The 115,343-nt window shown below is 67.0% G+C and carries 89 protein-coding genes and 3 pseudogenes (1 of these 92 running past the window's edge); 33 read left to right on the forward strand and 59 right to left on the reverse strand.

Going from position 1 to position 115,343, the window contains the following annotated elements; all coding sequences use genetic code 11:
* The 4 genes and pseudogenes from IPM80_18020 to IPM80_18035 form a co-directional block, all read right to left on the reverse strand.
* A pseudogene (locus tag IPM80_18020) lies at positions 1-1,107 on the reverse strand (PepSY domain-containing protein).
* 12 nt (positions 1,108-1,119) lie between these two features.
* On the reverse strand, positions 1,120-3,543 hold the full coding sequence (locus tag IPM80_18025) for a TonB-dependent receptor (protein MBK8960252.1): 2,424 nt from the start codon (positions 3,541-3,543) through the stop codon (positions 1,120-1,122).
* Between the two features lie 366 nt (positions 3,544-3,909).
* Complete coding sequence (locus IPM80_18030; protein MBK8960253.1) at positions 3,910-4,998, reverse strand: PEP-CTERM sorting domain-containing protein; 1,089 nt, start codon at positions 4,996-4,998, stop codon at positions 3,910-3,912.
* 179 nt (positions 4,999-5,177) lie between these two features.
* Positions 5,178-5,999 (reverse strand): PHP domain-containing protein, encoded by an 822-nt coding sequence (locus tag IPM80_18035; GenBank protein ID MBK8960254.1) that lies wholly within the window; start codon positions 5,997-5,999, stop codon positions 5,178-5,180.
* A 103-nt stretch (positions 6,000-6,102) separates the two neighbouring features.
* On the opposite strand from IPM80_18035, the gene IPM80_18040 reads away from it, so the two are divergent.
* The 3 genes from IPM80_18040 to IPM80_18050 all read left to right on the forward strand — a co-directional run bounded on the left by IPM80_18040 (position 6,103) and on the right by IPM80_18050 (position 10,193).
* Entirely contained in the window at positions 6,103-6,672 is a 570-nt protein-coding gene (locus IPM80_18040; GenBank protein ID MBK8960255.1) for a DUF615 domain-containing protein, read from the forward strand.
* 94 nt (positions 6,673-6,766) lie between these two features.
* A complete protein-coding gene (locus IPM80_18045) occupies positions 6,767-8,905 on the forward strand; it encodes a YgiQ family radical SAM protein (protein ID MBK8960256.1) in 2,139 nt (712 codons plus the stop codon).
* A gap of 64 nt (positions 8,906-8,969) precedes the next feature.
* A complete protein-coding gene (locus IPM80_18050; GenBank protein ID MBK8960257.1) occupies positions 8,970-10,193 on the forward strand; it encodes an N-acetyltransferase in 1,224 nt (407 codons plus the stop codon).
* A 31-nt stretch (positions 10,194-10,224) separates the two neighbouring features.
* On the opposite strand, the gene IPM80_18055 is transcribed toward IPM80_18050, so the two are convergent.
* From IPM80_18055 to IPM80_18110, 12 genes are all read right to left on the reverse strand, one after another.
* On the reverse strand, positions 10,225-11,106 hold the full coding sequence (locus tag IPM80_18055) for a flippase-like domain-containing protein (GenBank protein ID MBK8960258.1): 882 nt from the start codon (positions 11,104-11,106) through the stop codon (positions 10,225-10,227).
* Positions 11,107-11,177: 71 nt separating this feature from the next.
* On the reverse strand, positions 11,178-11,591 hold the full coding sequence (locus IPM80_18060) for a rhodanese-like domain-containing protein (protein MBK8960259.1): 414 nt from the start codon (positions 11,589-11,591) through the stop codon (positions 11,178-11,180).
* A 24-nt stretch (positions 11,592-11,615) separates the two neighbouring features.
* Positions 11,616-12,029, reverse strand: a complete 414-nt coding sequence (locus tag IPM80_18065; GenBank protein MBK8960260.1) for a rhodanese-like domain-containing protein — start codon at positions 12,027-12,029, stop codon at positions 11,616-11,618.
* Between the two features lie 104 nt (positions 12,030-12,133).
* On the reverse strand, positions 12,134-12,433 hold the full coding sequence (locus IPM80_18070; protein MBK8960261.1) for a hypothetical protein: 300 nt from the start codon (positions 12,431-12,433) through the stop codon (positions 12,134-12,136).
* Positions 12,434-12,444: 11 nt separating this feature from the next.
* A complete protein-coding gene (locus IPM80_18075; GenBank protein ID MBK8960262.1) occupies positions 12,445-13,254 on the reverse strand; it encodes a c-type cytochrome in 810 nt (269 codons plus the stop codon).
* Positions 13,255-13,341: 87 nt separating this feature from the next.
* Positions 13,342-13,596 (reverse strand): MoaD/ThiS family protein, encoded by a 255-nt coding sequence (locus IPM80_18080; GenBank protein ID MBK8960263.1) that lies wholly within the window; start codon positions 13,594-13,596, stop codon positions 13,342-13,344.
* A gap of 5 nt (positions 13,597-13,601) precedes the next feature.
* Positions 13,602-15,428 (reverse strand): aldehyde ferredoxin oxidoreductase family protein, encoded by a 1,827-nt coding sequence (locus tag IPM80_18085; protein ID MBK8960264.1) that lies wholly within the window; start codon positions 15,426-15,428, stop codon positions 13,602-13,604.
* Between the two features lie 152 nt (positions 15,429-15,580).
* Positions 15,581-15,931 (reverse strand): hypothetical protein, encoded by a 351-nt coding sequence (locus IPM80_18090; protein MBK8960265.1) that lies wholly within the window; start codon positions 15,929-15,931, stop codon positions 15,581-15,583.
* Positions 15,928-17,127: an LLM class flavin-dependent oxidoreductase gene (locus IPM80_18095; protein MBK8960266.1), complete on the reverse strand. Its 1,200-nt coding sequence runs from the start codon at positions 17,125-17,127 to the stop codon at positions 15,928-15,930. The genes IPM80_18090 and IPM80_18095 overlap by 4 nt, the downstream gene beginning before the upstream one ends.
* A gap of 116 nt (positions 17,128-17,243) precedes the next feature.
* Entirely contained in the window at positions 17,244-19,187 is a 1,944-nt protein-coding gene (locus IPM80_18100) for an FAD-dependent monooxygenase (GenBank protein MBK8960267.1), read from the reverse strand.
* 214 nt (positions 19,188-19,401) lie between these two features.
* Positions 19,402-20,775, reverse strand: a complete 1,374-nt coding sequence (locus IPM80_18105) for a DUF1329 domain-containing protein (protein ID MBK8960268.1) — start codon at positions 20,773-20,775, stop codon at positions 19,402-19,404.
* 246 nt (positions 20,776-21,021) lie between these two features.
* Positions 21,022-25,158: a hypothetical protein gene (locus IPM80_18110; protein MBK8960269.1), complete on the reverse strand. Its 4,137-nt coding sequence runs from the start codon at positions 25,156-25,158 to the stop codon at positions 21,022-21,024.
* Positions 25,159-25,377: 219 nt separating this feature from the next.
* Here IPM80_18110 and IPM80_18115 point away from each other — a divergent pair, with 219 nt between their 5' ends.
* Genes IPM80_18115 through IPM80_18125 form a run of 3 tightly spaced genes read left to right on the forward strand, consistent with a single transcriptional unit; the run spans position 25,378 to position 28,879 of the window.
* On the forward strand, positions 25,378-27,207 hold the full coding sequence (locus tag IPM80_18115) for a hypothetical protein (protein ID MBK8960270.1): 1,830 nt from the start codon (positions 25,378-25,380) through the stop codon (positions 27,205-27,207).
* A gap of 2 nt (positions 27,208-27,209) precedes the next feature.
* Positions 27,210-28,628, forward strand: coding sequence for a DUF1501 domain-containing protein (locus IPM80_18120; GenBank protein ID MBK8960271.1), 1,419 nt, complete (start codon positions 27,210-27,212; stop codon positions 28,626-28,628).
* Positions 28,625-28,879, forward strand: a complete 255-nt coding sequence (locus IPM80_18125) for a hypothetical protein (protein MBK8960272.1) — start codon at positions 28,625-28,627, stop codon at positions 28,877-28,879. Before IPM80_18120 ends, IPM80_18125 begins: the two co-directional genes overlap by 4 nt.
* A 36-nt stretch (positions 28,880-28,915) precedes the next feature.
* Here the strand turns inward: IPM80_18125 and IPM80_18130 are convergent, their stop codons facing one another.
* Both IPM80_18130 and IPM80_18135 read right to left on the reverse strand, forming a co-directional pair.
* Positions 28,916-30,301, reverse strand: coding sequence for a DUF1329 domain-containing protein (locus IPM80_18130; protein ID MBK8960273.1), 1,386 nt, complete (start codon positions 30,299-30,301; stop codon positions 28,916-28,918).
* 149 nt (positions 30,302-30,450) lie between these two features.
* Positions 30,451-30,906, reverse strand: coding sequence for a hypothetical protein (locus IPM80_18135; protein MBK8960274.1), 456 nt, complete (start codon positions 30,904-30,906; stop codon positions 30,451-30,453).
* Between the two features lie 304 nt (positions 30,907-31,210).
* Here IPM80_18135 and IPM80_18140 point away from each other — a divergent pair.
* Together IPM80_18140 and IPM80_18145 are read left to right on the forward strand one after the other, a co-directional pair.
* Positions 31,211-34,073 (forward strand): annotated as a pseudogene (locus IPM80_18140) (AMP-binding protein).
* A 102-nt stretch (positions 34,074-34,175) separates the two neighbouring features.
* Positions 34,176-34,700, forward strand: a complete 525-nt coding sequence (locus IPM80_18145; protein ID MBK8960275.1) for a nuclear transport factor 2 family protein — start codon at positions 34,176-34,178, stop codon at positions 34,698-34,700.
* A 12-nt stretch (positions 34,701-34,712) separates the two neighbouring features.
* On the opposite strand, the gene IPM80_18150 is transcribed toward IPM80_18145, so the two are convergent.
* From IPM80_18150 to IPM80_18160, 3 genes are all read right to left on the reverse strand, one after another.
* Positions 34,713-35,345: a flavin reductase family protein gene (locus tag IPM80_18150; GenBank protein MBK8960276.1), complete on the reverse strand. Its 633-nt coding sequence runs from the start codon at positions 35,343-35,345 to the stop codon at positions 34,713-34,715.
* A 40-nt stretch (positions 35,346-35,385) separates the two neighbouring features.
* Positions 35,386-36,468, reverse strand: a complete 1,083-nt coding sequence (locus IPM80_18155) for a tartrate dehydrogenase (GenBank protein ID MBK8960277.1) — start codon at positions 36,466-36,468, stop codon at positions 35,386-35,388.
* Positions 36,469-36,562: 94 nt separating this feature from the next.
* Positions 36,563-37,540, reverse strand: coding sequence for an aldo/keto reductase (locus IPM80_18160; GenBank protein MBK8960278.1), 978 nt, complete (start codon positions 37,538-37,540; stop codon positions 36,563-36,565).
* A gap of 137 nt (positions 37,541-37,677) precedes the next feature.
* Here IPM80_18160 and IPM80_18165 point away from each other — a divergent pair, with 137 nt between their 5' ends.
* Positions 37,678-38,448, forward strand: a complete 771-nt coding sequence (locus tag IPM80_18165; protein ID MBK8960279.1) for an SDR family oxidoreductase — start codon at positions 37,678-37,680, stop codon at positions 38,446-38,448.
* 75 nt (positions 38,449-38,523) lie between these two features.
* Here IPM80_18165 and IPM80_18170 read toward each other — a convergent pair whose 3' ends face one another.
* The 3 genes from IPM80_18170 to IPM80_18180 form a co-directional block, all read right to left on the reverse strand.
* Positions 38,524-38,973: an Rrf2 family transcriptional regulator gene (locus IPM80_18170; protein ID MBK8960280.1), complete on the reverse strand. Its 450-nt coding sequence runs from the start codon at positions 38,971-38,973 to the stop codon at positions 38,524-38,526.
* Positions 38,974-39,038: 65 nt separating this feature from the next.
* A complete protein-coding gene (locus tag IPM80_18175; protein ID MBK8960281.1) occupies positions 39,039-41,309 on the reverse strand; it encodes a nitric-oxide reductase large subunit in 2,271 nt (756 codons plus the stop codon).
* A 130-nt stretch (positions 41,310-41,439) separates the two neighbouring features.
* Positions 41,440-42,354, reverse strand: a complete 915-nt coding sequence (locus IPM80_18180) for a glycosyltransferase (protein MBK8960282.1) — start codon at positions 42,352-42,354, stop codon at positions 41,440-41,442.
* 101 nt (positions 42,355-42,455) lie between these two features.
* Here IPM80_18180 and IPM80_18185 point away from each other — a divergent pair, with 101 nt between their 5' ends.
* Both IPM80_18185 and IPM80_18190 read left to right on the forward strand, forming a co-directional pair.
* Entirely contained in the window at positions 42,456-43,619 is a 1,164-nt protein-coding gene (locus tag IPM80_18185; GenBank protein MBK8960283.1) for an NADH:flavin oxidoreductase/NADH oxidase, read from the forward strand.
* 24 nt (positions 43,620-43,643) lie between these two features.
* Complete coding sequence (locus IPM80_18190) at positions 43,644-44,870, forward strand: carboxymuconolactone decarboxylase family protein (GenBank protein MBK8960284.1); 1,227 nt, start codon at positions 43,644-43,646, stop codon at positions 44,868-44,870.
* Between the two features lie 64 nt (positions 44,871-44,934).
* Here IPM80_18190 and IPM80_18195 read toward each other — a convergent pair whose 3' ends face one another.
* A complete protein-coding gene (locus IPM80_18195) occupies positions 44,935-46,905 on the reverse strand; it encodes a sigma-54-dependent Fis family transcriptional regulator (GenBank protein MBK8960285.1) in 1,971 nt (656 codons plus the stop codon).
* A 316-nt stretch (positions 46,906-47,221) separates the two neighbouring features.
* On the opposite strand from IPM80_18195, the gene IPM80_18200 reads away from it, so the two are divergent.
* From IPM80_18200 to IPM80_18225, 6 genes are all read left to right on the forward strand, one after another.
* A complete protein-coding gene (locus IPM80_18200; protein MBK8960286.1) occupies positions 47,222-48,445 on the forward strand; it encodes an LLM class flavin-dependent oxidoreductase in 1,224 nt (407 codons plus the stop codon).
* A 213-nt stretch (positions 48,446-48,658) separates the two neighbouring features.
* Positions 48,659-51,031 (forward strand): TonB-dependent receptor plug domain-containing protein, encoded by a 2,373-nt coding sequence (locus IPM80_18205; GenBank protein MBK8960287.1) that lies wholly within the window; start codon positions 48,659-48,661, stop codon positions 51,029-51,031.
* Between the two features lie 2 nt (positions 51,032-51,033).
* The gene (locus IPM80_18210; protein ID MBK8960288.1) at positions 51,034-52,260 is read left to right on the forward strand and encodes an ABC transporter substrate-binding protein; all 1,227 of its coding nucleotides are present in this window, start codon (positions 51,034-51,036) and stop codon (positions 52,258-52,260) included.
* Complete coding sequence (locus IPM80_18215; GenBank protein ID MBK8960289.1) at positions 52,250-53,107, forward strand: ABC transporter permease; 858 nt, start codon at positions 52,250-52,252, stop codon at positions 53,105-53,107. Before IPM80_18210 ends, IPM80_18215 begins: the two co-directional genes overlap by 11 nt.
* Entirely contained in the window at positions 53,104-53,904 is an 801-nt protein-coding gene (locus tag IPM80_18220; protein ID MBK8960290.1) for an ABC transporter permease, read from the forward strand. The genes IPM80_18215 and IPM80_18220 overlap by 4 nt, the downstream gene beginning before the upstream one ends.
* Positions 53,901-54,644, forward strand: coding sequence for an ABC transporter ATP-binding protein (locus IPM80_18225; protein ID MBK8960291.1), 744 nt, complete (start codon positions 53,901-53,903; stop codon positions 54,642-54,644). Before IPM80_18220 ends, IPM80_18225 begins: the two co-directional genes overlap by 4 nt.
* 25 nt (positions 54,645-54,669) lie before the next feature.
* Here IPM80_18225 and IPM80_18230 read toward each other — a convergent pair whose 3' ends face one another.
* From IPM80_18230 to IPM80_18255, 6 genes and pseudogenes are all read right to left on the reverse strand, one after another.
* Positions 54,670-57,057 (reverse strand): PAS domain S-box protein, encoded by a 2,388-nt coding sequence (locus IPM80_18230; GenBank protein MBK8960292.1) that lies wholly within the window; start codon positions 57,055-57,057, stop codon positions 54,670-54,672.
* A gap of 208 nt (positions 57,058-57,265) precedes the next feature.
* Positions 57,266-57,901 carry a response regulator transcription factor gene (locus IPM80_18235; protein ID MBK8960293.1) on the reverse strand — a complete coding sequence of 212 codons (636 nt, stop codon included), beginning with the start codon at positions 57,899-57,901 and terminating at the stop codon, positions 57,266-57,268.
* Positions 57,898-58,638 (reverse strand): sensor histidine kinase, encoded by a 741-nt coding sequence (locus IPM80_18240; protein ID MBK8960294.1) that lies wholly within the window; start codon positions 58,636-58,638, stop codon positions 57,898-57,900. The genes IPM80_18235 and IPM80_18240 overlap by 4 nt, the downstream gene beginning before the upstream one ends.
* A 72-nt stretch (positions 58,639-58,710) precedes the next feature.
* Positions 58,711-59,313 carry a CDP-alcohol phosphatidyltransferase family protein gene (locus IPM80_18245; protein ID MBK8960295.1) on the reverse strand — a complete coding sequence of 201 codons (603 nt, stop codon included), beginning with the start codon at positions 59,311-59,313 and terminating at the stop codon, positions 58,711-58,713.
* A 69-nt stretch (positions 59,314-59,382) separates the two neighbouring features.
* Positions 59,383-61,714, reverse strand: a pseudogene (locus IPM80_18250) (molybdopterin-dependent oxidoreductase).
* Positions 61,711-62,178 carry a winged helix-turn-helix transcriptional regulator gene (locus tag IPM80_18255; protein MBK8960296.1) on the reverse strand — a complete coding sequence of 156 codons (468 nt, stop codon included), beginning with the start codon at positions 62,176-62,178 and terminating at the stop codon, positions 61,711-61,713. The pseudogene IPM80_18250 and the gene IPM80_18255 overlap by 4 nt, the downstream one beginning before the upstream one ends.
* 188 nt (positions 62,179-62,366) lie before the next feature.
* On the opposite strand from IPM80_18255, the gene IPM80_18260 reads away from it, so the two are divergent.
* The gene (locus IPM80_18260; protein MBK8960297.1) at positions 62,367-63,728 is read left to right on the forward strand and encodes a cytochrome P450; all 1,362 of its coding nucleotides are present in this window, start codon (positions 62,367-62,369) and stop codon (positions 63,726-63,728) included.
* 7 nt (positions 63,729-63,735) lie between these two features.
* Positions 63,736-64,221: a TlpA family protein disulfide reductase gene (locus IPM80_18265; protein MBK8960298.1), complete on the forward strand. Its 486-nt coding sequence runs from the start codon at positions 63,736-63,738 to the stop codon at positions 64,219-64,221.
* A gap of 93 nt (positions 64,222-64,314) precedes the next feature.
* Here IPM80_18265 and IPM80_18270 read toward each other — a convergent pair whose 3' ends face one another.
* The 4 genes from IPM80_18270 to IPM80_18285 all read right to left on the reverse strand — a co-directional run bounded on the left by IPM80_18270 (position 64,315) and on the right by IPM80_18285 (position 68,191).
* Positions 64,315-65,100 (reverse strand): GTP cyclohydrolase II, encoded by a 786-nt coding sequence (locus IPM80_18270; GenBank protein ID MBK8960299.1) that lies wholly within the window; start codon positions 65,098-65,100, stop codon positions 64,315-64,317.
* Between the two features lie 159 nt (positions 65,101-65,259).
* On the reverse strand, positions 65,260-66,177 hold the full coding sequence (locus IPM80_18275; GenBank protein ID MBK8960300.1) for a hypothetical protein: 918 nt from the start codon (positions 66,175-66,177) through the stop codon (positions 65,260-65,262).
* On the reverse strand, positions 66,174-66,575 hold the full coding sequence (locus tag IPM80_18280) for a cobalamin-dependent protein (protein MBK8960301.1): 402 nt from the start codon (positions 66,573-66,575) through the stop codon (positions 66,174-66,176). The genes IPM80_18275 and IPM80_18280 overlap by 4 nt, the downstream gene beginning before the upstream one ends.
* Positions 66,575-68,191, reverse strand: a complete 1,617-nt coding sequence (locus IPM80_18285; GenBank protein ID MBK8960302.1) for a methylmalonyl-CoA mutase — start codon at positions 68,189-68,191, stop codon at positions 66,575-66,577. Before IPM80_18285 ends, IPM80_18280 begins: the two co-directional genes overlap by 1 nt.
* A gap of 326 nt (positions 68,192-68,517) precedes the next feature.
* Between IPM80_18285 and IPM80_18290 the strand changes: the two genes are divergently transcribed.
* Positions 68,518-70,380: a potassium transporter Kup gene (locus IPM80_18290; GenBank protein ID MBK8960303.1), complete on the forward strand. Its 1,863-nt coding sequence runs from the start codon at positions 68,518-68,520 to the stop codon at positions 70,378-70,380.
* 227 nt (positions 70,381-70,607) lie between these two features.
* Here IPM80_18290 and IPM80_18295 read toward each other — a convergent pair whose 3' ends face one another.
* Complete coding sequence (locus tag IPM80_18295; GenBank protein MBK8960304.1) at positions 70,608-72,020, reverse strand: amidase; 1,413 nt, start codon at positions 72,018-72,020, stop codon at positions 70,608-70,610.
* A gap of 130 nt (positions 72,021-72,150) precedes the next feature.
* Positions 72,151-73,302: a CoA transferase gene (locus IPM80_18300; protein MBK8960305.1), complete on the reverse strand. Its 1,152-nt coding sequence runs from the start codon at positions 73,300-73,302 to the stop codon at positions 72,151-72,153.
* A gap of 371 nt (positions 73,303-73,673) precedes the next feature.
* Here IPM80_18300 and IPM80_18305 point away from each other — a divergent pair, with 371 nt between their 5' ends.
* Both IPM80_18305 and IPM80_18310 read left to right on the forward strand, forming a co-directional pair.
* Positions 73,674-76,199, forward strand: a complete 2,526-nt coding sequence (locus IPM80_18305; protein ID MBK8960306.1) for an EAL domain-containing protein — start codon at positions 73,674-73,676, stop codon at positions 76,197-76,199.
* Between the two features lie 68 nt (positions 76,200-76,267).
* Positions 76,268-78,505: a molybdopterin-dependent oxidoreductase gene (locus IPM80_18310; GenBank protein ID MBK8960307.1), complete on the forward strand. Its 2,238-nt coding sequence runs from the start codon at positions 76,268-76,270 to the stop codon at positions 78,503-78,505.
* 3 nt (positions 78,506-78,508) lie between these two features.
* Here the strand turns inward: IPM80_18310 and IPM80_18315 are convergent, their stop codons facing one another.
* The 6 genes from IPM80_18315 to IPM80_18340 form a co-directional block, all read right to left on the reverse strand.
* On the reverse strand, positions 78,509-79,822 hold the full coding sequence (locus tag IPM80_18315; protein ID MBK8960308.1) for a S8 family serine peptidase: 1,314 nt from the start codon (positions 79,820-79,822) through the stop codon (positions 78,509-78,511).
* Positions 79,819-80,469: a zf-HC2 domain-containing protein gene (locus IPM80_18320; GenBank protein MBK8960309.1), complete on the reverse strand. Its 651-nt coding sequence runs from the start codon at positions 80,467-80,469 to the stop codon at positions 79,819-79,821. Before IPM80_18320 ends, IPM80_18315 begins: the two co-directional genes overlap by 4 nt.
* A 28-nt stretch (positions 80,470-80,497) precedes the next feature.
* Entirely contained in the window at positions 80,498-81,094 is a 597-nt protein-coding gene (locus IPM80_18325) for a sigma-70 family RNA polymerase sigma factor (protein MBK8960310.1), read from the reverse strand.
* Positions 81,095-81,244: 150 nt separating this feature from the next.
* Positions 81,245-81,982, reverse strand: coding sequence for a hypothetical protein (locus IPM80_18330; protein ID MBK8960311.1), 738 nt, complete (start codon positions 81,980-81,982; stop codon positions 81,245-81,247).
* Positions 81,983-82,247: 265 nt separating this feature from the next.
* Positions 82,248-83,018 (reverse strand): rhomboid family intramembrane serine protease, encoded by a 771-nt coding sequence (locus IPM80_18335; protein MBK8960312.1) that lies wholly within the window; start codon positions 83,016-83,018, stop codon positions 82,248-82,250.
* A gap of 9 nt (positions 83,019-83,027) precedes the next feature.
* Positions 83,028-84,233 carry a CoA transferase gene (locus tag IPM80_18340; protein MBK8960313.1) on the reverse strand — a complete coding sequence of 402 codons (1,206 nt, stop codon included), beginning with the start codon at positions 84,231-84,233 and terminating at the stop codon, positions 83,028-83,030.
* A gap of 128 nt (positions 84,234-84,361) precedes the next feature.
* Here IPM80_18340 and IPM80_18345 point away from each other — a divergent pair, with 128 nt between their 5' ends.
* Positions 84,362-84,796, forward strand: coding sequence for a DUF2721 domain-containing protein (locus tag IPM80_18345; protein MBK8960314.1), 435 nt, complete (start codon positions 84,362-84,364; stop codon positions 84,794-84,796).
* 5 nt (positions 84,797-84,801) lie between these two features.
* On the opposite strand, the gene IPM80_18350 is transcribed toward IPM80_18345, so the two are convergent.
* From IPM80_18350 to IPM80_18370, 5 genes are all read right to left on the reverse strand, one after another.
* Entirely contained in the window at positions 84,802-85,326 is a 525-nt protein-coding gene (locus tag IPM80_18350) for a nuclear transport factor 2 family protein (GenBank protein ID MBK8960315.1), read from the reverse strand.
* A gap of 67 nt (positions 85,327-85,393) precedes the next feature.
* On the reverse strand, positions 85,394-87,328 hold the full coding sequence (locus IPM80_18355) for a CopD family protein (GenBank protein MBK8960316.1): 1,935 nt from the start codon (positions 87,326-87,328) through the stop codon (positions 85,394-85,396).
* 25 nt (positions 87,329-87,353) lie between these two features.
* Positions 87,354-87,731, reverse strand: a complete 378-nt coding sequence (locus tag IPM80_18360) for a copper resistance protein CopC (protein MBK8960317.1) — start codon at positions 87,729-87,731, stop codon at positions 87,354-87,356.
* Entirely contained in the window at positions 87,728-88,366 is a 639-nt protein-coding gene (locus IPM80_18365) for a hypothetical protein (protein MBK8960318.1), read from the reverse strand. Before IPM80_18365 ends, IPM80_18360 begins: the two co-directional genes overlap by 4 nt.
* A complete protein-coding gene (locus IPM80_18370) occupies positions 88,350-88,823 on the reverse strand; it encodes a hypothetical protein (GenBank protein MBK8960319.1) in 474 nt (157 codons plus the stop codon). The genes IPM80_18365 and IPM80_18370 overlap by 17 nt, the downstream gene beginning before the upstream one ends.
* A 59-nt stretch (positions 88,824-88,882) precedes the next feature.
* On the opposite strand from IPM80_18370, the gene IPM80_18375 reads away from it, so the two are divergent.
* Entirely contained in the window at positions 88,883-89,881 is a 999-nt protein-coding gene (locus IPM80_18375; protein ID MBK8960320.1) for a polysaccharide deacetylase, read from the forward strand.
* 15 nt (positions 89,882-89,896) lie between these two features.
* Here IPM80_18375 and IPM80_18380 read toward each other — a convergent pair whose 3' ends face one another.
* From IPM80_18380 to IPM80_18410, 7 genes are all read right to left on the reverse strand, one after another.
* Positions 89,897-90,715, reverse strand: a complete 819-nt coding sequence (locus IPM80_18380; GenBank protein MBK8960321.1) for a hypothetical protein — start codon at positions 90,713-90,715, stop codon at positions 89,897-89,899.
* A gap of 27 nt (positions 90,716-90,742) precedes the next feature.
* The gene (locus IPM80_18385; GenBank protein MBK8960322.1) at positions 90,743-90,937 is read right to left on the reverse strand and encodes a hypothetical protein; all 195 of its coding nucleotides are present in this window, start codon (positions 90,935-90,937) and stop codon (positions 90,743-90,745) included.
* 100 nt (positions 90,938-91,037) lie between these two features.
* Positions 91,038-92,693 (reverse strand): alkaline phosphatase family protein, encoded by a 1,656-nt coding sequence (locus IPM80_18390; GenBank protein MBK8960323.1) that lies wholly within the window; start codon positions 92,691-92,693, stop codon positions 91,038-91,040.
* The gene (locus IPM80_18395) at positions 92,584-92,988 is read right to left on the reverse strand and encodes an alkaline phosphatase family protein (protein ID MBK8960324.1); all 405 of its coding nucleotides are present in this window, start codon (positions 92,986-92,988) and stop codon (positions 92,584-92,586) included. Before IPM80_18395 ends, IPM80_18390 begins: the two co-directional genes overlap by 110 nt.
* The gene (locus IPM80_18400; protein ID MBK8960325.1) at positions 92,985-95,126 is read right to left on the reverse strand and encodes an alkaline phosphatase family protein; all 2,142 of its coding nucleotides are present in this window, start codon (positions 95,124-95,126) and stop codon (positions 92,985-92,987) included. Before IPM80_18400 ends, IPM80_18395 begins: the two co-directional genes overlap by 4 nt.
* Positions 95,123-95,725: a sulfotransferase family protein gene (locus IPM80_18405; GenBank protein ID MBK8960326.1), complete on the reverse strand. Its 603-nt coding sequence runs from the start codon at positions 95,723-95,725 to the stop codon at positions 95,123-95,125. The genes IPM80_18400 and IPM80_18405 overlap by 4 nt, the downstream gene beginning before the upstream one ends.
* Before the next feature lie 70 nt (positions 95,726-95,795).
* Entirely contained in the window at positions 95,796-97,859 is a 2,064-nt protein-coding gene (locus IPM80_18410; protein MBK8960327.1) for a sulfatase, read from the reverse strand.
* Between the two features lie 494 nt (positions 97,860-98,353).
* On the opposite strand from IPM80_18410, the gene IPM80_18415 reads away from it, so the two are divergent.
* Positions 98,354-99,535 carry a VanZ family protein gene (locus tag IPM80_18415; protein MBK8960328.1) on the forward strand — a complete coding sequence of 394 codons (1,182 nt, stop codon included), beginning with the start codon at positions 98,354-98,356 and terminating at the stop codon, positions 99,533-99,535.
* A 119-nt stretch (positions 99,536-99,654) separates the two neighbouring features.
* On the opposite strand, the gene IPM80_18420 is transcribed toward IPM80_18415, so the two are convergent.
* The gene (locus IPM80_18420) at positions 99,655-100,494 is read right to left on the reverse strand and encodes a VPLPA-CTERM sorting domain-containing protein (GenBank protein ID MBK8960329.1); all 840 of its coding nucleotides are present in this window, start codon (positions 100,492-100,494) and stop codon (positions 99,655-99,657) included.
* A 116-nt stretch (positions 100,495-100,610) separates the two neighbouring features.
* Between IPM80_18420 and IPM80_18425 the strand changes: the two genes are divergently transcribed.
* The 7 genes from IPM80_18425 to IPM80_18455 all read left to right on the forward strand — a co-directional run bounded on the left by IPM80_18425 (position 100,611) and on the right by IPM80_18455 (position 110,142).
* Positions 100,611-102,134, forward strand: a complete 1,524-nt coding sequence (locus IPM80_18425; GenBank protein ID MBK8960330.1) for a DUF2231 domain-containing protein — start codon at positions 100,611-100,613, stop codon at positions 102,132-102,134.
* Positions 102,135-102,305: 171 nt separating this feature from the next.
* Entirely contained in the window at positions 102,306-103,334 is a 1,029-nt protein-coding gene (locus IPM80_18430) for an ABC transporter ATP-binding protein (GenBank protein ID MBK8960331.1), read from the forward strand.
* Positions 103,335-103,386: 52 nt separating this feature from the next.
* On the forward strand, positions 103,387-104,403 hold the full coding sequence (locus tag IPM80_18435) for a phosphotransferase (GenBank protein MBK8960332.1): 1,017 nt from the start codon (positions 103,387-103,389) through the stop codon (positions 104,401-104,403).
* Entirely contained in the window at positions 104,400-106,883 is a 2,484-nt protein-coding gene (locus IPM80_18440; protein MBK8960333.1) for a hypothetical protein, read from the forward strand. The genes IPM80_18435 and IPM80_18440 overlap by 4 nt, the downstream gene beginning before the upstream one ends.
* Positions 106,883-108,118 carry a glycosyltransferase family 9 protein gene (locus IPM80_18445; protein ID MBK8960334.1) on the forward strand — a complete coding sequence of 412 codons (1,236 nt, stop codon included), beginning with the start codon at positions 106,883-106,885 and terminating at the stop codon, positions 108,116-108,118. Before IPM80_18440 ends, IPM80_18445 begins: the two co-directional genes overlap by 1 nt.
* Before the next feature lie 7 nt (positions 108,119-108,125).
* Positions 108,126-108,572, forward strand: a complete 447-nt coding sequence (locus IPM80_18450; GenBank protein ID MBK8960335.1) for a GtrA family protein — start codon at positions 108,126-108,128, stop codon at positions 108,570-108,572.
* A gap of 34 nt (positions 108,573-108,606) precedes the next feature.
* Positions 108,607-110,142: an O-antigen ligase family protein gene (locus tag IPM80_18455; protein ID MBK8960336.1), complete on the forward strand. Its 1,536-nt coding sequence runs from the start codon at positions 108,607-108,609 to the stop codon at positions 110,140-110,142.
* A 41-nt stretch (positions 110,143-110,183) separates the two neighbouring features.
* Here the strand turns inward: IPM80_18455 and IPM80_18460 are convergent, their stop codons facing one another.
* From IPM80_18460 to IPM80_18470, 3 genes are read right to left on the reverse strand one after another with little or no spacing between them, the layout of a single operon-like run.
* A complete protein-coding gene (locus tag IPM80_18460; protein ID MBK8960337.1) occupies positions 110,184-111,371 on the reverse strand; it encodes a polysaccharide deacetylase family protein in 1,188 nt (395 codons plus the stop codon).
* Complete coding sequence (locus IPM80_18465) at positions 111,368-112,579, reverse strand: glycosyltransferase (GenBank protein ID MBK8960338.1); 1,212 nt, start codon at positions 112,577-112,579, stop codon at positions 111,368-111,370. The genes IPM80_18460 and IPM80_18465 overlap by 4 nt, the downstream gene beginning before the upstream one ends.
* 22 nt (positions 112,580-112,601) lie before the next feature.
* Positions 112,602-114,653, reverse strand: a complete 2,052-nt coding sequence (locus IPM80_18470; GenBank protein MBK8960339.1) for a hypothetical protein — start codon at positions 114,651-114,653, stop codon at positions 112,602-112,604.
* 233 nt (positions 114,654-114,886) lie between these two features.
* Between IPM80_18470 and IPM80_18475 the strand changes: the two genes are divergently transcribed.
* Positions 114,887-115,343: the 5' portion of a class I SAM-dependent methyltransferase gene (locus IPM80_18475; protein ID MBK8960340.1), read on the forward strand. 251 nt of this gene lie beyond the right edge of the window; 457 of the gene's 708 nt are visible here — the first part of the coding sequence; the start codon lies at positions 114,887-114,889; its stop codon lies off the right edge, out of view.

The following is a 115,343-nucleotide window of genomic DNA, read 5'->3' on the forward strand; positions in this document are numbered from 1 at the left end:
GGTCGCGGCTCGTATCGCGTTTGCGTACCCACAGGTAAAGACCGCTGGCGAGCACGACGATGGTCAGCCCGTCCAGCACGGCCCACGCGATTTTCAAGGGTAAGCCACCGTAGTCACCGAAATGCAGTGGCTGGGACAGCAACAGCGCGCTCATGTACCACGGCATGCCGCGACTCTCGGTGACGGTGCCCGTGCCGGCATCGACCAGGGCGATGCGCAGCAGTCGCGAGGTGAGCGGCGTGCGTCCGCGCAGGAAGATGCCGTAATGATGTTCGCCACTGAACGCGGTACCGGGAAAGGTGGCAAACGCGAACTCGTGGTGCGGCGCGCTTGCCAGCGCGGCGGCGACACTGGCGTCCAGCGAATGCCAACGGCGCGGCGGTTCGCGATCGCGGTAGTGCGCGACCATCTCGCCGAGTTCATTGAATTGCCACAGCTTCAACAGTACGTCGGCCCAGGTGTTGAGCATGCCGGTCACGCCGACCACCGCCGCCCACACCAGCAGCACGGCGCCGAGCGCGTTGTGCAGGTCCAGCCACGCCAGGCGTTTGCGTTCGCGGCGACGATCGCCGAACGCGCGACCGCGCAGGAACGGCGCGTAGAGCACCATGCCGGACACCAGCGCGAGTACGAACAGCAGCGCCATGGCGCCGAGGAATAGCTTGCCCGGCAGGCCGGCAAACATTTCGACGTGCAACAGCAGCAGGATGTCCAGCACACCGCCTTCGCCGAAACGATGGGCGCCGAGGATGGCGCCGTCGTGCCAGTCGACGTACACGCCGATGTCGTCTTCGAGCGATGCCCCGGGACTGGCGCCCATGCCGACATAGACGACATCGCCCTGCCCCGCCTCGCTGGCGACGATGTGCACGTGCTGGTGCGGACGATGTTCGCGCGCCGCCTCCACCACCGCGTCGAGCGCCAACCGTGGCGCGCCGGCCGATGCCGTCGCCGGCTTGGTCAGCGTGCCGAGCCACGGTTCCAGCTCATGATGAAAAGTCACGGCAGCCCGGTGATGCACAGCATCAGCATGAATACCGTGCACACCAGGCTCGACCAGGTATGCAGCCATTGCCAGCGCCGCATCGTTGTGGCTGAAAGAGCCATGGTGATGCCGACTCAAAACGATGTGCGCAGCGTCGCGATGATGCTGCGCGAAGCGGCCGGCCACACCGAGATGCCGTCGCCCGACGTGAAGTAATACTCCTTGTCCAGCAGGTTCCTGGCGTTAAGTTGCGCCTGCCAATGCTTGAACTTGTAATAGACGAGCGCGTCGGCCTGCACGTAACCCGGCAGTTCGCCGACGTTGCCGTTGTCGATCTCGACCTGGCTCGCCATGCGCAGGCCGCCGCCGATACCGAGTCCCCTGAGCGGCCCCTGTTGCAATTCATAGACCGAGAACAGCGCCGCCGCGTGTTCCGGCACGCCGAAGCGTCGATGTCCGCTGTTCGCGCCGCCGGGATCGTCGGTGATGCGCGCATCGGTGAAGGCGTAGTTGGCATTCACGCGCCAGCCGGCGTAGAGATTCAGCGCGGTGTCGAACTCGAGCCCTCGACTGCGCTCGGCGCCGGCGTTGATGGAGAACAACGGATTGGCAGGATCGGCGCCCACCACGTTGCTCTTGCGAATGTGGAACGCGGAGAGGGTCGTGACCACGCGCTTGTCCAAGAGCTCGCTCTTGACGCCGAGTTCCCACTGCCGTGCCTGTTCCGGCTCGAGCGGATCGCCGCTGGCGGTGGCGCTCTGGAACGCACGAAAGGCGTTGGTCGACTCGGCGTAGTTGGCATAGAGCGACAGGAAGGGCCGCGGCTTCACCACCACGCCCACGGTCGGATTGGCGCGATAAGGCGCCTGCTCGATGGCCGAGTTGGTGAAGGGCAGGCCCGGCGGATAGGTGGAGGACTGGCTGGCGTCGAACCATTCGAAACGCGCGCCGACCGTCAGGTAGACGAGTTCACGCCAATTGACGCGATTCAAAATCAGCAAGGACTCTTCGTCGGCATCGACCGCCGTCTGTTCGTTGAAATTGAGCGGAAAGCCGGGGAACGGCACCAGCGGTCGCGGCTGGTAGCCTCCATACACCGGCTCAAGCGCATTCAAGGGCGCATGGCCGCCGAGATTGCGCAGCCGCTGCGCGCTCAGGTTTTCGTGCTCGAAGGCGATCAGGAGTTGGTTGTGGAACGCGAAGGGCTGGCCAGTGAACAATGACGCGTCGATGCTGTGCTCAGCGCGCAAGGCGGAGTTCTGATCGTCGTAACCGACCACCGCCAGGCTGCGCGAGACCTCATGCGTAAGCGGGTTGTAAGCCGCGCCCGCGAAATTGAACAGGATGAAGTAAGCGCCATCGGTCATGGCCTTGCGGCCGTGGGCGGTGATGCGTGACACCTGCGCGTCGTTCCAGCGGTGTTCGAGTTCCACCACGCCACGCCAAGTCTCGTGTTCGAAGCGCGTGAGATCCGACTCGCCGAAATAGCGGCCATAGGGAATGTCGTCGAGCGTGCGCCCGTTGACGACCGGCACGCCGGGATTGCTGGCGTGCTCGTCGTCGACGAATTCACCGCGCGCCAGCAAGGTGGTCGAGGGCGCGAGGCGGATCAGGGCGGACGGCGCCAAGACGAAGCGTTCACCGTCGGCGATGTCGACGAACGAACCGGCGGTATCGTAGGCCGCATCCAGTCGCAGCGCGACGCGCTCCGGCATCGCCGTCCAGTTGCCATGGAGTTCGCTGCGATAGAAGTCTTCACTGCCGAAGCGCTGCGCGATGTCGAGGGTGTTCTCGAACGTCGGTTTGCGCGTGACGTAGTTGACGGTGCCGCCCGGCTCGCCTCGACCGAACAGCACGGCGGTCGGTCCCTTGACGACCTCGATACTGTCGATGTTCACCATGTCGGTCGGGCCGGTCGCGTTGATGCTGCCGATGCCGACTTCGCCGGCGCGGAAACCGTCCTTGACGAGATCCGGCTGCACGAAGCCGCGCAGCAGGAAGGTTTCGCCGAGTCCGGTGAAGGACGACGCGCGCACGGCGCCGGGGACGTTGACCAGCGCATCCTGCGGATCGAACACGCCCTGCAAATCGAGGGTGTCCTTGTCGATGACCTGCACCGACAGGGGCGCATCGAGCAGCGGCACGTTCATGCGCAAGGCAGACGCCGGCGCTTCGCGTTCATGGCGGCCGCGCACCTCGATGCGTTCAACGGTGGCCGCCCCAGAAGCAGCGACGACGGCGTAGGTCCCGCCTTCTCCACGTACCGCGACGAGGTCGGCGCCCGTGAGCAAGGCCTGCAGCGCCGCGGCCGGTTCGAGCATGCCGCTGACAGCCGGCGAGCTGCGGCCCTGCACAAGCGCGTCATCGACGTCGACCTCGATGCCGGTCTGCGCGGCCAACATCGCGAGCGAGCTCGGCAATGGTTGCGACGGCAGGTCGATTTGCACCGCGGCGGCACCGCAGGTCGCGTGCCAGGCAATCATTGCCGCGACAATGGCGGCCTTGACGGTGAACGGTGGAAAGACGCGGCGGCGTTCTATGAGTCTCTGCGCGGTCATGGAGTGTCCTTGCTTGGCGCCCGCGGGCGGCGACGGTGTTGGGGATAAGCGCGTGGTTCGGAAGCGACAGGCCCGAAGGCTGCCGCCGGCGCGAGCTTGGCTCACGTCATATAATGTTAATGATAATAATTCGCATTTGCAAATAAACAGAAAAAACCCCAACAGCTACCGCACCGCTCACGCCGTCATCCGCAGCACGGCAGGGTGGCACGGCCGCTCGACGCGGGCGCGTTTGCAAATCTCAGGGTCAGGCGCGGCCGGACATGGCCGACCGCTCGCTTGCCGCCCGCCTCCGCCGTCGGGCGCGCAAACGACGAGGCCGCCTTGCGGCGGCCTCTCTCGACGTGCTCGGCTTTGCTTGCGGAGCTAGGTGGCGCGTCGGCGACGCATCCACAGCGCGCCCAGCGCCGGCAGCATCATCGCCAAGGCCGGCGGCACCGGCACCGGCGCCGCGAGCAGGTTGACCGCGCCATTCTGGGCGCCGAGGTAGATGCCGACGTCGCCGTCGCCGGGATTGGAGTCGTTGCCGAAAGGCTGGGCCTCGTGGCCGTCACCATAGGGCCCGGTGTAGCTGAAGAACTCGTAGCGACGCAGGATCGACGCCGCATTCGGCCCGACCGGCACGCCCAGGCCGCTTTCCAGTTGGCCCGAACCGGGCTTGCTGAATTCGACCTGCAGAAGCTGCCATTCAATCTCGGTCTCGGCCTGTTCGACCACCGGGTTGCCACCCACCAGGTCCTCGAGTTCGACCTCTTCTTCGAGTTCGGTGGTGTAGACCTTCACCCACAGGGCGTCGCCGAACTCGTTACCGTCTTCCGGCTGTGGCGCCTCGATGTTGGCCACCACCACCGGCGGCGCCTGCGGATCGGGATTCGGCCCCGGGTTGGGCAGCACGCTCCAGGCCGGCGCCGGCAGGGTGACGACGCCATTGGTCAGTTCGCCGGGCGTGTTGGTTTCCAACAGCCAGCGGTAGGTGGTCTTGGTGGCGTTGGCGGTGGTGCCGACGCCAAAGTGATCACAGGGCGTGCCCGGCCCGTAGCCGGCGCCGGGCAGACCGCCGCCGGTCCAGCAGTTGTCGCCGGGCGTGACGAAGCTGCCGCTCGGCGTACCGAAATCCCAGTTCGTGCCGTCGAAGATGCCCTTGTAGGTGACGGTCACGCCAAACACCGAGCCCACGTTGTAGGCGGCGATGGTCGGCGCGCCGTAACGCTGCACGGCGACATTGGGATCGAATCCACGCCCGGAGGGGAAACCGCGGCCGGCGCCGCCGAAGGTGTCGGTGATGTCCTCCGGGTGCAGGCCTTCGAGTTCGATTTCGAAGCCGTGGGCGGTGGAACCGGTGTCATTGATGACGTCGAAGTTGCCCAGGAAGCCGATGACAGAAGCCGCGGCGAACCCGGGGCTAAGCCCCATCATGGAAGATGCGGCCAGGGCCGCCAGCGTGGTCTTGCGCATAAGTATTGACCCTCTCGCCATGTGCGTCATGGCGTGTTGTCGATGCAGGTGAGCAGGCGCGCGGCGCCTGTGTGCTGACTTCGTTTCAGGAAGGAAATCAGTTGCAGGACATGGTCTGCGTCGCAGTGGCGAGAAACAATCGCAACTGCGCTCACGCGCGCTGTCGCAAGTGACTCAAGTCACAAAGACCACAAGTCCCACACCGGCGAGGCGTCCGCTGGCAGCGCCGGCATCACGCCGAGCTGTGCCCACACCTGGCCCGGCTGGTGAAAGTCCGAGCCCACCGAGGCGGCGAGGCCATGACGTTTGGCCAAGGCCGCGAGGTCGCGCGTGAGTTCGGGCTTCTGCAGGCCGGACACCACTTCGATGGCCTGGCCGCCCGCCGCCGCGAACTCGCCGGTCAATTGTTCGAGGCGTGAGCGCGTGAGCTTGTACTTGCCGGGATGGGCGATGACGGCGGTGCCGCCGGCTGCGCGTATCCACTCGACGATGGCCGGCAGGCTGGCCCAGCCCTCGATGAGATTGCCGATGCGCGTGGTGTCGAGGTATTTGCGAAACGCGAACTCGATGTTCGGCGCCGCACCGATGCTGACCAGGTATTCGGCGAAGTGCGGGCGCCCGACACTGCCCTGACCGGCGAAACGCGCCGCGCCCGCCAGCGGCTCGGCAATGCCGCGCTTGGCGAGCCGCTCGGCAATCCGCACCGCGCGTTCATCGCGCGCGCGATGCTGCCAGGCAATGGCCTCGGCCATCGCCGCGCCGTTGAGGTCGACATTGAGGCCGACGATGTGAATGCCGACACGCTGCCACCAGGTCGAGAACTCGACACCAGGCACGATGCGCAGATCCGCGGCAACCGGCAGCTCGGCATAGGCCGCGATGCTGTCGTGATCGGTGATGGCCAGCATCTCGACGCCGGCCGCGCGCGCGCGGGCCAGCAGTTCGGCCGGGCTCAACTTGCCGTCGGAAGCGGTGCTATGGGTGTGCAGATCGGCGAGCATGAGCGGCGCAGTGTACCCCAGCATGCGCCGTGCTCCGCCTGGCCCGGGACGCGGGCTACAATGCGGGCCCCACCCCGTTCAGGCTTCGCGCGAGGAAGCACCCATGGCCCGCCCCTCCCGTTACGACCATGACGATGACGAAGACGACGCGCTCGAGATGGACGACGCGGACGGCATCGACGCGCCCAAGAGCAAGTCGCAGGTCAAGCGCGACCTCTTGGCGCTGGACCCGCTCACCGAGGAATTGATGGGCCTGCCCGACAGGCAGCTCGATAGCCTCGGCCTGTCGGACAAGCTGGTCACCGCGCTGCGTGCCGCGCGCGCGCTCAAGCGCGGCGCCTTGAAGCGCCAGTTGCGCTATGCGCGTGGCCTGTTGGCCGAAGAGGATCATGCCGGCGCGGCGGCGGCGGTGGCGGCCTTCAAGCAGCCGCGGCGCGAGCAAATCGACGCCCTGCATGAACTCGAGGACTGGCGCGAGCGCCTGTTGGCCGGCGATAGCGCCCTGCTCGACGAACTGTTCAGCCGTTACGGCCAGGTCGATCGCCAGCAGCTCCTGCAGCTGGTGCGCAATGCCAAGGCCGAGCGCGCGGCCGGCAGCACGCCGCGCGCCGCGCGCGCCTTGTTCAAGTTCCTAGGCGCCATGCGCGACGCCGCCCCCGACACCGGCGACTGAGCGCGCCGCGCCGCCGCGGGGCGCACGGCTGCGGCCGGGCCAGCCGGATTGTGATTAAATACGCGCCCGACCAGCCGCCACGTCGCTTCACTCCATGCCCGTCACCGCGCCCGACCTCTTCGGCTATCCCCGCTACTGGGCCGAGTGCTACGGACCGGCGCCGTTCCTGCCCATGTCGCGCGCCGAGATGGAGACGCTGGGCTGGGACGCCTGCGACATCATCCTCGTGACCGGCGATGCCTATGTCGACCACCCGAGCTTCGGCATGGCGGTGATGGGGCGCTTTCTCGAAGCCCAGGGCTACCGGGTCGGCATCATCGCCCAGCCGGACTGGAAGAGCGCCGAGCCGTTCATGGCGCTCGGCAAGCCGACCCTGTTCTTCGGCGTCACCGCCGGCAACATGGATTCGATGATCAATCGCTACACGGCCGATCTCAGGCTGCGCAGCGACGACGCCTACACGCCAGGCGCGGTGGCCGGCAAGCGCCCCGAGCGCGCGGTCATCGTCTACAGCCAGCGCTGCCGCGAAGCCTATGGCGACGTACCGATCGTCATCGGTGGCATCGAGGCCAGCCTGCGTCGTATCGCGCAGTACGACTATTGGAGCGACCAAGTGCGTCGCTCGGTGCTCGTCGATGCGTCGGCCGACATCCTGCTCTACGGCAACGCCGAGCGCGCCATCGTCGAAGTCGCGCATCGTCTCGCCCAAGGCTGGCAGCTCGCCGAGCTGACGGACATCCGCGGCACGGCGGTGATTCGCCGCGCGCCGCCGGCAGGCTGGACCGAACTCGATTCCACGCGCATCGACTGGCCCAAACAGATAGACAAGCTGCCCAATCCCTATCTCGACGAAACGAGCGCCTGCGAAAGCCAAGCGACCAACGACGACGGCGCGCCCGCCGCCAAACCGATACGCGTCATTCCCATGCCGTTGGCGCGCCAGGCACGCGGCGAACGCGACACCACCTACATTCGCCTGCCGTCCTTCGAGAAGGTCGCCAAGGATGCCGCGCTCTACGCGCATGCCTCGCGCGTGCTGCACCAGGAAGCCAATCCGCACAATGCACGCGCGCTCATCCAGAAACACGGCACGCGCGAAGTGTGGATCAATCCGCCGCCGATTCCACTGACCACCGCCGAGATGGACGGCGTGTTCGACCTGCCCTACCAGCGCCGCCCGCATCCGAGCTATGGCGACGCACAGATCCCGGCCTACGACATGATCAAGACCTCGGTCAACATCATGCGCGGCTGCTTCGGTGGCTGCACGTTCTGCTCCATCACCGAACACGAAGGGCGCGTGATCCAGAGCCGCTCCGAGGAATCGATCCTGAAGGAGATCGAGGACATCGGGCGCAAGGTGCCGGGCTACACCGGCGTCATTTCGGATCTCGGCGGTCCGACCGCCAACATGTATCGCCTCAACTGCAAGGAGCCGAACATCCAGGCCAGCTGCCGGCGGCTGTCGTGCGTGTATCCCGCCATCTGCGAGCATTTGAATACCGACCACGGCGCCACCACCGCGCTGTATCGCAAGGCGCGTAAGCTCAAGGGCGTCAAACGTATCCTCATCGCCTCGGGCCTGCGCTACGACCTCGCGGTGCGCGACGAGGAATACGTGCGTGAACTGGTCACCCACCACGTCGGTGGATATCTCAAGATCGCCCCCGAACACAGCGAGGACACCACGCTCCGGCACATGATGAAGCCCGGCATGGGCAGCTACCACGCCTTCAAGAAAATGTTCGAGCGCTTTTCGCGCGACGCCGGCAAGGAGCAATACCTCATCCCGTATTTCATCGCCGCCCATCCGGGCTGCGAGGACGACGACATGCTCAGGCTCGCGCTGTGGTTGAAGCGCCATCGCTTCCGGCTCGACCAGGTGCAGACCTTCTACCCGTCACCGATGGCGCTCGCCACCGCCATGTACCACTCGGCGCGCAATCCGCTGCACAAGGTCACCTACAAGAGCGGCAAGGTGTACAGTGCCCGCACGCTGGCCCAGCGGCGTCTGCACAAGGCCTTCCTGCGTTACCATGACGAAACGAATTTCGAGATGCTGCGCGAAGCCCTGGTGAAGATGAACCGCCGCGATCTGATCGGCGACGGCGAGCACCAGCTGGTGCCGGCGGCCAGCATCAAGCTGCCCAAGCGTGGCGCCGGCGGCCGGCCGGGCAACGCGCCGGCGCGTCGCGGCAAGTACAATCCGGCGCGCGGCGGACAGTGGAACTGAGGCCGCGCCAAGGTTTCGCCATCCATACTCGACAACAAGAAGCAAGCGACTGTCGGCAACCCAAGTGAGCACCACCCCTTTTCTGCCGCTGCCCGATGCAGTGTTCAGCGCGCCGCGCGGCGCGACGCATAGCGGGCAGGCCTATCGCACCGTGGTGCTGACCTCGATTCGTGACATCGATGCCGTGCGCTGGGACGAACTGGCGGGCGCTGCCTCGGTGGTGCGTTCCCATGCCTATCTCGACGCCGTCGAGCAGGCCGGCATCAACGATTGCCGTTACTACTACCCGGTGGTCTACAACCAGCACGACGAACTGGTGGCCCACGCCTGCGTGTACACCATCAGCACCGACTTCGCGCAGCTGCTGCCGCGGCGCGTGCAAGGCCTGGTGACCCGCGTGCGTCGCTGGTGGCCAAGGTTCCTGAGCGTGCGCATCACCGAATGCGCGTCACCGCTGGTGGCCGGCCATGCGATCTCCATCCGTGACGGCGAGGATCGTCGCGCCCTGCTCACGGAACTCGACAACGCCATCAGCGGCATCGCGCGCAGCGCACGCAGCGGCCTCATCGTCATTCGGGATTTCGTCGCACCGGAACGCGAAGGCGCCGACGCCCTGCTCGAACGTGGTTATGCGCTACGTCAGAACATGCCGCTGGCGCGCATACGGGTGCGCTGGAAGACTTACGACGAGTACCTGGCGAGCATGCGGGCGCGCTATCGCAAGGACGTCAAGCGCCGCCTGCAGCGCGCCGCCGAGCATGGCCAGACCGTGCGCACCCTGCGCGACTTCGGCCAACACGCCGAGACCTGGGCCGCGCAGTCGCAGGTGGTGCTGGCGCGTGCGCAGCGCTTCAAACGAGAACGCCTGCAGCCGGCCTACTACGCCAACATGGACCGAAAGCTCGGCGAGCGCAGCCTGATGCTGGTCGCGTGCCGCGAAGAGCGCATGGTCGCCCACGGCATGGTGCTGACCGATGCGGAAAACACCATCGCGACCTTCTTCGGCCGCGAAGCCGGCCGCCCCAGCGCCGAATGGTTCAGCCTCATGAACGAGGTGATCAAGCTCGGCATCGAGCGCCAAAGCCGCTACATCCACTTAGGCTTGGGCTCCTACGACGCCAAGGCGCTGGTCGGCGCCGACATCGAACCGCTCTACCTCTACTGCCGTACGCGTTACGCACTGCTCAACTGGCTCATTCGCATGATGCCGGAAATGATGGGCACGCACGGCAAGGCGCATAAGCAGATCTTTCGCGACCCGGGAGAGCAGTGTCAGACTGAAGTCTGACCCACAAAAATCAGCGGATTGCTGGCGTGGGTCAGCCTTCAGGCTTACACCCTTCCTTCCCAAGCTGCCACCGCGCGCCCAGCAGCTCCCACGCCCCGCCCAGCAGCGCCGCCAGCAGACGGTAGCCATACAGCAGCGACACCAGCAGCAAGGCATCGCCGAGCGGCAGCCCCAGCGCGACATACAAACCGGTACCGGCCGCATCGGCCACGCCGAGGCCGGCGATGCTGGCCGGCACGGCCTGGAATACCGCGGCGCTCGCCAACACGAACAGGATCTCGGTGTAACCGATGGCCAGATCCCAGCCGCGACTGCCGACATACACCGCCGCCGCCAGCAGGGCGTGCATCAGCATCGACCACAGCAGCGTCAGGCACGCGTCGCCCTTGTGCGCGTCGAGCGCGGCGAGCACCTGCCGTGCATCGAGCCCACGCCGCCGCTGCATCACCAGCACCACGGTGCCGCCCAGCGCCACGATGGCGAGGCCCGCCGCCGTCAGCCATCGATAATCGAGCGACACGGCAAACGGCTGCAACAGCGCGAAGCCCACACAGGCGATGACCACCACCGCCAGCAAGCCCAGCACGTGTTCGAGCACGATGGCGACGGCCCTCGCCCCGGCGCGGCGCTCCGGCGCGATACTGCGCAAGCCCAGGAATTTTCCGAGTTCCGCGCCGCCGCCGACGGGCAAGAAGAATTGACAGAACACCGCGAACGACACGATGCGCAGGGCAGTCACGGGCGAAATGTCGATGTCGACCAGGCCGAGCACGCGACGAAAGCGCGCCGCGTAGGCCAGCAGGGAGGCAAGACTCAGTGCGAAACCGGGAATCAGGACCACGTGCCAGCGCACGTCGGGCAGCGCAGGTCGCGACTGCCACGCCCACCATATCAGCACACCGGCGAGCGACACCGCCGGTATCACACGCCACAGCGATTGGCGGACAGCGTGCTGCGTCGAGAGGCTGACCGCCGCTGCTCCGCTTAAGACTTCGGCGTCGGCAGTTTCGCTTCGCGCGGCTCGACCGCGCCGCCGGCCTTCACCCACGCGCCGAAGCCGCCCGCCATGTGCGCGACCGGCGCGAGGCCCATGCGCTGGACGGCGAGCGTGGCGAGCGCGGAGCGCATGCCGCCCGCGCAGTAGAAGATGAATTTCTTGCCGCTGCCGAATTCCTCGCGGTAGTAGGGGCTCGCCGGATCGACCCAGAATTCCAGCATGTCGCGCGGCGCGTGGCTGGCGCCGGGGATGGTGCCATCACGCCACAGCTCGCGGATGTCGCGGATGTCGACCAGCTGCACGTTCGGGTCGTCCTTCACCGCCATCACTTCGGCGACGGTCAAGGTTTCGATTTCGCGCTCGGCCTCCAAGCACAGTTGTTTGATGCCCTTGGTGATCATGACTGGCTCCTCGTCCACACGCGCTCAGGATTTCGCTTTCGGCAGTTTGGCTTCCTTGGCTTCCACCGCGCCACCGGCCTTGACCCAGGCGCCGAAGCCGCCGGCCATGTGCGCAACCGGGCCAAGCCCCATGGCGTGCACGGCCTGGGTGGCCAGCGCCGAGCGCAGGCCGCCGGCGCAGAAGAAGATGAATTTCTTGCCCGAGCCGAACTCTTCACGGTAGTAGGGGCTGTCGGGATCGACCCAGAATTCGAGCATGCCGCGCGGCGCGTGGGTGGCGCCGGGAATCGAACCGTCGCGCCACAGCTCGCGAATGTCACGGATGTCGACCAGTTGCACATGCGGGTCGTCCTGCACCGCCATGACCTGCTCGACCGTCATGGTTTCGATGTCGCGCTCGGCCTCGGCGCACAGTTCTTTGATGCCCTTGGTGATCATGTCTCCCCCTCGTTCGTGGCCGGCGCGCATGGCCGGCGCCTGCGTGGTTTATCGCCGCTGTCGCCGCGAGCGTCAAGCGCGAACCGCGCCGCGCCTCACGCCGATCAAATTTCGCTCTGGTCGTAGGGCAGCGTCGGCAGCGCTTCGAGGTTGCGCACGTAGCGCGCACCGTCGAAGGGCGCGCCGTTCTTCACGATCTCGAAGAACTCCACCGACAGCGCACAGCCGATATAGCGCAGCGCCGTATCGCGCGCCATGCCGGCGGCCATCAGCCGCTCGAGGGTGGCGGCCACCTGCGGCGGTTCGCCATCGCGGACCTGGTTCTCGATGGTGTCGAAGATCGCCGCGCGCAGCGTGGCATCGTCCTCGCCGTCCACCAGCATCACGGGTTGCGCTTCACTCATTACACAGTCCTTCAAGGTTGGGCGCGCTTGCGCGTTTTCATGAGCGCGAGATAGTTCACCAGGTCGTCGATGTCCGCGGCGGTCAACACACCGACGAAGGACGGCATCTTGCTGTGCGCATGGTAGGCGGTGGCATCGTGGATGAAGGCGCGCAGGTGTTGCGCGTCCCAGTACTCGGTGACGTTCTTCGGTATGTTCAGTTCGGGCCCGAGATCGCCGCCCTCGAGATTGACCGAGTGGCAGCGCAGGCAATGGGTCTTGAAGCTGCGAAAGCCGCGCATCGGCGCCGCGTCGGCGGCCACGTCGTGGGGATAGAGCGCGGTGTACTTGCTGGCGAAGTCGACCACCTCGATGCGTACCAACTGGTAGGGCCAGGGAAATTCCGCGCCCAGCGACTCACCTTCGGCCCACACCAGGAAATAGGGCGCTGGCGAAACCATGGCCTTGCCCTGCTTGACCGGGCTCCACTCCTGCGGATTGCCATGTTCGCGCCACGCCACGTAGGCGGTGTGGGAAGCGAGCAATGCGTGGGCGACCGTCGGCGCGTAGCCATCACGCGCGCCGAACACCAGTTCGTCGCCGTGACCTTGTTCGGCGCCGGCCAGCTTCAGGATGTCATTGAGCGCGAAAGCGTCGTAGGTGACCGCCTGGTCGTGATCCGGGTCGTCGACGGTGATCACATGGTTCGTGAGCGAGCGTTCGAGCTCGGCACGGGTGAATGCGCGCGACTTGCCCGCCACCGTCACTTCGAGGCTGTCGTCGGCCGCGTGGGCCAGGCCGATGCCGACGCACAGCAGGATCAGGACTCGGAAAAGATGCATCAAGAAAACCCTGGGGAAAACGCAGCCGGGCTTGGCGAGCGGGGCGCGATCATAGCGCGCCCGGCCGGCGACGCGCAGCGCCCGGCACTAGCCGCCCTTCAAGGGCGGCACGAACACCACTTCATCGCCGTCTTCCAGCACCGTGTCGTCGAGGGCGACGTCCTGGACGTGGTCGCCGTTGCGCATCGCCATGAACGGCGTGGCGGCACGAAAGCCGAACTGGTCGCACAAGGCGCCGAGCGTCATGCCTTCGACGAGCTCGAAACCTTGCTCGTCGAAGTGCGTGATGCCGGGGCCGAGGTACTCGCGCATCCACCCCATCAGCTTGACGTTGATGCGCATCGCGTTCAGGACAGGCCGAGGCGTTTCAAGGTCTCGGCGGTGGGCTTGCCGTCGGCGCTCCAGCCGCGCAGGGCGTAGTACTCGGGCAGCATGGCCTTCAGTTCACTGACACGGCCCTTGGCCACGCCGCTCGGCGCCGGCTCTTCGAGGATGCGCTTGGGCAGGGTGTCGTCGGCGGCGGTCAGGCCGGCGGCGAGGTTGAACTGACGCTCGAGATTCCAGATGCGTTCGCCGGTTTCGTTGAAACGTGCGAGATCCCAGCCGCCTTCGATGGCGCCATCGAGCTGCAGCGCGTAGTGCTCGGGCAGCGCGCCGGAGTGCAGGGTGAACAGGCACAGGCCGGACGAATCGATGGCCGAGATCAAGTCCTGGCTGCTGCGCACCACCTCGGGCTTTTCCTTGATTTCCTGGGTGGTGAAATCGCTGGCATAGGGATTGGCGCGCAGGTGGCAGGCGCCGCGGTTGCTGGTCGCGTAGCCCAAGCCCATGCCCTGCATGGCGCGGCCGTCGTAGGCCGCGAACTCCTGGCCCTTGACCGCCATCGACAGCTCCGGATGACCGTACTTGGCGGTCAGGAGCTTGGAACCCAAGCCGAGTTCACGCCCGAAGCCTTCGCCCTTGCCGGCCAGTTCAGCCATCAGGCACAGCGCTTCGGCGTTGCCGAAATTGAGCTTCACGCCGCCGGTCTCTTGCTCGGTGATGGCGCCGATCTCGAACAGCTCCATGGCCGCCGCGAGCGTGCCGCCGAAGGAGATCGGATCCATGCCGTACTCGTTGCACAAGAAGCCGGCATAGGTCGCGGCTTCCATGTCGGCCACGCCCACCGCCGAGCCCAGCGCGTAGGCGGTCTCGTATTCCAGGCCGCCCGAGGCGTGCTGGTACTGCGGCTTGTCCTTGACCGAGAAATGCTTGGGATCGATATGCGAGATGCGCCCGCAACCGATGGTGCAGGCGAAACAGGCGGCGTTCTGGATGAGATTGACGTGGCCGTTCTCGTTCGGCGCCTTCATGGTCTTGGCGTTGAGCTTGTCCGAGCCTTCGAACTGCACCTGGCGATTGTTGCGCGTCGGCAGCGCGCCGACCGTGCCGGTGATGTCCATCATCGAAATGGTGCCGTCGGAGGTCATGCCCTTGCGGCCGGGGTTTTCCGCCAGCGCTTCGTTGGCAATCCTGACCGCCGCCATGAACTTCCTGGCGTCATGCGGTTTGACGCCCTTGGTGCCGCGCACCGCGATCGCCTTCAGCTGTTTCGAGCCCATCACCGCGCCCACGCCGGAGCGGCCGGCGGCGCGGTGCAGATCGTTGACGATGCAGGCGTAGCGATTGCCGTATTCACCGGCCTGGCCGATGGAGGCGATGCGGATCAGGGGATCGCGGTGGGTGGCCTTGATGGCCGGTTCGATTTCCCACACCGACTTGCCCCACAGCTCGTCGGCCGGCAGCAGCTCGGCGCGGTCATCTTCGATGTAGAGATAGACCGGCTTCGGCGCGCGACCTTCGAGGATGATGAGGTCGTAGCCCGCCATCTTCAGTTCACCGCCGAACTGGCCGCCGGAATTGGAGGCGGCGATGGCGCCGGTCAGGGCGCCCTTGGTGACCGCCGTCCAGCGTCCGCCGGTGGAGGCGATGGTGCCGGTCAGGGGGCCGGTGGCGATGATGAGCTTGTTGTCAGGTGACAGGGGATCGACCTTGGGGTCGATCTCTTCCATGAGGTACTTGGTGGCGAGGCCGCGCGAGCCCAGATACTGCTGGGCCCACAGCATGTTCAGGGGCTCGTTGGTGCAGGTACCCGCCGTGAGATTGACGCGCAGTATGTTCTTTTGCCAGCCCATGTTGCTCTCCTTCGAATCTTGCCGCGGCCGCGGTCGATGTGCCGCATTCTACTGGCTTTGCGGGACGGATGAAGGGGCCGTGCGCGGCGCGGTGGGAGGCACACGAATCCCGCGACGAAGCGAGGGTTTTAGGCGGGCGGACCGCTGCGCGGTCAGCGACCGGGCGGGCAGGCGTAGGCGACCTCGAAACGGGTTGCGCCCGGCGCCCAGGCGGCGACATTGGCGGCGCGCGGATGCGCACAGCAGGTTTGCGCGGCGAGTTCGGCGCTGGCCAAGGCGGCGTCACGCGCCGCGGCCCATTCCTCCGGCGGCGTCGATTCCGACAGGCGCAGTTGCACATGGCAGGCGCCGTGTTGATCGATGGTCGCGACCACGCGTCGGCTGTCGCCGGCGCGCGGTGGCGCAGGCTCGAGCCCCAGCGGCCGTTCGCAGCGCGCGGGCTGTCGTGCGCAGGCGGCGAGCAGCAGCACGCCCAGCAGGCAGCACGCTTTGCCCGCCCTCATCGCACGCGCGTATCGAAACGCGGCAACACTTTTTCGGTCAGCAGTTCGAAGTGGCGCATGACGGCCGACTGCGGCATGAGTTCGCCGTGGGTGAACAGCCACAGGTACTCGACCTCGGCGTCCTTCAACATCGCTTCCAATTGACGCGTGACGCTGTCGGGTGTGCCGCAGCAGGCAAAGCCGCGCTCGACCTGGCTTTCCCAACGGTTGGGGATGTCGCGGTAATCCTCGCCGGGATGCGCGAGTACGGCATTGAAGCCGAAGCGCGAGAAGAAATTGGTCCACTCCCACGACGCCATGCGCCCCAGGCGCCACGCTTCCTCCTCGGTGTCGGCCACCACGATCTCGCGCGCGATGCCCATGCCGGCGCCGAGCGGCAACTGCCGGCCGCTTCGGGCATAGCCACGCTGCGCGGCGCGGATCTGTCCTTGCAGCAGCGACTTGTCGGTGAGGATGGCGACCGGGATCAAGCCGCGCGCGGCGGCGGTCTCGACCGTTTCCTCGGAAAATCCGAAAGGCTCGAACAAGGGTGGGTAGGGCTTTTGAAACGGCTGGGGCGCGATGCCGACTTCCGTCACGCGGCCCGCCGCGTCGATGCCGCCGCCGATGTCACGCGACAGGTCGCGCGCCGGCCAGTCGATGTTCGGCACCGGGATCTGCCAGTACTTGCCCTGGTAGGAAAACGTCGGCCGCGTCCAGGCGAGCTTGATGATGTCTATGCATTCGCCGTAGATCTCGCGCTTGGCGCGCTCGTAGGCGGCGGGGTCGGTGAGGTTGTCGGCCAGGCCCGGCAGATGCTGCCCGAGGATGTTCACCCAGCGCGACTGGATGCCGCGCGCAAAACCGGCGAAGGCGCGGCCGCCGGTCATCTGGTCCAGCACCGCGATGTCTTCGGCCACGCGCAGGGGGTTTGACGGCGGCAGCACCAGGCCCAGTTGGCCGACGCGTATGTTATGGGTGCGCGCCGCGATGTACTGGTCGAGCATCACCGGGTTGTTGGACACCGTGATGCCTTCCACGTGCAGGTGATGCTCGGTGAACGCCACGCCGTAGTAACGGTGCGCGTCGAGATAGCGCGCCTGCTCGACGAGGTTGGCGAGCATGGTCTGGTAGAGCTGCGTGTCCTGTCCGGCCATGCCGCGCTCGAGCGCGCTGGCCGGCCCGATCACGGGCGCATAGAAAATGCCGACTTCCATCACACCTCCCCCGCTTTGGCGGCAGTGTAGCGCATGCTTGGCGGCACTCGCGCCGCGCGCGGTCAGCGCGCTGCGTCGTGCAACAGGCGTCGACGACCGGAGCGTGCGGCGCGGACTCAGTCGCCGACGCGGCGCATGAAACGCGCGAAGAACGCCGCCAGTTCTTCGTGCGCCTGCAAAGGCAGCACGTGGGCGACGTATTGATCGGGCCTCACCACCACCATGCAGCCGCGCGCGCGATCGATGCCACGCAGCTCGAAGATGTCACGCCCGCCCCTGCCATCGGCGCAAAACGCCTTCTCGTAGTCGCACAGACCGAGACGGCCCTTGTGCGGTAGCAACAAGGGCGGCAGCTGCGCCAGCTCGATGTCGCGGTGTGAGGCCTGGTAGACCGCGCGCACGTCGATCACGCTGTCGATGTCCGCGCCCGTCGGCGTGTGACGAATCAGCGGCGATGTTGCGGACGCTGCGAGGAACGCGCACAAGGCGCCGACCGCCGAGGCGGCGTCAGCGACGGGTGCGGCGTCGGCGAAGATCAACACCCGCCAGCGGCCATCGGCCTTCAATACATGGCCGAGCTCCAGGGGTCGCGCGTCCGCCACGCGCACCACCGGCGCCGAATGGAAACGCATGCCTATCGTCTGGCCGCGCGCCAGCGGCTGATGCTCGCCGCGCGCCACGATCAACGACGGTGGGTAGTGCACCGCCGTGCCGGCGGTGAAGCGCCCATGCTTGATGAAGTAGGCCTGGAACAGCGCCGGATCGGGCGCCGGCGCGTGTTCGCCGGCGGCCTGCCGCGGCCGGGTGCTGAACATGCGCGCGAACTCGCGATCGAAGTCGATGAGTTCCTGGGCTACCGCGCGGCGTTCGTCGGAATAACTCGCAAGGATGTCGGGCAGTGCGCGCCCCTGCAACACCGCGCCGAGCTTCCAGCCGAGGTTGAAGCTGTCGGCCATCGACACGTTCATGCCCTGGCCGGCCTTGGGACTGTGGGTGTGGCAGGCGTCACCGACGATGAAGGCGCGCGGGTACGCGCCCATGCCAGGCGCCGCGGCGTTGTCGAAGCTGTCGCACAGGCGCTGACCGATCTCGTACACCGACCACCACGCGACTTCTTTCACGCTGAGCGTGTAAGGGTGCAGGATGCGTTGCGCGGCGGCGACGAGATGCTCGGGCGTCAGCTTGCGATGGGCCACGCGTTCGCTCGGCGCGAGCTTGTCGAGCTCGATGTACATGCGCACCATGTAGCCGCCTTCACGCGGAATGATCAGCACGCTGCCGTGGCTCGCCGAATGCACCACGGCCTTGCGTCGCAGGTCCGGGAAATCGCTGACCGCCAGCACGTCCATCACGCCCCAGGCCTGGTTGGCCGAATCACCGCGCAGCACGCCGCCCAGCGCCTCGCGCACCGTCGAGCGCGCGCCATCGCAGCCCACCACGTAGCGCGCGCGCAGCGTTTCGGTCGCGCCGCGCCGCGCATCATCCAGGCACTCGAGCCGCGCCGTGACCGGATGGCTGGCGGCGGCATCCCGCTCGTGCCGCGCAGCGTCGATATCGAGGCTCAGCAGGCGACGCGCATAGTCCGGCGCGAGACGCGACGGCGAATTCGCCATCAGTTCAAGAAAGAAGTCGTGCACGCGCGCCTGGTTCAGGATCACGTGCGGCATCTCCGACAAATCGTCCTCGGTATCCTGGATGCACCTGCCGCGCACGATGTGCTCGGGGCGCACGGGATCGGCATTCCAGAACGCCGTCTCGTTCACCCAGCAGGCTTCCTTCAAGACCCGCTCGGCGAAGCCGAAGGCTTCGAACATCTCCATGCTGCGACAGGCGATGCCGTCGGCCTGGCCGATGGTGAGCGGCCCGGCTTTCTGTTCGACGATGGCAACGTCGATGCCGGGCAGGCTCGCGAGCTGCGCGGCGAGCGTGAGGCCAGCCGGTCCGCAGCCGACCAGCAACACGTCGACCTCGCGTACGCCGTCGGCGCCGCGCCGCGCGAGGTCCAGCGGCTCGGCGATGGCCGGGTCGCCGGCACGGAATCCATTGAGATGAAACTGCATGGCGTGGGTCCTGAAAAGCTTCGCGGTCGTGTGACCATCGCACGGCATGGTAAAGGTTCGCGCCATCGCTACCCAAGTCGCGACGCGTCGACGTTATTCGGTGAAGAACCAAAAAAAAGGGCCGCGTGATGTACGGCCCTAGAGGAGTGCCACAGGGGGTGGCAGATGCGATGCATCCTGCTGCCCGCGCATGCGCGGGCAGCAGGGCGAGGTCTTAGCGACCTTCCGTCAGGTAGTTGACGTCGTGGGTGCGCTTGGCTTCCTTCAGCGTGGTGAGCGGGAAGGCCGCGCCACGGGTCGGCACCAGCGTGCCGCGACCGTTCTGCAGGTCGACCACGTTGATGCTCTGGAACGACGCCATGCGAGTGCCGGCCGGGGTCTTGTCACCCTTCCACTTCTTCTCGCCGTCGGCGTACTGCGGATCTTCGGTCCAGGCCTTCTGGATCTGCCACACCTTCCACACTTCGCCGGCCTTGTCGAAAGCGTTGGCGTAGAAGCATTCGCCCGACTCACGATCGATGTACAGGAACTTGGTCGAGTACGGATGGTTGCTGCGCTGGGGGGTCATGCGCAGCACGTCGGTCTTGCGCAGGGCCCAGTCGTCGAGCGGCGCCCAGCCGTTCGGACCGTAGTAGACGGTGTCGGTGTTACGCGAGCGCGCCACGGCCAGGATGCGAGCCGTGCCGACGTATTCCCAGGAATGTTCCATCGGACGGCCGTTGAAGCCGTAGAAATCTTCCAGGGTGTGATCGGTACCGAGCAGCGAGTCGGACTTCACTTCCACCGAGATGCGACGCACGCGACGCAGCGAGGGGATGTACGCCCACGAGTCGTCGGCCTTGCGCGGGTCGTCGTAGCGCAAGATCAGGAACGCGGTGCCGGCGATGTCGAACGGCGAGGTGAAGCCGGTGTATTCGCGGAAGTTGGTGTCCTTGGCGAAGCCCTTGCCACCGTCCATCTTGTAGTCGGTGTCGGCCAGGTCGGCGCGATGCGACATGATGACGCGCTGGTAGGGACCCGCCAGCACGCGCTCGAACGAGCCGCCACCAGTGTAGTAGTCCTTGTACTTGCCGCCGTCGGCCGTCATCACGTCATGGCCGCTGTGTTCGCCACCGGCGCGCACCCACACCCAATGCACTTCGTTGACCTTGAGGCCGGCGTTCTGCCAGCGGAAGGTCCAGTTCCACACCGCTTTCCAACCGTCGTCCTTGCTGCCGGCCTGGAAGGCTTCCGGGTCGAAGGGACGGCCGGAAGTGTAATTCTCGATCGCGCCGTCGGCGGCGATGGTGGCCTGGCCCTTGAACTTCTCGGTGGCAGCCTTGTAGCTGTCGGCCGGGCTCATGTCGCCAGCGTCCTTGATCTTGATGTCCATGCCTTCGAACAGCACCGTGGGCTGCTGCTCGGCGGGGATGAAGGGACGCACGAGGTCAGCCTTGTCGAACGTGATCGAGTCGCCGTCGGCGAACTGCGGCTGCGCGCTCTGGTTGGCCTTCAACCAGGCCATGTGATCTTCGGGACTGAAGGCCTGTGCGCACAAGGGTTGTGCGACGACTGCGGCCAGCAGCGTGTAGTGCAAACGTTTCAACATTTTCAACTCCTAGGGACGCAAATCTCGGCGCGCCAGGACCAAACCCCGCACGCCCGCAACAAAGTGACGCCACGCACGGTGCGCGACGCTGGGAAGTCTAGCGGCGATACCCGGCGACCGCGCTCGCGCGACACGGTGAAGCGACAATTGCGGCAATGCATGTCCGAATATGAGACAGAAAAAAAAACGGCGCCGAAGGGCGCCGTGATTGAGCTCGGTCAAGCGCGATGCGCGCGCCGCATGCGACTAAGACGAGACCTCGGCGCCGGGCGCGCTGTCCGAAGGCGGCACAATGCGCGGCGGCGCCGCACGCCACAGGCCATCGGCGCTGTAGGCGCGCCAGCCCCAGCGCAACCACGCGAGCAAGGCGAACGCCAACCACAAGGCCCATGCCAGCATGAGGCCGCGATAGAACCACAGCGACACCGACAACACCCACGCGCGCGGATGTTCGTCCGCGACACGATCGGCAAACCATTTCAGTTCATTGCCATGGGAGCCGTTGCCGGCAATCTGCATGTTCGGTTGCCCGAGCAAGCCCTGTTCGATGGCCTGGAACAAGGTCGACAAGGCCACCAGCGTCAACAGCGCGAGCACCACCTGCATGGCATTGAACCAGCGCCGCGAAATCCGCTCGCCGACACGCTCACGCGCGCCCAAGGCAAACAACCAGGCGATCACCAGCAGCGCCATCGGCAAGGCTATCTGCGTCAGGCCAATCACCAGCAGCAGCCATTGCGCGGTGCCGAGCGGCGTCACGCGCGTGCGGCCCAGGGCCACCGCCACCAGGCACCACACCAGCAACACCCCCCAGAACAGCACCGCCGGACCGACGCGCGGTCCGCCGGCCCATAGCACCCAGCGGTCCTGCGGCAGGCCGAGCGCGATGCTGGCATTGACGCTCGGCATACCGAGACTGAAGGCCGGCACGCGGTAGAGCGCGACCAGCGCCTCGTCCGCCTGCCAATTGAGCGTGACCTGCTGCACACCGGGCACCACCGGCAAACTCAGCTTGCGACCATCCTGGCGAATGGGCTGCGCCGCGCCGTTGATGCTGACGCTGGCCAGACGGGCGCCGTCCGGCAGGGTCATGACATGCTGACCGCCCTTGGAACTGCGCAGGCTGACATCGAGCGTGAAATCGCTGGCGCGTTGCGCCGGACGCACGGCCAGCGCGCTGCGGTCCACGGTCAGACTCTGTCCTTCGACGCCGCGCGGACGCGTCAACGCGATGGTGACCCGTTCGCCCGGCCACGGTTGCCAGGTCGGCAGCCACTGCCCCGCTTCGCTTTGATGATGCACGACCGCCAGGCCACCGAGTTCGGCGTGCCACAGCGGTGCGATATCGGCGCGCCAGGTCTCGACCCAGTCCGGCGCGTCGGGCGCGCGGAAGACCAGCGGCGAGGATTGCGCCAGCACCGAACTCCAGCCGGCTTCGCTGACACCACTCGCCATGTCGATGGCGATGCGTCCGTCGTTCACCCGCGCCTCGGCGCTGGTCACCGACTCGCCGGCCAGCAGCGGGATGGACAGCACCGCCGCGCTGTCGGGCGGCGTGAGGCGCACGACGCGCGTCTCGACGCGCCAGTCGAGGCCGAGATGCAGTACGCGTTCGACGCGAAAAAACGCCGGCAACGCGCGCGGCTTGAGCGTCTGCTCGACACCGCCGGAATCGCGCGCGATGCGCGTGAAGATCAACTGCGATTGCGCACCGCCATCGTCGCGCTGGCCGCTGACGGTCCAGCCCGCGAGCTTGATGTCGAGACGCTGCGGCGGCAACGGAAACGGCAGCTGGAAACTCGCGCCCGGCGGTGTCGCCCCCAGCAGGTCGATACGGTGACGTCCCTCGGCCAGTTCCAGCCACAACACGCCATGCGCGTCCCGCGCCAGGCCACGCTCGGTATCGCCGTCGACCACCACCATGCTCGGCGACCATTGATCGGCGGCGCCCGGCAGCGGCACCGCCACGGCGCCGGCGGCATGGATGTCGAGGCTGAGACTCAGGTGCTGGTCGGCCAGCTCGCCGTCCAGTCGCGCCAGCGAGGCACAGCTCGGCAGGCAATCGGGCGCACGTGTCAGGCGCTCGCGCAATTGCTGCAACACCCCCGCATCGGGCACGACAACTTCGGGCAAGACGTCATCGGTAACGGCGGCGTCGGGTGCGGCGGCATGCGCCGCGCGCGGCACGCCGACGCCCGTCGCCGTCAAGACCAGCAGCACCAGCAGCGTGCTCGCTTGCGCCGCGAGCGGCCGTGGGGCGGTCAAGCCGCGCAACGCTTCGCGCAGGAATACCATCAGCAGCGCGGCCAGCAGCGTCACCCGTGCCACCGCCAACAGCAGATTGCCGAGCGGTGAAATGAACGACAGGTGCAAGCGTTGGGCATGCGTGACCGGGCCATTCCAGCTGAGCTCGACGGTATGGCCCTGCCACGACGGCAAGCCCGGCCCGGTCTGGATGGTGGCATGCGGATCGATGTCGGTCAGCGCACTGCGCGCGGCATCCGCGGACTGGCCGCCGTCCATGCTCTTCGCGAGGCGACGTTCCATGCGCGTCACACTGCTCGCCACGCCATTCGTCACGGCCTCGAGCGCCGCCACCGGCTGCGGCGCGTCGCTCGCCACCGGCGCCGCCGGCGCCAGCGTGTCGCTCATGCCTTGCACCTGGGCGAGCTGCGGAAACAGTCCGACGCGCAACTCGAGCATCATGAAATCGAGACACATCACCAGCAGCACGACCAGCGTGACGTTGCGATAGGCGCGCACCAGGCGTTTGAACAGGTGCTCGGGCAGTACGCTCAGCAAGGCCTGCGCGGCCAACAGATGCAACCACGGTTGATGGGGCGCCCGCGCTTCGTGCCAGATCAGCGCCAAGCTCACCAGCACCAGCACCGCCGTCGCGCGGCCCATCAGCCGCGCGGTGGCGATGGCAATGATCAGCACCACGAACAGGTCCAGCAGTGTCCAGCGCTTGAGCCAGGTATCGGGCACATCGTCGGCGCCGCTCGCCGCCCACAGTCGCCAGCCGGGCGGCAGGTGCAGACGGGTCGACAACTGCTGCACGTCGGCCATCCAGCCCACGGCCGCCATCTCGCCACGCGCCAGGCGTGCATCGGCCGTCAGCTCGAGTGCGCCGCGACGCACTTCCACACCGCGCGTGCGCGCGTCGACCGCGGTGATGAACTGCGGCTCGCCATTGAGGGTGACGCGGCCGATCTGCAGGTCCGGGCTGGCGTCGAGCCGCCAGCGACGCGTCACCTGTCCGCTCAGGTGATCCTGTACGGTGTAGCCCTGGCCGTCGAAATCCAGCCACAGATCGCGCACCAGGCGTAACTGGTCAGGCTCGGGCTGCGGATCGCCGCGACGCTGCTCGATGAATTCCAGCGCATCGTCCTGCGCCATGCGCCACGTCGGCAGCTCGCGCCATTCGGCCGGTGCATTGGTTTGCAACGGATCGACCACCGTGCCGCCGCGCACTTCGACCAGGCGCAAGGCATTGCGCGCCGCGAATGCCCAGACCTCCTCGGCGGGCCATGGCGCCGCCGCGGCCGGCGGCGCGAGGCGCGCGGTGGGCGCCGCCTGACGACTGCGCAAGACCACGCGCCAGTGCCCGGAGCGCAATTGCAGTCGCAGCGTGCCATCGACTTCGAGTCGCGCCGGCAGCGGACTGGTGAGCTGCATGGGCACGGCGCCTTCCAGCAACATGCCGCGACTTTGCCATTCGCGCGCCGCGCCGGACACGTCGAGTTCCAGCACGGTCTCGACGGTCATCGGCAAATCGTCGACCAGCTGCCTGAACACGCGCGCATCGACGCTGTCGCCGTCGCTGACGGCATCGCCGCGCGGCTTGAGCCACAGCTCGCCGTTGCCGACCGCGCTGACACGCGGCTGGGCAACGCCCTCGATCTTTACTTCGACGACGCCGGTGTCGGCCGGCAGGTGCAAGGTTTCAGGCAGGGCGCGCCATTCGAAGCGCCCCGCCAGGCGATGCCGACCGCTGGCCAGCAACACCGCCGGACGCCCGGCATGCGCCACCACCACCGCGTCGCTGCCATCCACCGTCACGCCCTGCGGCCATTGCCCGTCGCCGCCCGGCAGCGCCACCCAGCTGCGCGCGTGGACCGACACCGTGGTGGCAAAGCCGCCACCGCGGGCGTCGAGCTCGAGATGCAGCGGGCTGCTCCAGACACAGCGTCGCTGGTCGCTATTGAAATACAGCGGACAATCGCGCTCGGGGGCATCGTCCAGCACCCACGACACCCACGGCACGAGCGGCGCGGGCACATCACCGACGGCGAGCCTGTCGGCGGCGTGGGCGACAACGCTTGCACAACACAGTGTCATGGCCAGTGCGCACCACGGCCCCCACGATTTGCGCGACGACATGCCTGACTCCCTGCTTGACTCCGATGTCACGCCGGAGTGTAGCCGCAGCGCGAGGCATGCGTCTGCGCGCGCTTTGTGCGAGCCCTGTCACAGGGCGCGACAGGCACCGCCAACGCGCTGCCATACGGTTCTCAATTCCAAGGAGCTGACGTTGTACCTCGATCATCGGCCACCTACGCTCGACGTCCAGACACATTCGTTGAGACGGAAAACCGCGTTTTGAAATTCACCTGTGCCGCGCATCCGCGCGCCGCCGCGTCATGGCGTCCGCGCACCCTGCTCCTGGTCGCCTTGTCGAGCCTGCTGCTGGCGTCATCCGCCCATGCGGTGGTCAAGGGCGTGCCCGCATCCTTGCCAGGCCTGACCCAGGTCAGCGATGCGCGCTGGGACGCCACCGCGGTGCGCAAGGTGTTGCGCACCTTCGCCTTCGGCGGCCACGCCACCGACACGCAGATCGATGCATGGGCGGCCCTGAAACCCGAGCTCGCCATCGTGCAGATGCTGACCTTCAACGAGCACAACCTGCTGCTCTCGCCGGTCGATGCCTCGCTGCCCAAGGAAGCGATGCACAAGCGGCCGCAAACGCTGCGCGCGCTCGGCAACCTGTGGGCGACCAACAATAGCGCCAACATGCTCGAGCCGGAGGATCGCGCGGACTACGCGCGCAGCAGCTGGCATGGCGCGATGCTGACCTGGTCGCTGGCGGCACGCGTGCGCGGCGGCAATCCGTTCCGCCACCGCATCGGCTATTGGGAAACCAATTTCCATCTCGCCGTCAGCCATGCGCGCGGCGTGTCCAACTACCAGCTGGTGCGCTACTACGACGACGTGATGGCGTCACTGGCGCGCGGCGACAGCTACGACGCGGTGATCGCCACCAGTGCGCTGTCGGCCGCCATCGGCCAGCATTACGGCCACCGTGACAACCGTTACTACGATGGCGTGTGCTATTGCAACGAAGATTTCGCGCGCGAATTCCATCAGCTCGGCTTCGGCATCCTGGGTGTCGGCGATCAGCGCTATCACGAGCGCGTCACCATCAAGAACACCGCCGCCGCGCTCACCGGCATGTACTTCGTCAGCAGCGAAACGCGCAACGAATGGGAAGCGGAAAAAGTCGTGTTCGGCACCAACGGTCACGTACCGAAGGCGCTTCCCATCCTTCACCACACCATCGCCGGCGCGAACAGCCGCGACAAGATCCGCACCCTCGCGCGCTTCGACATCAACTACAAGGAAAGCCTCGCCAACCTGCCGGTGATGATCGTGCAGTCGATCGCCGACGACAACGTGTCCGCCCAGGAAGCCGCCGCGCTGCGTCGCGCCTGGGCCAGCATGGCGGACAAGGACCTGCTGCGCTTTCTGCGCGCCTATGCCATTTCAACGCAGTTCCATTCCGCCACGCGCGTCAAGCAACTGACCAGCCTCGAACGGCACATGGTGATCGCCAACCGCTTCGCCGACACCAATCGTGAGCAGTACCACGACATTCCGGAGCTGTGGCGTCTGTATTGGGAGGAAGAAGTGATCCCCTTCGAACCGTGGCACGAGGTGTTCGGTCACCAGAACGGTCCGGAGACGGCCGGCAGCGCCGCGCTGTTCCGCAAGAACTACAAGCGCGCCACCGACGCCAGCTTCAGCTACAGCGTCGAGGACTTCAACGACACGCCGCGCGCCAAGGACTGGCGACGACTCATGCCCAAGGGCCGGGGCTATTTCGTCGGCACCAGCGCCGAATGGTTGTGGCAACGCTTCGTGGCCGACGGCCTGAAGAACTTCGGCCCGTTGGAGCGCGCGCACCTGTACGCGCTGCTGGCCTACGGCCGCGATCTCGGCGCGGTGCTGCATCCGCGGTTTCCCGATACCGCTGTCACCCTCGCCGAGTTGAACGCGCCGGCCGGCAAGGCGTGGCTGGCCAAGGTCGCCGCCGCGCGTCTGCCGCTCGAGAGCAAGGATGCCGACATCCGCGAACGCACCAACGATCGCATCGGCGCGGCGCTGGATTTCATCATCGCCACGCCGTTCATGCTGGCCGAGGAAGGACGTTGAACATGGATCACCAGCCCGCGCGCCGCAATTTCCTGCGCACCAGCCTGGCGCTCGCGGCGGTGCTCGGCAACGGGCTGCCGTTCGGCATGAGCAATGCGCGCGCCGACGGTTTCGCCGCTCTCGGCCATCGCTTCCTGGCCAACATCATGTTGAACGGCGGCCCCGACATGCGCCATCTCTTGATGCCACGCTGGTCGTCGGTGGTCGGCAGCTACGGCCGCGAATTCTGGCGCGTGCGCGCCTCGGCGCAGGGCGCGGCGGACGATGCCGCGGTGCTGGAACAGCGCTGGAACGAGGATTACCTGCCCGCCGCCGACGGCGCCACCGAGTTCGGCATCCTCAAGCAGGCCGCGTGGCTGCACGACATGTGGAGCGCCGGCAAGGTCGCGCTGGTGTGCGGCGTGCTGAACGACAGCTCACGTGATCACGAACTCGCGATCCGCTCGATGGAGATGGGCAACCGCCTCGCCGACAAGTTCACGTTCGGCTCGGGCTGGGGTGGACGCCTGGCGCAGGCCGCCAACGGCAACGTGATTGCGCTCACCACTTCGCCGCGGCGCTTTTCCTTCGGCCCCAATCCGAATGCCCTGGGCAATCTCAGCCTGGTCGACAACCGGCGCATGATCCCGGCCGCCAACATGCGCGAGATCGCACTGGCCGAAGTCGCACCTGACGCGGACTATTACGGCTTCGGCGACAAGCTGAAACGCGGCTTGAAGCAGTACTACGCCGAGCGTCGCGCGAGCGTGAGCAAGCGCTCGGTCTATGCGCAGTTCTTCGAACACGAGCGCAAGCTGCGTGAACTCGGCGCAGTGGTCGACGGTCGGCTGGCCAGCGTGCCGGTGCCGGCGGCCATCGACGCGCTGTTCGCGGACGACAGCGTGACCGGCTACGACCTTGCGCTGCAGACCCGCAACCTCTACGACGCGCTGGCCTGCAACGACCTGCTCGACATCCATGTCGCCTCCATGGACTTCAACGGCTGGGACTCGCACAACAACCAGCGCGACGAGTTCGCCACCAATGCCAATGCCCTGTTCGGCGCCAGCGGCGCGCTGGCCACCCTGTATGCGGCCCTGCCGCCCGCCGTGCGCGCCAACGTGGTATTCCAGGTCGGCGGTGAATTCGGCCGCCAGCTCGCCGCCAATCTCGGCGGCGGCACCGACCACGGTGAGGGCCTGGTCACGATCTTGATCGGCGACGCGGTGGTGGGCGGTGTCTACGGCACCATGTTCCCGGACAGCGAACTCGCACGCCTGCGCCAGGACTCCGCGCAGATCGAAGGCGTCAATGCCATCGACCACGTGTTCGGGCGGGTCGCCGAGTGGGTGGTGCCGGGCTCCAAGGCCCAGGTTTTTCCCAACGCCGCCAGCGCGCCGCTGGAAGCCGGCCTCGACCTGTCAGGAATGTTCAGCGCATGAGCACGCTACACACACGCATCGCGTCGACGACGCTGGTCCTGTTGTTGGCGTCGACGCCATCGCTTGCCGCCGAGCCGGCCGCGCCACCGCCGGGGGCCGAGGCCGCGGCGCTGGAAAACCAAGCCGCGACCCTCGAAAGCGCGATCGAGCAGGAATGCCGCAAGGTCGCGCGCGAAGCGCGACCCCAGTGCCACAAGCAGCGCGCGCAGGCGGTGGCGCGACTGCGCGCGCAGGCGGCACGCAAGCGCTGACGACGCGCAGCGCGCTCGGCGCGCCGCGATCGCTGCTCAGGTGCCGAGGCGCAGCATGGCCGCGCGCGTCATGTATTGATTGACCATGTCACCCTCGGGATCGAGCGCGGTCTTCCAGTTGCCACGACATTGCTCGGCCTGGTGGAAGCGCGTGACCTTGTTGCTCTGCACGTCGTGGCTGATGGCCCAGTTCCAACTCCACTCCGGGCGTCCGTCACGGGTGAGCTGTCGCGTATCGCCGGCGATGCGTTGACCGCCGCCGCCTTCGAACCCTTTCCATGCCTCGCCGCGCCGATCGTAGGAGATCGCCTGTACCGGGCCCATGTTGCGCGCATCGATGTAGATGCGGCGCTTGGACACCGGCGCGCGAGGGTAGCCAATCGGCTCGCCTTCGAACACGATCACCTCGGGGATGAGCTCCTTGCTCACGTAGTAGTAGGTGTGGTCCTTGCCGCCGCCGACGGTTTGCGGTTCCCAGTTGTCGTTTTCGGGGCGCCACTGCTTCGAACTCGACCCCAGGAACGGGCCGCGATGGATGATTTTGAAATTGCCCCAGGTCAGCATCGGGTCACCAGCCGCCCAGGCGTCCGACAGGTAGAGATTCATGCCCGGCATGTAAGGCTCGAAGCGTTGATTGGACGGGAAGCGCCGCACACGCTTGAACTGCGGCAGGAAGCCATAGAGTTCGGGAAACCTGCGCTGGTCGTAATCCCACACGCTTAAGAAGCACGAGCCCTTCACATCCAGCGTGTAGGTGAACCACACCGACTGCAGGCGCGCCTTGTCCTCGTAGCCGGCAAGGTAGGGACCGCCCGCCGCCGGGTCCACCAAGCCCGTGCATTGCTGCTCGGCCCACACGAAATCGTACTCGTACTCGAGATCGCCGTCGGCGCCGAACACCTGCGACGGAATGGCATACAGGGCGCGGTCGTGACGTCCCCAGCTCAAGGTCAGGTTGGCGATGACTTCGGCGCCGGTGCTGGCGTCGGGAAACGGCAGGCCACCTATCCACGGTTTGCCGTCGCGCGTGACGACGTTGCCTTCGGCATCGAAGCCGGCCTGGCCCTGGTTGCGCAGCGTGGCATCGAAAAAGTACGGCGGGTACATGGCGTCGGCGCGCGTCTCGGCGTGCTGGATGACGAACTTGCGCCGGTCCTGTTTGACTTCCTGGAACAGGATCGGGTCGACCAGGTCCTGCACCAGGTCGATGCTGTCGGCATCGATCACGTCGCCGGGCTTGACGCGGCCCTTGGTGAAGGCCTCGATGTCCATGAGTTCATCGGGATAGGCGCGGCCGGTCTCGGCGCTGCGAGCAATTTCCGGCCACAGCGCGCCAAGCACACCGACCTGGCCGAAACCGCGTGCGGTCGCGGCCAGGAAGTGCCGACGGGCAAAATCGAAATCGAATTTTCTGATGTGCATGGAGCGCCTGCCATGAAGCCACGGGCGCCGCGACCTGCGACGCTGCCGTGAGCATAGCAGGGGCTTGGGGGGTCGCCGCTCGACGCGGCGGCGAATGGGGCAAGGGCTGGCAGCCGCGCGCCGTCGTGGGCGCGCGTCAGGTTGCGCGGTTATGGCCCGCCGGTGGCGACCAGCCCGGTGCTAGGGGGCGGAGCCATCAAGGCCTCCACCCGCTGCGCCGCGGATTCGCAGCCGTCGAGACTGCGCGCGACCTTGAGCTTGTGTTTCACCGACTGCTTGCGGCCCTCGAGATGACGCACGACCGCGCGCGTCAAAGGGCCACACGCTTCGGTCATGCGGCCTTCCGCGCGCAGCAGTTCGGGCTCGGCGCTGGCGAAGTCCTCGCGCAGCGGATAGCGATCGAGCAGCGCATCGGCGATCCGACTCTGGTAGACGAAGACGCGCTTGGCGCGCGCCTCGGTGTCTTCCTCGGCATGCTGTGCCACGGTCGGCACGACCTCGGCGCTGCGCGGCGCGACGCCGGCGCAGCCCGCCAACCATGGCAGCAAGGCCACACCCATCACGGCCACCGGTCTCGACAGGCACGAAGCTAGCGAAAAAGACATACGTGTTTCCTTGCCGCAAGGCGCGTCACTTCGCGTCTCGCATTCGAATGTCATGATAGCGGGCGATGCGTACCGCGCGAGTGTGCAAACGCCGCAATGTGAAGCACACCGCATGCCTCGCCCACGAGCGCCCGAGCGTCGCCACCGGGTGATGCGTAGCGACACGCGCGGTGCACGCCGCATCACCCTGGTCCTGGCGTTAGCGGCGCCTGGCACGGCGGCTTGAGGCCTCGCCTCGTCGCCCGCTTTGCACGCCATGCAGGGCGATGACTCAAGCACGACTTCGGTCGGTATAGTGGCGCCAATGACTGCCCACCCCAGCCCTGTCGCCGACCCGTCGGCCGCGACCGAACACGCCCTGCTGACGCTGGTGAACGCCGTGGCCGGCGAACTGCATCGTGGCCACGCGGGGCTCGCGGCCGCGCACCTCGATACCTCGCTGGAACGCGAGCTCGGCATCGACAGCCTGGCGCGCGTCGAACTCGGCATGCGCATCGAGCGTCACTTCGGCCACACCATCGCCGACCAGGCGCTGTTCGAGGCCGAGACGCCGCGCGACCTGTTGCGCGCGCTGGCCGGCGCCACGGGCCTGGTGCAGAACCTCGCCACCGCGCCCAGCGCGACGCCCGCCGCCGCCGGCGGCGTGATCAGTGTGCCGCGGGAGGCGCGCAACCTGGTCGACATGCTGGCCTGGCACGTCGAACGCCATGGCGAACGGCGCCACATCGAATTGTTCGAGGACGGCGGTCAGGGCGAGATATTGAGCTACCGCGCACTGTGGGACGGCGCGGCGCGGGTGGCGAGCGGACTCCAGCGCGGCGGCCTCGAAAGCGGCGCGCGGGTGGCATTGATGCTGCCTAGCGGCTGTGATTATTTCTTTGCCTTCTACGGCGTGCTGCTGGCCGGCGGCGTGCCGGTGCCGATCTATCCGCCGGTGCGTCGCGCGCAGCTCGAGGAGCACCTGCGCCGCCAGGGACGCATCCTCGCCAACGCCCAGGCATCGGTGTTGATCACCACCGACGACGCGCTGCTGGTGGCGCGCCTGTTGACCGCGGCGGTGGCGAGTCTCGGCAGCGTCACCACCGTCGCCGAACTCGGCAGCCATGGCGCGCACTTCGAACGCGCCGCGCCGCCGCCCGACGCGCTCGGCTTTCTGCAATACACCTCCGGCAGCACCGGCGATCCCAAGGGCGTGATGCTGTCGCACGCCAACCTGCTGGCCAATATCCGCGCCGACGGCCAGGGCCTGGCCGCGACCAGCGACGACGTGTTCGTGAGCTGGCTGCCGCTCTACCACGACATGGGCCTGATAGGTGCGTGGCTGGGCAGTCTCTACCATGCCGTGCCGCTGGTGCTGATGTCGCCCCTGACTTTCCTGGCGCGACCGCAGCGCTGGCTGTGGGCCATACACCGCTATCGCGGCACGCTGTCGGCGGCGCCCAACTTCGCCTACGAGTTGTGCGTGTCACGCATCGCCGACAAGGACCTCGAAGGCCTGGACCTGTCGAGCTGGCGGCTGGCCTTGAACGGCGCCGAGGCGATCAGCGCCGACACCATGCATGCCTTCATGCGGCGCTACGCGCGCCATGGCCTGCGCGGCGATGCCATGCTGCCGGTCTATGGCCTCGCGGAGTGCGCGGTGGGCCTGGCCTTCACGCCGCTCGGCCGCGGCCCGCGCGTCCATGTCATCGATCGCCAGGTGTTGGCGCGCGAGGGGCGCGCGCTGGTCGCGCCCGACAGTTTGCCCGCCGAAGCGACGCGCAGCGTGGTCGGCTGTGGCGTGCCGCTGCCGCGTCACGAGATCCGCGTGGTCGATGATGCGCGCCGCGAACTGCCGGAACGGGTCGAAGGCCATGTGCAGTTTCGCGGACCGTCGGCCACCCGCGGCTACTGGCGCAACAGCGAGGAGAGTGCGCGCCTCGTCGGCGCCGACGGCTGGCTGGCGAGCGGCGATCGCGGTTACCTGGTGGGCGGCGAGCTGTTCCTCACCGGACGTGTGAAGGACATCATCATTCGCGCCGGGCGCAACATCTACCCGGCCGAACTGGAAGACGCCATCGGCGCGCTGGACGGCATACGCAAAGGCCATGTCGCGGTGTTCGGTTCGCCCGATCCGGCGAGCGGCACCGAGCGCGTGGTGGTACTCGCGGAAACGCGCAAGCGCAACGCCGAATCGCGCGCCGCATTGGAGGCAGCGATCAAGGCGCTGGCGGCCGATCTCATCGCGACGCCGCCCGAGGTGGTGGTGCTGGCGCCGCCCAACACCGTGCTGCGCACCTCCAGCGGCAAGATCCGGCGCAGCGCGTGTCGCGCGCTCTACGAACAGGGCCGCATCGGCGCAGCGGGCACGGCGGTATGGAGGCAGGTGCTGCGACTGGCGCTGGCCGGCGTCGGCCCGCAGTGCGCGCGCGCTGGGCAATCTGCGCGCGTGGCTCTATAGCGCTTACGCGTGGAACGTGTTCGTGCCGCTCGCCATCCTGACCTGGCTGCTGGCGATGCTGCCCGTGCCGGCGCGCCAGGTATGGCGCGGCGCACGCATCCTGGCGCGCCTCGCCGCCCGTCTGACCGGCACCAAGCTCGAAGTCGATGGCCTCGACGCGCTGCCGCCGAGCGGCCAGGCGGCGGTGCTGGTGGTCAATCACCAGAGCTATCTCGACGGCATGCTGATGCTGGCGGTGTTGCCGCGCCCGCCGCGTTTTCTCATCAAGGCGGAGCTGCGCGACTCGGCGCTGTTGGCGCGACCGTTGACACGCCTCGGCGCGCTGTTCGTGGAACGCTTCGATGCGGCGGGCGGCATCGCCAGCATGCGCATCGCGGCCGCGGCACTCGCCGACGGCGAGCTGCTGGTGGTCTTTCCCGAGGGCACGTTCAAGCGCATGCCGGGACTGCTGCCCTTCCACATGGGTGCGTTCACGGTCGCGGCGCAAACCGGCGCGCGCCTGGTGCCGGTCGCGATCCGCGGCACGCGCGGCATCCTGCGCGCCGGCAGCTGGTTCGTGCGCCACGGCGCGATCCGCGTCAGCGCCGGCCACGCGCTCACGACCGGCGACGAGGACGGCGCCTGGCAACAGTCGCTGGCCTTGCGCGATGCCGCGCGCGCGCACATCCTCGGTCACTGCGGCGAGCCGGACCTGGCCTACGAATCGAATGCCGTCACGCCCGACTGAAAGGCGCGGCGCGCGGCTTCCCCATTCCGGTAGCCTTGCCGCCGTGCCGCGCCTTCCCGTTCAATGGCAGGCGCGCATGCGCGCGACCGAGGACCGACGACCATGACCCTCACACTCGAAACGCTCGCCGCCCGTCTCAAGGTGCTCGAAGATCAGGAAGCGGTGCGCCACACCTGGCGTGACTACTGCAAATGCCTGGATGCCGATGACTGGCAGGGACTCGCCGACGTCTACGCCGCCGACGGTGAACTGGAAATGGTCGGACTCAACACCCTGGTGCCCGGCATCGACGGCCGCTATCGCGGGCGCGAGCACATCATCGAACGTTTCTACAAGCCGGCCATGGACAGCGCCGCCAACATCGGCAAGGGCCTGTTCGCGACCGGCCACATCAGCACCAACATGCAGGTGGAACTACACGGCGACGAGGCCACCACCCTCGCCTACTTCTTTGAAATCGTCGCCAACAACACCGTGCTGATCGGCACCTACCAGCACCGCATGCAACGCGATGCCGATCGCTGGCGATTCAAGTTCCTGCGCATCTCGGTGCGCTACCACGCCGAACTCAAGGTCGACAACGTCGGCGGCCAGAGCCTGGTCGAGATCCTGGCCAAGCCGTTCTAGCCGGCTACACGCTCAGCGCTGTGGTTTGCCCGGCGCGTTGGCGCCGGGCCTGACGAGATCGAACCTGTCGGTGGTGCGGGTATAGGTGAAGCCCGCCATGCGCCCCACCGGACGCAGCTTGTCGACGTCGATACGGAAGTCGTCGAAGTATTCGTCGTCGATGTGGAAGCGCACCACTTCGCCGATCACCAGCGAGCCGCCCATCGGCAGGGTGCTCATCTCCACCACCTGGCGCAGCTTGCACTCCATCGCGATGTGCGATTCCTTGACGCGCGGCACGGCCACCAGGTCACTGGGCACGGGCGTCAGGCCCGACACCTCGAATTCGTCCACCTCGGGCGGGAATTCCGCCGAGGTTTCGTTCATCGGCCGCACGATGTCCTCCGACACCACGTTGACCACGAACTCGCCGAGCCGCTCGGCGTTGTTGAGGGTGTCCTTGCGTTTCGCATCCAGGCTCAGCATCGGCGCGAAGGCGATGCACGGCGGATTGGCGCTGACGGCGGTGAAGAAGCTGAACGGCGCGAGGTTGTAGATACCGTCGGCGCCCATGGTCGACACGAAGGCGATGGGCCTCGGCAGTATCGAACCAATCAGCAGCTTGTAGATGTTGAACGGTTCGGTCGATTTGGGATCGATGACCATGGTGCGCCTCTTGTGCTTAGTTGTTGTCCTGTCGCCCAGCTCAAGCCGACGCGAGCTGTGTCGCGATGGCCTGGCCGAGATCGCGCGTGCTGCCGCTGCCGCCGATGTCGCGCGTCAGCGGCGCATCGCGCGGGCCGGCGCGCAGCACGTCCTCGATCGCCGTCAGCACCGCCGCGCCGGCTTCCGGGTGACCGAGATGATCGAGCATCATGCCGCCACACCAGATCTGGCCGATGGGATTGGCGATACCCTTGCCGGCGATATCGGGCGCCGAACCATGCACCGGTTCGAACAGGCTCGGATAGCGGCGCTCGGGATTGATGTTGCCGGACGGCGCGACGCCGATGGTGCCGGTGCAGGCCGGGCCGAGATCCGAGAGGATGTCGCCGAACAGGTTGCTGGCCACCACCACGTCGAACCAGTCGGGATGCAACACGAAGTGCGCGGACAGGATGTCGATGTGGAACTTGTCGAGCCGGATGTCGGGATAGTCGGCGGCCATCGCCGCCACGCGCTCGTCCCAGTACGGCATGCTGATGAAAAGCCCGTTGGACTTGGTGGCCGAGGTCAGGTGCCGCGCCGGCCGTTTCGAGGCGAGTTCGAAGGCGTACTTGAGGATGCGATCGACGCCGGTGCGGGTCATCACCGTTTCCTGGATCACGACCTCGCGATCGGTGCCGGAAAACAGGCGGCCGCCGACATTCGTGTATTCGCCCTCGGTGTTCTCGCGCACCACCAGGAAGTCGATTTCGCCGGGCTTGCGGTCCGCCAGGGGACTCTTGATGCCGGGCAGCAGGCGCACCGGCCGCAGGTTCACGTATTGATCGAACTCGCGACGGAACAGCAGCAGCGAGCCCCACAGCGAGATGTGATCCGGCACCGCATCCGGCCAGCCCACCGCACCGAAATACAGGGCGTCGTAGCCGGCCAGCAGCTCGAACCAGTTGTCCGGCAGCATCTTGCCGTGGCGCGCGTAGTAGGCGCAGCTCGAGAAATCGTACCAGTCCCATTGCAGCTCGATGCCGAAGCGACGCGCGGCGGCGTCCAGCACGCGCACGCCTTCCGGCATCACCTCGGTGCCGATGCCGTCGCCGGGAATGACGGCGATGCGATGTTTGCTCATGCTGTGGAGGCGGGCCGCGATGAATTGGTCATCAGTATAGCCATGCCCATGCCAAGCGCCGACCCCGGCGTGGCCCGGGCCTGGGTGCGTGGTCTCAATCGCTGTCGATGGACGCCGCCAGCGCCGGCGTGTAGCGATGGCCTGCGATGTTTTCCGGCGCGAACATCGCGGCCAGGGTGGCGACATCGGCCGCCGAGAGCGCGATGTCGGCCGCCGCCATGTCCTCTTCCAGCCACGCCACGTGCTTGGTGCCCGGGATCGGCGCCACGCCCTCGCCTTGCGCTAGCAGCCATGCCAGCGCCACCTGTGCGGCGCTGTGACCGCGTGCTTCGGCAAACGCTTCGAGTTCGGCGACCAGCGCGCGGTTGCGCTTGAAGTCGTCACCGATGAAGCGCGGCATGTCGTGGCGCAGATCGCTGCTTGGCCAATGCACGTCGTTGATGCGGCCAGTCAGCATCGCGCGCCCGAGCGGACTGAAGGGCACGAAGCCGATGCCGAGTTCGCGGCAGGTGGGCAGCACGTGGCGCTCCGGGTCGCGCGTCCACAGCGAGTATTCCGATTGCACGGCGCTGATCGGATGCACCGCGTGGGCGCGACGCAGGGTCTTGGACGAGATCTCCGACAGGCCGATATGGCCAATCTTGCCGGCCTTCACCAGCGCCGCCATGGCGCCGACGGTGTCTTCTATCGGCACCTTGGGATCGAGGCGATGCAGGTAGTACAGATCGATATGGTCGGTGCGCAGCCGCTTGAGGCTTTCCTCGCAGCGCGCCGCGACCTGCGCCGGGTCGCCATCGATGCCGCGTTTGCCATCGGCGCTCTTGACGATGCCGAACTTGGTCGCGAGTGTGAACTCGTGACGGCGACCGGCCAGCACCCGTCCCAGCAGTTCCTCGTTGTGGCCCATGCCGTAGGCATTGGCGGTGTCGAGAAACTTCACGCCGACATCGAGGGCGCGATGCAGCGTGCGCGCGGATTCGGCCGCGTCCGCCTCGCCATAGGATTGCGACATGCTCATGCAGCCGAGGCCGAGGACCGTCACTTCGAGTGTGCCGAGGCGGGTGGTTTTCATGGGGGCTCCAGTTCGATGCGCGCGACGCGCCGGACTATAGCACTCGCCTCGTATCGCGCCGCGGTCCTCGCTATAGTCGCAACGACAAACGCCAGTGCGCGTGTCACCACTACTCGATAGATCAGGGGAGCACACCCATGGACCTTGGACTCAAGGGCAAATGCGCCATCGTCACCGGCGCCACGCGCGGCATCGGCCGCGCCATCGCCGAACAACTGCTCGGCGAAGGTTGCAAGGTTTCAATCTGCGCACGCAAGGCCGACGAAGTGGCGAGCGCGGTGGCGGCGCTGCGCGCACTGGGCGGCGCCGACGCCACGGTCCACGGCGGCGTCGCCGACGTCGCCAGTCGCGAAGCCGTCGACGCCTGGGTGGCGGCCAGTGCCGCTGCGCTGGGCGGCATCGACGTGGTGGTGGCGAACGTCAGCGCGCTGGCCGGCGCGCCCGGCGAGGACAGCTGGCGTGCGGGCATGGAAATCGACGTGCTCGGCACGGTGCGCACGGTCGAAGCCGCGCTACCGCATCTCGAGCGCTCGAGCGCGGCGTCGATCGTGGCGGTGTCCTCCACCGCCGCGCTGGAAGCCTTCGGCGGGCCGCGCGCCTACAACGCGGTCAAGGCCGCCGTCATCAACTACGTGTCGAATCTCGCCACCCAACTCGCGCCCAAGAACATCCGTGCCAACACCGTGTCACCCGGCACCATTTATTTCGACGACGGCGTGTGGGGCGCGCGCAAGCGCGACATGCCGGCCATCTACGAGGCCGCGCTCGCGCAAAATCCCATGGGCCGCATGGGCACGCCGGCGGAAGTGGCGAACGCCGTGGTATTCGTGGCAAGTCCGGCGGCGAGTTTCGTGACGGGCGCCAACCTCGTGGTGGACGGCGGCTTTACGCGGCGCGTGCAGTACTAGGCGATCGCGGATGGCATGAATGTGCGAATGAATTCGCACCTACATGTCACCGCCACGCACATTCACTGCCGACGCCTAAAGCCTCCTGCGCTCGTCGATCAACAACACCCGCGCCAGCGCCTTGTGGTTCACCAGCAGGTCGGCCAGGGTGTACTGGCTGAGCACCGTCTGGAACGCCTCCACCGCTTCGCGCAGGATGCCGCGCAGGCGGCAAGCCTTGACGATGCCGCAGGTGTTGGCCCTGGCGTCGAAGCACTCGGCCACCAACGCATCGCCTTCGGCGGCCTTCACCACCGCGCCGATGTTGATGGCTTCGGGCGCGCGGGCGAGTTCGATACCGCCGCTGCGGCCCCGCACATTGGTCAACAGGCCTTCCTGTCCCAGGAAATGCACGACCTTCATCAGGTGATTGCGCGAAATGTCGAAGGCGCTCGCGATCTCGGCGATGGTCGCGCGCCGATCTGGATCGGTGCCGAGATACATCAGTACCCTGAGGCAGTAGTCGGTGAAACTGGTCAGGCGCATGCTGCGTTCCTCGTCGCGCGCCGGGCAGCCCCTGCCGCCCGGCTTTGCATGAGTCTACTGACAATTCACACCGCGCGTGGCTCGGTGTGGGTCAGCGCCTTGCCGCGCGGCTGCCACAACAGGCGCGCCGCGTAGCAGGCCAGCAGCACGCCGCCGACGGCGAACACGATGTCGCCCGGCACGCGCAGCCACACCAGGCCTTCCATCACCTTGGAGTGGATGACTTCCGGCGAACGCGCATACCACAGGCCGTGGCTGATGCTGGCCCAGGCCTGGTAGATGCCGGCCGGCAGCAAGGACATGAATACCATCATGGCGAGCCCGCCGTTCAGCGACCAGAACGTCCAACTGAGCACGCGGTCGGCGTGCACGGCATGGGCATACAGGCCGCGCAGGCAGAACAGCATGAGGCCGATGCCGAGCATGCCATACACGCCGAACAGCGCGGCATGGCCGTGGGCCGGCGTCATGTTCAGGCCCTGCACGTAGTACAGCGATGCCGGCGGATTGATGGCGAAGCCCAGCAGGCCCGCGCCCACCGTGTTCCAGAAGCCGACCGCGACGAAGAACAGGATCGGCCAGCGGTAGTTCGCCACCCACGGCGCCGCGCGGCTGCGACGGTAGTTCTTGAAGCCTTCACTGCCGAGCAGCGCCAGCGGCACCACTTCCAGCGCCGAGAACACCGCGCCGATGGCGATCACCGAGGTCGGCGTGCCGGTCCAGTAGAGGTGATGCAAGGTGCCGAGGATGCCACCGAACAGGAACACGATGGTCTCCATCACGATCGCGCGGTTGGCGCTCGCGGCGCGCACCAGGCCGAGACGCGTGAACAGCAGCGCGATCACCGCGGTCGCGAACACTTCGAAGAAGCCTTCCACCCACAGGTGCACCAGCCACCAGCGCCAGTATTCGATCATCGAGTAATGGGTATTGCGCCCCCAGGCCAGGGACGCGGTGTAGAACAGGCCGATGCAGGTGGCCGACAGGAACACCATGGCGACCAGGCCGCGGCTCTCCGACGGACGCTTGAGCGCCGGCCACAGCGCACGGCCCATCAAGGTCAGCCACAGCATCAGGCCAACGAACAGCAACACCTGCCAGATACGGCCCATGTTGGTGTATTCCAGGCCCTGCGCGCCCAGCCAGAACGAGAACTCGACGCCCTGGCGTTGTAAGGCGCCCAGCCACGCGCAGGCGGTGGAACCGGCGACGACGAAGATCAGCGCCCAGAACAACGCGTGCACGCCCAGCGTCTGGAAGCGTGGTTCATGCCCTGCCAGCAGCGGCGAGATATACAGGCCGGTGGCAAGCCACGCGGTCGCGATCCAGAACACGCCGAACTGGGTGTGGATGCTGCGGCTCATCGAGTAGGGCAGGATGTCGCCGAGCGGCAGACCGAAGAACGCGCGACCTTCGACGGCGTAATGGGCGGTCAATACGCCGACCGCGATTTGCACCAGGAACAGCGCCACCACCACGAAGAAATACTTGCGCGTGGCGAGCATCGAGGGCGTCGGCGTGGCGCCGAACAAGGGGTCGTGCTTGGGCGGCTCGGGATCGGCGCCTTCATCATGCGCGGAGTGATACCACAGCATGCCGGCGATACCGCCGATCAGGAGAATGATGCTGACCAAGGTCCACACCGCGCTGCCGGTGGTGAGCGTGTTGCCCACCAGTGGCTCGTGCGGCCAGTTGCTGGTGTAGGACAGGCCGCTTTCGCCGGGGCGGTCGGTGGCGGCCGCCCACGAAGACCAGAAGAAGAAGCCGGTCAGCGCCGCACGATCGCTGGCGGCGGGCACCAGGTCGTCGGACATCGCGTACTGGTCGCGCAGTTTCTCCAGCGCCGGATCGCTCGCGAACAGTCCGGCGTAGTGCGCGGCCACCGCGCGTATCGCTTCGGCGCGCTGCGCGGAGACCGTCAGCACACCGCTGGCCGCGTCGTAGGCGTTGTGGCGCATTTCCTGGCGCACGCGCGCATCGACCGCGGCCTTGCCGGGCGCCGCCAGGCTGGCGTAGTCGGTGGCGTAATCGGCTTTCGCGTAGATGGCGGCCAGCGTGGTCGCCTCGCGGTGCAGCCAGTCGGCCGACCAGTCGGGCGCCACGTAGCTGCCGTGGCCCCATACCGTGCCGAGCTGTTGACCGCCGGCCGCCAGCCACACGCGCTGACCGAGTTGAATCTCGTCGCCGCCGTAGAGCTTGCTGCCATCGCTGCTGACGACGGCGGTGGGGATGGGCGGCGCCTTCAGGTAGATCTCGCGACCTATCCAGCCTAGCACCGCAAAAGAGGCGACGAAGACGACGCCCAGCCAAGTCCAGAGTTTTCGAGTGGGTTGCATGATGGCCTCGCAAGGACAACGTTGGAATTCGTCATCAGTGTCGGCCGCGGGCTTTAAAGATTCAATAAAAATGCCTCTTTAAAGACGCATTTATGATGCTTGTTTGAGCGCGATCAAGTATTGGCGGGGCTCAGGCGCCCAGGCGCCAGCGCTGATGCCGGCGCCCGCCGCGGCCGGCGAGGCCATCGACGACGCCGGCCAGGGTCGCCCAGCATTGCGCGGCGCGGCGCGGCTCGTTGAGCAGCGCCGCCAGCAGCCGCGCGGCGATGCTCGGCAGGGTCTCGCGGTACAGGCGCGCGCCGAAATGGCGCCGCGCGACGAAGATGCGGTTGCGCGTGTCGTAGTAGCGCTTCCACGGCGGCAGGGCGAGGCAATGCAAGGTCTTGCCGGGCAATGCGAATCGATAGCTGGTCGAGGGCGGATGATGGATGCGGCTGGCGGCCACCATGCGCAGGCGCGCGCCGGCCGCGCAGGCGCGCAGGCAGTACTCGAGATCGTCCGCCGCCAGGAAGAACTCGGCGTCGGGCAGGCCGATGCGCGCCACCAGTTCGCGATGTACGAAGATGCCGAGGAACGGCAGGAACTCGACGTCGGCTTCGGCCGGCAGTTCGGCCAGCGAATGCAGTCGGCGACCATCGGCGGTGAGGGTCATGGCCCAGGCGAGGCGCTCGCCGGCCACCGCCGTCGAGCCATAGACATTGCGCGGCTCCGGCGCGACGGCGAGCAACGCCTGCAACGCGTCGCACGCCGGACGCGCGTCATCGTCCATCATCCACACCCAGTCGGCGCCGTCGGCGATGGCGCGCTCGAGGCCGACCGCGAAGCCGCCCGCACCGCCGCGGTTGTCGGCCAGGCACTGGTAGTCGACCTCGGCACGCGCCAGCCAGCCGGCGGCGCGCAAGGCCTCCGCCGTGCCATCGCTGGAGGCGTTGTCGATGATGTGGATGCGCGTCGCCGCGTGGCTTTGCGCCGCCAGCGCCGCCAGGCATTCCAGCAGCAGGGCGCAACGGTTGTAGGTGACGACGACGACGGCGATGTGCGGCATGGCCCATTGTCGCAGACCGCGCAGCGCTTGCCGCCCCTCGCGCTGCTTGCCGCCGCGCGAAGCGAGCCCTTATCCTGCCGCCAACCTGCCGAGGAGCCGCCATGCCCGACCTGTTCAGTCCCTACACGCTCAAGGACGTGACCTTGCGCAATCGCATCGCCATGTCGCCGATGACCATGTACCGCTCGGTCGACGGCCTCATGAACGACTTCCACGTCATGCTCATGGGCTCGCGCGCCGCCGGCGGCTTCGGCCTGGTGTTCCCCGAGCAGATTGCGATCACGCCCGACGGCCGCACCAGCGTCGGCTGCGCGGGCCTGTACGACGACGCGCAGATCCCGGCCATGCGTCGCGTCACCGACATCATCAAGGACATGGGCGCGGTGGCCGCCATCCAGCTCGGTCACACCGGCCGCAAGGGCAGCGAAGTCAAACCCTGGGAAGGCGGTGCGCAGTTGCCACCCGATCACCCCGACGGCTGGCAGGTGGTGGGGCCGTCCGCCATCCCCTACGGTGGCAAGTACCAGTACCCGGTACATGAACTCAGCCGCGCCGAGATCAAGGCCATCCACCGCGCCTATGCAGACGCCGCGCGGCGCGCCGTCGACGCCGGTTTCGAATGGCTGGAACTGCACTTTGCGCATGGCTATCTCGGCGCGAGTTTCTTCTCGCCGCTCGCCAATCAGCGCAGCGACGAGTACGGCGGCAGCCTCGAGAACCGCGTGCGCTTTCATCTCGAAGCGATCGATGCGGTGCGCGCGGTGTGGCCCGAACGCCTGCCGCTGACCATGCGTTTGGGCTCCGACGATTTGAACGAGCGCGGCGTGCAATTCGACGAATCCATCGTCGCGGTCGGCATGATGAAGGAGCACGGGCTCGATCTGGCCGATCTCAGCATGGGTTTCAACACCGACGACATGCAGGAGAAGCCGTTCGCCGAGATCGGCTTCATGCTGAGCCGCGCGCAGCGCCTGCGCCGTGAGGTGGGCATGCCGGTCGCGACCAGTTGGAACCTCGGCATCCCGGCGCTGGCCGATCGCGTCATCCGCGAGGAGCTGATCGATCTGGTGCTGCTCGGCCGCCCGGCGCTGTCCAACCCGCATTGGCCGGTGTGGGCCGCGCGCGAATTACAGCATCCCGATCCCTTCGGCCTGGTGCCGGAAGACTGGGCCTGGTGGCTGCGCAACTTCCGCGCCCACGAATCGTGCATAGGCTGGCCGCTGCCTGAAGCGGCGGACGTAGAGCAGCTTGCGAGCGCCGGCTGACGCCGGCCCGCGCAGCCCACCCGCATGTCCGATTCGAGCCGCGACCAGCGCTATGTGCGCGGCCTCGCCGTGCTGCGGCATATCGGCGGCCCCGACTACGACGCGCAACTGAAAGCCGCGGCCGAAAGCGCGCCCGAACTGTCGCGCCTCACCATCGAATTCGCCTACGGCGAGATCATCGCGCGGGACGGCCTCGCCCTGCCCTTGCGCCAGGTGGTGACGGTCGCCGCGCTGCTCGCCCATCGCAATGCCGAGCGACAGTTGCGTTACCACATGGTCGGCTATCTGAATGCCGGCGGCGAAGCGCGCATCCTGGTCGAACTGCTGTTCGTGAGCATCGCGGTGCTGGGCTTTCCGGTCGCGATCCATGGCATCGCGCTGGTGCGCGACATCTTCACGGAACGCGGCATCGACTTCGCGCGCATCGCACCGCGCGCCGACGACGGCAGCACGGCGCTGCGCGCCGGGCATGAGGCCATGGCGCGCATGCTGGGCGATGCCGCCGCGCCCACGTTGGCGTCGTGGTCCGAACTCGACACGGTGTTCGCCAATTGGAGCGTGGCTTTCGAATACGGCGAGATCTTCAATCGCGATGCGCTCGACGCGCGTACCCGCGAGCTCGCCATCGTCATCATGTTGGCCAGCGCCGGCAATCGCGCCACGGCGCTGGAACGCCACGTCGAAGCGGCGCTGCGCGCCGGCGTGCAGCACACCGAACTCACCGAAGCCTTCATGCAGCTGGCGGTCTACGCCGGCTTCCCGACCGCGCTCAATGCCATCACCACCGCCAGCGCGGTGTTCAAGCGCGGCGCGCCGTCGACCAGCGCCGCGAGCGCGCCGACCTCGCCCGCGGCCGCCGAGCCGCGCGCGGCGCGCCACGCACGCGGCCTCGACGTCATGGCCCGCACCTCGCGCGGCGCCGGCACCACGGTCATCGCGGGCTTCGACGATGTCGCGCCCGACATCGGTCACGCCATCGTCGAACACGCCTACGGCGATGTCTTCGCGCGTGACGCCATATCGCTGCGCATACGTGAACTCGCCGCCTGCGCGGCCTTTGCCGCGGTCGGCAACCAGGTGATGGCGACGCCCCTGCGCGTGCATGTGCTGGCCGCCCTCAACACCGGTGCCACGCGCGAGGAGATCACCGAGGTGTTGCTCAACCTCGTCCCCCACTGCGGCTACCCAACGGTCGAACACGCGCTCGCCATCGCCAACGAGGTGTTCGCCGACGCCGCCCAGCAGGTGTGAATTCATTCGCACACTTCGGCTGCCAGGCTGACGCCTGACCCACAAGGCGCGGCTGGCGGCAGGCTCAGTCGAGCGAGTACTCCACCAGCTTGCGATACAGGGTGCTGCGCGAGATGCCCAGCGCCCGCGCCACCCGTGAGCGATTGCCGGACTGGGCGCCGAGTTCGCGCGCGATGGCATCGCGCTCGAGCTCGGCGATGGTCTTAAGGTTGGGCGCCGGCAGCGGTCGCGTGACGGCGAGATCGGGCGGCAGGTCGGCGCTGGTCAACAGGTCGTTTTCCGACAGCACGTACATGCTCTCGACGACCGCGCGCAGTTCGCGCACGTTGCCGGGCCAGGCGTGGCTTTCGAGCACCGCGCGCAGGTCATCACCGATGCGCTTGGGCCCGAGCCCGTATTGTTCATTCAATTCGTGGATGAAGGACTCGGCAAGGCTCACGATGTCGCCGACCCGCTCGCGCAGCGGCGGGATGGCCAGCAGCAGCACGCGCAGCCGGTAATAGAGATCGCGCCGGAAACGCCCTTCCGCCACCGCCGCTTCAAGATCCTGGTCCGAAGCCGCGATCACGCGCACCGACAGCGGCCGCTCGCGACTGCCGCCGACGCGCAGCACGCTCTGTTCCTGTACCAGGCGCAGCAGTTGTACCTGCAGATCGGCCGGCAAGGCGCCGACTTCGTCGAGGAACAAGGTGCCGCCGTCGGCTTCCTCGAACTTGCCGCCCTGGCCCTTGGGCATCGCGCCGTTGAAGGCGCCACCCTCGTAGCCGAGCAATTCCGTGGCGGCGGTGTCGCGGTTCAATACGTCGCACTTGAGCGCCACGAACGGGCCGCGCGCGCGGCCCGACGCGTCGTGGATGGCGCGCGCCAGCGCCAGCTTGCCGCTGCCGGTTTCGCCGAGCAGCAACACCGGCGCGGCGGCGCGTGCAACGCGCAGCGCCTGGCGCTTGACCTCGCTCATGGCGGGGCTGTCACCGACGATGGCGCGGAACTTGTCCGCCCACTCGCTGGCGCCGGCCGCCATGCCGGGCGCGCTCCCGACCTTCTGCGCGCTGGCGCGCCGTATACCGTCCAGCACCAGCAGGCCGCCCTGCCATTCATTGCCGCTGCCATAGCCTTCCAGCGCCAGCGCGCGCAGCTGCGCCGGCAGGTTGCGCAGGCAATCGCCGGCGGTCGCGCCGCGTTCCAGTTCCACCAGCGGCGTGCCGCGTTGCAGCCGATCGACCAGCGAGTGATCGCGGAACAAGGATTGCGCGTGGCCGTTGCTGGTGACGATGCGGCCCTTGCGGTCGAGCAGCATCAGGGCATGGTGGGACCAGCGCGGGAAATTCGACTGGTACCACTGCATGAGTTGCACGTTGCGCGCGAGCTCGCGCGCATGCAGGGCCTGTTCGACCTGGTGTGCGGCGGCCGTCGCCAGCGCCAGCGAATGGCCGTGCTGGGTGGCGCCGAAGGTGGTGACGTCGATGACGCCGACCAGCGAGCCGTCGACGCTGTCGCGCACCGGCACCGCCGCGCAGGCCCAGTCCTTGGCGAGCGCGCAGAAGTGCTCGACGCTCTCGACTTCGGCGGCCTGTCCGATCTCGATGGCGGTGCCGACGGCATTGGTGCCGGCGCCGGGCTCGCTCCACTCGTAGCCGGCGCGAATGAAGATCTCCGCCGCCCGGTCTTTCATGTTAGGGCTGCCGCTGACCTCGAGGATCACGCCGCGCGGATCGGTCACCAGCAGCATGCCCTCGGTGTCGTTGAGCAGATCTGCCAGCAGACGCCAGGTGTTCTGCGAGGCCACCAGCAGTTCGTGGTTGAGTTCGCGCAGTCCTTCCAGGCGCGCCTCGTCGTCGGCCGCGCACGGCGGCAAGGTCGAGCCGGGCTCGATGCCGTGCTCGAGGCAGCGCCGCCACGATTCGCTGACCATGTCGCGCAGGCCCGGGTCGACCAGTTGGCCGCTGCTGGCCATGGCCTCCCAGGCACGTTCGACCTTGTTGCGGTAAATCTTGCTGGACTGGCGCCGCGTGCGCCCGAGATCGGCCTGTTGCATAGAGAACACCTGGGCCAGCCAGGGCTGGCGTGAGACGCGCCGCGCAAGGCGCGGTCGCTGGGTCGAAGCTGCGCCGCAGTATGGTGTGCAGTGCCACATGGGGCAACGCGCGCGGACGCCCGAGAGCGACACACTGTGCCAGATTGCGACACATTTGTGTCACGTCGGCACAGCCGGTCCGGGCGCGGCGCCCCGCTCCTTGCGGTCGCGAGCGGGCGGAGTAGCGTGCCGCGTCGCCAGGTCCGCGCCGCGCCGCCGATGGTCGCGGCCCGCGCCTGGGCCAGCCTCAATCAACGCAAACCTCGAGGATCACCCCATGGAAGTCGGAGCCTTCTACCTGCCGTCCGTCGGCCGTAAACATGAAATCGTGGCCGGCATGGCCGGCAAACGTACCGATCTGTACCAGCGCATGCTGGCCGAGATCACCGAACAAGTGCGCTACATGGACCAGCATGGTTACTACGGCGCCGGCTTCACCGAGCATCACTTCCACGTCGAGGGCGAGGAAGTGTCGACCAACCCGGTCATGCTCGACCTCTACTTCGGTCTCAAGACCGAGCGCATGAAGTTCGGCCAGCTCGGTAACGTGCTGCCCTCGCAGAACCCGATCAACCTCGCCGAAAACATCGCCATGCTGTCGCAGATGCTGGAAGGGCGCGTGTTCGCCGGCTTCGCGCGCGGCTACCAGCCGCGCTGGGTGAACGTGCTCGGCCAGCAGGTCGGCCTCGGCACGCCGGGCACCGGCGCCGATTACGAGGAGCTCAAGCGCTCGCTGTTCGAAGAGCACTTCGACATCCTGCAGAAGGCCTGGACCGAGGACACCTTCAACTTCCAGGGCAAGCACTGGCAGATCCCGACGCCCAACATCAAGTGGCCGGCGGCCGAGGTCACGCGCAAGTACGGACGCGGCATCAACGACAACGACGAGATCAACGAGATCGGCATCGCGCCGCCGACCTTCGAGAAGCGCATTCCGGACTTGTTCATGCCCTTCGCCACCTCCGAGCGCTCGATCAAGTGGGGCATGGAGCGCGGCATCGTGCCGGTCACCATCATGACCCACCTCGACGTCGTCAAGGAGCATTTCATCGCCGGCATGGAAGCGGCCAATGCCGCCGGCAAGAATTACAAGTTCGGCCAGGGCATGGCCATGAGCCGCGAGATCATCGTGGCCGACACCGACGCCGAAGCCGAGGCCATCGCGCGCGAAGCAGGCAGCTTCATCTGGAACAACTTCTTCGTGCCCTTCGGCTTCAATGCCGCGGTCGCGGCGCCGGGCGAAGGCCCGTTCGATCCGCCGGCGTGCTTCGAAACCCTGTCGGAACGCGGTCTCGTGATCCACGGCAGCGTCGACACCGTCAATCGCAAGCTCGAAGCGCTGTTGAAGGCGCTGCCGGTCGATTACTTCTGGATGTTCATCTACAACCACATGCCGCAGGACGCGTGCATGCGCAGCCTGGAACTCCTGACCGAGAAGGTGTGGCCGAACTTCACCGACAAGATAGGCGCGGGCGCCAGGCTCGCGCGCTCGGCGGGCTGATGATGCGCGGGGCGGGGCTTCGGCTCCGCCCTCTTCCGTCGGTGAAAAACTTGGCTTGCCCGATGTCAGGCTGAAGCCTGACCCACGGAGCAAGCGCATGCATCGTGGGTCAGGCTTCAGCCTGACATTCGACGCGAGCCGCCTGACATCACCATCACCCGAAAGGCGACGCAAGCCCTACAATCGCGCTGTTCGATTGAGGACCTGCCCGAGATGCGCCTGCGTTTACCCTCCTCGCGACGCCTGGCCTGGCTGGCGCTGCTGTTGCCCTTCAGTGCCACCGCCGCGGACGCCATCGAGAACGTCACGGTCAGCGGCTGGCGCGACGTGCAAGGCGCGCTGCCGCTGCCGAGCGAACTTCGCATCGACGGCCCTTTCGGTGACAGCCGCTCGGTCGCGGACACGCCGCGCGCGGTGACCAGCCTGACGCCGGCAATCATGGAACGCTTCGGCGTTACGGATCTCCACGATCTCGCGCGCGTCGCGCCCAATCTCTACGGCGCCAATACCTTCGGCATGGCCAGCCTGCCCAGCGTGCGCGGTCAACTCGGCGAGATCTTCGTCGACGGTCTGCGTCGCACGGGCGGCAACAACGGACTCGGCCTGCCGCTGTCCTTCAATGCCTTCGAGCAGGTCGACGTCATAAAGGGCCCGCCGCCGGTGGTGCTGGGCGCCACGCAACGCGTCGGCGGTTTTCTCGAGCTAGCGCCCAAGCGCCCCGACCTCGACACGCGCCACGGCAGCCTGCGCGTGCAAGGCGGCAGCTGGGACCGGTTTCGCCAACAATTCGATTACTCGACGCCGCTCACGGCGGGACGCTCGGCGCTGCGCGTCGCCATCGAGAATCGCAACGAGGACAGCTTCTACGATCACGGCCGTTACGACAGCCAGGACTTCTACGCCGCCTGGCGCCTGCGCCCTGACGCGGTCACGCTGGTCGACACGCACTTCGAGTATTTCAACGTCGACTTCACCGACAACGCCGGCTGGAATCGCGCCACCCAGGATCTCATCGATCACGGCCGGTACATCACCGGCCAGGGCGTGACGCCGGCCGGCTCGCGCATCCCCGGCGCCCGCGCGGTGGTGAGCCCGAGCGGCGTTACGAAACTGCCGCGCAGTCGCGTCTACACCGATCCCGACGATCGCAACGGCGCCGACAGCTACAACTTGGGCCTGCGCGTTTCGCATCGTTTCGACAACGGCCTGCGCCTCGAGAACCGCGCCCAGTATCAACACCTGGCGCGCGAGGAAGTGGCGCAAAACAGTTTCGTCGAAATCATCGACGGCGCCGACAGCGTCCAAGACCGCCTGGAACTCATCGCCGATTACACCCTGCCGATAGCGCATCTCGCCACGCGTCAGCAGAGCAACCTCGGCGTGGATTTCCGATTCCACGACGTCAAGGGTTACAGCCAGTTCGTTACCGAGGCCGACAACCCGGTCGATCTGAGCGGCCCGCTCGTCAACCGCCGCATTCCGCTCAACGCCCCGCAGCGCGCGGCGCTGGTCGAACTCGAGCCCGGCCTGTTCGTTTCGCCCGGCGCGCAGTACGACCGCAACGGCGACGGCGTCGGCGACTTCCTGCTGTCCGACACCACCGATTCCAGCCACTACCAGCTCGGCCTGTTCCTGCAACAGGACATGCGGCTGTCCGACCGCTGGCGAGCGCTGCTCGGCGCACGCGGCGACTGGCTATGGGTCACCGCGCGCGACGCTGCGCCGCCCGTCGGCGTCGATCCTGCGCGCGACAACGCCCATGCCCTGCTCGCCAGCGCCAACTTCAGCCTGCAGTACCGCCTGCGGCCGGCCCTGACCAGCTATTTCACGGTCAGCTACAGCGAGTCGACGTCCAACAGTCTCGGTGGCGGCTTCGTGCTCGGCGCCGACAACCGCATCAACCCGGCGAACTTCGATACCGCCAGCGAACTGTTCGAGTTGGGCTTGAAGTACGCGCCGGCGGGCAGCGCCTGGTATGCGGATGTCGCGCTGTTCGAACAAAGCCGCAGCCTGCGCAATCGCGACGGCAGCAACAGCGGCATCCTGACGCGCGGCCTCGAAGGTCAACTGGCGTTCCGTCCCGACCGCCACTTCCACGCCTCGCTCGCGGCCAGTTATCTCAACCATCGCTTCGATGACTCGGTGGCGTTCCAGGACAGCCGCAGCGTGGCGGACGCCTTCGACGCCTCGCGCCCCGACCTCATCGTCGGCACCGGCGTCGGCAGTCCGAGCTTCACGGTGTTCGGCGCCAGCCATCGTCGCGTGCCGGGCCTGCCCAGCGTGCTGCTGTCGGGGCTTGCGAGTTACGAGTTCGACAACGGCGTGGGCGTCAGCCTCAACGGCCAGTACACCAACGCCTTCCGCCTCGACTTCCTGAACACCGTGCGCATTCGCGACCAGTTCACCATCAACGCCGCGCTGCATTACCGCTGTCGCGCGCTGCGCAGCGATGTGCGCGCCGAGATCTTCAATCTCACCGACGAGGAGAATTTCTCGCCGGTGTTCGACGGTGGCTATTTCGGCTCCACCGACGTGCTGCCCGAACTGCCGCGCAGTTTCATGATCAGCCTGAGTCATCACTTCTGAGCATGGCCGCGCGACGCGTGCCGCCCGTCGCTGCCGCGCTGCTCGTGCTGCTGGTCGTGCTCGGCGGCTGCGCGCCGGCCACGGCGCCGGAGGTCGATCCACGCACGCTGGCGTGGCCGGCGCTGCTGGCCGCGGCGCGCGGCAGCGAAGTGCGCATGGCGATGTGGACCGGCGACCCGGCCATCAACCGCTACATGCAAGGCTACATCGCGCCGCGCCTGCGTGAGCGCTATGACATCACGCTCGCCATCGTGCCGGTGGCGGGCGACCTGCCGGTGCTGCTCGGCAACGAGATGGCGGCCGGCCAGGCCCGCAGCCATCTCGACGTGGTGTGGATCAACGGCGAGAACTTCTACAAGCTGCGCGCCGCGCAGGCGCTGTTCGGCCCGTTCACCGCGCACCTGCCCAACGATGTTCATGTCGACTGGCGCAACCCGCGCATCGCGCGCGACTTCCAGCAGGAGGTCGCCGGCTACGAAGCGCCATGGGGCACGGTGCAGCTGCTGCTGATCAGCGATGAAGCGCGCGTCGCCGCGCCACCGCGCGATGCCGAGGCGCTGGCCGCCTGGATCAAGGCCCATCCCGGTCGCTTCACCTTCGACCTCGCCTTCACCGGCTTGAGCTTTCTGAAAACGCTCATGATCGCGCTGGCCGGCACGCCCACCGCGCTCGACGGCCCGTTCGACGAAACACGCTACCTCGCCAGCCGCGAGCGCCTGTTCGCGTGGCTGCGTGACGTGCGACCGGCGCTGTGGCGCGAGGGCAGGACCTTCCCGCGCGACGTCGCGCAACTGCACGCGCTGTTTGCCAATGGTGAAGTGGATTTCACCATGAGCATGAACGACGGCGAGGTCGACAACAAAATCGCCAGCGGCCAGTTCCCGCCATCGGCGCGCGCCCATGCGCTGGACAGCGGCATGCTCGCCAACAGCCATTACCTCGGCATCGTGGCCCGTTCGCCGCGCAAGGCGGCGGCGATGGTGGTCATCAACGAACTTCAGTCCATCGAAGCGCAGTATGAAAAGCAGCGCAGCGCAGTGTGGGGCGACGGCACGGTGCTGGCGGTCGACGCGCTGCCGGCGCCGTGGCCGGCGCGCTTCGCCGCACTGGCGGACCGCAAGCGCGCGCCAGCGCGCGCGGAGCTCGCGCGGCGTGCACTGGCCGAACCGAGTCCCGAGGTGATGGTGCGCCTCGAACGCGACTTTCGTGAGTACTTCCTTGGCCCCTAGACCGAGCCCGTGGCTGTGGCCCTACGCGCTGCTGTGCGGCGGCAGCGTGGTGGCCGGCGTGGCGCTCGCGCTCGCCCACAGCGTCGGCCTGCTGGCGTGGCCGCCGTCGCCGGGTCTCGACCTGTCGGGTTGGCGCGCCTTGTTCGTGCACGGCGAGTTCTGGCGATCGCTGGCCTACAGCGCGACGCTCAGTGCCGTCACCCTGGCGCTGGCGCTCGCGCTCGCGCTGGCGTTGTTGGCCATGCTCGGCGAGCGGCTGCGCCACGGCTGGCTGGCGCGCCTGGTGTTGCTGCCGCTGGCGATGCCGCCCGTGGTCGCCGCGCTGCTGGCCGTGCTGGTGCTCGGCGACAGCGGCGTGCTGTCACGCTACGCCTGGCACCTCGGCCTGGTGACGACGCCGGCCGACTTTCCGACGCTGGTGTTCGACCCCTTGGGACGCGGCATCGTCATCACCCATGTCATGTTGGTTACGCCGCTGCTGCTGCTCCTGTTCGACAATCTCGCCATGCATTTGCAGCTGCCGGCGCTCATGCAGCAGGCCCGCGCGCTCGGCGCCAGCCGCGTGCAGGCGCTGCGTCGACTCGCCTGGCCCTTGCTGCTGCGCCAGGCACGCCCGGTGCTGCTGGTCTATGGCCTGGCCTTGCTGGGCGCCTACGAAATACCGCTCATGGTCGGCGCCGCGCAGCCGACCATGATCAGCGTGACCATCCAGCGCGCGGTGGCGGGTTACGATCTCGCACAGCGTCCCATGGGCTATGCCATGGCCAGCACCTACCTGCTGTTGCTGGTGGCGCTGTGGCTGGCGCTGGCCCCGCGCGCGACGGCCGAGCGGGCCGCGCGGCGATGAACACCACGCGCCCGCGAGGCCTGGGCCGGCCCGTCGCGTGGCTCGCGACGCTGTTGGCGCTGGCGCCGTTCGCGCTGTTGGCGACCTGGTCGGTGGCGCGCAGCTGGCGTTACCCGGCGCTGTTGCCGACGGCGTGGCAATTCGATCAATGGCAGACACTCGGCGAACAAGGCGCGGCGCTGGCCGGCGCCGGCTTGCGCTCCGCGTGGCTCGCGCTGCTGGTCGCCACTTGTGCCACGCTCATCGGCTTCGTCACCAGCCACACACTGGCGCGTCATCCGCGTGAACAGCGTTGGATGGGCCTCGCGCTGTTGTGTTTCGCGCTGCCGCCGGTGGTGTTCGCCGCGAGTCTCGGCCAGGCCTTCGCGGCGCTCGGACTCGGTGGCCGCGCCGCCGGCGTGGCGCTGGCCCAGTTGCCGTTCGCAAGCGCCTACGCGCTGGTGCTGTGCCGCGGTTACTGGACGCCCCACAGCTTCGCGCTCGGCGAAGTCGCGATGGCGCTAGGCGCGCGTCCGTCGCAGCGTTGGTGGCGTGTGCACCTGCCCCTGGCGCGCGGCGTGCTCGGCCTATGCCTGTTTCAAACCGCGCTGATGTCGTGGTTCGACGTCGCGCTGGTGCGCATGATAGGCGCGGGCCAGGTCGAGACCCTGTCCCTGAAAGTGTTCGACACGCTCAACGCCGGCGATCTGCGCCAGGCCGCGGCGGCGGCGCTGCTGCTGCTCGCGCCCCCCTGCGCGGCGCTGTGCTATCGGCCGCGCCTGTTGTGGCCGGCACTGACCACGCGACCGCCGTCATGAACGCTCGAGCAGCCGAAGCGTTCCTGCAGGTTCGCGGCCTCGCCAAGCGCCATGGCGAGCAGGTGCTGTTCGAGTCGCTCGATCTCGCTCTCGACGCCGGCCAGACGTTGGCGGTGATCGGCGCGTCGGGCAGCGGCAAGACCACGCTGTTGCGCATCCTCGCCGGACTCACCGCCGCCGATGCCGGCAGCATCATCCTCGACGGGCAATGCCAGGCGCCCGGCGCGACGCCGCTGCGCGGCGCGGTCTATCTCTACCAGGAACCCTTGCTGTTCCCGCATCTCGACGTGTTCGAGAACATCGCCTTCGGTCTGCGCGTGCGTGGCATCGCCGCGGCCGAATTGCGCGGGCAAGTGGAAGCAATGCTGGACGCCGTCGGCCTGCGCGCACTGGCACGACGCGACCCGGCCACCTTGTCCGGCGGCCAGCGTCAGCGCGTCGCTTTCGGCCGCGCGCTGGTGGTCGAGCCCAGGCTGCTGCTGCTCGACGAACCGTTCAGCAATCTCGACCCCGACGCACGCGCCGACATGCAGCGCTTGTGCAAAGCGCTGTGCGCGGCGCGGCGTTGCACGGTGTTGTTCGTCACCCACGATTTGAAGGAAGCGCTGATCATGGGCGACCGTCATGGCCGCCTCGCCGCCGGCCGTTACCACGCCTATGGCGATCGCGCGGCGTTTTGCGCCGACCCGGCCACCGGTGTCGCGGCCGAACGCGCCTTCTGGCGTGATGAAGCGCCGTGACCAGGACCGCTTCCTTGACGCACCGTCAACGCACCAGCGGCGCGTCTATGGCCTGCTCGATGGCGTGCAACAGCTCGCCGGTCGCGACCGGCTTGTTCAACAGCGCACTGATGGAAAGATGCGCCATGCGTTCCAGCACCTGGGTATCGGCGCTGCCGGAACAGATCACGATCGGCAGGCCGAGACCGGCACGCCGCACCGCCGCCGCCAGTTCCTCGCCGGTCAGTTCCGGCATCATGAGATCGCAGACCAACAGATCGTAGGCCTCGGGCTGCGCGAGCAGGTGCTTGAGCGCCGTGACCGGCGACACGAAGCTGCGGATCTCGTGGCCGTAGGCGTTCAGCATTTCGCTCAGGGGCTCGACCACCGCGCGCTCGTCGTCGACCAGCATCAGGCGTCGCGGCTTGATCGCGGCCGCGGTCGGCGCCGCGCGTTTTTCGGCCTCGACCTCGGCGCCGGCGGGCGTGGCGCCGTTGGGGAACAGCAGGCGTACGCAGGTGCCCTGTCCGGCCGTCGAATCGACCAGGATGTGGCCGGCGCTCTTGTGCACGATGCCATGCACCATGGCAAGGCCGAGCCCGGTGCCGCCGTGCTCGCGCTTGGTGGTGAAGAACGGTTCGAAGATGCGCGCCAGCGTGTCGGCCGAGATGCCCATGCCGGTGTCGGTACAGGCGATCTCGACATAATCACCATGAAACGGCGCGCCGCAGGAGCGACAGCGCTGCGACGGCACGCGCACTGGCGCGAGGCTCAGGGCGATGATGCCGTGCACGCTATTGGCGTCGCGCGCGTTGATCACGAGGTTGAACAACACCTGCTGCAGTTCGACGGCGCGGATCGCGATGCGCGTTTCGCGCGGGTCGATGTCGACGTCGAGGCGCATGCTCGGCGGCAGCACCGCCTGCAGCAGCTCGCAGGTGTCGCGCAGCGCGGTCTGCGCCACCAGCAACTGCGCCCGCTCGGTCTCCGGCGTGCTGCGGCTGAAGGCCAGCAGGCGTTCGATCAATTCCTTGCCGCGCAGCACGCCGGCTTCGACGTTGGCGAGGTATCCGTCGAGCGTGTCGTGGCTGGCTTGGCGCAGACGATTGCGGGTCAGGCCGGCGTAGCCGAGCACGCTGGCCAGAATATTGTTGAAGTCGTGGGCGATGCCGCCGGTGAAGGCGCCGAGCGCCTCCATCTTGTGCGCCTGGCTCAGGCGATGCTCGAGATCGCGCAGGTGCGAGATGTTCTCCAGCGTGCCCACGTAGCCGATCCGCCGGCCGTGCTCGACGATCGGCGAGACGCTGGCGCGCAGCGTTTCGGTTTCGCCGCCGGCGCTCCTGAACTGGTACTCATCGAGATGACGCGTGGCATCGCCGCGCAGGAACTTGCGCCATGCACTGACCGCCCGTTCGGCGTCGTCGGCGTCGATCAGGGACAACCAGCCGTCGCCCAGCAGGTCCAGATCGGGCCGCGCATAGCGCGCGCGCAGCGGCTCGCTGATGAAAGTCATGGCGCCGTCGACGTCGGTCATGAACACCCCGACCGGCGCGTTGTTGACCAGCGTGCGCAGGCGCGCCTCGCTTTCCTCGAGGCGCCGGTGGTCGTCGGCGCGCAGCAGCGCCGAGGTAGCCTTGAGCGCCGCCACCATCAACAAGGCGCCGGCGGTGTCGGACTCGGCGCGGGTGTGTCCGTCCTGCACGTACAGCACGCCGCAGGCCTGGCCGTCGCGCTCGCGCAGCGCCACCGCGTAGTAGGTGCGCGTACGCGGCAACAGGAAGTCACTCGCCGCGGGGAACGCCGCGCCCACGTCGTCGATGACATGCATCGCTGGCGCGGCGTCGCGCAGGGTGACGGCCAGCGGCGTCGCCGCGACACGATAATGCGCCGGCGGCGTGCCGCCCGCGGCGCGCCATTCGGCCAGCACCGGCGCTTCACCGTGCGCGTCGGGATGTCGCACGATGCCGACGCTCTGCGCGTGCAGCGCGGCCCCTATCGCGCGGGTGATGTCGGCGAACGGCGCATCGGCATCGACCAGCGCCAGCGCTTCCAGGCCGGTGCGCAGTTCCACCTCGCGCGTGACCTCGGTGCGCAGCGACAGGTAACGCACCGTGTCACCGAGCTTGTTCTGCAGCGGCATCATGGTCGACTGCACCCAGTAGTGCTCGCCGTTCTTGCGCCGATTGCAGATCAGGCCGTCCCAGATCTGCCCACTCTTGAGTGTCCGCCACAGCTCGGCGTAGAAAGCCGGCGCATGCACGCCCGACTTCAAGAGCCGATGATTCCTGCCCAGCAGTTCGGCGCGGCTGTAGCCGCTGACGGTGCAGAATCGTTCGTTGGCGTAGAGGATGTCGCCCGCCAGGTCGGTCACCGACATCAGCGCATGGGCCGCCAGCGCACGTTCGAGTTGAGGCATGTCGAGAATCGCGGTCACGTACGCTCCCTGTCGAGCGCCTGCGGGCGCGCGCTTCGACATGACACTTGGACTGGCCAACGGGGCAGCGCGCGCCGCGCGCAGTCTGACAAGAGTGTCGGAGGTCTCGCGCAACGAGGGAATCGGACGCGGCAGCGATCGTTTGTAAGTCGGGCCCTACACCGGCAGGGAAGCCGCGGACGCGCGCCGCCCGCGCGCCGCGCCTGCCTCAATCGATGAGATTGTGCTCCAGGCAGTAGCGCGCCAGTTCGGCGGTGCTGCCGAGACCGAGCTTGTGCAGAACGCGACTGCGGTAGGTGCTGACGGTCTTGCTGCTGATGAACAGCTGGCTCGCGATCTCGCCCGGGCTGCGTCCGCGCGCCAGCTCACGCAGTACGCGGAACTCGCGCGGCGACAGCGTTTCGTGCAGCGGCTGTTCACGGCGGCCGAAAGCGCGGCCGGCGAGCGCCTCGGCCACCTCCGGACTGATGTAGCGACCGCCGGCCTGGATGCGGCGTATGGCCTGCACGATGTCTTCCGGCGCGCGATCCTTGGTCATGTAGCCATCGGCGCCGAGTTCCAACGCCCGCAGCGCGAAACGCTGCTCGGCGTGCATGCTCAACACCAGCACCTGCGGCATGGGCTCGGTCTTGCGCTGACGGATCTCGGCCAGACAATCAAGGCCGTGACGGTCGGGCAATGACAGGTCCAGTATCACGAGGTCGATGGGCTCGCGGCGCAGGGTCGCCATCAGGCCGGCGGCGTCCTGGGTCTCGTGGACCACCGCGTCATGGAGATTCTCCTGCAGGATCTCGCGAATGCCCCGTCTCACCAGCGGGTGATCGTCAGTCAAAACGATATTCATGGTTCGGTACTCCGTGCCGACAAAGGCAAGGTCAAGGCCAGGCGCACGCCCTGGCCGCCATTTGAGGCAATCTCCAGACTGCCATTCAGTTGGTGTGCCCGCTCGCGCATGCCCAGCAATCCGAGATGCTGGCGCGCGCGCGGCTCGCACGGCATGCCCTTGCCGTTGTCCTCCACTTCCAGGTGGACAGTATCGCGGTGCGCGAACAGACGTACTGCCACGCGCGTCGCATCGCTGTGACGCGCGACATTGGTCATGGCCTCCTGGAACACGCGAAACACCACCAGCTTCTGCGCGGCTGATACATGCTTGCGGGTTTCGAGCCCGAGGTGACAGTCGATGCCGGTGCGCTTCTCGAACTGCAGGCAGTAATCCTCGATGGCCGCCGCAAGGCCCAGGGTTTCGATGGCCGGAGGCCGAAGCTGCGTGCTCAGCGAGCGCACCTCGGCGATGGTGTCGTCAATCAGGCGCGTCATGCCGTCGATGCGCGTCAGGCAGTTGGGCGCCACGCCGTCGCTGCCCGCCAGTTGCGCGGCCAGCCAGCGCAGATCGAGTTTCAAGGCGGTGAGACGTTGGCCCAGTTCATCGTGCAGCTCGCGCGCGATATGCGCGCGTTCCTGTTCGATGGCGGCATCGAGATGGCGCACATAGGCGCGCAACTCCTCGCGGGAGCCGGCGAGTTCGGCGGCGGACGAGGCTCGCTCCGGCTCGGCATCGCCTGCGGTGGTTCTCGCCATGGGCGGTCGATCCTTTGCCATGCTCGTGAAGTATGGAATGGCTTCGCCGCGATCCGCGACGCGCCGTCATGTTCAGGACGACGAAGACGCGCGCTCCGTCAGCGCTGCGCGCAGATCGCGATAGCGTTGCCCCATCGTGAATACGATCGCGCCACAGAATAACAGGCTCCAGGCAACGAGGTGCGCACTGTCGAGCGTCATGGCGCTCAGGAACACGAAGCCCTCGGTGCGTTCGGCCAGGCCCGGCGCGTAGTGAAAGGATTTCGCCGAGCGGTTGGCCATCGCCGCACCCATCGACAGGAACAGCGACATCGCCACCACGATCACGGCCGTCAGCACCACCAGCGTGAGGCGCGCATCGGGATGGCGCAGGGCCAGCGCGATGATGACCGCCACTTCAACCACACGATCGAAAGTGATATCCATCACCGCGCCGAGCGCGGTGGGCGCGGTCATGCGCGCCAGCGTGCCGTCCGCGGCGTCGAGCAGACCCGACAACCACAGCAGCGCGACGCCCGTCAGCGGCGCGCCGAGTGCGATGGCGAGCGCCGCCGCGAGCCCGCACGCGAGTCCGGCCAGGGTCAGGGAATTGGCCGATATACCGTGGCGCGCACAGTGGCGCGCGATGAAATCCAGTAATGGCTGAAGGTATTTATGGCCGTGACTGTCGAGCATCGACACCGAGCATAGGAACGACGGCGGCGCACGGCAAGCAGCGCCGCCACCGCGCGCTCGTGGGCAGACTCAGCGCGCGACGCTGGCGAGCACCGCGCGCGAATTGTCCTCCGCGATGCGCGCCTCGTTGCTGTCGGCGGCACGCAGCCGCACCGGCACGTGCTTGTGATACGGCGTGCCGGCGATGGGATCGCGCCACGCGCTGTCGGTCAGCCAGTTGATGGCTGGCCCGCATACGCGCCGTTCACCGTCGGCGCCCGGATAGGCCTGGCCGTAGCCGTGGGGCAACACCACGTAGCCGCGCCGCAGGCCGGCGTCGGCGCGCGCGCGCACCACCAATTCACCGCGTGCGGACTCGACCACCAGCCATGCGCCTTCGCTTGCCACCAGCGCATCGAGATCATCGGGATGAATGAACAAAGCGCCGTCCGGATCGCGTTTGCGAAAATCCGGCGCGCGGAAGATCTGGTTGGCGTTTTGCGCGCGGCGCTGTCCGGCCGACAGCACGAAGGGAAAATCGGCGCGCGGCTCGACGTCCGCCGCCGACAATTCGTCGATTGCCTTGAGCAGCCGCGGGATGTCGAGATGGACCTTGCGATCGGCGGTCTCGATCAGATCCCAGACCGAGCCGTCAACGCTGAAGGCCGTGCCCGAGGGCGATGCGATGATTTGGTCGAAAAGACGCGCGGCGAGCTGCTCGGGGTTGGCGCTGGCCGGCAAGTCCAAGGCGCCGGCGACCGATGCCGGCCGCGTGCGCGCCAGTCGTTGCGCGGCCGCCCATAGCGGCGCCGCCGCGGCGGTGCCCGCCGGCAGGGCCGCGCCCAAGGTGTTGTACAACACCAGCGGCGCCAGCGCCCCGCACTCGGGATGCGCCGCCATCAAGGCCGCGAAGCCCGGCGCGAAAGCGCCATGACCGAGCGCCGCGCGGTCACGCAGTTCATCCAGCGCCGCGACTGGCGGCAGCAGATCCAGGGCCGCGGCGAGCCGCGTGTAGATCTCCGGGTTCCGGCAGGCTGTCGCCGAGCGGCGGCAACAGCGGCCGACGCACGTGAAAATAATTGGTCGGATATTCGAAACTGAACAGCGTGTACTCGCACTTCTCGAACTGCGAGGCCGCCGGCAACACGTAATCGGCGAGCGCGGCGGTCTCGGTCAAGGCCACGTCGACCACCACCATGAGATCGAGCTTGCCCAACGCCGCGATCACGCGTTGCGTGTCGGCGGCGGTGTTGACCGGGTTGCTGCTGTCCACCCACAGCGCGCGCAGGTGCTCGGGATGTGGGCTTTCGATGGCGTCGGCCAGCACGTTGGGCGGCAACAGGCCGGCGATCACTTCGATATCGAGCGGCGCGTAACGCTGGCCGCGTCCATTGCCCCACAAGGGCTGCAGCCAGCTGTGCAAGGCATTGCTGCCGCGTTTGCCGAAATTGCCGGTGATGAGATAGAGCAGCTTTTCGAGATAGGAATTGAGCGTCGAATACAGTCCCTGCTGGATGCCGAGTTCGGCGCGCACCACCATCGCGCGCGATTCGCCGATCATCCTGGCAAGCTGTTTGAGCGTCGCGAGTGGCACATCCGCGGCAGCCGCGAAACGCGCGATGGGCACTTCCAGCAGGCAGGCCTTGACCGCCTCGAAGCCGGTGGTGTGCGCGGCGAGGAAGGCGTCGTCGATCAGATCCTGGCGCACCAGCATCGCCAGCAGCGCCGCCAACAGGAAGGCATCGGTACCGGGGCGCACGGCCACGTGCAGATCGGCGTGCTCGGCGGTCTCGGTGCGCCGCGGATCGATGACCACCAACTTGCGCGCCGGGTCCTTGGCGATGTCGTTCAATTGCGCGCGGGCGTTGGCGAAGCCATGGGCCAGCCACGGGTTGGCGCCCAGCACCAGCAACAGGTCGCAGTGCTCGATGTCCTCGGCGGTGTGACAGTTCTGCGCACCGAACAGGTGTCCGTTGACCCAGAAATCGCCGGTCTTCTCCTGCGCGAGCGCATTGAACACGTGGCGCGACCCCAAGCCCCGCACGAAGGCGGTGGCAAAGGCGCCACCGGCGTGGTTGCCCTGGCCGCCGCCGCCATACAGCGCCAGCGACTGCGGGCCATGGGCATCGATGACGCCACGCAGGCGCGCGGCGATTTCCGTGACCGCGGTGTGCCAGGAAATCGCTTCGAAGCCACCATCGGCGCGCCGCCGCAGGGGCGTGCTCAGGCGGTCCTTGTGATGCACGTAACTCATGATGCCCTGCGCCTTGTTGCACAGGTAACCGCGCGACTTGGGATTGCTGTCGTCGCCGCGCACGCGGCGGATGCGCGCCGCCGCGCCCTCGCCTTCCACCGCGACCTCGATGCCGCAGTTCACGTAACACAGGTTGCAGGCACTCTTGTGCCAGGACAGGTCGTTCATGGTTTCACCTTGGAGTCAGTGCCGTGGTCCGCGCCGTGCAGTTGCAGGAGGGCGCTGTCGATGAAGGCGTGCAGGGTTGCGACCTGCTCGCTGCCGAGTTTGTCGTTGAGCGCGAGTTGCGCGCGCTTCCAGTGGAGCTTGGCCTCGGCGTGCTTGGCGCGCCCGGCCGCGGTGATGGACAGCAGGCGACTGCGCACGTCGCGACCCGGCCCCTGGCTGACCCAGCCCTGGTCGACCAGCAGGCGCACGTTGCGCGTCAGGGTCGAGGCGTCCATGCCCATGTGGCGGGCCAGCTCACCGGGCGCGACCGGCCCGAGGCCGACCAGGTGCGACAGCAGCGAGTACTGCGTGGTTTTCAGCCCGGCGCGCGCGAGCTCGGCGTCGTACAGGCGCGACACGCCGCGCAACAGCTGTCGCAGTTTGAAGTTGGTGCAGCCACGGGGTGGCGACGAGGATGGGCTCATGGCTGGATTGTAGCTGCAATAGTTGCATATACAAGCATGGCGCCACGCGAGCCAGGATTCTCGTGCCGGCTTGATCCCGCTTGGCTGGCGCCCGTGCGATCGCCTCTACACTCGGACCAGCAAGCTCCGCGCTGGCCCGCACCGTTGGCCAGCCTTAGCATAGGCCGACCACAACCCGAGGCATCCCCATGTCCGTCGTCCAGCCCAGCCACCTTTCCGACCTGCCGTTACCGCCCGCGGTGCCGCTCCTGGAAGGCTACCGGCTGTTGCGGCGCAGCCCGCCCGAAGCGCTGCTGCACATCGCGCGCACCTACGGCGACGTGGTGCGCTGGCGCGGCGTGCAGACCATCTACTGCCTCAATCACCCGGAATACGTGCGCCAGGTGCTGACCCAGTCCTGGCCGCGCTACAGCAAGGACACCATCGACTACCGCGTGGTCGGCCGCACGTTGGGCAAGGGCCTCGTCACCAACGACGGACCCGACTGGGCCAAGCAGCGGCGCCTCATGCAACCGGTGTTCGCCAATCGCGCCATCGACAAGTTCGACGTCGTCATCAACGACATGACCACCCAGCTCGCCGAGAGCTGGGCGTGCAAGCGCCGCGACGAAACGGTGTGGTTGGAGCGCGACATGAGCCGCGTGACCTTCCAGGTGGTGAGCCGCACGCTGTTCGGCGCCGACATCGACGGCGCCGCCGACGAGATGACCGAGATCCTCGACATCGTCAACCAGCATCCCTTGCGCATCACGTCCCTGCTGACCCTCTACCCGTGGCTGCCGGTACCGAGCAACCAGCGCTTCGCGCGTATCAAGGGCCGCCTCGATGCGATTGTCGATGGCCTGGTCGACCAACGCCGTGCGCAGGGCGACCAGGGACGCGGCGACATCGTCGATCGCCTGCTGGCGGCGCGCGATGCCGACACCGGCGAAGGCATGAGCCGTGAGCAGATGCGCGATGAATTGATCACGCTGTTGCTGGCCGGCCACGAAACATCCGCCACTGCCCTGGTGTGGACCTATCACCTGCTCGGCCAGCATCCCGACATCGAAGCGCGCCTGGTGGAAGAGCTCGCGCGCGAGCTCGGCGGACGCGCCGCGCAGAGCGCCGATCTGCCGCGCCTGCCCTATCTGAAACAGGTGGTGCAGGAATCCATGCGTCTGTATCCGCCGGTGTGGGGCATCGCGCGCCGCGCCAACGAAGACGCCGAGTTCGGCGGCTACCGGGTGCCGGCCGGCGCCTACATCTCGCTGTCGATGTATGCCCTGCATCGACATCCCGACTACTGGCCCGATGCGGATCGCTTCGATCCGGATCGCTTTGACCCGAAGCGCAACGAACAGCGGCATTCCTACTGCTACATCCCGTTCTCGGCCGGGCCGCGCGCCTGCATAGGCGCGGGCATGGCGATGCTCGAGATCCAGCTGGTGCTGGCGCAGCTGCTGCAGCGTTTCCGCGTGACGCCGGTGCCGGGCTACAAGGTCTCGCCGCAGGCAGTGGTGACGTTCAAGACCCGCGCCGGCATGCCGGTGACGATTGCGCCGCGCTGAGCCGCCCATGAAACCTCACGCATTCATCGCCCTGTTGTGCGCCGCGCTGCTGCTGCCTGTCGCCGTCCATGCCGGCGGCGTGGAAGTGCAGGGCCTGGACGGTCGCCGCGCCGGGCTCGGCGAATTCCTCGCCAAGGACAAGTGGACGCTGGTCATGGTGTGGACCACCTACTGCGGCGCGTGCCGCAAGCAGTATCCGCTCATCTCCGAGTTCCACGGCAAACACAAGGACAAGGACGCCACCGTGCTCGGCGTGTCACTGGACGGCTACGGCGAGGGCGAAAAGGTCAAAGCCTACCAGGCCGCCCACCAGCAGAATTTTCCAAGCGTGCTGGCCGACCCCGACGACTTCATCGACAAGTACCAGCGCACCACCGGCGAGAAGTTCACCGGCACGCCGACCTATTTGCTGTACGACGCCAAGGGCGCACTGCGCGCCTACATCGATGGCCTGGTGTCGGTGGCGGATATCGAGGGATATATCAACCGGTAGGTGCGAATTCATTCGCACATTGGATGCAGCGCGAGGCACCCAGCCGCGTCACCGAATGTGCGAATGAATTCGCACCTTCGAAGAAGACCGCGGTTACAAATCCTCCGGCATCATGTGGCCCTTGGCGCGCTTGGCGCGCATGTAGCGCAGGTTGTGCTCGCACACGCCGACTACCAGGGACACCGTGGCGCTGACCGGCTGGCCGTTGTCTTCGAGCTGGCGGCGCTTGTCCGGGTTGTTGGACAACAGGCGGATGGCGCGGCCGCCGAGCAGATGCCGCAGCACGATGGCGGCATCACTGAAATCGCGGGAATCTTCCGGCAGGCCGAGCGCGGTATTGGCCTGGTAGGTGTTGTGGCCGCCGTCCTGCAGCAGGTAGGTGACGGCCTTGGCCCACAGGCCGATACCGCGCCCTTCGTGGCCGCTCATGTACACCACCGCGCCCTCGCCGTCGGCCTTGATCTGTTCGAAGGCGCTGTCCAGCTGCGGACCGCAGTCGCAGCGCCGCGAACCGAACACATCGCCGGTCAGGCAGCACGAATGGATGCGCACCAGCGGCGCGCGTGCGTCGCGAAAGCCCGGTAGAGCGAACACCGAGTTGACCGACATCGAGCTGTGCATCAACTCGCGGATGGCCTCGGCGCCGCCATCGCGCGCGGCGTCTTGCACCGCCGACAGCTCGGTGCGGCGCACGAAGGGATACCACTCCAGCATCACTTCCTCGCCGGCGATCAGGCGCGGTATCGGCACCGGGCCCAGCACCGAAATGAATGCGCCGGCCGCGCCCGAAGGCACCACCTCGGCATTGCGGTCGAGGGTGACCAGCAGGCGGTCGCTCTCGAGTTGAACGCGGATTGATTTATCAACGTAACTGAACAACACCACTTCTCCGATAGGCGCCGGTCGGGCGGCGCATTCACAAGTTGAGGTTCTACGGTCGAAAGGCAGCGACGGATCGCGGCGCGCCGCGACGGGAGCAGACATTTCGGGCGGCTGGCACGGCGAGCCTGCGACCCGCCCTCTCCCATGGAAGATGGTTTATCGCGGCGGATATTCCAAGCCGGCCACCACCGCATGATAGGCGCTGGCGACGTCGGCGTCCCATAGCGCGTCGTCGCCGGCCTCCGTGACTTCGGCCAAACGCCGCGTTACCAGCGCGCGCACATGGGCCCGGCGTCGCGCGCGCCGCGCCGCCGTCGGGTCGAGATGGCGCGCGCGCCACGCGCGATGCGCCTCGCAGGCGGCATCGAGTTCAGTGATGCCGTCACCGGCCAGGGCCGAGGCCAGCACCACCGGCGGCTGCCAGTCGTCGCTGCCCTGCGAATGACGCAGCACCGAGGCTATTTCGGCGACCATCTCCTTGGCGCCCGGCCGATCCGCCTTGTTGATGACGTAGATGTCGCCGGTCTCGAGGATGCCGGCCTTGACCGCCTGCACCATGTCGCCCGCGCCGGGCATCAGCACCACCACCAGGGTGTCAACCAACTCGCGCACTTCGTACTGGCTCTGGCCCGCACCGACGGTCTCGACGATCACATCGTCGAAATCGTGGGTTTCGAGCAGCGCCAGCACGTTGGCGATATTGTCGGCCAGGCCGTCGCGCGCGCGGCGGCTGGCCAGCGAACGCACGAACAGCTCGGCGTCGTCGCCATGGGCGTCGATACGGATGCGATCGCCGAGGATCGCGCCCTGGCTGTAGGGACTGCTGGGGTCAATGGCGACCACGCCGACGCGACGCGCATGCGCGAGCCGTGCGTTGACGAAACGCCCGACCAGCGAACTCTTGCCGACGCCCGCCGGGCCGGTGATGCCACAGCGCCACACGTCGCGCGCCGGCTGCGCTTCGCCGTCCAGCACCGCCAGCGCCTCGGCGACGCTGGCGTCGGCGATGCGCGACAGCGCGCGACCCAGCGCGCGGCGATTGATGGGCGCGCGCGGCGCCTCGGCGAACGTCACGCGAGCCTCCGCGCGACCTCGTTCACCACCTCGGCGAGGCTCATCTCGCTGTCGAACACGCAGTCGACGCCGCTGTCCTTGAGCGCGTCCCAGTCGGCGCGCGGAATGGTGCCGCCGACGAACAGCGCGACGTCGTCGGCGTGTTCACGCTTCAAGGCCTCGGCGGTGAGTTTGACCAATTCGAGGTGACTGCCCGACAGGATGCTCAAGCCGACCGCGTCGACGTTTTCCTCGGCCGCGACCCGCGCGATGTAATCGGGCGTCTTGCGCAGCCCGGTGTAGATCACCTCGGCGCCGGCATCGCGCAGGGCCAGGGCGATGACCTTGGCGCCGACGTCGTGGCCGTCCAGGCCGGGCTTGGCGATGAGAATGCGTTTACCCTGCAGTTGCGTCGTCATCAGAGTTTCACCGGTTCCACGAATTCGCCCCATTGCTGTTTCAAGCGCTCGACCATTTCACCGACGGTCACGTAGGCGTGGCAGCAGTCGACGAGGTAGGGCATGAGATTTTCACTGTGGTCGCGCGCGGCCTTGTCGAGCGTGGCGAGCGCGCGCTCGGCGGCGGCGGCGTCGCGCTCGTCGCGGATCTTCTCGTACTTGCGCATGACCTCGGCCGAAGTGCTGGCACTGCTCGCGAAGACTTCACCGACCTGCTTGTCTTCCTTGTCGTTCTTGAAGCGATTGACGCCCACCACCACCGACTCGCCGGAATCGATACGCGACTTGCGCTCGTGGGCGCTGCGCGCGATGCGTCGTTGCAGGTAGCCGTCCTCGATGGCCTTCACCACGCCGCCATAGTCGGCTATTTCGCGGATCACGCCTTCGATGGCGACTTCCATTTCATCAGTCAGGTATTCGACATAGTGGCTGCCGCCCAGCGGGTCAACGCTGTCGGCGATGCCGCTCTCGTAGGCGATCACCTGCTGGGTGCGCAGGGCAAGTTCCGCGCTTTGTTCGGTCGGCAGCTGGAACGCTTCGTCGTAGGCGCAGGTGAACACCGACTGCGCGCCGCCCAAGGTCGCGGCCATGGTCTCGACGGCGACGCGCACCACGTTGTTGTAAGGCTGCGCGGCGGTCAGCGACGAGCCGCCACACACCACGCCGAAACGAAATTGCTGAGCACGCTCGGTGCGCGCGCCATAGCGCTCCTTCATGAGCCGCGCCCACAGCCGGCGCGCGGCGCGGAACTTGGCGACTTCCTCGAAAAAATTCATATGCACGTAGAAGAAGAACGACAGGCTCTGGGCGAAGCGTTCGAGGTCAGCGCCGCGCGACAGCAATTCGTCGACGTAGGCCAGGCCGTTGGCAAGCGTGAAGCCCATTTCCTCGACCGCGCTCGAGCCGGCGTCACGCACGTGGGCGCCGGCGATGCTGATGGGATTGAAGCGTGGCGCTTCCTGGTTGGCGTACACGATGCTGTCCGCCACCAGGCGCAGCGCCGGCCGCACCGGGAAGATCCAGGTGCCGCGCGCCACGTATTCCTTGAGGATGTCATTCTGGATGGTGCCGGTCAGCTTGGCGCGCGGCACACCGGCCTTGTCGGCGGCGGCGAGGTACATGGCGAAAATCATCGCCGCCGTGCCGTTGATGGTGAACGAGGTCGAGACCTTGGATAAATCGATGTCGCGGAACAGGGTTTCCATGTCCGACAGGTTGGAGATCGATACACCGACCTTGCCGACTTCCGAGCGGGCCATCGGGTCGATGGGGTCGTAGCCACACTGGGTGGGCAGGTCGAGCGCCACCGACAGGCCGGTCTGGCCGCGTTCCAACAGGAATCGATAGCGTTCGTTGGACTCCTCGGCGCTGCCGAAGCCCGAGTACTGGCGGAAGGTCCACAGCCGCCCACGATAGCCGTCCTCGAAAATACCCCGCGTAAAGGGGTATTCTCCCGGCGCCGAATCGTCGGGAGCACGGCGCATGGCGGGTGTCGCCACGGCGGGGACCTCGATACCGGAGGGTGTGGTGCGGCGCGCGGCGCTGCCGGCCTGCGCTTCGGACTTGGATTGACTCATGGTGATGGCCTGGTTCGATACGGCGACGGTGGCTGACGCCACCGGAGCGCTGGATACTTCCATAGCACCACCGGCGATTCAAGCTACGAGGAAGTGTGTCCGAAAAACAGACACCGGCGTGATGGCGGTCAACTCGACAGGCTCGAATTGCCCCACACTGCCGATGTTCTGCGACCGTTCACGAGGACGGCCGACGCGGACCGCTGCCGATTCGGGCATGCCGGCCGCGTAGTGCGTGGCCATGGCCGACTGCGCGATGCAGTTTACGAGTAACGGTTGAACGACAGGACACGCGGCTCCCAGAGTGCCGCCGCGTGGGAGCCGGGATGCACGACAAGAAAGAATTGAAGGCGCTGATGCTCGGCGCCATCGGTGTGGTCTACGGCGACATCGGCACCAGCCCCCTCTACGCCCTGAAGGAGACCCTGAGCGGCAGCCATGCCCTGGGCCTCGATGAACCGCGCGTGCTCGGCGTGCTGTCGCTGATCTTCTGGGCCGTGATGATGCTGGTCACCATCAAGTACGTGACCTTGATCATGCGCGCCGACAACCGCGGCGAAGGCGGCAGCCTCGCCTTGCTGGCGCTGGTGGCCGACGCGCTCAAGAACTCCAAGCGACGGGTGTGGGTGGTCGGCGTGCTCGGCATCTTCGCCGCCGCGCTGTTCTACGGCGACAGCATGATCACGCCGGCCATCTCGGTGTTGAGCGCGGTGGAAGGCATGAAAATCATCGCGCCGCATTTCGGCCCGGCGGTGATCCCCACCACGGCCGCGATCCTGACCGGCCTGTTCTGGATCCAGAAACGCGGCACCGGCACGGTCGGCTTGTGGTTCGGCCCGATCATGTGCCTGTGGTTCGCGACCCTTGCGCTGCTCGGCGCGCGCCAGATCATCAGCAATCCGGCCGTGCTCTATGCCATCAACCCGCTCTACGCCATCAAGCTCATTGTCGCCCATCCGCACCAGACCTTCCTCGGCCTCGGTGCGGTGGTGCTGGCGGTGACCGGAGGCGAGGCGCTGTATACCGACATGGGCCATTTCGGCCGCAGGCCCATCCGCCTGAGCTGGTTCACCTTCGTCATGCCGGCGCTGCTGCTCAACTACTTCGGCCAGGGCGCGCTGCTGCTGGCCAATCCCGACGCGCTGGAGAATCCGTTCTTCCTGCTGGCGCCGGACTGGGCGCTGGTGCCGCTGGTGGTGCTGGCGACGATGGCGACGGTGATCGCGTCGCAGGCCGTGATCTCGGGCGCGTTCTCGGTGGCACGCCAGGCCATTCAACTCGGCTACCTGCCACGTATGCAGATCGTGCACACCTCGGGCCACGCGCAAGGACAGATCTACGTGCCCTTCACCAACTGGACGCTGTACCTCGCGGTGATGGCGCTGGTCATCGGATTCCAATCCTCCAGCAACCTCGCCGCCGCCTACGGCATCGCCGTCACCGGCACCATGCTCATCGATACCATCCTCATCACTTTCGTGATGATCTTGATCTGGAAATGGCCACGTTGGCAGATTGCCACGCTGTGCGGCTTCCTGTTGGCCATCGATTTCTGTTTCCTGGCGTCCAACTCGCTCAAGATCCTGCAGGGCGGCTGGTTCCCGCTGGTGGTGGGCCTCGGCTCGTTCACGGTACTGACCACCTGGAAGCGCGGCCGTGCGCTGGTGTTCGACAAGATGGTCGAGCAGAGCGTGCCGCTCGATGCGCTGTTGATGTCGGTCAACGAGATCCATCGCGTCGAAGGCGTGGCGGTGTTCATGACCGGCAGCCGCTTCGGCGCGCCGACCGCGCTGCTGCACAATCTCAAGCACAACAAGATCCTGCACGAGCGCGTGTTCCTGGTGACCATCGTCACCACCGACACACCCTACGTGACGCGCGAGGAGCGCGTGGAATACACCATCCTCGGCCACGGCTTTTACCGCCTGGTGGTGCGCTTCGGCTTCATGGAGCATCCCGACCTGCCGGAAGCCCTGGCCGAGCTCAAGCAATACGGCCACCACCTGAAGATGATGGAAACCACGTTCTATCTCAGCCGCGAAGTGATCGTGCCGACCTTGAAGCACGGCATGGCGCTATGGCGGGAAAGGCTGTTCGCCTTCATGAGCAAGAACGCGATGTCGGCCTACGAATTCTTCCGCATTCCGACCGACAGGGTGGTGGAAATCGGTACTCAGCTAGAAATTTGAGGAGCTGATGGAATGTCAGACTAAAGTCTGACCCACAAGGAAGAAGAGATTGGCCTGTGGGTCAGACTTCAGGAAGCTCTGAATAAGCGTAGCGAGCATGCTCGCGCGCTAGGAGCCGCGCAGCGAGCGACGAGACATATCAGATAGATAGGCGAGGAGCGAGCGAGCACGCGACACCGCGCCCGAGCAGCGCAGTAGCTTATTCAGAGCTTCCTTCAGTCTGACATTCAAACCAGTACCGGCCGGCGCTCCCCGTGACGCGTCGCGCACTCGAAGCCATGGGCGAGCTGCAGCACCTCGAGATCCGCCCAGCGCCGGCCCACGATCTGCAGGCCCACCGGCAGGCCGCTGGCGGTGAATCCCGCCGGCACTGATAGCGCCGGACAGCCGGTCACGGTGATGGCGTAACACACCCCCATCCAGTCGAGATAGGTCGCGAGCTCGCGGCCATTGATGCTACTCACCCACTCCTGTTCGATGGCAAACGGCGGCACCTGGGTGGTCGGGCACAGCAGGAAATCGTAGTGTTCGAAGAAGGCGGCGATGCGCGCGATGATCTGGCTGCGCTTGATCTCGGCCTGCGTGACATCGGCCAGCGTCAGCGCCAGTCCCTGCTCGATGTTCCACACCACGGTGTCTTTCAGATGCGGGCGCATGCGCTCGAAGTCGGGCCCGAAGCGCGCGGCGAATTGCCAGGCGCGCAGCGTGCGGAACACTTCATCGGCGTCGGCGAGATCGGGACTGGCGCCTTCCACTTCGCAGCCCAGCGCGCTGAAGGTCGGCAGCGCGGCTTCGAGCACGCTGACGATTTCCCGCTCGACCTCGAACTGGCCGAGGGTCGGGCTCCAGGCCACGCGCAGGCCTTTCAAATCGCGCGTCAGCGGCACGCGAAAGTTTGCACCCGGCTCGGTGAGCGCTATCGGCACGCGTGCATCGGGCCCGGCCATGGCCGACAGCAGCAGCGCGCAGTCGCTGGTATTGCGCGCCATCGGCCCCTGCACGGCCAGCGGTTCGCTCGACATCAGGCGCGGCCAGCTCGGCACACGCCCCGGTGAGGGCCGCATGCCGACCACGTTGCAGAACGCGGCGGGATTGCGCAGTGAGCCGCCGAGGTCGCTGCCATCGGCAAGCGCCGTCATACCGGTCGCCAGCGCCACCGCCGCGCCGCCGCTGCTGCCGCCACAGGTCCGCGAAAAATCGTAGGGGTTGCGCGTGGCGCCGAACACGCGGTTGAAGGTCTGCGAACCGGCGCCGAACTCGGGCGTGTTGGTCTTGCCGAGAATGATGGCGCCGGCGGCGCGCAGACGCGATACGAACAGATCGTCCTGGTCAGGCACGAAATCGGCGAACAGAGGCGAGCCGAAAGTGGTGCGCATGCCGCGCGTCAGTGCGAGATCCTTGATGGCGATGGGCAGGCCGAACAAGGCCTGATGCGCGGCCGGACCTTCCTTGTCCATCTGCCGCGCGGTGGCGAGCGCCGCTTCGCTATCGAGCGTGACGATGGCGTTGACCTTGGGATTGACGTCATCGATGCGCGCCAGCGTCGCACGCAGCAATTCCTCCACGCCGAGTTCGCGACGCGCGATGGCGGCGACCAAGCTGGTGGCGGCGGGGTAGCTATGGAGATCGAGTGAGGACATGGTGATGGTGGACCTCGCGACCCGACTGTTTGTGGGTCAGACTTCAGTCTGACATTGCTGCCAAATCTTCAACGGCTGCGCCATTGAATGTCCGACTGAAGTCGGACCCACAATGCTCCATGGCGACCCCTCAGGTCACCGTGCGGTTGGCCTTGAGCTTGCCTATCTCGTCCGTCGAGAAACCCCAGTCCTTGAGCACCGCTTCGGTATCCGCGCCATCCTTGGACGGCGGCTTCTGGATCTCGCCCGGCGTGCGGCTGAAGCGCGGCGCGGGCGCCGGCTGCGTGACGCCGCCCACTTCGACGAAGGTCTGGCGCGCGACATTGTGCGGATGGCTCGGCGCTTCGCTCATCGACAGCACCGGCCCGAAGCACACATCGGTGCCTTCCAGCACTTCGCACCATTCGTCGCGGGTCTTGGTCAGGAACAAGGCCTTCATGTCCTCGGCGCGGCTCGCCCAGCGCGTACGGTCCTTGTGATCCTTGTTGCCGGGATCGGAAAATCCGGTGCGCTGCTGGAATTCCTCGTAGAACTTGGTCTCGATCGAAGCGATCGAGATGTACTTGCCGTCCTTGGTCTCGTAGGTGTCGTAGAAGTGCGCGCCGCCGTCGAGGATGTTGGCTTCGCGCTGGTCGGTGAACAGGCCGCTGGCGTGCATGCCGTACAGCGCCGCCATCAGGATCGACGCGCCGTCGGTCATGGCGGCGTCCACCACCTGGCCCTTGCCGGACTTCTGCGCTTCGAGCAGCGCCGCCAGCACGCCTACCGCGAGCAGCATGCCGCCGCCACCGAAGTCACCGACCAGGTTGAGCGGCGGGGTCGGCGGCGCATCGGCCTTGCCGATGGCATAGGCGGCGCCGGTCAAGGAGATGTAGTTGACGTCGTGGCCGGCGGCCTTGGCCAGCGGGCCGAACTGGCCCCAGCCGGTGACGCGGCCATAGACCAGCTTGGGATTGCGCTTCCAGCACTCGTCCGGCCCGAGACCGAGACGCTCGGTGACGCCGGGACGGAAACCTTCGATCAAAGCGTCGGCGCCGGCCACCAGGCGCAGCACCAGCTCGACGCCGGCCGGCTGCTTGAGATCGACCGCGATCGAGCGGCGGCCGCGATCGAGCACCGAGAACTTGGCGTCCATGGCGATGCCGAGCCCGGCGTCCGTCACGCGGTCGACGCGGATCACTTCGGCGCCCATGTCCGCCAGCATCATTGCGCACATCGGATTCGGGCCTATGCCCGCCAGTTCGATGACTTTGTATCCGACCAATGGTCCACTCGCGGCCATGTCGCTCTCCCCTTCAATCAAGATTCGGTGGTGTGGTTGGCGGTTCGCTGACCGCGAGCCGCATTATGCCCGCTCGTCCATGCCGTGGGCGACCTCCCCTTTTTCGGGCAGAAATTGCCGTCGAAGTAGCCCTTGCTGCCATGAGCATGGTCGAAAATGCGCGAAGTTCCGCCGATTTGTTCAAGGATTCCAGGGTCGCGTCGCTAGTTTTCGACCATGGACACGAGGCCCAAGGAGAGCACGCGGATGTCGCAAGACCACCGCGCATCCCTCATCAGCACAATGAAAATCAGCAACACCAGCCAACGGCCGGTCGGCCTGTGCCTGAGCGCTTCGATGGCATTCCGCGCGGCGGCGGCGAGGCCCCTGTCATGAGACTCGGTGTACGCACCGCGGCGTGGGCGCTGGCCCTGTCCAGCATTCCCATGCTGGGCATGGCGGTGCTGACCTTCTATTCCTCGCGCACCACCCTGCGCGAAGAGCTCGACAGCCAGCTGCTGTCGGCCGCGCGCAGCGAACTGGCGACCGTCAGCCAGTTCGTGACGGACGCCGCCGCCGATCTCGCCACCTGGAGCAACCTGCACATCATCCAGGACGTGCTCACCGACGACGAGCAAGGCGACGCCTCGCGCGAACTCGCGCGGCTGGCGCGCCAGTCGTCGAATTTCACCGAGATCCTGGCCTTGAACGATCACGGCCGCGTGGTGGCCGCCACCCGTACCGCCTACATCGGTCTCGACCTTGGCGATTCCGCCGCGTTCCGCGCCGCCAGCGCGCGCGGCGCCTATCGCAGCGACATCGAGCATTCGTCGATCTCCGGCAGCAAGGCGCTGACCATCGCCGAGCCGATACGCGCCGATTACGACCAGCACGCCATCATCGGCGCCCTCATCGGCGTCATCGACTGGAACCGGGTGAGTGACGACCTGCACAGTCTCAGCGTGCTCGGCGCTCGCCAGGACCGCGACCGTCGCCTGCTGTTGCGCGATCCGCGCAACGCCGTGCCGCTTTACGACACCATCGGCGCCGAACCGAGCGCCTATGCCTCGCTGCCCGACAGCGCGGGCCTCAGCATGGGTGAATTCGACGGTCGCGCTTACCTGATAGGCACGGCGGTGGCGGCCGACGGCGGCGGCCTCGGACGCCCGTGGCTCATGCACACCCTGGTCTCGACCGCCACGGCCGACGCCGGCGTGCTGGAGCTGCGCGACCGTTTCATTGCCTTCGGCATCGTGTTCCTGCTGGTGTCGACCGCGGCCGGCCTGGCTTTCGCGCGCTCGCTGGCGCGCCCGATAGTGGCGCTGCAGGTGGCGGCCAGCCGCCTGGCCGAGCGCGACTTCGACACCCCGCTGCCACCCGCGCGCAGCGACGAGATCGGCAGCCTGACGGCGAGCTTCGACGCCATGCGCTCGGCGCTCAGATCCAACGAGCAACAGCGCAGCGAATCCGAGCAGAAGATTCGACGCCTGGCCTATTACGACCAGGTCACCGGCCTGCCGAACCGCGCCTACCTGCAGGACTACCTGGCCAGCGCGCTGGCCGCGGCGGTGCGTCGCCACAAACAGCTGGCGGTGCTGTATTTCGATCTCGATCACTTCAAGCGTATCAATGACACGCTCGGCCACGGCGCCGGCGACCTGTTGCTCGGCGAGACCGCGCAACGTCTCGGCGAATGCGTGCGCGCTTCGGACATGCTCATGCGCGGCGCGCAACGCGCCGGCGGAGAGCGGTCGGAAGCGGCGCATGCCATCGCGCGTTTCGGCGGCGACGAATTCGTGCTGGTGTTGAACGACCTCGACGATGCCTACGGCGTGGCGCGCGTCGCACGGCGCCTGCAGGACGCCTTCGTGGCGCCGTTCAAACTGGGCTCCGATGAACTGTTCGTCACCTCCAGCATCGGCATCGCGATGTTTCCGGACGACGGCGCCGACGCCGACACCCTGTTGCGCAATGCCGATGCGGCGATGTACGACGCCAAGCAACACGGCCGTAATAACTACAGCTTCTACATGAAGGAGATGAATGCGCGGGCGCGTGATCGCTTGTCTCTCGAAGGGCGGCTGCGCAAGGCCATCGAACAGGAACAGTTCGAACTCCACTACCAGCCACAGATAGACCTCTGCAACAACCGGCTCATCGGCCTCGAAGCGCTGGTGCGCTGGGCCGATCCGGAAAAGGGCCTGGTCAGCCCCATGGAGTTCATTCCGCTGGCCGAGGAAACCGGTCTCATCGTGCCACTGGGCGAATGGATCTTGAAACGCGCCTGTCGGCAGATGCGCGCCTGGAATGGCACGGCGCTCGAAGGCGTGCGTGTGGCCATCAACCTGTCGCTGCGCCAGGTCAAGGAAAAGAACTTCGCGACCCTGGTCGGCGAGGTACTGGCGGCCAACCAACTGCCCGCCTCGCAGCTCGAACTCGAATTGACCGAATCGGTGTTGATGGAAGACAGCGATGGCCCCGGTCGCATTCTCGACAGCCTGAAGGCAATGGGCTTGAGCCTCTCGATCGACGATTTCGGCACCGGCTATTCGTCGCTCAGCTATCTCAAGCGTTTCGCCATCAACAGCCTCAAGATCGACCGCAGTTTCGTGCGTGACATGGAAGGCGACGCCAACGACCAGGCCATCATCACCGCCATCATCGCGATGGCGCACAAGCTCAACCTCGACGTGGTGGCCGAAGGCGTGGAAACGCGCGAACAGGCGCTCTTGCTGCGCCAGTTCAACTGCGATCAGATCCAGGGCTACTGGATCAGCCGGCCGCTGCCGGCGGCCGATGTCGAACGATTCGCCGGCGCGCCGATCGCGGTGCTGGACACGCTGCCGCCGGTGAGCCCCACGCCGACGCTGCTGCGCTTGCCGCAGGACGGTTTGCGTCACGCCGCCGGCGAATCCTGACCGCGGCAAGCGCCGCCGACCCTGTGGGTATAATCCTCGCGTGACACCCCGTCACGCGGAGATCCCCGATGTCCAATGCCAGCGCCGGCGAGCGCGTCGTCCATCGCACCTGTCCCCTGTGTGAGGCCACCTGCGGCCTCGAACTGACCGTTCATGGCGAGCGCGTGCTGCGCGTACGCGGCGATCGGGACGATGTGTTCAGCGCCGGCTACCTGTGTCCGAAGGGCGTGGCGCTCGGTGAACTGCACGACGATCCCGACCGCCTGCGCCAACCCCTGGTCAAGACCGCGACGGGCTTTCGCGAAGCGAGCTGGGACGAAGCCTTCGCCGCCGTCGAGGCCGGTCTCGCACCTATCCTTGCGCGCGGCGATCGCAACGCGGTGGCGCTCTATGCCGGCAACCCCGTGTCACACAATCTCGGCGCCAATCTCTACCTGCGCCCGCTGATCCGCGCGCTCGCCACCCAGAATTTCTATTCCGCCTCGACCGTCGACCAGATGCCCAAGCACCTGGTGAGCGGCCTCTTGTTCGGCGACCCGCAGGCGCTGCCGGTGCCCGATGTCGATCACTGCCAGTTCCTGCTCATGCTCGGCGCCAATCCCTGGGAGTCGAACGGCAGCCTGTGGACCGCGCCCAACCTGCCGGCGCGTCTGAAAGCGCTGCGCAAGCGTGGCGGCAAGCTGGTGGTACTCGATCCGCGCCGTACGCGCACCGCGGCGCATGCCGATGAACATCACGCCATCCGTCCCGGTACCGACGCGCTGTGGCTGCTGGCAGTGGCGCGCGTGATCGTGTTCGAACGCCTGGCCAAGCCCGACCGCCTGGCCAAGATCACGAGTGGCCTGGAACCTTTGCGAGAACTCCTGGCGCCCTTCACGCCGCGCGCCGTGGCCGCGCACTGCGGCATCGCCGCCGAGCACACCGAGCGACTCGCGCGGGAACTGGTGGCCAGCCCCGCCGCCGCGGTGTATGCGCGCTTCGGCACCCACGCGGCGCGCTTCGGCACGCTGGCCGCATGGGCCACCGAATTGCTGAACGTGTTGACCGGCAACCTCGATCGGCGCGGCGGCGTGATGTTTCCGCGCGGCGTACATGAGCGCGTGCGCGAAACCGGCAGCGGCGCGGGCTTTCGCTACTCACGTTGGCGTTCGCGCGTGCATGGCCACGGCGAAGTGATGAGCGAACTGCCGGTGGCGACGCTCGCCGACGAGATCACGACGCCGGGTCGCGGCCAGGTGCGCGCGCTGCTGACGGTGGCCGGCAACCCGGTGCTGTCGACGCCCGACGGTTCGCGCCTGGCGGCGGCGCTCGCCGGGCTCGAATTCATGGTCAGCGTCGACCTCTATCTCAACGAAACCTCGCGCCATGCCGACGTCATCCTGCCGCCGCCCTCGGCGCTGGAGCGCGCGCATTACGACTTGTTCTTCTATCGCCTGTCGGTGCGCGCCATCGCCAACTACTCGCCGGCGGTGTTCGACCCGCCGGGCCTGTCGGAGTCCGCGATCCTCGCGCGTCTCGCCTTGATCGTGCGCGGCGAAGGCGCCGGCGCCGACGCCGGCATCATCGATAAGGAACTGCTGGCCGAACTCGTGCAGAGGGAAGCCACGCACCCGCAATCACTGCTGGCCGGACGCGAGCTCGACGAGGTGCTGGCGAGCCTCGACGGTGACACGCCCTGCGAACGCATTCTCGACTTCCTGCTGCGCACTGGCGCCGAGGGCGAAGGCTTCGGACGACGCGCCGACGGCCTGTCGCTGGCGCGGCTGCGCGAGCATCCCCACGGCATCGACTTCGGCCCCCTGCAAGCGCGCCTGCCGGGCCTGCTGAAAACGCCGAGTGGTCGCATCGAACTGGTGTCGGACGTCATCACCGGTGAGCTCGCGCGCCTGCGCCGCGAAGTGCTGGAACAAGCGCCTGGCGATGCACTGCTGCTGATCGGCCGTCGCGAATTCCAGTCCAACAATTCGTGGCTGCACAACCTGCCGTCGCTGGCCACCGGCCATGCGAGCTGCGTATTGCACATGCATCCCGACGATGCGCGTCGGCGTGGGCTCGACGATGGCGGCGCGGTACGCATCCGCAGCGCCGCGGCCAGCGTGGTGGTGCCCCTGGCGGTGACCAGCGCCATCGCGCCAGGCGTGGTGAGCCTGCCCCATGGCTACGGCCATGGTCTCGCCGGTACGCGCCTGACGGTCGCCAACGGCGTCGGCGGCGCGAGCGCAAACGATCTCACCGAAGGCGTGTTGGAAGGTCCGTCGGGCAACGCCGTGCTGAACGGCGTCGCGGTAGAGGTCGAGGCGGCCTGAGAGTCAGGAACGCGAGGCGGCGACGCGGAGCGGCGCGGCGGCGGCCGCGCCACCGATGACGGCGCTGGCGCGCGCGCAATCGACGCCATGGCCGGCGCGAGCCAGCACCGTGCAGGCGTTGACCGTGCGGGTGAGGCTGCCGACCGGTGCCGCGTTGTCGGTCAGCAAGGCGCTGACTTCACGCGCGTCCAAATCAGGCGCGACTTCCAGCAGCAGCGCGATGACACCGGTGACGTGGGCGGCGGCAATCGAACTGCCGGACATGTAGCCATAACGCTCGTGGGGCAGCGTGGTGAAGACCTCGGTGCCCGGCGCGATGGCGGCGCCGCTTTCGCTGGCCTGGCCGGCGACGCCGACCCGGATGACGCCCGGCACGGCGGTCGGAAAGGCGGCATCGGCCCGTCCTGCGACCGGCATTGCGCCGACCACCAGCATGCCCTTGGCCATGGCGTTCGCGAGCAGGGTCTCGAGCAGGGCATCGCGCGGACCGGTCAGGCTCAGGTTCAACACCCGCACCTTGAGACGGATGGCGGTGTCGATGGCCTTGGCCAGGGTCAGGGTATTGCAGCTCGCATCCAACGCATCGGGTGCGCTGGCCCAGCACGCGCGCAGCGCGGCGAGGCGCGCCGCCGGCGCGACGCCGACAATGCCGGCGGCGTTGCCGGCGCGCGCGGCGATGATGCCGCCGACCGCCGTGCCGTGCACTTCGCCGGCACGCTCCTCGCTGCTGTCGTTGACGAGGTCGCGATGGGTGCTGACCTGGCCGCGCAGATCGGGATGACGCAGGTCGATGGCGGTGTCGACCACCGCCACCGTCACGTCGCGGCCGGTGGCGAAACGATGGGCTTCGTTGAGCTGCATGTCGGCGATCGCGCTTTGCAGCGGCTTGTACGGATCGGCCGCCATGGTGTGAAAGTCATGCATCGGGTAGACGCCGTCGACCACGCCTTCCTTGCGCAATTCCTCGCTGACCGCCTGCAGGCTGCGTTCGTCGTCGATGGAATACACCACGCAATGCACGCCCAAGGTCAGCACCGGCCACTGGCTGACGGTGCTGAGCTTGTGTCGCTTGCCGAGTTCGCTGGCGATGCGACGGCCCCAGGCCGTGGAATCGTAATCGGCGGTGCGCGCATAGGTATCGCCCGGTCCGCCGGTCGGCGCGCGTTGCAGTCCGCGATCGGTGAATGTCACCAGTGCCAGTCGCTCGCTGTGAGAGCTCGCCACCGGCTGAAGCTCGGCCGCCTGCGACGCGACGCCGACGGACAGCGCCCACAGCGCGGCCAGCGTCACGCGGCGCAAGAATTTACGCGGGCTCATGGCGTCGCCCCCGGCGCCGCCGGCGCGGCAAAGCGCACGCCGCTGCGTGTCTTCAAGGTGTCCAGCGCGCTCGCCACCTGGCTGGCGGGCACGCGCACCGTGAACACGTTGTCATGATTGGGGCCACTCACCACGTCGCCGTGCACCGCGGCCAGCGCTTCCTGGATGGTGGCCATCGACGCCTCGCCATCGAATGCCACGTACAGCACATCGGCGCCCACCACCTGGCCGCGATCCTGCGACAGCGTATGGAAAGTCTGCTCGACGAGGCCGACATTGCCCTGCATGTGGCCGATGCCGAACACCACGCCGGCCAGCATCGCGATCATCGCCAGGCGTCGCGTCGCATGGCGCATGCCGCCGCGCCCCCAGCGCCGCCATGGCGATGACGATGATGATGGCGGTGGCGGCGCGCTGCCGCGCACGCGCGCCATGATGCGCTCGAAACCGTCGTCGGCGAGGTGCCTCTCGGAGTCGCTGCCGCGAAACGCCTGGGCGAGACGCTGCTCGGCAGCGAGTTCCGCGCGGCACACCAGGCACGCCGCGAGATGCGCATCGAGCCTGTCGCGCTCGGCGCCGGCCAGGGTGCCGTTGACGAGAAACGGCAACAGTTCGCTGTACTCCTGGTGAGAAAAGGCTGAGTTCATGGCACTCGTTTCCGATGACTTGGTCATGTCAATCACTCATCGCGGCCGGTTCGCCGGACAATTGCGGCCACACTTCGCGCAAGCGCTTGCGGGCGTGAAAGATACGGGTCTTGACGGTGTTCTCGGGGCAGTCCATCACCTTGGCGATGTCCTGGTAATTCAGGCCATGGAAATACACCAGTTCCATGGCCGCGCGCTGCTCGGCCGACAAGTGGCGCATGGCCACGTGCAAGAGGTTGTCCTGCTCGAGTTCGCGCTGGGCGTGGCTGTCGTCACCGCCCTCCTCGCCGCTGGCCTCGCCGCCGGTGACGCCGAGCTTGCGCAAGGCCTGCAAGGATTTGAAATTGGCGATGCCGAGCAGCCAGGTCGAGGCCAGCGCCAGGCGCTGGGTGCGCGCCGCCTGCTGCCATACCGCCAGCATCACTTCACTGATGACATCGTCGACCAGTTCCTGGCGGCGCGTGACCTGGTAGACGAAACGTTCCAGGTAGCGCCGGTAGCGCTTGTAGAAGATCTCGAAGGCCGGCGCGTCGCCGCGCCCGATGCGCTCGATGAGCAGCCAGTCGCCGTCGTCGTCGCGGTCAGCGGCAGCGACGGGCGCGGCCGGTGGCGGCCTGAATTTCAAGATGTTGTGCCCCGCGCCACCCGCCATGTCCAGCCACTCTCCTGTTTGCCGATGAATCGCGGCACGGGCGGGAAAGGTTCAGCGTGAACGGCAGCATGTTTTCGGTAATTTTTCATCCGCGTGTCCTTGCCCGGCCTGCGTCCTTGACCCCTAGAAGCCGACCGACAGGGAAAACACCACGCGCGCATCGACTTCCGCGCCGGCAAAGCGGTCGTGCACGCCCGGGTCATTGATCTCGTTGAAATAGACGTTGTCGACGTAGCGCAGGTCAGCCACCAGGTGGCGGCCGATGAAATAGCTGAGGCCCGCGTTCCAGTAGACGACGTCATAGGACGTGACCTTGGCGAGACCGTCGTAGCCGATGCCGACGGTGGCGTCCAGCACGTCGCTGAGGGGGTAGCGACCCTTGACCTCGCCGGCCACCGCGTTGTGACTCGCGCCGTAGCTGTCGAAGGCCACGCTGCCGCGCGCGGTGACGAGGCCGCGCCAGTCCAGGCTCACCGAGGTCTCGACATAATCGCCTGACTCGCCGAACACCTCGGCCTCGTACACGTAGGCCGACAGCACCGCATCGAGGCGCAGGCCGCCGGGCAGCGCGCGCTGCACGCCGAGGTAGGGAATGAATTCGAACTCGGCGCCGCCGAAATCAACGGCGGTCAGCCACGCGCCGCCATAGGCGCCACTGCCACGGGCCAGGCCGACATGGGCCTGGGCGGCGGGATGGTCATCGCTCTTGGTATAGCCGTGGTAGAGGTAGTTGCTGGTAAAACGCGCCAGCGCGGTGGTGCTGAGCTCGGCCGCGGCCGGCGCCGCCAGGCCCGCGCAGACGCAGGCCGCGGCCCACGCGCTCGGTCTTGCAATCGGCAGTGGGCGGTGGGCACGGGACACGCTGGCAAATACCTTACGCGCGGCAGGCACGCGCCTGCCCGTGGCGGCCACTGAAGGCCTTACAAGTTCGTGGGGAATGATGCCATGGCGGCATGGGGGTCGTGTCAACGCCTACGGAAAGCAAAGTCCCTTCGCACAGCGCGGCAACGACTGGCGGTTGTTCACGACGTTAACAGGGCAGGTCGGCGCGCGCCAGCCGCCCAGCGTGCGCGCGATCACGTTTTATCGCGGCGGGCCGCCGTCGAATGTCAAACGTCGTCAACTCTCAACGCAGGCGGCGCCAGGCGCCCTCGCCGGACTGGCGCCAGCCATGGTGGGGATGGCGCGCCAGCAGTTCGCGATCGCGAAACAGGTAGACCAGCGCCGCGCCCGCCACGAAACCGCCGACGTGGGCCCAGAACGCCACGCCGCCGCCCTGCGCGCCCAGGGAGCCGAGGCCGCCGATCATCTGCACCAGGAACCAGTAACCGAGCATCCAGAACGCCGGGATGGCGAAGGTCGTGACGTAAAACCCGAACCAGAACAGCATGTGCACGTTGACCCGCGGGTAGAGCATCACGTACGCCCCCATCACCCCGCCGATGGCGCCCGAGGCGCCGACCATGGGAATGGCGGCGCCGGGATTGGCGGCGACCTGCAGCGCGGCGGCCGCCAGCCCGCACAACAGGTAGAAGGCCACGAAGCGGCCGTGGCCCATGGAGTCCTCGACGTTGTTGCCGAAGATCCACAGGAACCACATGTTGCCGATGAGGTGCATCCAGCCACCGTGCAGGAACATGTGGGTGATGACCGTCGACCAGTTGCCGCTCTCGGCAATCACGCAGCGCGCATAGGGACTGAGCGGAATACCGACGCCGGCCTGCAGGTGGCCCAGCAGTTCGCCGGGCAACAGGCCGAGGGTACAGATGGAACTGGCGAGGGCCGGCTCGCGCCCCAAGCCTTGCACCAGCACCCACGCCGCGATGTTGAGCGCGACGATGGCCCAGGTCGCGTAAGGCGTCAGGATCTGGGGATTGTCGTCACGGATGGGGAACACGCGGCGCGCCTAGCGGCTGGCGGATTTCAGCACGCCGCGCGCACTGAGCGCCGCCACCTCGGCCGCGCTGTAACCGAGCAGCCCTTCCAGCACTTCGGCGTTGTGTTCGCCGAGCCGCGGCGCCACCAGTTCGGGCAAGTGAGGTTGCGCGGAGAAGCGCAGCGGGAATCCCGGGATCGACAGCGGCCCCATCAGCGGGTCCTCGATGTGCCGCACCGTGCCACGCGCATTGAAATAGGGATGGTTCAGGGCGTCGACCGGACTCAAGACCGGCGCCGACGGCACGCGATGGCTTTCGAGATGGGCGAACACCGCGTCGTTGTCACTGAAACCCTGCAGCCAGGCTTCGATCATCGGGATCAGATCCTTCTGATTGGCCGCGCGGCTGTCGCTGCTGGCGAAGCGCGCGTCGTGCTCGAGTTCGGGCCGCCCCATGGCCGCGCACATGCTCGGCCATTGCGGCTGCAGGGCGAGGATAACGAGGTAACCGCTCGGCCCCTTGTACACGCCGAACGGACACAGCAAGGGATGATGATTGCCGTTGCGGGTCGGCATGTAGGCGCCCTTGCTGAGGGTGTGGGCCTGCACGGCGATGTCCTGCAGGTGGAACATGCAATCGATCATGGCGAGATCCAGCCATTGGCCTTGACCGGTGCGGCCACGATGGAACAAGGCATAGCCGATGGCCGAAAACGCATGCACGCCGCTGCCGGTGTCGGCGATGGCCAGGCCGATGGGATGCGGCGGGCCGTCGGCCGGCCCGGTCATGTGCATGAGACCGGCGAACGCCTGCGCTGCCCAGTCATAACCGGTCTTGTGCGACAGCGGGCTTTCGCGGCCGTAGGCCGACAGCGAGGCCATGATGATGTCGGGCTTGATGGCCTTGAGATCCGCGTAGGCGAGGCGCCGTTTCTCCATCACGCCCGGCCCGAAATTCTCGACCACCACGTCGACCTTGGCGACCAGCTCGCGCACGATGGTGTCGGCGGCCGGGTCGCGCAGATCGAGGCACAGGCTGCGCTTGCCGCGATTCTGCTGGATGAAATAGCCGCTGCGGCCATGGTCGGACCACGGCAGACCGCGCGACGGATCGCCGCCCGGCGCCAGTTCCACCTTGATGATCTCGGCGCCCATTTCCGCCATCAGGCGCGTGACGGTCGGCCCCGCCAGGTACTGGGTGAAATCGAGCACACGAATGCCGTCGAGGATCATCATCACCGTGCTCCGTCGGAGGTCTTGCGCCTTGAACTCAAGGCGTCGAGTGTACACGGCCACTTCAGCGTTGCGAGGCCACGCACCTGGACCGACAATGACGCCGCCCACAAGTCACGAGTCACGCCCGCATGTCGGAACCCGTCCAGGTCGATGCCATTGCCCATGCCATCCAGCTTGCGGTCACACCGGTATTCCTGCTGGCCGGCGTCGGCGCCATGCTGTCGGTGCTCGCCAACCGTCTCGCGCGCATCGTCGACCGCGGTCGCGTGCTGCACGAGCGACGCCATTTCGATCAATCGGAAATACGTGAAATCGACGTGGAGCTGGCGGTCATCAATCGCCGCATGCGGGTCGTCAACACCGCCATTTCGCTGTGCACGCTGTGCGCACTCTTGATCTGCTCGGTGGTGGCGGTGCTGTTTCTCGGCACGGTGGCGGCCAGCGGCAATGCCACCGCCATCGCGCTGTTGTTCGTCGCCGCCATGACCTGTCTCATCGGCGCGCTGCTCGCATTCCTGATCGAGATCTACCTCGCCACCGTCAAGGTGCCGTTGCGGCGTTGAGCGGCTCAGGCCGGCGCGCGGGCGCCCATGATCCAGTGGATGACATCTTCGCCGTCGCGGCGGCCCCACACACCGTTTTGACCGCGGCCGCGCGCGCCCTGCACGGCATCGACGCGACGCCATTCGCTGGCCACCACGCGGTGGGCAATCTTCCATTCGCCGCCACGCCGCTCGAAGCGATCGACATAGCGAACGCCCATCACGTCGTCCTTGCCGTTACCGTCGGCGTCTTCGCGACGGTGATAGGCCACCGCGTAGGTTTCGGCGCGCGCGTGATCACCAACCACCTCGATGAGCATGTTGCCCATGAAATGCTGGGTGACGGTCCAGCGCGCGAGGAAGGTCGCGGCGGCGGCGATGAATTCCTCGACCGTACCCTTCATCGAGCCGTGGTCGTCGTAGGCATCGGCGTGATAGCAGGAACGCACGAGATCGAAATCCATGCGGTCGATGCCACGCGCATATCGGTAGATGACGTCGGCGATCTCCTGGCGCGCGAGCAAGGTGGCGATGGCGGCCTGGTCACTCATGATGACTCCCCAAGGTTGGTTGCGGGTGATGGTGGCGGTCACCATAGCAGAGCATGGCCGGCGCGCTTCAGTGCATGTGCGTTTCGGGCGCGGGTCGCAGCGCCGGCTCGGCTGCGAGCGTCGCGACGGTTTGCGCGAGTTGCGCTGGCGACCAGCACGGCGCGCCATCGCGGGCCAGCCAGCGCGCGCGTATGAAGCCGAAGCGATCGACGAGGAACGCCGCATCGCCATCGTTGCCCGGCAATGCGTCGCGACGGCCGGCGTGGACCAGGCTGCGACTCAACAGACCATAGGCGGCCGTCACCGCGTCGCCGCCGCCACTCAAGCAATGCACGCGCTCGGCGTCCGCGCCCAGCGCCCGGCAATCGCCGGCGGCCGGCACCACCAGCATCTCGAGCGGCGCACCACGCAGCGCCGGAGCGTCCGCCAGCGCGTGCAGCGTGTCGCGCGCCGCGCCGTCGCGAGCGATGTACAACAACACCGCGCGCTCGCCGCGCCAGTCCTGCAACTCGCCGCGCCGGCCGGCGGCGCTCTCGAAGCGAAAATTGGGCGCCGCCAGCCACGCGCGGCCAGCCTCGATTTGTTCATCGATGACGCGCGCGCGATGACCGTCGGCAAAGGCACGCAGCATGTTGATCAAGTCCCAGCGCGCGCTGGCGTCGAGCACTGCGGCGAAGCCCGGCATGGCGCCGCTCGGTGTGCCGTCGGAGAGCCACGCGAACATGTCGCCGGCGCTATGCAAGGCCGTATGGCGGGCGAGATCGGCGGGCGCCACGGTGGTCGTGAGGCTTTGCGCGCCATCACCGCGCGCACCGCTGCCGTGACAATCGGCGCAGTGCGCAGCAAAGAGCGTCATGCCGCGGCCGATGGAGTGCGCGTCGTAAGGCACGCCGGCGCGCAGGTAGGTGGTGGGAAACGCGCGCACCGCGATGGCCTGCACGCCGATGAGCGTCGCGCCCAGCAACAGCAGGACCGCCAACGCGCGGTAGCGCAGCCACCACGCGGGCGCCACGCATGACAGCAGGCTCACCGCCAGCACCACTTGCCATTGCGCGAAGCTGCTGGTGCCGAGCAGCGCCGGCTGCAGGCGGAATGGCAACCACCAATTGAGCGCCTGGTGCGCGCCCGGCGTGCCCTGCGCGAGCGCGAGCGCGAAGCCGAACAGCGCCAGCGCCGCCAGCAACTCGATGCCGAACACGCGCAGCACGGCGCGCCGCGTGTCGGCGGCATAATGACGTTCGAGGCGCGCGAGTTGCGTGCCGCGTAAATGCCAGGCCGCCATCAGCACCACGGCGAGCAGTGCGAGTTTGATCCACAGCAGCGCCGCCGCCTCGGTGGCGAACAGCGCCGGCCAGCCACCGAACTGGCGCCATGCGATCAGCGTGCCGCTGACGATGAGCAGCAGCATGGCGGTGAAGGCGAAGCGCGAAAAGCGCCGCAGGGCATGCAGCACGTAGTCACGTTGCGGCGCGCTGTCACCGGCGGCAAGCAGCAGGCTGCCCCACAGCGGCAAGCCGCCCAGCCACGCCGCGCTCAGCCAGGCATGCACAACGTGCAGCGGCAGGAACAACGCGAGTGGTTCGCCGACGCCGCCGTGGCCGGCGCGCGCGCCGGCCAGGAAAAAGCCCGTGCTGACAATCAGCAGTGCGAGCAAGGCGCCGCGCCGCGGCTCGCGCCACGGCAGCAGCACCGCCATCGCCACCAGCAGCATGGTTTGCTTGACCAGCCACATCTGGCCGAGTCGCGTGCCGAGCACCAACTGCTGCCATGGTGACCAGTGGTGGCCGGCGGCGTGTCCGAGGATGCGCTCAGCGTGACCATCCAGCACCAGCACGCCGGCCACCAGCCCCAGCGCCGTCGTCCACGGCAGCAAACGCCAGGCGCGTCGCGCCCACGGCTGCAGCGGCGCCGGGATGGCGCCGCTACGCCACCAGAACAGCGCGGTGCCCAAGGCCAGCACGGCCGCCGACTGCCAGGCGAAACGGGCGAGCGCGTCGAGCATGGGCGGCCGCGCGGTGCGCCTGTGCCTAGCGAGCGCCGGGTTCGCCGATCACGAACGGCGACGACCCTTCGACGATGTGTCCGTCGACCGACAGCACGCGGTAATGCAGGCGATAATTACCGGCCGCGAGCGGCGCCTGCAAGCGGAGGCTGAGACCATTGTCGGGCAGCGACGCGAGCGCGCCCTGGGCAACCACCTGTCCGCGACTGTCCTCGACCGCAAGCGAAGAGAACGCCGCTTCCAGCGCTTCGTTGAACCACACGCTGACGGTCGGCGGCGACTTGTCGAGCACGGCGTCCTGGCCGGGCACGGCCTTCACCAGCACCGCGTGCGCGCTGACCTCGACACTGAGCAGCACGCAGAGCAGCGCCGCCGCCCATCGGGTTGGTCGATGCATGTTCATGAAGCTGGCCTCGATTGATTGCCGTAATCCAGATCCGCGGGCGTGCCATCGGTACGCCGTCGTCGCGCCCACGCCAGCAGGCCGCACAGCAAGGCGCTGCCCGCCACGCCAACCGCGCCCTGGCGCAGGCGCAGCGCGCGGCTGCCGACACTGAAACGCCATGCCGCCCGCCATTCGCCACCGTTCAGCGCCGGCGTGCGCAGCAGGGCAAGGTAGGTGCCCTCGCCCTCGAACGCGTGGCGCAGCACCACGCTGCCGTCGATGGGCACGGTCGGCGCGAGGCGCGCCACGCTGGCGGCCTCGATGGTGGCGGCGTCCCAGGCGGCGACCGCCGCTTCCGAGCTGTCACCGTCGGCGCGCAACAGGCGCACTTCTATCGGCATGGCGGTGAGCGCGGCATCGACCACGTCGAACACCACGAGCGTGGCGCCCGGCCCGGGCAAGGCGTCGCAATACATCTCGCCATCGTGCAGCGCGGGCTGGTAGAGCGCCACGTCCACGCGCCACGCGCCGAGGCGCAGTTGGCAGGCCGGGCCGCCGCCGGCCTCGCCGTGCGCGCGCACCACGCCGCCTGCCAGCACGCCCGTCAACAGCAGCGCCAGGCGTGCAGCGTGGCGCTCAATGATGACCGGCATGAGCATCGCCGCCGCCGGCATCGCGCGCCGCCGTCGGCGTCTTGAACTGCGCGGACTGCGCGTCGAGGCCGGGCAGTTTCACGAACACCACCGCTTCGCTGTCCGCCGCGAGGGCGGCCGGCGCCGCGGCGCTGAAGCGGTTGTCGCCATCCGCCGCGAGCGTCACGCGCACGTCCTGCGCCGGGAAGCGTACCGCCGCCTCGCCGCCGGCGCTGGTCTGCGGCTCGTCGAGATGATTGGTGACGTAGACCAGCACACGCCCGTCATGGATCACGAGTTCGAGGTGCAAGGGCCCGGCCATGCGCATGCGCCCGCCGTGAGCGCTGGCGCGGCCGTCGAAATAGGCATCGCTGTGGGCCTGTAAGACATGCGGCGTAGCACACAACGTCAAGCCGACCAGCGCCAGGATGGCGGACCAGCGGCGCGGCTTGCGGGCAAAGGGGGCGTGGAATTGCATGCGGGAGTTGTCCTGTGTGTGTCCTCGAAGGACCGCGCCGGCGCGGCACGGTTCGCTGCATGGTAGCGGGGTCGGGCGCCGCACGAGCCGTGGCATCTTGTCGCGGGCCGCGTGCCCGCGATGATTGCGTATATTCTGCATGGTCTGAATACCCAGGGGAGAACACCGTGTCCGACCATCGCCTGTCCTGCTGTATCACCTTCGACTTCGATGCCATGTCCTCGTGGATAGGATCGCTGAAATCGAATAATCCCAGCACCATTTCACGCGGTCAGTTCGGCGCCGTCGCCATTCCGCGCTTGCTGGCCCTGTTGAAGGCGCGCGACATCCGCGCGAGCTTCGCGGTGCCTGGCCATACCGCCTACGCCTACCCGCGCCTGGTGCAGGCCATCGTCGAGCACGGTCATGAAATCGTGCATCACGGTTGGGTGCACGAGAATCCGGCTGACTTCGACGAGGCCGGCGAGCGCAACGTGCTCGAGCAAGGCCTCACGGCCTTGCAGCGGGTGGCCGGCGTCACGCCTCGCGGTTACCGCTCGCCGGCCTGGGATCTCAGCACGCGCACGGTCGACCTGCTGCTCGAATACGGCTTCGAATACGAGTCGAGCTGCATGGGCCATGATTTCTTCCCCTACTACCTGCGCAGCGGCGATCGCTGGTCGCTGGATGGCCCTTATCATTTCGGCGCCACCACTTCGCTCATCGAAATGCCGGTGACCTGGAGCCTCGACGACTTTCCGCCCGCGGAATTCGTGCTCGGCATGAACACCGGCCTGCAGGCGCCGTCGCAGATGGAGGAAAACTGGCGCGCCGATTTCGACTACGCCCATCGCGACTGCCAGGGCGGCGTGTTCATCCTCACGCTCCATCCCCAGACCATCGCGCGCGGTCGCTATTTCCTGCTGCTCGAACGTCTGCTCGATTACTACGCCGGTCACGACGGCGTGGTGTTCGAATCGATGGGCGATTACGTGACGCGCTGGAAGCGGGCCAATCCGCTCGAAGCATGGAAGGCGGCCAACGCCGATCTGACCGGCGCCCATGCCATCACCCCGTGAGCGCCCGCTGGCGCGCTAGAACGTGACGCCGAAGCGGCCGCGCAGCGCGAAGCCCAGCACCATGGTGAGCGCGAACAGGCCCCAGCTCGCGCTCGACAGCCCGCCCCACGCCGCGCCGGCGCGGGGATAGGCGAGTTCGACGCTGCGCACCGCCTGCTGCGCGTCCAGCGGCGGCGCCTGCGGCGCCAGCAGCACCTCCGGCGCGTTGGCGCGAAACATGAGCGGCGCGATCAGCGTGCCGCGGGTCTCCACCTGCACCGGCACCTCGACCTTGTTGGTACCGCTGCGCACGGTCAGGCGATGCTCGCCCGGCGCCAGCGCGCGCAGTAACCAGCGGACTTCGCCGCGCGCCGGCATGCGCAACGCCGCGGTTTCGGCGCGCAGGCCCGACGGCAGTTCGAGTTCGAGCTCGGCGTTGGCGCCGAGCTTGTCCAGCCCCACCACCAGCATCACGCTTTCACCGGCCGCCAGTGGCCGATGGGCGAAGCGCGCCTCGACCTGCGCCAGCACCATCACCATCGGCAGCAGCATGACCAGCAAGGGCGGCACGGCCAAGGCCAGGTAGCGCAGGCTGAGCAGGAACACGCGGCCCTGGGCGCGGGCCACCACCGCGAGATCGTCACGGAACAGGCGCATCTCCAGCAGGTAGGCCTGGATGAGGCGCTGCACGCGCCGGATGCCGGCCTGGCTGGACGCGTAACGGAACACCAGCAATGCCAACGCCGTCACCGGCAGCGCCAGCACCAGCATCTGCCACGGCCAGGCGAGGCCGCGCACCGGCGTCAGCAGCAGCGCGACCAGCCAGCTGGCGGCGTCATTGAGCGTGCTCCACATGCGCGGCGTGTGCGGACCGGATGCGGCTCAGCGCAGGTAGCCGAGGCCGCGCAGCTTGGCCTGGATATCTTCGTTGGAATCCGCCGATTCGATGGCGGCAATGGCCTGCTCCAGCACGTGCACCGCGAACTCGTCGGCCGAGGTGTAGCCCGCCACTTCAGCATAGAGCTTGAGCTTGTCCCACAGACCTTCGTCGACCTTGATTTTCTTGTGACCGAACACGCTGCCACCTGTTTGTTGACTGATATGAAACGCGGGCGCACCGCACCTGTGCGGCGAGCCTAGCACCCCCTCGACGCGCGCGCCAAACCGCCGCCATGCTTCAGAACACCGAGTGTCCCTGCATGGCGGCCGGCACCTCGACGCCGAAATATTCGAGCAGGCTGACCGGCAGATCGCGGAGATCCGCGTCCTCGCGACGCAGCGGCCGATTGGTGATGAGCGTGCCGGGCACCGCCGCAGGATCCATGCAGTGATCGCCACTCCATTCGTCGAGATTGTCTTCGAGCAGCGTGGCGCCGAGTTTGCCGCTGGTGGTGTCCCACGACGCGCGATAGCCGCGTGCGTAGCCGACGATGATGTCGGGCGCGTCGTCGACATGCGGCCCGTGGTAGACGTCCTCGCGCAGCACCGGCGCACTGACCACGCGCGGCCCGCCTTCGCCGTCGGTCCAGGTTTTCAGCTGTTCGACCAGCTCGCGCGCCAGTGCTTCGCGCTCAGCGGCGGCGACGATGCCGTCGCGCTCCCGTCCGGCCACGTTGATGTACAGCGAATTGAGACCGATGGCGTAGGCGCGCGTCGCCGACCAATCGATGCCTTTCAGCCACGCCACGTCCTCGCGCGCCGTGCCGGCCAGGCGCTTGAGATAGCCATGCTGCTCTAGCCAGGTGTTCAAATGCGCCTGGCGGGTGAACGGCGCGAAACCGTGATCGGACATGATCATGAACAAGGTGTCATCGTCGATGGCATCCAGCACCTTGCCGATCATGCGATCGATCTCGACATAGGTGTCCTGCATCGCGGCCAGCAGGTCCGGCGGCGTGTCGGCATCGTGATTGACGTGCGTGGCATCCGCTTCGCGATACAGCATGTGATGACGTTGATCGACGCTGCCGACATAGAAGAACAGCAGGCGCCGCCCCTCGCCATCACGAAACTGCCGCAGCTGGTAATCGAGCAGGCGGCGACGTTCCTCGAGCACCAGTTCCGACTGCTGCACGAACTCGCGCGGTGTCAGCACGTGGTTCTGCAGGGCTTTGCTGTTCTCGGGCATTTCCTGGGTGTAGAACGGCCCGACCGCGGCCGCCACGGTTTGCGCATAGTCGTCGGGCGTGGCGATGATCTGCGCCGGATTGCGCGGGTCGATGTTGACCGGCGAGGCGAACAGGGCGAAGTCGGGCGCGCTGGCCTTGAGATAGAAGCGCACCATGCCCGGCACCTTGACCATGCCCGGCACCAGCGAAAACTCCACCGGCACCCAATCGCTCCACTGACCGACCGCCAGCATCACCTCGTGCCCGCCGATGCTGACCATCGCCACCGGGTGCTCGGCGTCGACGTAGACTTCGAAATCGATGCTGCTGAATGGCGCATCGGCGCGAAAGGCGTTGGGCGGCCCCTCGAGACGCGCCTTCACCACGCCGTTGCGGACGGCGACGCGACGTATGAGCCCGCCCGACACTTCCCGCGAGCGGGTGTCGGCGGCGCTGGTGTAATAGGCGAAGGTGCCGGGCGTGCCACGCAGGTCGGGCGTGCCCATGCCCGAGATGGCGCGACCGCCGCTTTCCACCGGCGGGTAGTTGGCCGGGATCTGGAACAGCGTGGTGGCGACGCCGGCCTTTTCCAACACCTGCCAGAACGCCGTGCCGTCACGCAGCAGCAGCGGTTGCTCGGCCGCCAGCGGCAGGCGCCAATCGCCGAGCGCCAACGGCGCGCGCGTGGCCGGCGCGACGCGCGACGACGACAGGTAGGGCAGCATGGTTGCGCGATCCATGCCGAGGAAAGTCGAACAGACCGTGGCCGCCCGGATCCATGCCGGTGATGAAGTTCGACCACGCGACCGGGCTTTGCGGAGGATTGGCGGTGCCGAGCGGCATGAAGCCCCCGTTGTCCATCACGCGCTTGATGTTGGGCAGCAGGTCGCGCGCCACCAGTTCGCGCGTCATGGCTGGGTCGAGACCGTCGACGCCCAGCACCACCGCGCGACGCGGCGTTTCGGCCTGCGCTACGCCACACAGCGCCGCCAGCACGGCGGCCAGCCACGCCCGCTTCATGACGGGCTCGCGGCCAGCGGCTCGTTGTTGACCTCGAGACGGACACCGTTCATGTAGGCGGGCTGCGCGACACCGAACAAATCGAGCAGGGTCGGCGCGAGATCCATGATGCCCGGATCGGCCGCCTCGACCCGCCAGTTGCAGAACAGCACGCCCGGCACCAGGCGCGGGTCGATGCAATGATCGCCGCTCCAGGCCTTGGTGTTGTCCTTGAACACGCGGTCCGAGACCTTGCCGACCGCGCTGTCCCATGATGCGCGGTAACCGGCGTTGTAACCGACCACCAGATCCGCGCCGTTGTCGCGGTAAGGGCCACCGCTGTTGATGCGATCGCGATCGAACACGGTGTTGATGGCGGTGCTGCCGGTGTCGCTGTCGACCAAGCCGGACAACTGCTCGATCAATTGGCGCTTCAGCGCTTCGCTTTCCTCGCCCGCGGCGACGATGCCCTGGGATTCACGACCGCGCTGATTGATGTAGATGCCGCTCAAGCCGAAGGCATAGGCCTTGGTGCGCGTCCAGTCGATGCCGTCGAACCAGTCACCGCTGTCGACCCCTTCCTTCAAGAACAGCAGACCGTTCTCCTTGAGCCAGGTATTGAGATTGACGCCACGACGAAACGACTGGAAGCCGTGATCGGAGATTACCATCAGCATTTCATCGGCGCCCATGCGCTTGCGCACGCGCCCCACCAGTTCGTCGACGCGCACGTACATGTCGCGGATGGTGTCGCGGTAGCGCGCGATGTCCTTGCCGCGATTGGCCGGGTGATCGGCATCGAGATAGCGGAAGAACATGTGCTGCAGGCGGTCCGTGCCGTCGAACACGCAGGCCACCACGCCGCTGCGCGTGGTGTCGAGCGCATTTTCGAACATGCGTTCGCGCTCCTGGTGATGATCTAGCGTCTGTTGCAGGAAGGCGTCCTCGTCGATCACTTCCTCGTTCAAGGCCCAGGTGTCCTCGGCAAGGCCGAGAGTGGAGAATTCACCGAGCAGCTTGGCCAGGTAGACCGAGTAATAGGCCGGCCACGAGATCGGCAGGGCCGGATGCTCGGGGTCGATATTGATGGGTGTGACGTAGAGCCCGAAGTGCGATTCGATATGCGTCATATAGAAGCGCGCGATGCCATACACGCGCACGCCGAAGCCGGCCTTGAACACCAGCCGCACCCATGGCGAATACTCGCGCTCCACCAGGCGCAGGCGCTGACCGCCGATCTCGAGCAGGCAGGCGCGCTCGGCCGGCAACAGCTTGACCGTGAACGGCACGCTCATCGGCGCCGCGCCGCTGCGCAGCGGGTTGGCGGGGCCGAGGATCTCGGTATGAATCACGCCGTCGGCGTCGGGCGCCACCAGGTGGCGTTCACCACCGGTGGTCTCGGGCGCGGTGCTGCCGCCCGCCACTTCGTCGCGCGACGTCGTGTAGTAGGTGAACGAGCCCTGGCTGCCGCGTAGATCGGGCACGCACATCGCCGACAGCAGCATGCCGGCGAATTTCTCGGGCGGAAACGTCAGCGGCACGCGCAGGATGTTGCACAGCACGCCGTGCTCGCCGAGGATGGTCCAGAACGCGCGGCTCTTGCGCAGCCCGCGCAACAGGGGCCGGCCGAGCGGAATCACCCAATCGCCGACGCGCACGGTGCGGGTCGGCGCGCCGATCTCGGAACTCGACAGGCGCGGCTGGTAGGTGCGCAGGTCGCGGTTCAGGAAATCGAACACGTTGTGACGGGTCGGATCGACCCCGGTCATGAACGACGACCACGCCACCGGCGAGATGGCGGGATAGGTGGTGCGCAGACGATTGAACGTGCCTTCGGCGGCGAGCGCCGAGAAATTCGGCAAGGCGCCTTCCGCCATCCATTGCTCGCACAGCGCCGGGTCGAGACCGTCGAGGCCGAGCACCACCACGCGCTTGACGCGCGCGCGGCGCTGGCTGCGACGGCGGCGAATGGCGCGCAACAGCGCGCGCAAGGGCCACAACAGCATGGCCAGCGCGCCCGCCAACAGTGCACTCAGCACTGCCAGCAGCGAGCCGACCAGCGCAAAGCCCGCGCCCGGCCCGACATAGGCCTCGGCGGCCGGCGCCAGCGCGCAGGCAGCGATCAGGATCGGCAACGGCTTCGAGTGTGCGCGGCTCATGACTTCACCGTCGCATCGAGATCGGCACGGTTGCGATACAGCGACGCATCCACCGCCGCCGCCATGCGCGCCACGTCGAGCCCGCCGCCGACGAACGCGGCGATCGTGCCGGCCACCGCCAAAGGTTGCGCAACCGCGTCGGCATATCTCACTTCCAGTAGCCGACAGTTGCGCTGGCGTCGCGCCCACACCCGCACCGCGACCAGATGTTTGCGATACAGCTCGGCGGTGGCGACGTCATCTACCGGATTTTCCTGGTGGCGGTTTTTCAACATGCGATTTTGTGACGCAATGACCTCGGGCAGCGCGCGCTCGATGAGCACGATACGGTAGTCGTTGTCGGCAGGCAGGTATTTGAGCAGGTGCGAAATGATCTTGACCGCCTTGCCACGCGCGGCGCGCAGCCAGGCACGGTCCTGCTCCTCGGCCAGCGCCGCCACCCGCTCCATTTCGAAATAACCGCGCGGGTTGTCGTCGTCGGCGCCGCGCGCGCCATCGCTCATCGCGGTCATGCCGCCGGCGGACAGCATGTTCATCAACATCGAGGTGCCGGAGCGCGGCAGGCCGGACACCACCACCACCGGCGCACCGCGCCACATTCGCCGCAGCGCGTCGCTCAACACGCGCATGGCGGCGCCCCGCGTCGCTCGGCGCGCGCGCCCACGCTGGTCACTTGATATACCCCAGGCCACGCAGGCGATTCATGGTCGCCGAATCGAACTCGGCCGATTCACCGCTCGCAATTCCGAGCGCGTCGCGCATGCGCAGCGCATCGGCTTCATGCTTCTCCAGCAGCTTGCGGGCGGCCGTCGCCAGTTCGGCACCGGTGGCGAGGCGCGACTCGGTCTCACCGGGATCGTGGCGCAGGTCATACAGCTGCGCGCGCGAGGTGACGAGGGAATGCACGAACTTCTGTTCGTCGCGGGTGACGGCCTGTTGGCGATCGATTGCCAGTTGCGTTTCGCTGTACACCGGCTCGCCGGCGTCGCTCGGCGCCTCGCCGCGCATCAGCGGCAGCAGCGACGAGCCGGACATTTCCCTGGCATCGAAGGCCACATCGGCCGCTTCCAGCAGGGTCGGCGCGAGCCTTTCGGTGGAAACCCGCTCGCTGACGCGCCGCGCACCATGGCCATCGGGAAGCTTGATGATCAGCGGTACGTGCAGCAGCTCGTCATACAGGCTGTGCCCATGGCCCTGGGCGCCGTGGTCCCAGAATTCCTCGCCATGATCGCTGGTGAAGGCGATGAGTGCGCCGTCGTACAGGTCGAGCGCGCGCAGTTGTTCGAGTATGAGACCGATGTTGTCATCCATGCCGCGTACTTCGCCTTCGTAGAGGGCGCGTATCCAGGCCTTATCGACATCGCTGCGCGCAATCAGACCACTCATCACCTGCGGCGGCTGCACGAACTCATAAGCCATGCCATCCGGCGGCTTGCCCGAAACATAATCGTGGCGCGGCTCGTAGGGTGCATGCGGGTCGAAGTAATGCACCCACAAAAAGAAATCGCGGTCGGCATGGGCCGCCAGCCAGGCCTGCACCTCGGCGGTATGCTCTTCGATGGTGCAGGGCCGCTCGGCTCGAAACAAGGCCGGCCACAGGTAACGCATGAGTTGCGGTCCGAGCGCGCGCCCGTAATCGGGAATGTTCATGAACAGGTAGTCGTCGAAGCCTTGCGCGAGATTCGCCTTGGGCCTCAGGTAAGCGTTATCGACGACGGCGGCAGTGTGATATCCGGCCGCGCTGAAACGCTCGGCCACGGTGGTGATGGTGCTCGGCAGACGATCTTCTTCCTGGCGCACGAGATGCACGGCCGGCGACACACCGGTGACCAGGGTGCTCAAGGACGGCAGGGTCCAGGGCGCGACGGTATTGGCCTTGTCGAACACCGCTCCATCGTGGGCCAGACCGTCGATGGCCGGCGTCGGTACCTTGCCGCCGTACACGCCAAGCACATCGGCGCGCAGCGTGTCCGAGGTCAAGAGAATGATGTGCCGAACGGCGTGGGGTGGGCCGTCGCCCGTCCCGACCAAGCGCCCGATCTGCGCGGCAAGACCGATGACCATGGGCGCCAGGAGCGCAATGACGGCAACCGTCACGCTCGCACGCCAGCCGCGCTGGACCGCGCCGGGCCACACGACAAGGAACAATACCGCGGCGACCGCGGCGGCGAAGGCTGCGCAACTCAGCAAGCCCGCCGGCGAGGAGAAGACTTCGATGCGGTACAACTGCGACCACAGGAACAGCAGCATCGCGAACAGCATGACCGGCAAGGCTGAGAGCAGCGCTGCGCACAGCGCCATCGCGCGCGAGCCTGGCGCCATGGCGATGCTGGCGAAATAGCCGCCCACGCCCGCCGCCACGCCGCCGCCCGCATACAAGCCCAGCAGGAACAATGCGTCGGCGGACAACTCACGCAGCGAAAATTCGCCGATACGGGCCGCGATGAAGGTCGTCGCCAAGGCGCTCGCCACCGCGAAAACAAGCGCGGAAGGCGCCAACTGCCAGCGACGCGTCGCCCAATGTCCGCCCGTCCACCATAGCGCGAGGAAAACGCTAGCCACGAGGCCAGCGGTTGCCATGGTCGCAGGAAAGATCAGTTGAAGATCGTCGAAGCTCGACGCTCGACGCAGGATCGCGAGAGCGACGTCCAGCGCGCCACAGATCAATCCGAGCACGGCAGCGGTGCGGACAATGTTCGGCCGCGTCGGCTGCGCCGGGTTGCTCGTCGTCATGGTCACTTTTCGATGTTGTCCCGGCAGCGTTCCGACGGCCCGCAAGTTCGGACATCGCCTTCCTCAGCGGTGCCGCCCGCGGTCACTTGGACGGTGCGGCGACGCGACGGTCATTGCGAGTGAAAACGCGGTTTCCTAGATTCTAATCGACCGCACGTCCGCTGCGCAGTGCCCTCGTCCGGCGCGCCTCGCGCGCGGAGGCTGCGTGCAGAGCAGGCCCAACCGCCTCGAGATCCTCGCCCATGAAAAACATCTTGTCGTGCGCCATGTGTTCGGCATGGACGCCGAAGGACACTGTCACAAACCACGACCGGCTGTAAACAAAAACCCGCCGGGAATGCGCAACGAGCCCGCTACCTGGAGGACCGCGCGGCCGACTGCGCCGGCAGCGCGATGGCATCGAGTTCGATCAAGGACTGCGCGTGGCGAGACGCCGGACGCGCTGGTCGGTGATACTTGCGCTGCCATGACTGCCCAGCCGTCCTCATCCGCCCGTGCCTGAAGCTTTCCGTCGCGGCACGGTGGAGTGGGCGCTGCTCGCCTACGTGGTGGTGGTCGAGCTCTTGCTGACGCTGTCGCCGTTCCGATTTCACTGGCCCGCACAGTCGCTTCCGTCGTTGTGGAGCGACGCCCAAGACGCGCCCGCCAACCTGCTGCTGTTCCTGCCGGTGGGTTATTTCCTGCGGCTCGCACTGCGCCGCTCGCATCGCCATCCGGTGGCCGCGGCCATCGCCTTCGGAGCGCTGCTGAGCCTCTGTATCGAGACTTTGCAGCTATTCCTGCCCGACCGGCTGGCGTCGTTGTTCGACGTCTTGAGCAATGCGGCGGGCGCGGGCGCCGGTGCCCTGCTGTGTGATGCGATGCGCCGACGCTTCGAGCGACGCTTACCCGCGGTCCTGACCCTCGACCACCCGCTACTCAACCTGGTCTACCTCGTGGTGCCGCTGATGTGGCTGACAGGAGTCGGCGTGGGAGCGAAGCCCGCCCGCCTGTGGCTGCTTCTACCGCTGGGCGCGATTGGCAGCGTGGTCATCTGCGGCCTGTGGCGGTACCGCTTCGCGGCCGCGGCGGCCATTCCACGACCGGCGCTCGCGCTGGCGATTCTGGGCTGGTTCCTGTTCGGCGCCGTGACCGGCCTCGCTCACGACGTGCTGGTGGTGTTCAACAGCGGCTTGGTCGTTGTGGTGCTGACCCTGCTGCTGCTCTACGCGCGCGACCGGAACGTCCCGCCCAATCGGCGCTTCGAGCACAAGGTGCTGCTTGGGGTGTGGCCTTGCTTCGCCCTCTACCTGGTGATGCTCGTGTGGTGGCCGCTTCCCGCCGCGCTCCTACCCTTCAACTACGCCATCGGCTATCCGGAGCTGGTGTTCAACCGCGACGCAACCCTGCGCATCGCCGAGCAGCTCGGCGCGCTGACGGTGTTCGGCTACCTGCTGGCGGAATCGCGCGGCCGCAGCCTACAGCCAGTACACCGGCTGCGCTGGGAAAACATGCTGTGGGGCGGGCTTGTCGCCCTCGCCCTGGAGATTGGCCATGGCTTGCAGGCCGACGACCGCGCCAGCCTGTGGCGGTGGGCGCTGGGCAGCCTCGGTGCGGGTTTCGGTATCACCCTGTACGCAGCGCAACTGAACCTGATGCAGTTGTTGCGCGGGAACGGGGCCCGCTCCGGCGATTGAGGCGCGATACGGCGCGGAACCTCGCAGCCGCTCTCCATACGCGCTCGCGTCACGAGCCCCCAAAACGACATCGCCGCCCAGAGGGCGGCGATGGTTCCGATCAGAGCGGACCGGGCCTGTCAGACGCGGCGACGGCGCGCCAGCATCAGCAAGGAAGCACCCAACAGCCAACCCGCCGGCGGCAGCGGCACAGCGGCCGGGCTGCTGGTGTTGACCGTGGTGTTGGCATTGAACTCCAGGTGGCCCTGGTCGCCGCTGTTGAAGAACAACGCCACGGCGAGGGTGCTGCTGGTGCTGTCGCTGCTTCCGAAGTTCTCGCCCGCGGCGAAGGACGCCAGGATGCTCGCCGTCGCGGTGCCGACCGGGGTGGAGTTGTTGGTCAGGTTCTTGAGCAGAGCGCTGACGCGCGCCGCCGCGCTGGCGGTGTCGCCGTCGATTGAAGAACCACCATCGCCGGCATCGGCGAAGAGGCTGTAGTCAACCTGGAACACGACCACGCCAGAACCGTTGACGGTGAAGTCGAGGCTGCGAATCGCGCTCGAATCGACGTTGACGGTCCAGCCGGCACGGTCGGAGAACACATGCCCGTCGCTCTGGAATGCGCCGGTGGTGACCTCGTCGACGATCACCGGGGTCTGGGCGGTGGTGGTGCCGTTGTAATGCGCGTTGCCGGTTTCGGCGCTCGCGAACACGCCATCATTCCAGTTCGGTGTGACCACCGGCCCGAACGTGACGAGGGGATTGACGCCGTTCGATGCCGCGGTAGCGACCGCGGAATCCGACTGGCTGTCGAAGGTGATGCCGAGGTCGCCGATCAGCGAGATGCTGAAGGTGCCCCAGTCGAAGGTCGAAACGGCGTTGGCCGCCGCGGCATGGGCATTGGTCGAGATGCCGACCGCCGAGCCGAGCACCAGTGCGCCGGCAATCGCCGTGGTCTTGAATGTCTTGAGTGAGAGCATTGTTGTTATCCCTCCCGGGTCTGGATTGGGAAAAATCTACACGGGCCGCCGTTGGTTTACAGTCCGTCGCGGGCGCGGATTGACGGAACTGTGAAGCAGTACCGTAATACGTTCCGGTGAAACATTCAGTAACACTTCGGAACGGCCGCTACAGGCCGGTTACCCCAAATGGTAGCCGAAGATTTGTCCCGCCGCACGCCAATCCGCCAGTAGCGAGGCTCACCGCATCCACGGCACAATCGTCGCCCATCGGCCACCGCGCTACCGAGTTGGGATCCATGAATACTCGCCACGCTTGCCGCAACGAGCGCGGCAGCCTCTCTCCCGCAGTCCTGGGGTGGATCCTGCTGGGTGCGGGCGTCCTCATCAATCGCTGGACGCTAGGCCTGCTGGCGCCTGACGGCCATATCGACGGCGAGTGGCGCAACGCCCAGATCGCCGGCTTCCAGGCACTGCTGATCCTGGCCGGCCTGCTACTGGCCGTGCCCGCCTTGCGGGCTTGGTCCAATCGCAACGGCCGCACCCGGGCACTGGCGGCGGTGGCCGTACCAGCCTTGGCGACGCTGATCATGTACAGCGGTTTCGGCGTCTACCTGTACCTCTCCGGCCATCAACACACCATCGATCTCAGCCGCGTGGGCACTGCCACCCCCGAACAGCTGCAATGGGCGGAAGACATCCGCAAACGGGGCTGGGAAGTGGCCCTGAAAAACGGCTGGTTCGACATCGAGAAAGCCAAGCGGGACGGCTTCGAACTGCAATGGTCGGACACCGAGCACTACGTCAATCGCGAGTACCTGTTCGACGACGAGGTGCTGAACATCGAGAAGCCGGAATTCCTCCTGTACCTCGATTCCCCGCGCGGTAAATTGCTGGTGGGGTACATGTTCTTCACGCGCAAACTCGAGGATCACGGCCCGACGCCGTTCGGTCCCTTGGGCGCATGGCATTTTCATCCCTGGCCCGGGCGCGGCTACTGCGCGATCGACGAGATGCTGGTGGTTTCGCGGCCGGATGAGCAAGGCCACTGCGCGGAAGGCGTGAGGGTCGACCGCAGCGCCGAGATGCTGCACGTCTACCTCATCGAGCACCCGCTGGGCACCTTCGCAGACGCCATGGTGTTCTCCAATGGCAACGCTCGTTTCAGCATCGCCTGGGTGCATCCCATCCTCGTCCACTTCACGATCGCCCTGCTGCTGCTGGCCGTGGTGCTGGATGTCATCGGCTGGCTGGCGCGTCGAGAGTTCCTGCATCGCGTGGCATTCGTCAACCTGGCGGTGGTGGCCGTCATCACGCTGGGCACGATGGCGGCGGGCATGGCCGCGGAAATGAATGTGCAGATGACCGAATCCGACCATGCGACCCTGCACACCCATAAGTATTTCGCGTTTTCGGTGGTGGCGGTGGTGATCGTGCTCGCGCTGTGGCGCAGCGCCCTGGGCGGCAGGTTTCCGCGCCGCGCCGCGCCGCTTTACCTGGTGCTGGCGCTGAGCGCGGCCGGTCTGACCGTAACCACCGCTTATTGGGGCGGCGAACTGGTCTACCGTCACGGTGTATCGGTCGCCGCCATCGACAAGTTCGCGTTCGAGAATTACATGCGCCAGGTTGATCGCGCACTTGGACGCCCGCCGTCACCCTGACATGACCGCAACCGGCGATCAGACCGCCAAGTGCAGCCAATTGTGTCCGGCGGCACTGTTGCGATGCCCTTCACGGGTTGTCGGACGCGAAGCGTGCACTCTACGCAGTCGGTGAACTGAGCGCGTCACTGGCAATGCGCATACCAGAATAACAACCAAGGAGCGCCCGCGGTGGGCCATGCGATCGAAATCGAGCGTCTCGGCAAGACCTACGGCGCGCAGACCAGCATCAGCGACATGCTGCGCGGTCGTCAGCGCCCGGTCGTCCACGCCCTGCAGGATGTCAGCCTCGACATCCTGGAAGGCGAGGTCTATGGCGTGCTGGGGCCGAATGGCTCCGGCAAGACCACGCTGCTCAAGATCCTCAGCACCATCCTGACCCCCACCTCCGGACACGCACGGGTGTTCGGGTTCGACATCACCACCCAGGGGGCCATGGTTCGCGATCTGGTGGCGCTGGTCACGGCCGAGGATCGCAGCTTCTACTGGCGCCTCACCGCGCGGCAGAACCTCGCGTTCTTCGCCACGCTGTACGGCATAGACTCGGTGACCGCCGCACGCAAGATCAACGACCTGCTCAAGCTTTTCGAATTGACCAAGGCCGCCGACAAACGGGTAGGTGAATTCTCCACCGGCATGAAACAGAAACTCGCCATCGCCCGCGGCCTGCTCAGTTCACCGCGGCTGCTGTTTCTGGACGAACCGACACGGGGGCTGGATCCGGCGTCGGCGCACGGACTGCTCAGCATGGTGCAGTCGCGCCTCATCGACTATTTCGACAACACCGTCATCCTCACCACCCACATCATGCGCGAGGTCGAGACCTTGTGTCAGCGCGTCGGCGTATTGCGCTACGGCAAGCTGGTGTACAGCGGTGGATTGACCGAACTCAAACAGTCCCTGCGACCGCACGACCGCTACCTGTTACGCCTCGCCCCGCTCAGCGACGCGACCTGCGCCGCGCTGGCGGCTCTCGATTGCGTCGAGCGTTGCGAGCGGGCCCAGGACAGCGGTGAACAGGATCTCGACCTGTCGTTGTTACGCGACGGCAATGCGCTTGACCGGGTGCTGAAGGTGGTACGCGAACAGCACGCGGTGGTGGTGGACTGCGTCAAGCTCGAGCAGTCGCTCGAGGAGACGTTCCGCTCGCTGTTCGCCGAGGAAGGTCATGACGGCGCCATCACCTCCCCCGTCGCCTGACTGGTCGCCTGGTTCGCACCTGGCGGCGGTACTCGCGGCACTTGAATTGTCGGTGCTGCGCCAGCTCGACAGCAGCGAGGACTTCCTGACCCTGCACTGCGAGCACGCCAGCGGCCAGCAGCGGGTCGTGAAGTATTGCCATAGCGGCCGCGCCGATGCGCTGCGCCGCTTGCGCAATGAAGCGCTCCTGACGCGGAGCCTGAAGGTGCGGCGGCCATTGCGGGTGCTGCGCCACTGTGCCGACGGCCCCGGTTTCCTCGTCACGGAATTCGAACGCGGCGAAGCGCTCGCGCCACGCCATTTGGGCGATGCGGCGCTGATGGCAAAAATCGCGGACGCGCTGGCGGTTTGGCAATCCCTGGGGGATGGCGCGCACGCGCTCGGCATCAGCGAACGCGAGACCACCCGCCATTTCCTGCACAAGGTCATGCTCAAGCATTTGCTCCATTTGTGGCCGACGCACATCGGCCTGGCGCAATGCTGGAGAGCCTGGCGGCTGCTATGCGCGGGGCTTGCCGACATCGAGGCGGCCAGCGTGCTTTGCCATGCGGACCTGATGCCGACCAACATGCTGCGTGATGCCACCAGTGACGACGTGGTCTTCATCGACCTGGAAGGCGTCATAGCCGCCCATCATCCGCTTTACGACGTACTCAGCTTCTTCACCATCGACGCGCGCCCATTGGAGAAGTGGGACTGGCAGAGAGATTTCCTGCACCGCTACCTTGCACAGCCGCCGGCCGCGCAATTGCTCGCGCGGCAATCCGCGGGCTTTGCCCGCGCCTATCGGGCACTGCTCAGCTTCCTGCTGGTGTACCGCTACAACGAAGCGCGCATCAACCTGGGCCATGGGCGATATTTCGACGGTTTGCCCAAGCGCAGGTATGTCCTGACCAAGCTGGTACGCCTGCTCAGCGGCGCCGGCCTGTTGACGGCGTCGGCGCGGGTGGAGGGCGAATTGGCCGTTCGCAAGGCGAATCTGCACCACGCGCTCGACGACCACGCCTTCGGCCGGCACCTGGCGCACATGCTGACAGCGTCGCCGGCAGCGCAAGGGCACGCAGCGTGACCGCACGCGGCGGCCTGGCCCTGGGCTTTGCGTCGCTGACGGCGTTGGTGCTGGGCCTGTTCGGCGTTCAGTTCCTGACCTTGCCAAAGCTGCGCGACCTGGTCGTTGAGCACACCACGCGCGTGCATATCGCAACGGCGCAGGGCTCGGCGCTGGATGTCATCAAGCAGGGTTGGCGCGATGCGCTGGGCGTCCAGGACTTGCTGTTGGTGACGGCGCTGGGCCTGCTGGCGTTGTGGATGCTGAGCAGTGAGATGCGCACGCGTCGCTACTCGAACCTGCTGGCTGCGCTGGATCTGCGCCCGCGCCTCATGCTGGCGCTGGTCGCCCTGCTGGGCGTCGGCGTCACGCGTTACTACATCAACAGCGGCGCCGTGTTCATGGGCGACGCCACCATGCATGTCGAGGTGAGCGCGGCGGTCGCCGAACACCTGCGCCACTGGAGTTTGCCCATCTGGTCCAACTACTGGTACGGCGGCTTCCCCCTGCTCGAGTACTACGCGCCACTGTTCTTCTACCTGAGCGGCGCGCTGAACCTCGTGCTGGGCGATATCCACAGCGCGGTCAAGACCGTGCTGTTCCTTGGTCACTTCGGTTCGATGTTGACCATGTACTGGTTCCTGTCACGCGCGGTCGAACGGCCCTCGCACGCGCTGATCGGCGCGCTGTGCTATGGCCTCGCCTTCCATCACATGCACATCATCCTGTACCGGGGCGATCTGCACATGACGCTCGTCTACCTCATCTATCCCCTGCTGTTCCTGCATGCCGAGGACTATTTCAACGGCGCCATCGATGCGCGTCGCCTGTTCGTACGGATGGCATTGACGAGCTTCTTCCTGATCATCGCCCATCATGCCTACGCGTTTTTCGGGCTGCTGTTTTTCGCACTCTTCGTGCTGGTACGCGGAGCGCTGGCCACGGCCCCCGCCACGGCAGCTTGGCGCCGCCTCGCGCCACCGTATCTAGGACTCGCCGGCGGCGCGCTGATGGCGACCTTCCTGCTCGTGCCGGCGGTCATGGACCAGGCCTGGGTGCGAGGCATGCCGGGCTTGCCCTTCGAGATCCTGGTGCCCACGCCGCCACGGGCAGGGTTCCTGAAGGCCATGCTGAAGTGGCAGATCGTCGGCGACCGCAAGAACATCGGTTACCTGGGCCTGTCGGTGGCCGCGTTCGCGGTGATCGGCGCCTGCCACGCGTGGCGACGCCGAGTACCGACCGCGCTCGGGCTGTTGGCGGCCGGCCTGTATGCGCTGTTCACACTGCGCTCGGGCATGCAGTACAACGTCAAGAACATGAACTTCGTGGTGTTCTACAGCGCCGCGCTGGCGGCTTTCGCGCCGGCCATGCTTGAACGCTGGCGCGCGGCCATTCCTGCGCCCGGCCGCGCGCCACGCGTGACGGTGGCGCTGATGGCGATACTGGCGCTGGATCTCGGACCGTCGACCTTCCAATACATCTATCGCGATCAAATAGACTTCAAGGAGCGCATGTACGCGCGCATACGGACCCTTGATCCGAACTATCGCACCATCGAAAGGCAGTTGATCTTCCGCGACCCCCAAAGTCCGGAGCAGGAAAGCGCCGCGGCTTTCGACCCGCACATGCTCGGCTCGGTGATGCCGCGGGCACCGCTCGCGTCGCCGTTTGGCTGGGTGCACGAGGCGGCCGGGCTGTCGTTCGGCTACCTGGTCGAAATCGGCAAGCAGATGCACCGCGAACTGGCGCAAAACACGCTATCGGGCGCGACTCTCGACGGCCTGTTCATGAGCGGCGTCAAGTACATCACGTTTCGCGATCGCTACCAGTACTTCACGCCGCCCCTGCCGCCGTCGCCCGACTACACGCTCGACGACGGCCTGCTCGAATTGCGCCATGCGCGCCCGCTGATCGCGGCGCCGCGGCTGGTGCGCGCCGACGACATCGCCGGTTACGACCCGTCCAACGAGATCGAAACGCGCCGCTACTACGACGATCAAGCCTTCGCCTACGACAACGACGACTACGCCAAGCTGGTCACGCCCTTGCTCGACGCGATGAGCATCGACCGCCGGCACGGCACCGCCAAAGCCATTCCCGTGCTCGACCGCGAGGCGGCCACGGCAGCACCCGCCGGCGACGCCGCGCTGGACATCGAGATTCTCGACTTCAAGGTCGACATGACTCATGTCGCGCTCCGCTACCGCGCCAACATCGACAGTTTCGGCCAGCTCAGCTTCACCTATTTCCCGTTTCTCGAACTGCGTGTCGACGGGCAGCCGGTCGCATTCTCGCGCTCGGCGTTCAATCTCATCGTGCTGGCGCTGCCCGCCGGTGAGCACCTCGTCACACTCGACGCGCGCGCCTCGCCGCTGCGGCGCAACGCATTCTTGATTACACTCGCAGCCACGCTGCTGGTGCTGCTGACGCCGGCGCGCATGCTTAACGGGCTCGCGGTCGGCGGCGCACGTAAGCCGGGCTTTTCCCGAGGACTTTCCTGATGATGAATCCGGGCGTGATGCGCGCAGTGGATTACTGGGTCGGCGTGCCGGCCTGTTTCCTGTTGACCTGCGTGCGGCGAGCAGCCAGGCGCATCCGCGGCCAGCGGCCGGCAGCGCACGACAAGCCGCGCAATATCGTCGTCATCGAGCTGGTGGAAATGGGCGTGCTGGTGATTGCCTACCCGGCGCTGCGCAAACTCCGGGAGCTTTACCCCGAGGCCCGCATCCATTTCCTGGCATTCAAGCAGATCCGTCCCAGTATCGAGATGCTCGACATCCTCGCGCCCGAGGATATTCTCACCATCGACAACGGCTCGTTATGGACACTGCTGCGCGACACCCTGAAGTTCCTGTGGACCGCACGCCGGCGTCGCATCGACACCGTCATCAACCTCGAAACATTCGTGCGCTACAGCTCGATCATGAGCTTCCTGTCGGGCGCCGTGCGACGCGTCGGCTTCCACCGCTTCAACCAGGAAGGCGTCTACACGGGCGATCTGCTGACCCACGACGTGGCCTACAACTCGCACATCCATAGCGCTCACACCTTCCTCGACCTGGTGTATGCGCTGGGCGAACCGCCCGGCCAGGTTCCACGCGTCAAGCGCTCCTACGCCGACGATGACCTCAGCGTGCCGCAGATAGTCACGGACGAGGCGACCGCCGGCGCGCTGTGGAACAAGCTCGCCACCTACAACCCGGCCCTGGTGCCGGGATCGCGCCTGGTGATCGTCAATCCCAATGCCAGCGAATTGTTCCTGTTGCGCAAGCTGCCGCTCGAGAACTATGCCGAACTGGTGAGGCGGCTGCTGTCCGATCCCGACGTGTTCGTCGCCATCACCGGCGTGGCGCGCGAGAAGCCCGACGCCGACTACATTTGCCGCGCGGTCGGCGACCCGCGCGCCATCGACCTCACCGGCGCGACCGGCCTGATGGAACTGCTGCATCTGTTCAATCTCGCCGAGATGGTCATCACCAACGACTCCGGGCCGGCTCATTTTGCCTGCCTTACGCGCACCCATATCGTGGTGTTCTTCGGGCCCGAACTGCCGGAGCGCTTCAGACCGCTGTCGCCTCGCTGCGATGTCATCTACGCGGGCTACTCCTGCAGTCCCTGTGTCAGTCCCTTCAACCAGCGCTTGACGCCGTGCAACGACAACCTGTGCCTGAAGAGCCTGTCGGTCGAACGCATCTATGGCGTGGTGCGGCGGCGCCTGTACGGCGCGAGCGCTTGAGCGACGCATGAACGGCGAACCAGGGCAGACCGGCTTGCTGGCACGCCTGCCGCTCGCCGCACGTGGCCGCAACCTCGCAGAATTTCTCAAGTTCTGTGCGGTCGGCGGCTCTGGTGTCGGCGTCAACCTCGGCATCTACGCGCTCTTGACTCGCACCATGGACTTTTCACCGGCGCTCGCCTCGCCGCTCGCCATCGAGATCTCGCTGCTCACCAATTTCCTGCTCAACGAGCATTGGACCTTCAGCGCCCGCACCATGCGCTCGGCGCGCCTGGCGCGGCTGGGTACTTACCACGCGGTGTGCCTGGTGGGCGGCGCCATCAACTACGGTGTGCTGCTGTTGCTGGTCAGGTACGGCTGGTGGGATATCTACGCCAATCTCGCCGGCATCGCGCTCGGCACCGGCGCCAAGTTCCTGGCCAGCGCCCGTTGGACCTGGCGCGAACATCCGTGACCCGTCGGTCGCTGACCACGGTGGGCCCTGGGCGATGAACCCGGCCACGCCCACCGGGGCGGACGGGCATCTGGCCGTCGCAGGCGACGCGCTCGGACCACGTCTGGCGAATTCCATCGTGGTGCTGTGCGGGCTCGCGGTGGCGCTTGCCGCTGTCTACGATCAGTGGCTGTATTTCTCGCTCGGCGCGGCCGGCATCATGTTCGCGGTGGCCGCGTTTCAACAGCCCTATATCGGGCTGCTGTGTTGGATGTTCGCGTTCCCGATCCTCGATCCCTACCTGCGCCTGGACCTGCCGGCCGGCATCCCCGATGTCACGCTCAACCGGATCGCCGTCGCGCTGATGGCGGTGCCGATGATGGTCGCGGTGATGCTGCGCCGTCGGCGCCTGCTGGCGATTGGCCCGACCGAAGGCAGGATGCTGTTGTTGTGCGGCATCATGCTGGGGGATATCTACATCCGCAGCGAGAGCAGCGGCGAAGACGTGCTGCTGTTCTTCGACGAGTACGCGACGCCATTCCTGCTGTTCTTCGTCTTCAAGAACATGGTGGCGAGCGGCACCGATGTACGCAAAGCCCTGCTCGCACTGGCGCTGTCGTGCGTCTATCTCGCGCCCTTCGGCGCCTTCCAGTTTCTTTTCCACAGCGATCCGCCGGGCTGGATCGGACCGCCTGACACCGTCCATTCACTGGTCGAAGAGCAGGGTCGCGCGCGCGGCCCTTTCACGGATTCGGTGTCGTACGGTGCACTGGGTAACGTGGTGTTCCTGTCATGCATATTCCTGTTCGCATGGAGCCGCGCCATGTCCAGCCGCCTGTTCTACGGCGCGCTGTTGGTCGGCACCGGCAGCATTGTCTTTTTGTGCATGACGCGCTCGGTGTGGCTTGGCCTGTTGGTGGCGCTACTGCTGGCCGCCTACCATGAACGTCGCCTGCGCCGCGTCGTGCTGGCGCTGCTGCTCAGCGGCGCGATCGGCGTGGCCGGCTTCCTGGCGATATCGAACGAAGGTGCCGAATCGGTCACGGAGCGCGCCGGCGACTACGAGACGGTCTACATCCGGCTGGCGCTGTACAACGCGGCCGTGACCATGGCGGTGCAACAGCCGTTCATCGGCTACGGCAGGCATGCGACCGAGCTGTTTCAGAAGCACCGCGCCAAGTACGTATCCGACTTCTTCGGCATCGGCGCGGAATGGGGCATCCTGGCGGGACCGCCGCACAACGCGGTGATCTCGATGACCTTGATGTACGGCGTGTTCGGCGCGGCTGTCTATATTTCGATATTCGTCAGCCTGATCCGATCATTTCTCGCGTTGCGGCGTGCCAAGGGCGCGCTGCCGTTACCGCCCACGGCTTATGGCACGTTCATGCTCGCCATGTCGGTGATCTACATTTCCATCGGCATGTTCACCGACGTCATGGCCTTTCCGTTTTTCAGCAATCTGTATTTCACCCTGGCGGGCGGCGCGCAGGGACTGCGTATTTACCTGGCCCGCCAGGCAGCGACGCGTGCCGTGCCGACGGCCGACCAGCAAGCCACACCGGCGAGCGCGATTACGCGCGCGGTTTGAAGTCGCGCCAGGTGACACACCGCGCCTGGCAGACCTGTCGCTTACTCGCCGAGGCGCTCCAGCGCCCGTCCAAGCAGCATCAGGCGCCGCGTGATGGGCGCCAGCGGATAGGCCATGCGACGGCCGCTTCGATAATTGATCATGCCGACGAAATTTGCGTAAACCAGCGGCATGCGCAACACACCGGTGTAATCCTGCTCGAAGACCAGGCGACGCAACTCGGTCGGGTCGTCGCCGTAACGGTTGGTGACCTTGGCGACGTTGACGGTGGCGCGATAGCCGCAGTCCAGGGCCATGCGTTGTAATTCGGGCGAATAGTCACCGCACGGCCAGCACAACAGTTCGACCGGTTTGCCGAGACGCTCTTCGATGATGCGTTTGCTGCCGCGCAACTCGTCTTCGATGCGCGCGCGATACTGAGCGGGCGACTCCAGGTAGCCCGCGTCGCCGTGTGCGCGCCGCCGTGCCGCGACCACCCCATGCAGCGCCGCGCGCCAGCCGGGATGGCGAAAGAAGTCCGGCCCGCCGTTGTCGGCGACGTGCCGCACACAGGCCTCGGCGATGGCCGGGTCTTCGAAATAGCGCGGCCCCAGCAAGGTCTGCTGGTGGCGGTAGACCGGCCGACCGAGCGGGATCTGCGCGCGAAAATCCATGTTCAACCAGTCGTATTTCTGCTCGGGATGGCTATGCCACGCGAGCCAGTAATGTTCGCCGCGCGGGTGATGAAAATCCTCCACGCGGGCGTCGCTGAAGTACCAGTTGTGGGTAAGGGTGTGTGACTGCACGTCGACCACCCCACTGTCCTGCATGCGCTTAAGTTCGGTCCAGGACACGTGCCCCCAGTACGGCAGCTCGGCAGGCGCATGGCGTGCTTCCCGGACGTCATCCAGGGTCGGCCGGCAGATGTCACGCGGGTCGATGAAATCCGTGGTGACGAACAGCGTCGCCTTCATCCCGTAGCGCTTCAGGATCGGATAGGCGTGCACCCAGTTATCGAGATAGCCGTCGTCGAAGGTGATGCCGACGGCCTTGGGCGGCAGCGGGTGTCCGTGCTCGAGATGAGCCTGGATTTCCCGCAGGTCCACTGCCCTGAAATCGTTGCGCCGCAGATAGGCCATTTGCCGTTCGAACAGCGCTATCGGCACCGACAGGCGATGCAGGGCGTGCCGATGCGGATTGGCGATGCTGTGGTACACGATGATCGGTACCTGCTGCGATACGGACTTCACCCTTTGCTGGCTCCGCGGCTATGGTGCGCCCCGGCGGTGTCGCGCAGGACGTCGGTATAAAGTGCCGCCATGGCGCGCACCACGGCACGGATATCGTAACGCGCGCACACCGCCGCGCGTGCCGCGTGCGCCAGTTGCCGCGCAAGCTCGTGGTCGTCCATGACCCGCGCCAGTGCTTCGGCCAATGCAGGCGGGTTCGCATAGGGCACCAGCAAGGCGGTCGCGCCATCCACGACCACGTCGACGATGCCCGGCACGGCGGTCGCGACCACCGGGCGGCAGGCCGCCATCGCTTCGAGCAAGGCCAGTGGCACGCCCTCCGACGCTGACACCAGTGCGAAGACCTCGGCCAGCGCAAGATGCTCGGCGATGTCGGTGCGCGTGCCCAGCATGAGCACCGCACCGTGCAGCCCGAGGCGCTCGATCAGCGCGGCCAGTGGCTCGCGCTCGACGCCGTCGCCGATGATCAACAGGGTTGCCGTCGGGCAGCGCATGCGCAGCGCCGGCATCGCCGTCACCAGGTCGCGTTGCCCCTTGTCCCTGACCAGGCGTCCGACCGTGACGATGATGCGCGCGTCGTCGTCCAGACCGAGCGCGCGACGCAGTGCGAGCGCGCCGCGCGCCGCCTCTTCGCCACCGTAGACCTCGGTGTCGATGCCGTTGCCGAGCACCTGGATTCGCGCGGCGGCAAAGCCCAGTTCGTCGCGCAACACTCCCAGCACTTGTGGCGACACCGCGATGCTGCAGGCCGCGCGCGCCGCGATGAAGCGATACAGGCGGCGGCGCAGCGCGTTGCGCGGGTCGATGCGGGCGCGCCCACGCGGCAGCAATCCCAGCCCATGGAAACTCGCGATCACGGGCACGCCGCAGCGCTGCCCCGCCACCAAGCCCAGCATCACCGCGTCCGCCATGTGGGCGTGCATGAGGTCGATGCGTTGCTCGTGCAGCAGTTCACTCAACCAGCGCACGATGCGCCACACATCGTGCACGAACCACGGCAACCACAGCATGCCGTGGCGACGCATGCCGAGGCAGAGGACCGTGCTCCCGGCGCGCTCCAGTTCCCCGCGTAATGGCCCGTCGCGCAGACAGCACACCACGACGTGAATGCCGTGCGCCGGCAGGTTCCTCGCCAGGTCGAGCACCGTGCGCTCGGCGCCGCCGATCTCCAGCGATTCGATGAAATGCATGACACGCAGGCCGCTCATGGCGTTGGCGGGGCCCCCTCGGTCACGGTGCAAGCAGCGTTTCGAGATATTCCTCGACATTGCTGTAGCCATCACCATCGCGATCCTTGGCGGCGTCGCTCGCGTCCTGGGGCGCAAGGCCGATGCCGGCTTCCCAGGCATCAGGCATGCCGTCGTGATCGCTGTCCCGCGGCGCGGCCGCGGAGGCGAGTTCCGGAAAGCCGCCGACCTCGTCCGGCGAGTTGATCATCGTACCGCGCGCGCCGCGCACCGCTTCGACCACGCGGCGATCGACCGCGTCACGCCACGGCCGATTGGCGCCCGCCTGCGCCAGCACCGCCTCGCTCACCGCCGCGCCGCCAACGCGCGGCACCGGTGGGCTCGCGAACGGCTGGCTGGCGCGGATTGCGGGAGGCAGCGCCTGGGCTTCGAAGCCGAGCGAGAACATCGCAAAGGCGTCGCCCGTATCAGCGCCGATTGCCGGTCCGGAATTGTCCTGCGCGAAGATGCGCGGGTAGACCGCGCGCGCGCTGTCACCCTTGTTCACCACGAAGGCCGGCGCTTGGCTGGCCGGCCCCTTCACGTATCGATTTCCAATCACATTGATGTGACTCTCGCGCCCGATTTCGTCGACCGCCTCGCCGCCGGTGCGGCCCCAGCCGTCCACCAGGTTTTCAATCAAGTCGACCGCGCCGGCGTCCTTGATCAAGGGATTGCGGAAATCGAGCTGCGTCAGCAGCGAATGATGCACGGTGACGCGCTCGGAGCCGTCACCGATCAGTACGCCGGCGCCGTGGCGACCCTTGGGATGGCGACTCTTGTTCAGCGCCTCGCTGAAGATGCACCACGAGAGCGACACGTCCTGGGCTCCCTCCCACACCTGTACGACCTCGTCTTCGCTCCAACTCATCGAAACATGATCGACGACGACATTTCGCGCACCGTTGATTTGCAAAGCGTCATTGTTCTCCGCATCGACCGGCCCGCGATTGCCGGGCCGAATACGCAGGTAACGCAGGACCACGTCATCGGCGGCAACCACCAATCCTGCGTCACGCAGCATGATGCCGCCACCGGTGGCGCTGTGGCCGGCGACGGTGACGCGCCCGGCGCGGATTTCCAATGGCCGCGTGAGCCGGATGCTGCCGCCGACGCGGAACACCACGATGCGCGGTCCACTTTCCGCCAGCGCGGCGCGCAGCGAACCAGGACCATCGTCGGCGAGCGTGGTGACTTCGATGACCCGTCCGCCGCGCCCGCCGGCGGTGCGACTGCCAAAGCCGGCCGCGCCGGGAAAGGCCGGGATGTCGGCGGTCGCAAGCGGCCCGCGCGCGGTCTGCGCGGGCACGAGCGGCGACTGGCTCTGTTTGTGCGCCTGCGGCGGCGGCGCTTCGTCCGCCTTGGCCTGTGCTTCATCCGTCAATTCGAACACCACGCGTCCGAACACCTGGACGCGCACCAGTCGGCCACCAGCGTCCCGCCAATAGATGCGGTCAGCCGTTTCGGGATTGCTGATGACAAAGCGCTCGGTGGCCAGCGGCCGCCCGTCGAACTCGATCGTCTCGCGGCCCGCGTAACGGAGTTCGGCATCGACCACCGTCGGCTTTTCCCAGGCGCCGAGCAGCGCGAACTTGCGGCTGGCCTGGTCGGCGCCACGGGCAACGACCCGCATGGCGGAGAACTCGGTGAGGAAATCGGCCTCGAGCGGCGCACTGCCCGTGCCCTTCAGCCCGCGTTGACTGCGAATGGTGAGGGTGCGCTCGGCGATTTGGGCGGTGATTGCCCAAGGCTTGCGTGGACGCGCAACATCGAGCGAGAAATCGAGGGGCGTCAGCACCGCGTCGCGCCGGCTCTGCATATGGTGCGTCAGATGGCCCTGCTCACCCTTGGCCGCGAAGCGTACTTCGTCGTCCATCACCAGCGTGTCGCCGAGCTGGCGATCGGCGAGCCGCATCCATCCGACCTTCACGCCGTGGTTGCGCATGGCATACCACCAGGCATCGGTGCCGCCCGCTACCGCCGATGAGCCGCCGGCGAGCATGCAAATCAACAGGCACAGTCGCGACGCGTCGCGCAGTGACCGGCAAAGCTTCATGGACACTCGCACTCTGAATCCGTTGAACAAGGCCTATACTACGTGCGAACCGGAGAACGATCATCCCTAGCGCCAACGGCGTTACGCCGTCCACAGACCCACCAGCGGCGACCGCCCCACGCAGCGCGGCGCAGATTCGCGCGCATTACGAGCTGGAGAAAGAACTCGCCGCGCGCCTGCGACAGGCGCCAAGCGAACAGCGCGCAGGACTTTATCGCGAACTCTACGATGAGTTGTTCCGGCGCGTACCGGATCACAGCCAGTGGCGCGCCAAGGCCAGCGCCGACGTCGAGCGGCGCCACTGGCGCGAATTGAAACTGGTGCGCAACCACCTGGCGCGCGGCGCGACATTTCTCGAACTTGGCGCCGGCGACTGCCAGTTCGCCCTCGCACTATGTGAGTGGGCAGGCAGCGTGGTGGCTGTCGACGTATCGACCGAGATCGTCGCGCACCTGTCGACACCATCCAATTTCGAACTGCGCCTGTGCGACGGCGTGAGTGTGCCGGTCGCGCCGCACAGCGTGGATGTCGTATACAGCAATCAACTCATCGAGCACCTGCATCCCGACGACGTGCGCGCGCAACTGCGCGCGGTGCATGCGGCGCTACGACCCGGCGGCGCTTACCTGTGCCTCACGCCCCACAGCTACACTGGACCGCACGACGTGTCGCGCGGCTTCGACGACGTCG

Source organism: Pseudomonadota bacterium, assembly GCA_016719885.1.
Lineage (GTDB): Bacteria > Pseudomonadota > Gammaproteobacteria.

Bases quoted from the DNA above. Each gene is read 5' to 3' on its own strand.
- IPM80_18025 (MBK8960252.1), bottom strand. From the start codon at position 3,543: ATGACCGCGCAGAGACTCATAGAACGCCGCCGCGTCTTTCCACCGTTC.
- IPM80_18030 (MBK8960253.1), bottom strand. From the start codon at position 4,998: ATGCGCAAGACCACGCTGGCGGCCCTGGCCGCATCTTCCATGATGGGG.
- IPM80_18035 (MBK8960254.1), bottom strand. From the start codon at position 5,999: ATGCTCGCCGATCTGCACACCCATAGCACCGCTTCCGACGGCAAGTTG.
- IPM80_18040 (MBK8960255.1), top strand. From the start codon at position 6,103: ATGGCCCGCCCCTCCCGTTACGACCATGACGATGACGAAGACGACGCG.
- IPM80_18045 (MBK8960256.1), top strand. From the start codon at position 6,767: ATGCCCGTCACCGCGCCCGACCTCTTCGGCTATCCCCGCTACTGGGCC.
- IPM80_18060 (MBK8960259.1), bottom strand. From the start codon at position 11,591: ATGATCACCAAGGGCATCAAACAACTGTGCTTGGAGGCCGAGCGCGAA.
- IPM80_18065 (MBK8960260.1), bottom strand. From the start codon at position 12,029: ATGATCACCAAGGGCATCAAAGAACTGTGCGCCGAGGCCGAGCGCGAC.
- IPM80_18070 (MBK8960261.1), bottom strand. From the start codon at position 12,433: ATGAGTGAAGCGCAACCCGTGATGCTGGTGGACGGCGAGGACGATGCC.
- IPM80_18075 (MBK8960262.1), bottom strand. From the start codon at position 13,254: ATGCATCTTTTCCGAGTCCTGATCCTGCTGTGCGTCGGCATCGGCCTG.
- IPM80_18080 (MBK8960263.1), bottom strand. From the start codon at position 13,596: ATGCGCATCAACGTCAAGCTGATGGGGTGGATGCGCGAGTACCTCGGC.
- IPM80_18085 (MBK8960264.1), bottom strand. From the start codon at position 15,428: ATGGGCTGGCAAAAGAACATACTGCGCGTCAATCTCACGGCGGGTACC.
- IPM80_18090 (MBK8960265.1), bottom strand. From the start codon at position 15,931: ATGAGGGCGGGCAAAGCGTGCTGCCTGCTGGGCGTGCTGCTGCTCGCC.
- IPM80_18095 (MBK8960266.1), bottom strand. From the start codon at position 17,127: ATGGAAGTCGGCATTTTCTATGCGCCCGTGATCGGGCCGGCCAGCGCG.
- IPM80_18100 (MBK8960267.1), bottom strand. From the start codon at position 19,187: ATGCAGTTTCATCTCAATGGATTCCGTGCCGGCGACCCGGCCATCGCC.
- IPM80_18105 (MBK8960268.1), bottom strand. From the start codon at position 20,775: ATGTTGAAACGTTTGCACTACACGCTGCTGGCCGCAGTCGTCGCACAA.
- IPM80_18110 (MBK8960269.1), bottom strand. From the start codon at position 25,158: ATGTCGTCGCGCAAATCGTGGGGGCCGTGGTGCGCACTGGCCATGACA.
- IPM80_18120 (MBK8960271.1), top strand. From the start codon at position 27,210: ATGGATCACCAGCCCGCGCGCCGCAATTTCCTGCGCACCAGCCTGGCG.
- IPM80_18125 (MBK8960272.1), top strand. From the start codon at position 28,625: ATGAGCACGCTACACACACGCATCGCGTCGACGACGCTGGTCCTGTTG.
- IPM80_18130 (MBK8960273.1), bottom strand. From the start codon at position 30,301: ATGCACATCAGAAAATTCGATTTCGATTTTGCCCGTCGGCACTTCCTG.
- IPM80_18135 (MBK8960274.1), bottom strand. From the start codon at position 30,906: ATGTCTTTTTCGCTAGCTTCGTGCCTGTCGAGACCGGTGGCCGTGATG.
- IPM80_18145 (MBK8960275.1), top strand. From the start codon at position 34,176: ATGACCCTCACACTCGAAACGCTCGCCGCCCGTCTCAAGGTGCTCGAA.
- IPM80_18150 (MBK8960276.1), bottom strand. From the start codon at position 35,345: ATGGTCATCGATCCCAAATCGACCGAACCGTTCAACATCTACAAGCTG.
- IPM80_18155 (MBK8960277.1), bottom strand. From the start codon at position 36,468: ATGAGCAAACATCGCATCGCCGTCATTCCCGGCGACGGCATCGGCACC.
- IPM80_18160 (MBK8960278.1), bottom strand. From the start codon at position 37,540: ATGAAAACCACCCGCCTCGGCACACTCGAAGTGACGGTCCTCGGCCTC.
- IPM80_18165 (MBK8960279.1), top strand. From the start codon at position 37,678: ATGGACCTTGGACTCAAGGGCAAATGCGCCATCGTCACCGGCGCCACG.
- IPM80_18170 (MBK8960280.1), bottom strand. From the start codon at position 38,973: ATGCGCCTGACCAGTTTCACCGACTACTGCCTCAGGGTACTGATGTAT.
- IPM80_18175 (MBK8960281.1), bottom strand. From the start codon at position 41,309: ATGCAACCCACTCGAAAACTCTGGACTTGGCTGGGCGTCGTCTTCGTC.
- IPM80_18180 (MBK8960282.1), bottom strand. From the start codon at position 42,354: ATGCCGCACATCGCCGTCGTCGTCGTCACCTACAACCGTTGCGCCCTG.
- IPM80_18185 (MBK8960283.1), top strand. From the start codon at position 42,456: ATGCCCGACCTGTTCAGTCCCTACACGCTCAAGGACGTGACCTTGCGC.
- IPM80_18190 (MBK8960284.1), top strand. From the start codon at position 43,644: ATGTCCGATTCGAGCCGCGACCAGCGCTATGTGCGCGGCCTCGCCGTG.
- IPM80_18195 (MBK8960285.1), bottom strand. From the start codon at position 46,905: ATGCAACAGGCCGATCTCGGGCGCACGCGGCGCCAGTCCAGCAAGATT.
- IPM80_18200 (MBK8960286.1), top strand. From the start codon at position 47,222: ATGGAAGTCGGAGCCTTCTACCTGCCGTCCGTCGGCCGTAAACATGAA.
- IPM80_18205 (MBK8960287.1), top strand. From the start codon at position 48,659: ATGCGCCTGCGTTTACCCTCCTCGCGACGCCTGGCCTGGCTGGCGCTG.
- IPM80_18210 (MBK8960288.1), top strand. From the start codon at position 51,034: ATGGCCGCGCGACGCGTGCCGCCCGTCGCTGCCGCGCTGCTCGTGCTG.
- IPM80_18220 (MBK8960290.1), top strand. From the start codon at position 53,104: ATGAACACCACGCGCCCGCGAGGCCTGGGCCGGCCCGTCGCGTGGCTC.
- IPM80_18225 (MBK8960291.1), top strand. From the start codon at position 53,901: ATGAACGCTCGAGCAGCCGAAGCGTTCCTGCAGGTTCGCGGCCTCGCC.
- IPM80_18235 (MBK8960293.1), bottom strand. From the start codon at position 57,901: ATGAATATCGTTTTGACTGACGATCACCCGCTGGTGAGACGGGGCATT.
- IPM80_18240 (MBK8960294.1), bottom strand. From the start codon at position 58,638: ATGGCGAGAACCACCGCAGGCGATGCCGAGCCGGAGCGAGCCTCGTCC.
- IPM80_18245 (MBK8960295.1), bottom strand. From the start codon at position 59,313: ATGCTCGACAGTCACGGCCATAAATACCTTCAGCCATTACTGGATTTC.
- IPM80_18255 (MBK8960296.1), bottom strand. From the start codon at position 62,178: ATGAGCCCATCCTCGTCGCCACCCCGTGGCTGCACCAACTTCAAACTG.
- IPM80_18260 (MBK8960297.1), top strand. From the start codon at position 62,367: ATGTCCGTCGTCCAGCCCAGCCACCTTTCCGACCTGCCGTTACCGCCC.
- IPM80_18265 (MBK8960298.1), top strand. From the start codon at position 63,736: ATGAAACCTCACGCATTCATCGCCCTGTTGTGCGCCGCGCTGCTGCTG.
- IPM80_18280 (MBK8960301.1), bottom strand. From the start codon at position 66,575: ATGACGACGCAACTGCAGGGTAAACGCATTCTCATCGCCAAGCCCGGC.
- IPM80_18285 (MBK8960302.1), bottom strand. From the start codon at position 68,191: ATGAGTCAATCCAAGTCCGAAGCGCAGGCCGGCAGCGCCGCGCGCCGC.
- IPM80_18290 (MBK8960303.1), top strand. From the start codon at position 68,518: ATGCACGACAAGAAAGAATTGAAGGCGCTGATGCTCGGCGCCATCGGT.
- IPM80_18295 (MBK8960304.1), bottom strand. From the start codon at position 72,020: ATGTCCTCACTCGATCTCCATAGCTACCCCGCCGCCACCAGCTTGGTC.
- IPM80_18300 (MBK8960305.1), bottom strand. From the start codon at position 73,302: ATGGCCGCGAGTGGACCATTGGTCGGATACAAAGTCATCGAACTGGCG.
- IPM80_18305 (MBK8960306.1), top strand. From the start codon at position 73,674: ATGAGACTCGGTGTACGCACCGCGGCGTGGGCGCTGGCCCTGTCCAGC.
- IPM80_18310 (MBK8960307.1), top strand. From the start codon at position 76,268: ATGTCCAATGCCAGCGCCGGCGAGCGCGTCGTCCATCGCACCTGTCCC.
- IPM80_18315 (MBK8960308.1), bottom strand. From the start codon at position 79,822: ATGAGCCCGCGTAAATTCTTGCGCCGCGTGACGCTGGCCGCGCTGTGG.
- IPM80_18320 (MBK8960309.1), bottom strand. From the start codon at position 80,469: ATGAACTCAGCCTTTTCTCACCAGGAGTACAGCGAACTGTTGCCGTTT.
- IPM80_18340 (MBK8960313.1), bottom strand. From the start codon at position 84,233: ATGATGATCCTCGACGGCATTCGTGTGCTCGATTTCACCCAGTACCTG.
- IPM80_18345 (MBK8960314.1), top strand. From the start codon at position 84,362: ATGTCGGAACCCGTCCAGGTCGATGCCATTGCCCATGCCATCCAGCTT.
- IPM80_18350 (MBK8960315.1), bottom strand. From the start codon at position 85,326: ATGAGTGACCAGGCCGCCATCGCCACCTTGCTCGCGCGCCAGGAGATC.
- IPM80_18355 (MBK8960316.1), bottom strand. From the start codon at position 87,328: ATGCTCGACGCGCTCGCCCGTTTCGCCTGGCAGTCGGCGGCCGTGCTG.
- IPM80_18360 (MBK8960317.1), bottom strand. From the start codon at position 87,731: ATGAACATGCATCGACCAACCCGATGGGCGGCGGCGCTGCTCTGCGTG.
- IPM80_18365 (MBK8960318.1), bottom strand. From the start codon at position 88,366: ATGCCGGTCATCATTGAGCGCCACGCTGCACGCCTGGCGCTGCTGTTG.
- IPM80_18370 (MBK8960319.1), bottom strand. From the start codon at position 88,823: ATGCAATTCCACGCCCCCTTTGCCCGCAAGCCGCGCCGCTGGTCCGCC.
- IPM80_18375 (MBK8960320.1), top strand. From the start codon at position 88,883: ATGGTAGCGGGGTCGGGCGCCGCACGAGCCGTGGCATCTTGTCGCGGG.
- IPM80_18380 (MBK8960321.1), bottom strand. From the start codon at position 90,715: ATGTGGAGCACGCTCAATGACGCCGCCAGCTGGCTGGTCGCGCTGCTG.
- IPM80_18390 (MBK8960323.1), bottom strand. From the start codon at position 92,693: ATGCTGCCCTACCTGTCGTCGTCGCGCGTCGCGCCGGCCACGCGCGCG.
- IPM80_18395 (MBK8960324.1), bottom strand. From the start codon at position 92,988: ATGAAGCGGGCGTGGCTGGCCGCCGTGCTGGCGGCGCTGTGTGGCGTA.
- IPM80_18400 (MBK8960325.1), bottom strand. From the start codon at position 95,126: ATGAGCCGCGCACACTCGAAGCCGTTGCCGATCCTGATCGCTGCCTGC.
- IPM80_18405 (MBK8960326.1), bottom strand. From the start codon at position 95,725: ATGTGGCGCGGTGCGCCGGTGGTGGTGGTGTCCGGCCTGCCGCGCTCC.
- IPM80_18410 (MBK8960327.1), bottom strand. From the start codon at position 97,859: ATGACGACGAGCAACCCGGCGCAGCCGACGCGGCCGAACATTGTCCGC.
- IPM80_18420 (MBK8960329.1), bottom strand. From the start codon at position 100,494: ATGCTCTCACTCAAGACATTCAAGACCACGGCGATTGCCGGCGCACTG.
- IPM80_18445 (MBK8960334.1), top strand. From the start codon at position 106,883: ATGATGAATCCGGGCGTGATGCGCGCAGTGGATTACTGGGTCGGCGTG.
- IPM80_18450 (MBK8960335.1), top strand. From the start codon at position 108,126: ATGAACGGCGAACCAGGGCAGACCGGCTTGCTGGCACGCCTGCCGCTC.
- IPM80_18455 (MBK8960336.1), top strand. From the start codon at position 108,607: ATGAACCCGGCCACGCCCACCGGGGCGGACGGGCATCTGGCCGTCGCA.
- IPM80_18465 (MBK8960338.1), bottom strand. From the start codon at position 112,579: ATGAGCGGCCTGCGTGTCATGCATTTCATCGAATCGCTGGAGATCGGC.
- IPM80_18470 (MBK8960339.1), bottom strand. From the start codon at position 114,653: ATGAAGCTTTGCCGGTCACTGCGCGACGCGTCGCGACTGTGCCTGTTG.